Genomic DNA, 115,343 nt, shown 5'->3' on the forward strand with positions numbered 1-115,343 from the left:
GCTTAAATTTCATTCATCGTAAGCGTGTCGATTATTGAATCAAATTTAACAATGAGAGCAAAACGTGCTGTAGTGCAATCTTTTCCTTATGACAGACCCGCTTTTAGCCATTAATCAGTTGTCAGGAAAATCAGGCGTGATGCTACACGGATAGCGGCCTGCAATTAATATACAGAAGTGTGATTGCCTTCAAATCAATTGTAAAACTAGTGTTAAATTCTGTTCAAAACTGATTGCTCTGCATAAGGATTACAAATACATTCAACAATCATCGCGTCGCGGATGTGCGTTTGTCGCCGGAGGGGAGGAAGATGAATTCAATTTTTACCGAGGAAAACCTGCTGGCATTTACGATGGCAGCCCGCTACAGCAGCTTCAGCAAGGCGGCTGAGGAACTTGGCTTAACCACATCAGCAATTAGTTACACCATTAAGCGCATGGAGGTGGGGCTCGACGTGGTGCTGTTTACTCGCAGTACCCGCAGCATTGAGCTGACCGAGTCCGGACGCTATCTGTTTCGCAAGGCGACCGACCTGCTCAACGATTTCCACGCCATCAAGCGCAGTATTGATACCATTGCTCAGGGCATTGAAGCCCGGGTACGCATCTGTATTAATCAACTGTTGTATACCCCTCAACATACGGCACGACTGCTGCAGGTACTCAAGAAACAGTTTCCAACCTGCCAGATAACCGTCACCACCGAGGTGTATAACGGCGTCTGGGATTCGATCATTAACAACCTCGCCAACATCGCTATCGGCGCGCCGGATACGTTACTGGACGGCGGGGGGATTGATTACACCGAGATCGGCGCGATCCGTTGGTCGTTTGCGATTGCCCCGGATCATCCGCTGGCTTTTATGCCTGAACCGATTTCTGAGAGCCAGCTGCGCCTGTACCCGAACATCATGGTGGAAGACACCGCGCACACCATCAACAAGAAGGTCGGCTGGCTGTTACACGGACAGGAGTCGATTCTGGTTCCTGATTTTAATACCAAATGCCAGTGCCAGATCCTGGGTGAGGGCATCGGTTTTCTGCCGGACTATATGGTACGCGAGGCGATGGAAAAGTCGTTGCTGGTCACGCGGCAGATCCACAACCCGCGTCAGGATTCAAGGATGCTGCTGGCGACCCAGCATTCGGCCACCGGTCGTGTAACCCAGTGGATTAAAAAAGAGTTTGGCCCACAAGGTGTATTGACGGGAATTTATCAGGATTTGCTGCATCGGGAGTGATGCGCCGGACGGCGGTCATGCCTTCCGGCGCACGTAAGATTATCAGGCGCGAATATCGTCATACTCGCGGGTTTTATCAAACTCATGTTTGGCAAACGGGCACAGCGGAATAACTTTGCGGTTTTCGGCGCGCATTTTCTCCACCACCTTCGCCACCAGCAGTTTACCGACCCCCTGGCCTTTCAGGCTGGGGTCGACATCGGTATGTTCAATGATGCTCAGATGCTCACCCGTCGGCACGAAGACAATCTCGGCAACCTGATTGCCTTCGGCATCGTTAACATAATATTTGTTGTGGCCTGCAAGAATTTCCATGGTCCCCTCACTCATTTCTGGCGATATTTCAGCGCACCGCTCGGACAGGTATCAATCACTTTAATGACCGTCGCGACATCCACTTCATCCGGAATGATCCACGGTTTACGCTTCAGGTCAAAAAGCGCTGCGCTTCCCCGCACGCAGTTGCCCGAATGTTGACATATCGCCGTATTGAAGTAGACGTCAATCTTCTCGCCGGTATAGGCCCGGTAACCGGCATCCAGTAGTTCCTTATCCACGACATTGCCTCGCATTTTTTTATTGTCTGGGTCTAATCATAGACCTGTGCGAGGCTGAAGGAAGCAGCTGAAAGTAGAAATATCACTCAGGCCTTTTCTGCCACGACGGCTGCGGCTCTGGCGGCAAATACTCCAGCATCGCAGGCGTCGGCGGCGGTAGACGGTTATCGGCGATATCCCTGTCCACATCGATATGACTGATTTCACCACTTTCATGATGGTGAACCGTCAGCACCCGCGCTTTGTTCAGCTCTGTCACCAGTTCCCGGGTAATACGTAAACTTTCCGCCAGCTCATGATCTTCCAGTCCGGGCCTGCGACTGCGACGTTCCACCCGAAAACGAAACTGGTTGTACTTCGCCCAACCAATCAGCACCAGTCCGTTGACCAGCGCGACAAGGATGTAAAACGTGACCGTATCCAGCGTGGTGAAAAAGGGTCGCACGCCTATATAAGGTGAGTGCGCCAGAGCGGTGATCAGCCCTTTATAGATCAAATATAAAAAGCCAACCCAGGCAAAAAGCGTTAACAACACGTCAATGATGCGCGGCAGCAAACGCTGCTCCGTAAAGATCAGCGGCTGGCTCATGATTCGATCCTCCCAATTCCACGATCGGGACTCACCCAACGCGCCCTGCCGCGTTTGCGTTTAAGCATTACTTTCGGGAAAGCGACCAGCGTGGTGAACAGGCTTAACATCCAGTACACCACCGGGAACCAGATAATCCAGAACAACGACGCGCCAATGCCTTTTTCATAGCGCCGCTCAATCATCAGACTCACCGCAAACTGCAGCAAGCACACCACGCCGAGGATTAGCCCAGTAAAGGCCGGCGGGAACAGATGTTGTACATACAGCGAGTCCGGCATCGGGATCATCAGCCCTAACAGGAACAGCACGATACTAATCGCATAGGCAAACGCCCAGGAGGTAGAAAAACAGAACTCAAAAAACAGCGGCCACATACGGCGATATTCCCATGACCACAGGCGGCGCATGTTCACGATAAACACCTCCGCGCCGCCTTGCGCCCAGCGCAGTCGCTGCTTCCATAACCCTCTTAACGTTTCAGGCATCAGGATCCAGCACAGTGCGCGCGGCTCAAAGAATATCGACCAGTGGCGCAATTGCAGCTTCCAACTGATATCGATGTCTTCGGTGATCATGTCCGGGCTCCAGTAACCGACCTCGGCCAGCGCGCGACGACGAAACGCAGCAACCACGCCGGAAACGGTAAAGATCTGCCCATAAACTCGCTGAGTACGCTTAATCAAGCCGATAATGGAAGAAAACTCCCCGACCTGCACCCGACCGATTAAGGTGGAGCGGGTTCGAATACGTGGGTTCCCGGTCACCGCACCGACGCGCGGGAACTGGATCAGCGGCGCCACAATATAGGCAACGGCATCACGGTCCAGTAACGCATCGCCATCAATACACACCAGGTAATCACTGCGCGCCGCTGCTGCCCCGGTCTTGAGCGCCAGCGCTTTGCCCTGGTTTTCAGCCAGATGAATCACCCGCAGACTGGGGTATTCCACCGCCAGTTGTTCCAGCACGTCGTGGGTATCATCCGTTGAACCATCGTTGATGGCAATCACTTCAATATTTTTATATCGCTGCGCCAGCGCGGCCTCAATGGTTTCACGCGCATTGATCCCTTCGTTAAAACAGGGGATCAGAATGGAAACCAGCGGATTCCCTTCCAGCGTCGGTGGCGGTGTGTCATCTCCCCATTTCCAGTGACGCTCACGGTAGAACCAGAAATAGACCCCGCCGCTTATCCACAAAGCAGACATAAACAAGGGCCAGAAGAAGACGAAGTTCAACATCACTTCACCTGTAAAGATGACCGCCACGCCAAACGGCAGGCTGAACATCAGGCAAAGTATCAGGAAAGCAATTATGCGATCGGTCATTTTTGCGGGTACCAGTATGAGGAGAACGTCGAGCGAATCTCTGACATCTCAGGTTTGTCGCTGATGAAATCATCCGGGTAATAGCCGTAGTTACCTGCACCGCTTAATTTCAGCTGGCGCATCCATTCGGCTATTTGTTTTCCGCTGATTTCAGCCTCGTCCCCGGATTTACGCCAGTCTCGTGCCTGTAGTTCAAACACGGTTTTGTCCAGCGCGCCGGGCGTTTGTGCAACGGCATTCACTAATCTGTCGAGCCAGGCGTTGGCATCATTAGCCGGGATCTGCTCCATGAAAGGCATCGCCATTGGTGCCGTCCAGTCATAGGTATTGAGGAAATCATTCAGGTTCTGCGCAAACCAGGCTTCACTCTCCGGCTCCAGTACCGGCATGGCGTAAATATTGCGCGCCGTCTGCACCTGCGGACCGCGAATATTACGCACCGCCTGGGTCAGTTGTTTGGTGAAGTCGATCAGCACCTTACTTTTCAGTCGCGTCCAGCGCTCGAACGCCTGTGGATTGCTACGGATTTGCTCAATGCTTCCGGGAAGCACTGCGGCGCGGTAGGCAGCCAATGCCTCCGGTGACGCGTCTTCAAAGTCCGTCAGGAAAGCATCGTCATGGAACAAAATCCCTTTGAAGCTGGCGTGTTTGGCCAGGTCTTCATAGATTTCAGTGATGCGCTGACGCGCTTCGCTGCTCCAGGGGGACAGACGGACATAATTCTCGCGGTTGATCGCTGTACGTCCCGTTTTCGGATCCCAGGCGGTTACGCGTGGGATGGAAGCGTCGAGATCGAAAGCCAGAACCGGCATCCAGGCATACACCGTCACCCCTGCCCGCGTTTGTAACTGCCAGGAGATATAGTTAAAGAGGTCGGCACGCATCGGCAGCCAGCGGTTAGGGAAATAGAGCTCGCGAATATTTCCGTCACCCTGCGGATCGGCGTAGGCCTGCAGGAAGACATGAGAAATACGCATGTCATAAACGCGCTGGATAAGTTTGTCGATGTTTCGCTTCTGCTGAGCAGGGTCCTTGTCATACACGTAATCCAGATCGACATGCATCACGCGCATCGTCTGCGGTTCACGTACCTGAGCGACCTGGCTGGCAAAGCGCTTAAGAGAGGGGTTATCAGAGATTAGCACGCGCGGGATGTCATCAAGAAACGCGGCATTCGCCAACCCTTCGTTGAGCGTGAAGGCCATCTTATAGCCATGCTCTTTAGCCAGGTTTAACGTTGTGCCATTGGCCGCACCGTAAGGCCAGACCCACGCGCGCGGTGATTTCCCGGTCACCGATTTGATCTTGTTGGTGATGAGAGAGATATCCGCGTTTATACGGCGCGTGTACTGTTCATCCGTTTCGTAAGTGCCGGTTTTCTTATCATACAGGCGGTTCGCCACCGCCGGTTCTTTACTTCCCTGCGGGTTGGCTTGTGCACCGAAATGCGAATTCCAGGTGTGCGCACCGACTTCCACCAACGGTGATTTGCCCATCTCTTCGACCATTTTCCAGGTGGCGAATTTATCTCGCGCCGTCATTAAGCCGCCAAAATCGACTTTTTTGTTGGCGGGAGCATCAACCCAACTCCCCACCGGCGCCCAGAGCGCAGGCCAGTTATAGGCTTTCAGCAGCGGCCAGACACGGGTATAAAAACTGCTATATCCGTCATCAAAGGTGAGTAATACCGCTTTTTCCGGCAACACGATTTTACCGTCATGGGCGTCCAGGATTTGCTGCACGCTGATCGGGTTATAGCCATTATCACGCAGCCAGGCCATTTGGTCGCTCAACGCACTGGTGCGCACAGAAAGATAGCGTTGGTCGGCGGCACCATCCTCGACATCGTGGTAGCCGAGCACCAGGAAGCTATTTTTCGGCCACGGATGATCCGCCGTCAGCGGCGTTCTCTCTGCGGGAGGAACGTAGCGAGGCGTTGTATTGTGCGCGCTACTGCACGCGGTAATCATCAACCAGCCAGCGATTAATGCGCTAAGCCACAGGCATCTTTTCAGCATGAACAATCCTTAAAACCTGACATTTAAATCGAAAGCGAGGGAGATATTCCGCTCACGTTTACCGTCGTAGGGGCGTTTATCCCAAATCAGCATCACCCCGCCATCTACGACGTTGTTCCATTTGAGCCGTTGTCCGTATCCCACCTGAACGATGGCACCAGCGTCCTGGCCTTGCTGCCAATAGCCACCTACGCCAGCCAGACCTTGCTGCGTCCACACGGTGTCATAATGGCGGTAAAGAACCTGCTCCGCGCTCAGACCAGGTACCACGGAAAAATCACTCTTCGGGTTGTAATACGGCACATTCTCTTTGGTGTTGGTGCTCCCGCCGATGCCCGGGGTAAAGTCCAGGGTGAAGCGCGGCGTTGTCCACATGCGCTCTTTTCCGCTGAGTCCGTATTCGATGCGATCGTTACCATCTGAGAAATGTGATGCGGCAAACGACAGTTGATATTCACGTCGTTCGTTTTGATACCAGCGAACAAACATATCGCCGCCGTTGGCATACACGCCGCTACGCAGCGCGCGCAGTGGCGTATTACGCGACAAGCGCTCGGCCGAACCGCCTACGCGCCAGTTATCATTGAAGTCATGCCAGCCGGAAAGACGACCGCCAATTTTCTGACCATCGCCATAATTTCGGCCAGAGACTTCCATTTCTGCCCAGTAGTCGCGGGAAGTCCATTCCGCCCCCGCCGCCAGATCGCGGCTGATGCCTTTACCTTCCTCAAATTCGCCAGTAGCAAAGTTGAATCCAGTAAACAATCGCCAGTTGTCGTTAATTGGCGGACTGTAAATGGCAGTATTGATGTTGAAGTCATTCTTACCGCTGACCGGGCTATCGGACGAGATCCCTTGTGTGCCGCTAATGCGCACTTCCGACATTTTGTGGACATCACGAATACGCGCGAGGCGCAGCGTCGCTTCATCATCCGGGCTACGGGCGATGACGTCATCCGTCAGTTCATCGGCCTGCCTCCATTCCTGGAGATCCAGCGCAACATAAGCCTGCTGACGTTCCAGTTCCAGGTTACTTGGCTCAATCACTTCCGCCAGCTTCAGCTCTTTCTCCGCCGCATGCGGCAAGCCACGTGCTTCAAGAACGGAGGCATAAGATATGCGCAGCCCCTGGTTACCTGAACCTGTTCGCGCCAGATGCTCTGCGAGCTTTTCAGCCTCAGGTAGTTCATTGGCAGCAATATAATATTGCGTCAGCATCGACTGTCCGAGCAGCCAGTTATCGTTAGGCTGCGGCGTTGGCGAACCATAGATGCGTCTCAGGTACGGACTCTCTTTGATTAAGTTTTCGGCCTGTTTTTTAGCGGCATCAAAGTTTTCATTATCGATATGCGCGTAGAACAGATCCTGTTGATCCTCAGGACCAAGCGGCGTAACGGGAATCGGTCCATTCGGGTAGTAGATGCTCATCAGCATCGCTTCGGTTTTTTCTGGCTGGCGTTCGCTTAACCATGCCGATGCTACCCAGCGTTTCGCGTAGTTTGGCACTTCGCCGCTCGCAGAAAGCGATTCGTATTCCTTAATCACTTCAGACGTTCGCTTACGAACCAGCAAAGCGCCCATGCGGTCAATTCTCGCCCGACGGACATCATTCTGCGCGGATGGCTCATCCTTCCAGGCAGCCAGCAACTGGTCATAGCGGGCCAGCGCTTTATCCGCCACGATAAACCGCTCTTCTTCATTACGTGCGGACGTATAGGAGGAACGTACCATTTCGGCGGCCGCATCAAGCTCAAGGCGGCGCTTCACAGGATCTGCCGTAGGCACTACCTCCGCCATATTTAAGGCGGGCCCGGAAACACGGTTTGCTGACAGAGCAGACAGCAGCGTGGATTTTGCATTTTTGTTGCCAGGATCAACGTCATCCGCCTGGCTGGCAACCAACAGCGCGTCCCAGTTTTTCCCCTGAGAATGATATACGTAGGCAAGTAGCGCATCGGAGTCAGCACCCGGATGTGCCTGTGCCCATTTATTCGCTTCAGTAAGGGCTTGCTGATTGTAGCGAGCATCTGCCAACGTCATTATCCAGCCGGTGCGTACGTCAACGTTGTCAGGCTCTTCCTGTAAAACGCTTTCCCATACCGCCAATGAATCATTCCAGTTTTTCTGGTTACGGTACGCACGTGCAGCGGCGACTTTGCCGCGCGCAGGCACATCCATTTGCCCACGATAGCGCTGCCAGATTTCAATAGTGGCTTTATCGTTGTTATCAACCCAACTGGAAACTTGCAGCCAGTCGGCAACCTGATTTGGCGTTAGCGCGCTTTGCTTTCCCTGATCCTCTAGATAACGCAATAACGGTGCACTATTACCACCCCGCGCTTCAATAACCAAAGCGTCATAATCTGATGTCGCTGCAGAGATTTGCATAGGGAAAAGAACGCTTGCCGTAAATAAACAGCTTAAAGACTTAAAACGTTTAATGAAGTTGGCATGTCGACGCATACTTAACATATCTGCCCTTATAACTTACATCAGAGTAAAAATAAGCGTTTTCAATATATTACAGTCGGTTGCTAACGATACCCGACCATGTAAGATGCACTGCCGCTTATTTTGCAATAGGGTTATGAAGCAATTAATTCTTTCGTCTTATTGACTACCCGCGCCTCGCCCTCTAATCGTGGGAAAGCAGGCGTAAACTCGAAAATTTTATCACTCAGCGTAGTTCGTGGCTATGCGATACGAAAACTCTTAGACAAAAAAGTATTTTAGACTAAATAATCCTAATACTCTTGGGATTGAATTCTGGATTTAGATTAAGTTTGCATGACGAAACCTTGTGACGATGATAACTATTGCTGGCTAGCATAGCTACACCGCGCAACTGTTTGCATGGTAACTATTGTGTGCGGATAGAGAAAGTTCTGATAATAATGCCCCTGATAACAACAAAGCTCACAATGTAAATAATATAACCTAATTTTAAGTTTCGAACAGGGTCGATAAAATGAAATTAAAGGTACAGTCATAAGCAGAACTAAGTACAGTAAAAACTCAATAAAATCAAATGACTTTTTGAACCTATCATTGAAATCTACCAAAATTGGTATTTTGGTATCCGCCATAATACGTGCGCGAAGAATTGTGCATTGCTCGACTCGCTAAAGTATTTACCACTCTTGCGTATTATTGACAGTATCAACCACACTCACTTTACCCTTACAATTTGAAAGCTTATTTGCATTGAAAATAATTTATATACCCTAAATAATTCGAGTTACATGAAGGCGGCAAGTGAGTGAATCCCCAGGAGCATAGCGAACTATGTAACTGAGGCGAGCTAGCGTAGCCAACGCACATGCAGCTTAAAGAATGACGAGTATAGACGCATAATTTTTTGCACTTACCTTCCCTCCAGCCTTTGAGGTAATTTGGACAAAGATGCCAATGGGAGCTGGTCAATGAAAATCGTTAACGCTGAAAAAAAACACATCCCCGCCATACGCGATATCTACGCCCATCATGTTATTCACGGTACCGGCAGCTTTGAAACTGACCCGCCGGATACCCGCGAGATGCAGGATCGTCTGGAAAAAATCCGCAGTCTGGGACTGCCGTGGGTTGTCGCATTGCAAGAAGATAAGGTCATCGGGTATTGCTATCTCACCCGCTACCGCGAGCGTTATGCCTATCGCTATACCCTCGAAGATTCGATTTATATTGACCCGACGGCACAGCGTCAGGGGGTGGGAAAAGCGTTGCTACGCCATGTAATTGAGTGGGCTGAAACGCAGGGTTATCGGCAGTTGATCGCTATCGTCGGCGACAGCAATAATCAGGGATCGCTGAAAGTCCATCAGCAGGCTGGATTTACGAAAATAGGTACGCTGACGAACATTGGATTCAAGCATGGGCTCTGGCTTGATACGGTATTAATGCAACGCAGCCTGGGCACAGGTAACAGTACGCTACCAGCGGATTTCGATGCCGCTATTTAACATTGCTAAGGGATGACTTCAGGATACTGTCCTCTGGTAACCCTCAGACAAACAGAACCACAATCAGGTATAACGTAGCTATTATATAATTCTCCATTTTTCAGCTCGTTAGAACGCAAAAAGCACCCGAACGTTAATGAACGGATGCTTTCTAAATCGAATAACTCAGTTTTACTTAGCGGGCGGCCCCGCCTGGTGCGCCAAAGGCATCGCGGGGCAAACATCTTTTCAGCCCGAAGATGATTCATCCCTGCGCGTGATATTTCGCCAAATCCCCCCCGACAGTCTCAGATTTTCCGGCCCGCTATTCAGGATTTGGGTTACACATTTCAGGTAATTGTCTTTCCAGCGCTCAATAAAAGAAGACTGGCTTTCGAACCTCTGCGGATCGACCATTTTCTCCAAAACAAAATGGATGCGCCCGTCTCGCCACACCGGAACACCAAATACGGTGGGTAAGTGCATTTTCCAGGCAAGTCGAGAGCAAAAGGTGGAGTAGGTAATCTGCTGGCCGAAAAAGTCGATAGTCGGCGCGCTCAAATTCAACGCGCCGTCGATCGCCACAACAAGCGACTGCCCACTATGTAAGGCCTGTATGCAGGCCCTGACTACGTCCGCTTCGCTTTTGTCACTAACCGAAATCAACCGCTCGCCGTAGCCCCCTTTGAGCACGCCAGGCGTGGAAGCCACCCATTTGCTGTTCATTTCCAGCAAGGAGAGGATCATCGGCCCGGCATACATTGCGCCCATATGAGCCGATACAACAATGCAACCACGCTTATCGAGCTGCAGCCGTTGGAAAAACTGCTCGACATGCGATATATCGGCCAACCGATACATCGGTTCGTCGGCCTGCTCTCCACGGCATTCAAGCCAGTCGAGGAGATAATTATCGGCAAGATACCCCCACTTCGCCCGGCGTTCCCATTCATCGCGCTCGATACCGGACTGTCTGCCGGCAACTTCCCATGCCCAGTCAAGGCGCTCAGGCGGTAGATTAACGGCAGATATTTGCCCATCAAGCGCCAGCAGCCCCTCTTCGAATGACTGAGGCAGATGGCTTGCTCTGGCCTGAATATAGTGCTCAAAGACGCTTTCCGCTTCGCTTGTTTTCCCCGCCTGTAACAACGCCGCCGCGGCATAACGGTTCCATTTACTGGTCACCCCTTTTTCCCTTGCCAGTTGTACAAACTCATCGCTGGCAGCAGCGTATTGCCCAACCTGGCGCAGTGCTCGGGCATACATGGCTCTGACATAAGGAAGATCAGGATGAGTCGCGAGCGACTGCTGCAGTAACGGAATGGCTTTCTCATTCTGACCCGTTCTGATTAAGGCATCGGCATACAGGGTCACGATCCGTAAATTATCAGGGTTAAATTGCAGGGCATGACGCCAATGCTCAGCGGCCTGAAGCTTCGCTTCCCGGCTGCGACCAGATTGATAGTGGGCAAGCCCCAGGCTACGACGCAGCGCTGCACCATCCAACCCACGGGCTAATGCGGACTCCCCAGTCTGAATGGCTTCCTGATATTTACCGACAGCGCACAGCGTATCAACCGCCAGCCCCGCCGACTCCTGCTTTTCTAACGCGAAGAAAGGGAGCAATGCGCGGGCCAGGTCATGATCTTCTGGTAGGCGGCTTTTATTTAAGAAACGGAGGCAGGTCTCAATCATATCTCCCCGCGGGGGAACTTCCTGCGCCTGTGTTCTGGCCAACGAGATTGCCTGTAACTCTTTATCCACCAGCGTCAGGCTGCGCAGATGGAGGGCAAAAATTTTGCTATTGCCCGAAAAAGCGAGCCATGCCCGCTCGGCTAAGTCAGCAACAGTCGCATATTGTTTACTCTTAAGCAGCACGCTTGCGACCAGCAGGACATCCTCCGGCTGGCACACATTCACCGCCAGCAGTTTGTTAACCACCTGTAGTACAGCGTCCCGATGATGTGATGCCAGCGGCGAAATAACCCAGCGTCGCAATAAATCACGGCTATTCTTTGCTGTCAGCACACGGTCGGACAACAAAGTCAGCGCGGCATCTGTTTCATCTTTACGCAAACACGCGATAGCGAAGAGAATAATGTTTTGCTCATTTCCAGCACTATCTCGCACTTTTTCGGGATGCTGCCCGAAATAGTGACATAGCCCCTCCCAATCCTCTTGTTTGAGCAGGGTGGTTGGCGATTTTTTTTTACATGTAGAGTGCAAGCTCATCGTATTTCCTTACTCCGCCTTATTCACGCATCCGCCTGATAGTTATCAGGAGAGAAGTCACCAGGTACGCGATGCCCAGCAACACGAAGAACAGTAACCACTTTGTTCCATCGGCATAGCGAGTGGTGTCAGACACCACCATCGGTTGAGAAATGATCAGCAAATACCGTCTCTCACGTAACGCTTGAAGCTTCCCTTGCTGTAAGGTCTGTAAGGCAGATTCCCAGCGTGTTTTGGCGATCTCACTCTGCAGGCGAAGATCTTCAAACAGGGACAGGCTTTCTGAAGAGCCTTGCGACCCTAACTTATTTGACAGGCGGTTACGTTGTTCGCCGATCTGCTTTTCCAGGACCTTGATTTTGGCCGACAGGCGAGGAATAAGGGGGTTCTGATCCAAACCATTAGCCATTAATTGCGCGTATTCCGCTTTCGCCTCCGCCAACTGCGTTTCAAAGCCAGCAATTAATTGATAAATCGCGGTCACGGTTTCCTGCGGTTCAATATCTTTTTGTATATGCTGTATTTTTAGCAATTCAAGCCGAGCGGCCCCCAGATTTTCCTGGGCCGATTTAACATCGTTTTCCAGCCATAAAATTCGTTCCTGCTGCATCCGCGCTGAAACGGTATTAACGTGCTGTTCAGCAAAAGCCAGAATGCGCTGGGCAAAAAACTCAGCCTGTTTCGCACTCCGCGCCTTGACGTTTAAACGCAGCATGCCCTGTTGAATATCGACAGCAACCGAGACTTTCGATAAATAGTAACGATAAGGATCATCATTAATACCCAGCGGTGCATGGTAGCGGGAAAATAATGCGATATCGTCTTGCGCGAAATAAGATAAAAAACCGAGATCTTTTTCCATCCGCTCCATCATTTCTTTCGAAAGTATAAACTCGCGAACCTGAAAGCCCTCCGACATCTCATTGCCTGCACCAAAGAAAGCTGTTCCAGAAAAATTATCCTGGCTGGCATCAGTTTGCACAATAAAGGTGGCATCCGCGCTATAAAAACGCGAAGTTAATAGCCACGACATAAGCATAATAACCAGCAGCGGCAAAGCAATATAAAGAAAGAGCCGACGTAGCGATTGTTTGGCTTGCTGAACACGTCGCTCTTTAATAACCAATGACGCTCTACGGACGGAATCAGCATCCGTCGCGGACCAACCGGCGTCTGGGCGATGTTGACTTTTCGCATCGGCCGTTTTTTCTGTCTGGCGAAGGGCGCGTTCATCCTCTTTTTGTTTCAGTCGCAAGGCTCGGCTTTCTTCTGCTACCTTCGCCCTTTCCTCTTTCCATTTTTTAATACGTTCTGAATTTTCCACTCTCTATCCGTATATTTTCTATTTATATATCAAAGGAATAATTATCAGTTTGAAGCATCGCCTGATTTGACTGATATTGTTCAAAAAGCGCAGATGCCTGTGCTAAATCTTCACACATCGTAATTTTCCCATGCAGCAGTACGCCAAACGCATGACAGTGTTCTTTAATAAGCCGAGGGTTGCGCGTTAGCACAATCAACCCTTTCTGTTGCAGCTCATAAGCTAGCGCCGCCTGCATACGCAACTGTGAGGTATTATCCCCGGTGTACAGCTTGTCATCGGCAATATAAAGGCGACAGGGAAGCAGTAAATTAATGGCAAATGCCAGATGCGCTTTCATCGTGACAGAATATTCACTCACCCTGTCGGTATAGCGCTGTTCAAGCTGGGTCAATTGATAGCAGAAATGTGAAAACTCATCGCCATCCAGGCCATAAAGACTGGCCATCATGCGCGCATTCTCTTCGCCGGTTAACCCCGGCAGAACAAAAGCATTTGCCCCCAGTGGGAGCGCATCACCCCGTAGCCCAATAAAATCCCCTTCATCAGGAGCATCTATACCGCACAGCAATCGGGTTAGCGTCGTTTTGCCTGAACCAGGGGCCGCCAGAATACCGATATGCTCATGGTAATCCATGACAAAATCTGTTTTATCAAGGACCACCCGCGGGCCCTTATCAGACTCAAAATAGCGTGTACAACCTAATAAACCGAACACGAACGCGTCTCTCCTGAAGCCAAAGTCAGTGATTTTCAGTGTCACAAATCAGGTGAAAAATGATGCCCGCGAGGAATAACGTTGCGGAAAATGCCAGAGGGTAAAGAGGTTCAAGGTACAAGGAGTTATATCCCTCAAACATTCCTTCTCTGACTATCTCATTAGCATGAAGTAGAGGGTTCCAGCTGAATATGCTCAATAATGAATAGGGCAATTCATTCGCCGTATAAAAGACAGCTGAAATCAAAAACATCGGTCTTAGCACCACAGGAACGGCTTTGTAGACCAGCGGAAACCGTTCAGACAGTGCGTCACAAAAGTAACCAAACGATAACCCCAGAAGCCATGCGATAACCATCCCTTCAAAAATCAGGATCGGTTTCTGGGCTTCCCAGCGGGAGAAGATAAGAAAGTTAATTAATGAAACAATAATATAAATGATAACCGCATTAACAAATTCGACTGCGGCAAGAGCAAAAATCACATGTCTTTTCTTAACCTGCGAGACAACCGCCAACGATGTGGAGAATGAACGGGTGCGCATGGTTGCGGTAATGGTATAACGAAATAACAGATACGGTAATATACCTGCAATAACAAAGCTGATATCGTCAGTGAATATTGGCACGGTGCGATTTAAATATTGAAAAGAAATAACGGTAATGGTTATCCATACCAGTGGTACGGCCAGCACCATCATATAGTTTAGCAAATTACCGTTATAGCGTGTTTTGATATCGCGTGACATTAACAAAATGATTAACTCACAGACGGTAATGAGTTTCATAAAATAATAAGTATTATTTTTCAAAATATTCATATGGCGACGTTAGAAAGAATTAGAGCCGCGGATCAAAAAGCTATCGAATGCGGCTTTCACCTTAGCGAAATCAGTCAAAGAGGCGTTCGAGATATAGATAACATCGCCGTCTTCCACCCGCATGGCCTGTGCTAAAAACACCGAGTCAGGTTGGCTCATATCGACATGATAGATATTCAGCTTACGCATCTGCTGTTTCGCCTGTTCCGCTTCGTCATGCTTGTACAGAAAAACCGCCTGCGGATCGGCAAGATTGTCGTTTAATCCTTTCGCCAGCGCCAAAGCATCCACTACGCTGGAATGACGCTGAACCAGAGCATGTTTCCCCTGAACACCCGCCGCGCCGAGCACATTAACATACTCGGTCACTTGACGCAGAGTGATACGGTCATCCGGCTGTAAGACAATATCCAACCCGGGATACTGATAAATATCTGACAGTCGCGCATTGAAATAATGCTGCTGGCGCGTCACGTGAACTTCCATCATCTCTGCGCTGGTATTTTCTACTGCCGCCGCCGTTGCCAAAAAATGACTAAGACGATTCATACTCTGTTCGAGAGGGTAGCGACCCGTTTTCCCGCTGCCCTCGACCGTCACCATGGCTCCGGTGCGGGCGGTAAGCGTCACCAGCACCTGAGGATTCAGGACAACGCGCGAAAGTCGCTTTCTGATCTCTTCAGCCAGTTGTGTCACATCCAGCCCGGTAACCGGGATTATCCCGGCATAAGGCACCTGAACGATATTACCGTCAGTCACAAGAATATTTTCAAAATCCGCCCGGTCGCCGCTCGCGTTATTGGATAAGTACCCCGCCCCGCCCGAGGATAAAATAGTGATATGCAGCACATCGCCTTTAGCCAAAGATGTCCAGTGCCAGTTATTTTCGGCAAAGACCGGATCGACAATAGTTTTCGGCACAGTATCGGCATCACTCAGTTTTAATGTCGGTGTGACTTCAACCAGATGATAATGAGGATCGTCCTGATTTATCAGGCTGGATTTAAATACCGCCCTGGGAATAGTGCATCCCGAAAGCAGAAAAAACGTCGTTAATAATATAATAATTTTTTTCATAACTTATTTTATAAATGAAATAGCTGAAAAAATGCTGCCCATTAATTAACGAGGCTGAGAGGCAATGGTTTGTACAAACGTTCCCACCATATGTTCAACGGTGAAGCGTTCTTGTAAAAATGACTGCGTCTGTTGGCAAATACCGGTTCTGCTGCGCCATAAATTGACCAACTGTTCTGCATAGCGGCAAGCCTGGTCAAGATTGACCGTCTGCGCATCATCAAGAATGAAACCCGAAACACCCTCAATAAAGCATTCTGCCGATCCGCCTGCAGGGGTTGAAATCACCGGCACCCCGACCATTTGTGCTTCAATGAGCACATTGGGTAGCCCTTCATAACGCGAAAACAAAATGAATACGTCCATTTTTTGCAGCCAATACCCCACGTCACGCGAGACGCCAACGAATAGTATTCTCTCCAGAATCCCCAACTGTTCGGCGCGTTTCTGCGCTTCAGCGCGCAAATCACCATCGCCTACCAGCACAAAGCGTGTGGCGGGGTGGTGCTGTAAATAGCGTGCTGCAAAATCAATCCATGCAAAAGGGTTCTTATCGCCTACAAAGCGGAAAACGCCACCAATAGTTGTGTCCGCATCCTGGGTTTTTTGCGTAAACTGCTGCCAGATTTTATGTGGCACCTCAGAAGAGGGCTCGGTAGATGGCGGTAAGACGCCGTTATATACAACCTGGAAGTGCTTCGCCTCCAACTTTAGCCAGTCGGCATAATGGCGGGTCACACAATGGTTGTTACTCATAAAATCAACGCCAGGCACGGCCGCCAGCGCCTGGTAAAGAGGCTCATATTCCGGCTTGAACAGACGCTTTCTCACCACCGGCGGTAAGCCACGTAATCCCAGTTGAATTCTGGGCACGCCAGCAATCAGCGCTGCAAGCGCAATCATCAGACAAGCGCCATCCTGCCAAACGGAGAGATAATCCGGCTTGCGCTCGCATAAGTGGGGGACCAGATGCTTGATGCCGTAGTTACACACCGGCGGCAGATGAGAGAGCAATAAGCGCAACTCCGGAGATTCTATTGTCGCATCGTCAAAGAAGTTTCCGGTAATCTTCGCGATTTCAAGCACCTCGACCTGTTCTTCCAGCACTTCTTTCAGGAAAAAGTCTTGCCTGAGTTCCGGTGCCAGGGAGCGAATAATGAGCTCTACCGGCTCTTCTACTTTCAGGCCGCCAATTTTCCCCTGTTGCCGATATTTTCTGGCGATCTCGATAGCCAGCCTGGAAATCTGACGCTCTGCACCGCCGCTACCTAGCGAGCCTGTACAGAGCGCAAGGCGACCAAAAGATCCGACGGGAAGCTGCCGCGGCTGACGATTTCGATAAAACAAGATGGCATGCTTCATTGCAATAATACGGGTGTTGGTCCCCACAGGGATCGCTTCCCCTTCAAGGCGTTCAAGCAAATCGCAGATCTTATTTATTTTGCCTAAATAATTGTTATATTTTTTCTGCACGCCAGTGCTAACCTTTTTAAGAATTTGCTGCGCATCTTTGGCTAGCCCCGTATTATATAAACGACGCGCATACTCATAACGTGCTTCATCATTGTTTTGTGTAATTAGCGTTTCGTAGAGCGCGTATGCACGCGCCGTTTCATTGAAATCATGAAGAAATTCTGCTTTTTTTAGCATCGCTAATGAAGTTAAAGCCTCAGCCGGTAATTCACTGTCAATTAACGCAATAGCTTGCGCAAGCTTCCTCTCTTGTTTCAATGTTAAAAGCGTTTTCCCTAGCGCAGCTAAGGAAGGTGCGAATAAGTAGGTCATTTCTTCCCAAGCTGACTCGCTGATTAAAATTTCGCGGATCTGGGCCGATTTTTTTCCCGCAAACACATCGAATCAGCCTATTTAGGCTATTTTTTCCACCATTTCTGGCGTTATTTCCGGTTTTTACTGAGATCTCTCCCACTGACGTATCATTTGGTCCACCCGAAACAGGTTGGCCAGGGTGAATAACATCGCCAGTTGGTTATCGTTTTTCAGCAGCCCCTTGTATCTGGCTTTCACGAAGCCGAACTGCCGCTTGATGATGCGAAACGGGTGCTCCCCCCTGGCACGGATGCTGGCTTTCATGTATTCGATGTTGATGGCCGTTTTGTTCTTGCGCGGATGCTGCTTCAAGGTTTTTACCCTGCCGGGACGCTCGGCGATCAGCCAGTCCACATCCACCTCGGCCAGCTCCTCGCGCTGTGGCGCTCCTTGGTAGCCGGCATCGGCTGAGACAAATTGCTCCTCTCCATGAAGCAGATTACCCAGCTGATTGAGGTCATGCTCGTTGGCCGCGGTGGTGACTAGGCTGTGGGTCAGGCCACTCTTGGCATCGACACCAATGTGGGCCTTCATGCCAAAGTGCCACTGATTGCCTTTCTTGGTCTGATGCATCTCCGGATCGCGTTGCTGCTCTTTGTTCTTGGTAGAGCTGGGTGCCTCAATGATGGTGGCATCCACCAAAGTGCCTTGGGTCATCATGACGCCTGCTTCGGCCAGCCAGCGATTGATGGTCTTGAACAATTGACGGGCCAGTTGATGCTGCTCGAGCAGGTGGCGGAAATTCATGATGGTGGTGCGATCCGGCAGGGCGCTATCCAGGGATAATCGGGCAAACAGGCGCATGGAGGCGATTTCGTACAGGGCATCTTCCATGGCACCGTCGCTCAGGTTGTACCAATGCTGCATGCAGTGAATACGCAGCATGGTCTCCAGCGGATAGGGCCGTCGGCCATTGCCCGCCTTGGGATAAAACGGCTCGATGACAGCGGTCATATTCTGCCATGGCAGAATCTGCTCCATGCGGGAGAGGAAAATCTCTTTTCGGGTCTGACGGCGCTTAGTGCTGAATTCACTATCGGCGAAGGTGAGTTGATGGCTCATGATGTCCCTCTGGGATGCGCTCCGGATGAATATGATGATCTCATATCAGGAACTTGTTCGCACCTTCCCTAACTTTTCTTCCTCCGTAATCATTACGACTTCCCTGATGTATTTTTTTGTAATGCGGTTATGCAGGTCGAGATCTGCCTTGTCACCGGATCCGTTGGCCCATTCACTTTCTCCAGTCGCTGCCAATACTGCAAAGCCTGGGTGTAGTCGCGTAAATGCATTGCATTTAATGCGGCATATTTCAAGGCATAGGCATTTTCGCTATCAAAAACGAGTAATTTTTTCGCATAATCCAGATGTTCATAAGACGCGATAGTGCTGCCGCCATCCTTCAGTGACTCATTAAATAATCTGATAATTTGCTTATATTCACGCATCAGGCGAGAAACATCAGGATCAATTCGTTTCAGGCTAATCAATACAGACAATGCTTCATCCAGACGCCCTTCAGTTTTCTTCTGGCGTACATATTTAAGGGCTCTGGTTGCAACATTGCGACACTCTTTCTCGAACAGCTCGTTCATCGAGGCATTCTGGAATGATGGAGAAATGCTCATGACGTTAGCAATCAAATCAATGAGGAACGGAATGTCGTTAATATGACGTATGCTGCGTAACATAATCGACTGCAGGCTGGTAATGTTCGAGTTACGAATCAAGGTCATGTGGGCCAACGTGCACGCGTCTTTCCAGGCACCAAGATTCACCAGCGTTCTTGCACAATATACTGTGCTAACAGGATCGAACTCCAGAAGTGGCCACACAATTTTCGCCCCTACCAGGATATTTTCATAATCCTCACGCTCATACATTTCTCTTAATTTCTCGCGCCATGCCGTTTTAACTTCATTATTAAAGCGAGAAATACGTGCATGGGGATAAACCATAAATGCAGAGAAGGTGTACACCAGCGAAGTACTCAGTGAGACAAAATCATCAACCGAATGTAGCGACAGCGCGGTATTGTTCCATGCCACAAAAACGTCGTGGAGTTTATCTTTATACGAGGTGCTAAGCGCCTGATGATAGCTCATATTCTTGATGCAGAAAGCTGCGTGGATGACGAGACCGGTATCATGAATCGTCGACAATACCGTCAGCGCAAATTCTGACTCATGGCGGAGTAACTGCTCAAGCGCATGCTTGAAAATCAATTCATCACTGAATTTGATTGCCAAAGATAACGCTGTTTCCATAAACGCATCATTTAGGCGCTGCGATTGAATGCCGGCATGGAAAGCTTCGGAGAATGCGTTGCCATCATTGAAATATTGCGTGCTGCTCAGGAAATTAACCCATCCGCTTTGGGTTTCAGGATTCAATAACAGTACACTTTTCCAGTATTGATATGACTTATCAAACAGCTGTAAAGCATCGGCTGAGCCGGCGGCAACGGTAAGGACTTCTTCATCTTCAATTTCATTGGAAAGCATCATCTCGGCCGTCGATAAGGCTTCCCGCCAACGCGCTAATCCATGCAGAGACCTCAGCCGACAACGTAATGTACTGTCCGTCGTACCGATAATTTTCTCAACATCACTAATATCCTGATAAGCCTGTTCATAATAACCTAAACGGCTGAAGATTACGGACCGAAGTTGGATCAGAACGGGCTCTTGCTGCTGATTTCTTAATGCGGCAAAAAGTTGCTGTGATGCAGCAATAATGTCGCCATCGGCAAGCAGCTTAGTGATCGATAATGTAATCTCACGTATTTGGTCTTGTTTCTCTTGCCGCCTCTCATCAAGATGATGCTTAGTATTGTTGATCACTCCCTTAAAAATAGCCGCAACGATCGCATCACCAAACATGTCGGTATAATGAGTAAGATCGTCGCCATTTTTTTCCAGGGCTCGTTTCTGCCCCCACTTTTCCATCAAATTTGTCGGGTTAACGCAGGGAATATCCATCCTGGCGGCGATGGTCTCGACATTTTTAATCAACCGACTGCGGGACTGAATGACGGTTCCAGCACGAGTCACAGCATCAACATGGGTCATAAACATAACGCGATCGCGACCAAGAAGCTGAATGATTTCCATCATATCCTGTTCGATAGCATGCTCATCCATCTGCTCAACATTAATATTGCTTAATAAGGCACGATCGTCTTCCGACATTCCGGCAAAACAGGGATCGTCTTTGAGATAGGCCAGCAGTTTGTGTTGATTCCCTTGCGTGGCCAGCGACCAGTACACACGCGCTCGCTCTGTTTGGCTAAAAAACTCATAAAAATGACGAGTTATATAATTTTGTTGTAAGCACAACCCATAGGCCATAATCTTCTTCTGACTTGAAATCTCAACGATATAGAAATCAGAACGACTATGAACGTCGGTTTTTGAATAATTTACAGCAGTTCTAAAAATAAAAGGCCGGACCTTTTCAGGAATATCTATCAATCCCAAAATAAAACGGACCTGCTGTAATGCCTCGCTGCTCGTATGCGTAAATCCATATATTTTCTTAAAATTAGCCTTAAAATTAAAATAAGGCTGAGCTCTTTTTACCGGACTCGCGATACGGCAACTACCAATGGCGGTAAGCGTAAACATCTCTGACGATTTCATTAAATTCATCCACGTGAAAAGAAAGTGAGTAGTTATACTCAGGAATACAAAGCAGTCTGTTTATCGATATACCATTTTAGAGTCTGCTTAAGTCCTTCTTTGATATCAAACTCAGGCTCATATGAAAGAAATGTTTTTATTCTGGTAATATCTGCCTGACTATGCTTAACGTCACCGTCACGAAAATCCTTATAAATTGGTTCAGCACTACTTTGTTCGTCCCGCCATAAATTTAACCCATCGCGAATGAGATAATAAAGCTCATTTAGCGAAGTTCTGTCTCCAACAGCCACATTATAGACTTTATTTTTTGAGGATAAATCATTAGTCGTTGCTGATAATAAATTGGCCTGAATCACATTTTCTATATAGCAAAAATCGCGGCTTGTTGAACCATCGCCATTGATATAAATTGGTTCATCTTTAAGAAGCGATAGTATCCAGCGAGGAATGACTGCAGAGTATGCTCCGTTAGGGTTTTGGCGGCGGCCAAATACATTAAAGTAGCGTAGGCCAATAGCGTTAAAATCATAGCTGCGAGCAAACACCTCGGCGTACAATTCATTGACGTATTTTGTAACCGCATACGGGCTTAATGGCCGGCCGATCCGTTCCTCAATTTTAGGTAAATCGGGATGGTCACCATAAGTACTACTGCTTGCGGCATAGGTGAAACCAGATACATGTGCATCTCTCGCCGCCGTCAACATATTTAAAAAACCATCAATGTTAGCGCTATTTGTCGTGATAGGATCCTGCAAGGAACGAGGTACGCTTCCCAGAGCGGCCTGATGTAAAACGTAATCGACATTCTCACAAACAGCCTGACAATCGGCAAATGACCGGATATCCCCATGAACAAAGGTAAACCGCGACCATTGTTCTTCACTGACAGCGGCACGCACATCCTCTAAATTATGTTGATAGCCAGTTGAAAAGTTATCCAACCCAATTACTGTTTGATTTAAATAGAGTAGTTCTTCTAATAATCCAGAGCCGATAAAACCTGCTACGCCAGTAATAAGCCAACGTTTTGGTTCAAGAACGAGTTGTATTTTTAATTCATCATAGGCTGTCATGATTATAACCTCACATCTGACTGCTCAGGCGAAAGGATATACTTCAAATCATAAAGCACATGTTTATCTTTTCCAAAGCCACGAATATCAGTACTCCCCATCTTCTTAAACTGCTCATGGCCAACGGCAACAATAATGGCATCATAAGAAGCCGCCTTGATTTCCGATACAGGTATAATCCCGTATTCCTCTTCGACTTCCTCAGCATCCACCCAAGGGTCAAAAATATCAACATTACAGCTGTAATTGCCCAACTCTTTTACAACATCGATAATGCGGGTATTCCTGATATCCGGGCAGTTTTCTTTAAAGGTGAACCCCAGAATCAGAACGTTAGAACCCTCAACATTAATCCCTTTTTTGATCATGGCTTTGATCAACTGTCCCGAAACATAGTTACCCATATTATCGTTCAGTCGACGACCCGCGAGGATAATTTCCGGATAGTAACCGATGCCCTGAGATTTATGAGTCAGATAATAGGGATCGACGCCAATGCAGTGACCACCAACCAGTCCAGGACGGAATGGCAGGAAGTTCCATTTACTTCCCGCTGCTCGCAGTACGGCTTCAGTGTCAATCTCTAATCGGTTAAAGATAATCGCCAATTCATTTACCAGCGCGATATTGAGATCGCGTTGGGTATTTTCAATCACCTTTGCCGCTTCCGCGATCTTAATGCTTTCCGTTTTGTACGTTCCTGCCGTGATGATCTGTCGATAGATCTCATCAACCAGACAGGCCGTTTCTGCAGTTGAACCTGAGGTAATTTTCTTGATAGTTGTCAGACGATATTTTTTATCGCCGGGATTGATGCGCTCTGGGCTATATCCGACAAAGAAATCTTTGTTAAATGTCATCGCTGACATACGCTCAAGGATCGGCACACATTCTTCTTCAGTACACCCTGGATATACCGTAGATTCATACACCACGATATCCCCCGGCCTCAGTACTTTGCCAACAGTTTCACTTGCCATAATCAAAGGGGTGAGATCTGGTTGCTTATAATCGTTGATCGGCGTCGGGACGGTAATGATGTAAAAATTGCATTCTCTGATTTCATCAATTGATGAGGTAAACGTCAGATGGCGAGCATCACGTAGCTCTTCTTCTGTGGTTTCGAGATTGACATCGATCCCTTCTTTTAGCTCGAGTATACGTTTATGATTAACATCAAAACCAACCACCTGACGAATTTTCCCAAATTCAGCAGCCAATGGTAAGCCAACATACCCGAGTCCAATAATGGCAATTTTTACATCATCTTTGCTGATCATTACTGATAAGTCCCTTATTTAATAATTATTAACTTTACATAAATCCCAGATGTTTTCTGGAACGCTACCGCCCCTGACGTTCTTAGCCAGCGTATCTATTCTTATCGAAATCACGACAGTTTCTAGTCTAAGCAAGGCTAGAAATTTTATATTTCCTAATTTTAGTTAAATGGAGGTCGTATGCAGCATCCGTTCTAAAACAACAATTAAAGATCGGATCTTTAATTGTAATTCTTAATGAGAAAACGCATAGCATTTTATTCTGGCAATAGAAGATATCGAGGGTCTCGCACGCCGAATTTAAGGGCGATCTCTTTTCTCCAACGATACAATGTTGACGGCGAGTTCATAAATCTATCCTGAAGCTCCTCCATACCGCTTTCGGTTAAGAAGTACTTCATCTTCATGATATCTTTGTTGCTAATCTTAAAGTTACATTCCCTTCGCCCTGCCGTTATCTTGTCACCATTTCGTCGATATAGGCTTATTTTCTTAATCATCTCCGACACAGATGTTGAGGTATCGAAAACAGCAATAACATTTTTGATATTATCCAACCAAAAAAGAGCCAAAGGCATCAACCGTGAGCTGGAAATGATGATTATGATTTTATTGATATTTTTATTCCGTGAGAAAAAAACCAAGGTGCTACGTAAGCTATATTGATTAAGATTCACGAATAAATAATTTCTTTCGTTTGTAATCAGTGACATTTCATCAATAACACTAGCGGCACCACCCCCAAAGTAAATATCATTAGGTGGCCAGAAATGTTGATACTTCATGAAGCCTCCATAACCTCAAAAAACTCTATTTCATCCATGGAAAGGTAAGTGTCTACTTTTAAGCACACCGACCCTCTAAAAAATACCTAACAATCGAGTAATTGATTTTATTAATATTGCTAAATACATGAGATGAACTTTTACACAACAAGGATGTGATATCAACCCCTCGCCATTCATAGCTAAAAGCTATCAATCACTCATTCTTAGATTTGAATTACTAATGGATATCGGCATTTTAATACGATTATTGGTTGTATTATTAGCACTACCTGTGAAACCGCACTTTCATCTTTTATTCAAAATGAGAAAATTCTCAAAACACAAGGAAACATTTTCTTACAAATTACCAGCATACATACTGGGGTTAAAGGTAGCCTGACTGAATTGTCACCCATGTCTCTACCTTTAAATTCTTAGCTATACCGTGTGAGATTTTAATCAGTACAACTGAAGTCTATCTAACTATATTTGCTATATTTTTTAACAACAATGACAGAATATACACAAGGCTAACGAGCCCCCCGGCATAGCAAGCATTCAAAATGGTACAAAGTACTAAACTGACTCGTATATTTTTGTGTATCTACATAATTTCGTGACCGGATAATGAGAACAAAACTAGTCACCTTAAGAAATTATCAGCAGTAATTAAACTCCTGAAGATATTTTTAACAAAATAGATGTCACCATGTTTATCCAGGTAAAATCATACCAAGTCTAAACCATTTAAAACCTGTTACTGCCGATTAGAGAAAATTGAGCTACAAAAAGACTACATTACTTATTTATGAAGAATGACCAATCTTATATCGTGTTAAATAAAGATAACTTTGGAATTATAATCTAACAATTAAATACGTGACCTGTATTAACGTTGATATATTTTCAGACAGATAATCAAACATACTTCTTAAAATTTCTTAAATAAATTCAATTGATTGATAGTTGATTTTTTGTACCACGGGGGGAAATGCGATATTTAAGACACCAGTATCGCGAATTGAAAGGATTAACCAACGTATACAAGGCTCTACTATCCGAGAACGTCAAAGATTTCTCTTTGGCCCCTGTGGATAGTTAGTTTCATATGAGGTATCTCCCGCCAGGGGGACTATCGTCTCCCACAATCGCTTTAGCCTGCATAGTCGTGCATTGAGTCTGTCTGACCGTTAAACAAAGAAACACATTGAGATTACGAAGGATAATTGAATCAGGAGAGTCAGTGAGAAGTAAGTCGTGGAGCGGGCGAAGGGAATCGAACCCTCGTATAGAGCTTGGGAAGCTCTCGTTCTACCATTGAACTACGCCCGCATTGGAGTGCGTAAGGGATTATAAACCTTACGCTCTTCTTGGCAAGGGACTAACTGACTGACTGGCGATTAATTCACCGTTAGCATTTTGGCTTACTGCCCTTTGGTGGCAAATAACGCAGCGGATCGATAGCCGTCGCCCGATAGCGGATCTGGAAATGCAGCCGCACCGTGGTCGCATCCGAGCTGCCCATCGTCGCGATCTTCTGCCCGGCTTTCACGTTTTGACCGTTGTTCACCAACATCGTGTCATTATGCGCATACGCAGTGATGTAGTCCTCACTGTGCTTAATCATAATGAGATTACCGTAGCCCCGTAGCTGATTACCGACATAAACCACCTTCCCGGCTCCGGCGGCATAAATCGGCGTACCGCGCGCAGCTGAGATATCAATGCCTTTATTGCCGCCGTCAGCGGTTGAATAAGGCAGAATCACTTTACCGCTGGCAGGCCACTGCCAGCAACGCTGTCCGACCGGTGGCCAGGAGGACTGCGGTACGGACGAAGATGGTCTGACCGCCGCCGTTTTGGTTGAGGATTTCGTCGTTGTTTTGCCAGAGCCTGAACTGGTTTTCGCGCCGCCGCTGACCTTCAGCTTTTGCCCCACTTCAATGGTATAGGGCGGTGAAATATTATTCAGGCGTGCAAGCTCTTTTACGCTGGTCCCGGTGGCGCGCGAAATACGGTATAGCGTATCTCCCCGCTTCACGGTATACACGGAGCCGGAATAACTTCCTGTATCAGACGACTTGCTCCCGGAACAGCCTGCTAACAGCAGACCGACACACAGCAGCATCGCGATACTCAGGCCATTTTTCTTCAGGCGTCCTGCACTCAAAACAATACCTCGCAACATTTTCAGACGCTTTATCATAGCAGCCAGAAACTGGATGCCAAATCATATCGCGCAACGAAGCGTCGACTCTGGCATTTCACACCCTCTGTTAATCATTCTGACTTAATAGAGCATATAATGTGAATGCTTAAGATTGATGGTGGACGCTATGCGACAGGAACATGTCATTTTATTGAATGAGCAGGGCCAACCCTGTGGAACACTGGAAAAGTATGCGGCGCATACCGCCACAACCCCCCTGCACTCTGCTTTCTCATGCTGGATATTTAACGAGCAGGGTCAACTGCTGGTCACCCGCCGTTCGCTGCACAAAAAAGCCTGGCCAGGCGTCTGGACCAACTCTGTCTGCGGTCACCCGCAGTTGGGTGAAAGCACCGAAGCCGCTATTATCCGCCGGGCTTGCTTCGAGCTGGGTGCAGACATCGACTCGCTCAGCCCCGTGTATGCTGATTTTCGTTATTGCGCAACGGACCCTAGTGGAATAGTGGAAAACGAAGTATGCCCGGTTTATGCCGCACATATCGTCAGTGAGCTACAGCTAAACCCAGATGAAGTGATGGATTCCCAGTGGAGCAATCTTGAGGATGTTTTGAGCGGGATTGACGCGACGCCGTGGGCTTTTAGCCCGTGGATGGTAATGCAGGTTTCAGACGTTAAGGCGCGAGAGTTACTGCGCAAGTTTGCCAACGGGAATTGATTGCCTGACGGGGCTACGCCCATCAAGCCTACATAACGCATCGTAGGCCTGATAAGGCATCAGCCGCCATCCGGCATTTCACATCTTACTTAACCGGGCGCATTGCCGGGAACAGGATTACGTCGCGGATAGTATGGCTGTTTGTGAACAGCATAACCATACGGTCGATACCAATGCCCAGGCCCGCAGTCGGCGGCAGACCGTGTTCCAGAGCGGTAACATAGTCTTCGTCGTAGAACATCGCTTCGTCGTCACCTGCATCTTTGGCGTTAACCTGATCCTGGAAACGCTGCGCCTGATCTTCTGCATCGTTCAGCTCGCTGAAGCCGTTACCGATTTCACGTCCGCCAATGAAGAATTCGAAGCGATCGGTGATTTCCGGATTTTCATCATTACGACGCGCCAGCGGAGAAACTTCTGCCGGGTACTCGGTAATGAAGGTCGGTTGAATCAGGTGCGCTTCTGCAACTTCTTCAAAGATTTCGGTCACGATACGGCCCAGACCCCAGCTCTTCTCAACTTTGATGCCGATAGATTCCGCAATCGCTTTTGCAGAATCGAAGTTATCCAGATCGGCCATGTTGGTTTCCGGACGGTATTTCTGAATCGCTTCGCGCATCGTCAGTTTTTCGAACGGCTTACCAAAGTCAAAGACTTCTTCGCCGTAAGGCACTTCAGTCGTTCCCAGAACGTTCTGCGCCAGCGTACGGAATAGCGATTCGGTCAGTTCGATCAGATCTTTGTAGTCCGCATAAGCCATGTAGAGTTCCATCATGGTGAACTCTGGATTATGGCGAACAGAGATGCCTTCGTTACGGAAGTTACGGTTAATTTCGAATACGCGTTCGAAGCCGCCAACCACCAGGCGCTTGAGGTACAGTTCCGGCGCGATACGCAGGTACATGTCCAGATCCAGCGCGTTATGATGGGTGATAAACGGACGCGCTGCTGCCCCGCCTGGGATCACCTGCATCATCGGGGTTTCTACTTCCATAAAGCCACGACCAACCATGAACTGGCGGATACCAGCCATAATCTGTGAACGCACTTTAAAGGTATTGCGGGATTCATCGTTAGAGATGAGGTCCAGGTAGCGTTGACGATAGCGCGCTTCCTGATCCTGCAGACCGTGGAATTTATCCGGCAATGGGCGCAACGCTTTCGTCAGCAGACGCAGCTCGGTACAGTGGATAGACAGCTCACCGGTCTTGGTCTTGAACAACTTACCTTTCGCGCCGAGGATATCGCCCAGATCCCATTTTTTGAACTGCTCGTTGTAGACGCCTTCCGGCAGATCGTCGCGAGCAACGTACAGCTGAATGCGGCCGCCAACATCCTGCAGCGTAACGAATGATGCTTTACCCATAATACGGCGGGTCATCATACGGCCAGCAACGGAAACCTCAATGTTCAGCGCTTCCAGCTCTTCGTTTTCTTTTGCGTCGAAGTCAGCATGCAGTTGGTCTGAGGTATGATCGCGACGGAAATCGTTCGGGAAGGGGATCCCCTGCTCGCGCAGGCTCGCCAGCTTCTCACGGCGCGTTTTCAGTTCATTGTTAAGGTCGGCTACCGCGTCAGCGCCCTGTACGTGTTGTTCAGACATGTTGGTTCCTCATAACCCTGCTTTCAAACTTGCTTCGATAAATTGATCCAGGCTGCCATCCAGCACCGCCTGCGTGTTGCGGGTTTCAACCCCGGTACGCAGATCTTTGATGCGGGAGTCATCAAGGACATAAGAACGAATCTGGCTACCCCAGCCGATATCTGATTTGGTATCTTCCATCGCCTGTTTCTCGGCATTCTTCTTCTGCATTTCCAGTTCATAAAGCTTCGCTTTCATCTGCTTCATGGCCTGGTCTTTGTTCTTGTGCTGGGAACGGTCGTTCTGACACTGCGTCACAATCCCAGTCGGGATGTGGGTGATACGCACCGCAGATTCGGTACGGTTAACGTGCTGACCGCCCGCACCAGAAGCGCGGTAAACGTCAATACGCAGGTCCGCCGGGTTGATATCGATATCAATATCATCGTCAACTTCCGGGTAGACAAACGCAGAGCTGAACGACGTATGGCGACGACCGCCGGAGTCGAACGGGCTTTTACGCACCAGGCGATGTACACCGGTTTCAGTACGCAGCCAACCGTAAGCATATTCGCCAGCAATTCTGATGGTCACGGATTTAATACCCGCCACTTCACCTTCAGATTCTTCAATAATTTCAGTCTTAAAGCCACGCGCTTCAGCCCAACGCAGGTACATACGCATCAGCATGCTTGCCCAGTCCTGTGCTTCCGTACCGCCTGAGCCAGCCTGAATATCGAGATAGCAATCTGCGCTATCATATTCACCGGAGAACATACGACGAAATTCCAGCTGGGCCAGCTTATCTTCCAGCGTATCAAGTTCTGCTACGGCTTCGTTAAAGGTTTCTTCGTCGTCGGCTTCTACAGCCAGTTCCAGCAGGCCGGAGACATCTTCCAGGCCCTGGCTCATCTGATCGAGCGTATCAACGATGGCCTCAAGGGAGGAACGCTCTTTACCCAGCGCCTGCGCGCGTTCGGGTTCGTTCCATACGTCCGGCTGTTCCAGCTCGGCGTTTACTTCTTCCAGACGCTCTTTCTTGGCATCATAGTCAAAGATACCCCCTAAGAACGTTAGAGCGCTCCGTGAGGTCCTGAATGCGGTTATTTACCGGATTAATTTCAAACATTGTCTGATTTCTTTTATTGGACTAGTCAAAATGCGGTTATAAGAGCGGGATTGTAACTAATCCACACCCTTTTTTATAGCGAATATACACATCATCCTTCAAGCTGCCTCTTTGTTGGCTGCGCGATTTCGCCCCAGTCACGTACTGCTCGTACGCTTATGGAGACTCATCCACTTGCCGCCTCGATGCAGCTTGAATGATTTTGTGTAAAGTGACGCTAAAGTGGCCAGATATTATCGATTATAATCTGCAGGCTGCGGTTGCCGCGAAACTCATTAATATCCAGTTTGTAGGCAAGCTGAACTTCGCGAACACCGTTATCCGGCCAGCAGGTGGTATCAACGTTAAACGCAATACCGTCCAGCAACGGTCCACCACCGACGGGCTCCACCATCACCTTCAGATGACGCTCACCGACCAGACGCTGCTGGAGCAGACGGAAATGCCCGTCAAACAGTGGTTCCGGGAACATTTGTCCCCACGGTCCGGCATCACGCAGCATTTGCGCGACCTCCATGGTCATCTCCGCCGCGCTCAGAGCACCGTCAGACACCACTTCGCCCTGCAGTAAGGCGGGGTCCAGCCACTCGGTTACCAGTTCGCCGAAACGCTGCTGGAAACGCTCAAACTGCGCCTCTTCCAGCGACAAACCCGCCGCCATAGCGTGACCGCCAAACTTGAGGATCATACCTGGATGAAGAGTGTCCAGGCGCTCCAGCGCATCGCGCATGTGTAGCCCCTGAATCGAGCGCCCGGAGCCTTTCAGCGTACCGTCACCGGCCGGGGCAAACGCAATTACCGGACGGTGAAAGCGCTCTTTAATACGCGATGCCAGAATCCCCACCACTCCTTGATGCCACTCGGGATGGTACATCGCCAGACCGCCTGGTAGCGTATCGCTACTGCGTTCCAGCTTTTCACACAGAGTCAGCGCTTCCGCCTGCATACCCTGCTCGATCTCTTTACGCGTCTGGTTGAGTGCGTCCAGCTCATTGGCCAGCACGCGTGCTTCACCAATGTTGTCGCACAGCAACAGCGCCACGCCAACGGACATATCGTCCAGACGCCCCGCTGCATTCAGCCGTGGTCCGAGAGCAAAACCTAAATCACTGGCAGCCAATTTGAGTGGGTCGCGATTGGAAATCTCCAGCAGCGCTTTTATACCAGGGCGGCACTTTCCGGCACGAATACGGCTTAAGCCTTGCCACGTCAGAATGCGGTTATTGGCATCCAGCGGGACCACGTCGGCCACCGTGCCAAGCGCAACCAGATCGAGCAAATCCGCCAGGTTCGGCGGCGCAATTCCTCGTTCATCAAACCAGCCTTTGTCACGCAGGAAGGTGCGCAGCGCCAGCATCAGATAGAAGGCCACGCCAACGCCAGCAAGCGATTTAGACGGGAATTCACAATCGTGCAGGTTAGGATTGATGATCGCTTCAGCACCCGGCAGCGTGTCCCCTGGCAGATGGTGATCGGTCACAACGACCGGGATCCCCAGCGTTCTGGCATGTTCAACACCCGCGTGGGACGAGATGCCGTTGTCGACGGTGACAATCAGCTGAGCGCCCCGGGCATGGGCCTGATCAACAACTTCCGGGCTTAAGCCATAACCGTCTTCAAAACGATTAGGCACCAGGTAGTCCACGTTACTGCAGCCCAACGCGCGCATCGCCAGAATGCTGAGCGCGGTGCTGGTCGCGCCATCGGCGTCAAAATCGCCGACCACGATGATTCGGGTTCCTTCGCGAAAAGCGTTATAGAGGATTTCAACCGCTTTTTCGACACCGTTCAAATGCTGCCACGGCAGCATGCCTTTCACACTACGCTCAAGCTCCTGCGCGCTGCGCACACCGCGGCTGGCGTATAAACGGCGCAGCAATGGCGGCAAGTCGGCAGGTAGCTCGGCGGTCTCGTCGGCTTCACGCCGACGAAGTTGTATCTGTTGTTTCACGCGAATTATTTACCGCTGGTTTGTTTTGCATGTGCGTCGAGGAATTCTTTCATCTCTTTCGGGCTCTGATAGCCAGGCACTACATAGCCATTGCTCAGCACAATCGCCGGCGTACCGCTGACGCCAAACTGTACGCCCAGCGCGTAGTGGTTAGCGATGTCCACATTGCAGGTCGCAGGCTTCACATCTTTGCCAGCCATGGCGTCGTCAAAGGCTTTGTTTTTGTCCTTCGCACACCAGATAGATTTCATGTCCTGCTCGGCCTGGCTTTCCAGTCCCTGACGAGGGAAGGCCAGATAGCGTACGGTGATCCCTAACGCATTGTAGTCTTTCATCTCTTCATGCAGCTTGTGGCAGTAGCCACAGGTGATGTCGGTGAAAACGGTAATGACGTGTTTTTCCTGCGGCGCTTTGTAGACGATCATCTCGTTTTCCAGCGCGTTCAAATGCTTCATCAGCAGTTGGTTGGTAACGTTTACCGGGCTTGCACCGCTCACGTCATACATCGGTCCCTGAATAATATGTTTACCGTCTTCGGTAACGTACAACACGCCGCTATTGGTCAGTACAGTTTTCATGCCCGCAACCGGAGCAGACTGAATCTCGGTACTCTTAACACCCAGCTTCGCTAATGACTGGCGAATCGCCGCATCGTCTGCATGTACCATGCCGGAAAACGCCGTCGCCAGCAGGGTGAACATCATAAAACGTTTTTTCATAACCTATCCTTTCCTGTCAGCACTCACGCTCGCGGGTGATGCTGTTGATGTAGTTGCCGCAAGCGCTCCGTTGCGACATGAGTATAAATCTGCGTTGTCGAGAGGTCGCTATGCCCCAGTAGCATCTGCACCACGCGCAGATCAGCGCCATGGTTGAGCAGATGCGTGGCAAACGCATGCCGCAGGACGTGCGGGGACAGCTTTTCGCTGTCGATTCCAGCCAACACAGCATAGTGTTTGATACGATGCCAAAAGGTTTGGCGAGTCATCTGTTGCGCCCGCTGGCTGGGAAACAGCACATCTATTGATACACCGTTGAGCAACCACGGACGCCCATGCTCCAGGTACGTTTCCAGCCAGTACACCGCCTCCTCACCTAACGGGACAAGGCGCTCTTTATTACCTTTACCGATCACCCGAACCACGCCCTGACGCAGGCTGACGTCACTCATCGTCAGCCCCACCAGTTCAGACACGCGCAGGCCTGTGGCATACAATACTTCCAGCATGGCTTTGTCGCGAAGTTCCAGCGGTTGTTCTATCAGCGGCGCCTGCAGAAGTCGTTCGACCTGTGCTTCGCTGAGATCTTTGGGCAGACGCTGCGGAAGTTTAGGTGATGCAAGCGAGGCGCTGGGGTCATCTTCGCGATATTTTTCACGGTACAGATGCTGAAAAAAACGCCGCATTGCACTGAGCAAGCGTGCGGAACTGGTGGCTTTATATCCCCCATCCATCCGCTCAGCCAACAATGCTTGCAGGTCATCACTCTGCGCGGTCGCAAGCGAGGCGCCGCGGTGATGTAGCCATTCAACAAGCATGGTCAGATCGCGACGATACGCACTTAGCGTGTTTTCCGCCAGATTTCGTTCCAGCCACAGGGCATCAAGAAACTGCTCGATGCGCGCCAGATCCTGTTCCACTCGCGCCCCTTATTTCACTCTCATTTTTGATGCATTATGCCTCATTGTGCCGAGAATGCGGCGATTCTGTTACACTACCCGCAACGCTACAGCAGAATTGAGATGTTTACGTCATGAACATGGGTCTTTTTTACGGTTCCAGCACCTGCTATACCGAAATGGCAGCAGAAAAAATCCGCGATATCCTGGGTCCCGAACTGGTGACACTGCACAACCTCAAAGATGATTCCCCGACCTTAATGGAGCAGTATGACGTGCTCATTTTAGGCATCCCAACCTGGGATTTCGGTGAAATCCAAGAGGACTGGGAAGCGGTCTGGGAGCAACTGGACGACCTCAACCTGGAAGGCAAAATTGTTGCGCTTTACGGTATGGGCGATCAGTTGGGATACGGCGAATGGTTCCTGGATGCGCTGGGTATGCTGCACGATAAACTGGTCACCAAAGGCGTAAAATTTGTTGGTTACTGGCCAACCGAAGGGTATGAATTTACCAGCGATAAGCCCGTCATTGCCGATGGACAGCTGTTTGTTGGCCTGGCACTGGATGAAACCAACCAGTACGATCTCAGCGATGAACGCATTCAGGCCTGGTGCGAGCAAATCCTTGGTGAAATGGCCGAACACTGGTCCTGATAACCATTTTGCCGGATGTAGGCGTAAACGCCATATCCGGCCTACATGCCGCACCGAACCGTAGACCTTAACGCTGCACGCCATCAGGCATTCATCAGCATTATCCCTGCTTCGCCTGTTGCAGTATTAACCGCCGCAAATCCCGCCACTCCGCGTCATCCATACTGTCTGCCGCCAGCCACAAATGCTGACGTTTTCCGGCATCGGAACGTAAACGCAGCATCATGCCTGTTTTGACCATCCAGGGTGCGCTAGCAATAGTCCACTCTTGCCCTTGCCAGCGCAGACGACCGTCCATCAACAGCCGAATCTCGCCCTGACAGGCATTGATTCGGCGCTGGCTACGGACGCTATCGAACACCACCAGAGAGAGCAGAACCAGCCATAATGGGGTGTAGCTCAATGGCCAGGGCATCAATAAAATAAATACCGCGACCAGCCCATGAATGAGCAACGAAAGCCATTGCGCGCGCCATGAAACGCGTAAATCAGATTGCCACTGGACCACGTTCCCGATTCCGTGTCTGGATAAGTCGCACCATCTGCTCTAGCTGAGCATCAGCCGGTTTCCCATGATTCATCAACCAGTTAAATAAGTCTGGATCATCACATTCTAGCAGACGGATAAAGATACGTTTTTCTTCGTCACTTAAGCTGTCATATTCATGTTCGAAAAACGGCATGATCGAGATGTCCAGCTCACGCATACCGCGACGGCATGCCCAATGAATACGTGCTTTGTTGTTAATATCCATGTTCTTCTTCCTGTCTCGCGAAAACGAAGTATCCCGCTATTGTAACGTGTTTTTCCCTCATATTTACGGGAATATCAGTAAACGGAAGCGTGCTCGCTAAATAAAACCACATTAAGTCAAAGGATTCAGCATTTTTGGATGTCTCCTCGCAAAGCTTAATATATGGCACAAATAGCCTGTTTAAACCGCTTGCAATGGGCCATAGCTCTTTTACCATTAGTCATTATCACTGCGTTAAGCAAATCAGGACATTAATTATGGCTTTTATATCTTTTCCTCCTCGCCAGCCTTTCGCGTCAACGCGCTTGCCTCTGACGCTAATGACGCTCGATGAATGGGCGCTCGCCACCATCACCGGTGTCGACAGTGAGAAGTATATTCAGGGTCAGGTCACAGCGGATGTCAGCCGGATGACCGAGCATCAGCACGTGTTGGCAGCACATTGTGACGCCAAAGGTAAAATGTGGAGCCCCCTGCGTCTGTTCCGCCAGGGTGACGGTTTTGCATGGCTTGAGCGCCGTAATCTGCGCGATGCGCAGCTCACCGAACTGAAAAAATATGCGGTCTTCTCGAAAGTGGCGATTGCCCCGGACGACGAGCGCGTACTGCTGGGCGTCGCGGGATTCCAGGCGCGTGCTGCGCTAGCCAATCTCTTTAGCGAATTACCAAACAGCGATAAGCAGGTCATTACTGAAGGTTCTTCCACCATATTGTGGTTCGAACATCCCGCTGAGCGTTTCCTGCTGATCGTTGATGTTGCAACGGCGGAAACCCTGGTAGAGAAGCTGCGCGGTGAAGCGGAGTTAAATAACAGCCAACAGTGGCTGGCGCTGGATATCGAAGCAGGTATTCCGGTGATTGATACTGCCAACAGCGCGCAGTTTATTCCGCAAGCCACCAATCTGCAGGCTCTGGGCGGGATCAGCTTTAAAAAAGGCTGTTATACCGGTCAGGAAATGGTTGCTCGCGCAAAATTCCGCGGAGCCAACAAACGTGCCATGTGGACGCTGGCAGGTGCGGCCAGTCGGGTACCGGAAGCAGGTGAAGACCTGGAGCTGAAAATGGGCGAGAACTGGCGTCGTACCGGCACCGTACTCGCCGCGGTGCAACTGGCGGATGGACAGGTACTGGTGCAGGTTGTGATGAATAACGACATGGAAGCCGACAGCGTGTTCCGCGTTCGTGACGACGCGAAAACGCTGCATATCGTACCGCTGCCGTATTCGCTGGAAGAGTAAATCGCCGGGTGGTGACTTTATCTTACCGGGTCACGAGTTTTAAAGACCCGGTAAGCACAGCACCGCTGGGTAATAATAATTACGCCTGCCCCACGTACAGGTAGATCGCCAGGAAATGGCAAACGCTGCCACCCAGCACAAAGCCGTGCCAGATCGCGTGGTTGTATGGAATGCGCTTACAGACGTAGAAAATAACGCCCAGCGAATACACCACACCACCAACTGCCAGCAACGTCACCCCCCCCACCGCCAGCTTAACCGCCAGTTGATACACCACAATCAGCGATAGCCAGCCCATCGCCAGGTAGGTTACCAGCGACAGAACCTTAAACCGGTGCGCAATGGTCAGTTTGAATAAAATACCGAGCAGCGCCAGGCTCCAGATAACAATCATCAGTCCACGTGCCAGCGGCGAATCCAGCCCCACCAGCAGAAATGGCGTGTAGGTCCCGGCAATCAGCAGATAAATCGCGCAGTGGTCGAACTTTTTCAGCCAGACTTTTGCTCTTTGATGGGGGATCGCGTGATATAAAGTTGAGGCGAGGAACAGCAGGATCATGCTGCCGCCATACAGGCTATAGCTGGTTATCGCCACGGCGCTGGCGTTGGTATCCACTGCCTGAACCAGCAACAATACCAGTCCGACAATCCCAAACACCAGCCCGATACCGTGACTGATGCTATTGGCTATTTCCTCTGCCAGCGAATATCCCTGCGCAATTAATGGCTTCTGAACCATATTTTACTCCCGAGAAACGAACACTATCGTGATTGCTCCTCTAGCGTAACTGAGAATGGTTCCAGTGAACACCTGTTAGCTAAAATATTTGCCAACTAAATAATAATCCATAAAAATCATGATGTTATATTTTAATATTCAGCTAACAGGCGTACCTTTAAAATCAAAGGCATTTAAAATCAATCACATAAAATTGTGTTTGATCCGGGTAAATCTCGGCAATCACGTGTTTAAGTTCTTCTAGCGTCATGTTTTCCTGGCGAGCATGTTTCTCCGTCAGCGTATCCAGCGTGACGGTTGAGGTGCCAACAACCTCAATCGTGCAGAAGTACCCCTCATCTTCGAAGCGCCCAACCCGTAGAATGTCACCGGCTTTGAAGTGTGATTCGGACTCGTCACGAATCGTAATGGTTTTGCGTCCGGCCAGAATGTCATCCTGGAAACGCTGAAAAAAAGTGATGTCATTTGGCTGCATGTTATTATTCCCTGTAGATGAAGTCTGATGAGTGAGTTTTGCCATTGTGAGTATGTTCTCCCACGCTGCCATCGCCAGTCTCAACAATCTTGAGATGCTGGTCTACAACTATGTCATCAAAAACCGTGACAAAGTCATGTACATGACCATTCGTGAACTGGCGGATGCCGTGGGCGTTTCCACCACCACCGTACTGCGCTTTTGCCGCAAGCTTAAGTGTGAAGGTTACTCAGAATTTCGCGTACGCTTCAAATTATATTTAGAGCAGAATGAACCGCAACAGGCTAATTTCGGTGCCAGCGAAATTATCAGCTTCTTTAAAGGCGTCAATAACGACGAGTTCGACAAATTACTCGATCAGGCTGTTGATATTATATTATCTTCCGAGCGTATTATATTCGTCGGGGCGGGAACATCCGGAGCTCTGGCAAAATATGGCGCACGTTTTTTCTCAAACGTCGGAAAATTCAGTAACCACATCGATGACCCTTATTTCCCGGTAACTAATGATATGGCCAGAAACGCGCTGGCGATCGTGCTTTCCGTTTCTGGAGAAACCGAAGAGATCCTACGCTTTGCCAGCCAGTTCAGTCTGCATAACTGTAAGGTTCTGTCGGTCACCAGCCATGAACATTCGCGCCTCGCGAAACTTGCCGACTTTAATCTCTCCTGGCACGTTCCACAGACACGCATTGCCGGGGTATACGATATAACCACGCAGATCCCCGTTATTTATATTCTGGAATCACTCGGTCGCAAGCTGGCGAAAAGAATAGCGTAAAAAAAACAATATGTTTTTTTGATGTAACAAATCACATTAACGCTATTTTGTTATATCGTGACATTTATCTTTCCTTTGTTAGACTCAAAATCAGATTGTATTAATTTGAGACTGAGCGCAGATGAAAAAACTTACCTTACCAAACGATTTTTTATGGGGCGGCGCGGTTGCGGCGCATCAGGTTGAAGGCGGCTGGAATAAAGGTGGCAAAGGGCCCAGCATTTGCGACGTACTGACCGGGGGGGCACACGGCGTTCCGCGAGAAATCACTCAGGACGTCGTGCCAGGTAAGTACTACCCCAACCACGAAGCCGTCGATTTTTACGGACATTACAAAGAAGACATTAAGCTGTTTGCCGAGATGGGCTTCAAATGCTTCCGTACGTCAATTGCCTGGACCCGTATCTTCCCCAAAGGGGACGAAACCCAGCCAAACGAAGAAGGGCTAAAATTCTACGACGACATGTTTGATGAACTGCTGAAGTACAATATCGAACCGGTCATCACCCTTTCCCACTTCGAAATGCCGCTACACCTGGTTCAACAGTACGGTAGCTGGACCAATCGTAAAGTCGTTGATTTCTTTGTCCGTTTTGCTGAAGTGGTCTTTGAGCGCTACAAGCACAAGGTCAAATACTGGATGACCTTCAACGAGATCAACAACCAGCGTAACTGGCGTGCACCGCTGTTTGGCTATTGCTGCTCCGGCGTGGTGTATACCGAGCATGAAAACCCGGAAGAGACTATGTACCAGGTGCTGCACCACCAGTTCGTGGCCAGCGCTCTGGCGGTGAAAGCCGCACGTCGCATCAACCCTGAAATGAAAGTCGGCTGCATGCTGGCAATGGTCCCGCTATACCCGTACTCCTGTAAGCCTGAAGATGTGATGTTCGCGCAGGAATCGATGCGTGAACGCTATGTATTCACCGACGTTCAACTGCGCGGCTACTATCCATCTTATGTACTGAACGAGTGGGAGCGCCGCGAATTCAATATTCGAATGGAAGCTGGCGATGAACAAATCCTGCGTGAAGGTACCTGCGACTATCTCGGATTTAGCTACTACATGACCAACGCGGTAAAAGCGGAAGGTGGTAGCGGCGATGCAATTTCCGGTTTTGAGGGCAGCGTGCCGAACCCGCACGTCAAAGCATCCGACTGGGGCTGGCAGATTGATCCGGTCGGCCTGCGTTACGCCTTATGCGAACTGTACGAGCGTTATCAGAAGCCGTTGTTTATCGTTGAAAACGGATTTGGCGCTTACGACAAAGTGGAAGAAGACGGCAGCATCCACGATGACTACCGCATCGACTATCTGCGCGCCCACGTCGAAGAGATGATGAAAGCGGTAACGTATGACGGCGTAGATCTGATGGGCTACACGCCGTGGGGCTGCATCGACTGCGTCTCGTTCACCACCGGCCAGTACAGCAAACGCTACGGTTTTATCTACGTGAACAAACACGACGACGGCACCGGCGATATGTCGCGATCGCGTAAGAAAAGTTTTGAGTGGTATAAAGCGGTGATTGCCAGCAACGGCGAGAATCTGTAATTTTTTGCCGGATGGCGCTGCGCTTATCCGGTTTACGGGAACTGAACCTGTAGACCAGAGCAGACATTTACGCCGCCATCCGGCAAGCAACGCATTACTTCCCGCCGGCCAGCTCCAAAAAACTGCCCGTGACGTAAGACGCCTTCTCACTCAGCAGCCAGGTTATCGCCTGCGCGACCTCTTCCGGCTGTCCGCCGCGCTGCATAGGCAACATGGATTTCACGCGATCCACCCTTCCCGGCTCGCCGCCTGACGCATGCATTTCCGTGTAGATAAGACCGGGTCTCACGCAGTTCACGCGTATCCCCTGCGCCGCAACCTCCAACGCGAGGCCGGTGGTAAGCGTGTCCACCGCACCTTTTGAGGCTGCATAATCAACGTATTCGAACGGGGCGCCAAGCCGTGACGCCGCCGAAGAGACATTCACAATCGCCCCGCCCTGACCGCCGTGCTTAAACGACATGCGCTTTACCGCTTCCCGACAACACAGAAAATAACCGGTAACATTAGTCGCCAGGACGCGATTAATACGCTCAGCGGTTAGGCTTTCCACCGTGCTCTGTTCAAACAAAATCCCGGCATTGTTCACCAGCGCAGTCAGCGGCTCGCCCTCGCGGTCAATGGACTCAAACATCGCCCCGACCTGGCTTTCATCGCTGATATCTGCCCGCAGAGCAAACGCCTTTCCTCCCGCAGCGGCGATATTGTTCACCACATCCGTTGCCGCACGAATATTGTGATGAAAATTAACGGCGACCGTGTAACCCTCTAGCGCTAACTGCAGCGCGGTTGCCCGACCAATACCGCGACTGCCTCCCGTAACCAGTGCTATAGCCATCACTATTCTCCCCAAAAATAAAGGCGCCGAAGCGCCTTTAAAAGATAGCTGAATCAGTCGATTACTGATAATCGCTCATCGGCACGCAGGAGCAGAACAGGTTACGGTCACCGTAAACGTCATCAAGGCGTTTCACGGTCGGCCAGTATTTGTTCGCTACGCCCGCCGGGAAGACGGCGATTTCGCGGCTGTAACCGTGATTCCACTCCGCGACCAGCTCATTTTGCGTGTGCGGGGAGTTAACCAGCGGGTTATCTGTAAGCGACCATTCACCGGCTTTCACGCGATCGATCTCAGCGCGAATTGCCAGCATCGCATTGATAAAGCGATCCAGTTCCACTTTGCTTTCCGATTCAGTCGGTTCCACCATCAGCGTACCCGCTACCGGGAACGACATGGTCGGCGCATGGAAACCGTAATCGATCAGACGCTTGGCAATATCCAGTTCGCTGATGCCGGTCTCTTCTTTCAGTGGGCGAATGTCGAGAATACATTCATGTGCCACGCGACCATCGCGACCGGTATACAGCACCGGATAGGCATCTTTCAGACGGCTGGCAATGTAGTTAGCGTTCAGGATCGCCACCTGGCTTGCCTGCTTCAGACCTTCTGCGCCCATCATACGGATGTACATCCAGCTGATCGGCAGAATGGATGCGCTACCGAACGGTGCCGCAGAAACCGCGCCCTGACGGGTGAGCATCCCTTCAATCTGTACTACGCTATGACCCGGCACGAACGGCGCCAGATGCGATTTAACACCGATTGGTCCCATACCTGGGCCGCCGCCGCCGTGCGGAATGCAGAATGTTTTATGCAGGTTAAGGTGTGAGACATCGGCACCGATAAAGCCCGGTGTGGTGATCCCAACCTGAGCATTCATGTTCGCGCCATCAAGATAAACCTGGCCGCCAAACTGGTGCACAACGTCGCACACTTCACGGATCGTTTCTTCATACACGCCATGAGTAGAGGGATAGGTCACCATGATGCAGGAGAGGTTTTCACCCGCCTGCGCCGCTTTTTCACGCAGATCGCCAAGATCGATGTTGCCGTTTTTATCACAGGCGACAACCACTACCTGCATACCCGCCATCTGTGCAGAGGCCGGGTTGGTACCGTGGGCAGAGGCCGGGATCAGACAGATATCGCGATGGCCTTCGTTACGGCTTTCGTGATAATGGCGAATCGCCAGCAGACCCGCATACTCGCCCTGCGCGCCGGAGTTCGGCTGCATGCAGACTGCGTCATAACCGGTCAGTTTTACCAGCCATTCGGAAAGCTGGCCGATCATCTGGTGATAACCTTCTGCCTGCTCTGGCGGGCAGAACGGATGCAGTTCAGCGAATTCCGGCCAAGTGATAGGGATCATCTCGGCGGCAGCGTTCAGCTTCATGGTGCAAGACCCCAGCGGGATCATTGCCTGGTTCAGGGCCAGATCTTTGCGCTCCAGCGAGTGCATGTAACGCATCATCTCGGTTTCGCTGTGATAGCGATTAAACACCGGATGGCTGAGGATCGCATCGTCACGCAGCATGCTGTCCTGAATGGAACGGCTGTCGAGCGCCACGTCTTTGTCCAGCGTTTCGATGTTCAGACCGTGGCTGTCTCCCAGCAGAACATTGAACAACTGCACCACGTTTTCACGGGTGGTGGTTTCATCGAGCGTAATACCTACCGCGTTATGGATATCGCTACGCAGGTTGATTTCTGCTGCTTCAGCACGCGCCAGTACCGCAGCCTTATCGGCCACTTCAACACACAAAGTGTCAAAGTAGTGCGCATGACGCAGCTTCAATCCTTTCTGTTGCAGACCGGCTGCCAGAATATCGGTCAGACGATGGATGCGATTAGCGATGCGTTTCAGGCCAACCGGGCCATGATAAACGGCATACAGGCTGGCGATGTTGGCCAGCAGAACCTGCGAGGTACAAATGTTGGAGTTCGCTTTCTCGCGGCGGATATGCTGTTCGCGAGTCTGCATCGCCATGCGCAGGGCGGTATTACCCGCTGCATCTTTGGAGACGCCGATAATACGGCCTGGCATGGAGCGTTTGAATTCGTCTTTAGCGGCAAAGAATGCCGCGTGCGGGCCGCCGTAGCCCATCGGTACGCCGAAGCGTTGCGCAGAGCCGAAAACGATATCCGCGCCCTGTTTGCCCGGTGCAGTCAGCAGTACCAGCGCCATAAAGTCGGCAGCGACGCTGACCACTATTTTACGGGATTTCAGCTCAGCCATCAGGGCGCTGTAGTCGTGCACTTCACCGGTGGTGCCAACCTGCTGCAACAGCACGCCGAACACATCCTGATGATCCAATGCTTTTGCCGCGTCATCAACAATGACGTCAAAACCAAAAGTTTGCGCACGAGTACGCACTACGTCCAGCGTTTGCGGATGAACATCAGCCGCCACAAAGAAACGGTTGGCGTTTTTCAGTTTGCTGACGCGTTTGGCCATCGCCATGGCTTCAGCTGCAGCAGTAGCTTCATCCAGCAGAGAGGCGGAAGCCATGTCCAGGCCGGTCAGGTCCAGCGTCACCTGCTGGAAGTTCAGCAGTGCTTCCAGACGGCCCTGGGAGACTTCCGGTTGATACGGGGTGTAGGCGGTGTACCAACCCGGGTTTTCCAGCATGTTACGCAGGATAACCGGTGGCAGCTGCACGGCGGTGTAGCCCATGCCAATGTAGGACGTGAAGCGCTTGTTACGCCCGGCGATGGCTTTTAATTCAGCCAGCGCAGCGTATTCGGTCGCCGCCTCGCCCACCTGTGGCGGGGTTGCGAGCTGAATGTCTTTCGGCACAATCTGGCCGATCAGCGCGTTTAACGACTCGGCGCCAACCGCATTCAGCATCTCTTGCTGCTGCGCGGCGTCCGGTCCGATGTGGCGTTCAATGAAAGCGCCGCTATTTTCAAGCTGGCTTAACGTCTGTGTCATGGGCGATGGTTCCTGAAACGTGCAGTGAATCGTAGGTGTCTCTACTTACCTGAATACGCAAAAAATTCGCGTTGCAGGAAGGCGGCGACGCAGCACATCCCCAGGAGCTTACATCAGTAAGTAACTGAGGTGTGCAAGAAAGCCAACACACCTGCAACGTGAAGAATGAAGCGTATTTATTCGTCTTCTAACAAAGCTTCATATGCAGTCGCATCCAGCAGCGATTCAATTTCGCTTTCATCGCTGGCTTTGATTTTGAAGATCCAGCCCCCTGCATACGGCTCGCTGTTGACCAGTTCCGGGGAGTCGCTGAGCGCGTCGTTAACCGCAACAATCTCACCGCCTACTGGCGCATAAATATCGGATGCCGCTTTTACGGATTCCGCAACGGCGCAGTCATCGCCCGCGCTGACGGTTGCGCCAACTTCGGGCAGGTCAACGAAAACCATGTCACCTAACAGCTCCTGAGCATGTTCGGTGATCCCAACGGTGTAAGAGCCGTCAGCTTCTTTGCGCAGCCATTCGTGTTCTTTGCTGTATTTCAGTTCTGCAGGTACGTTGCTCATCAATCAATCTCCAAAAAAGGATGAATTACGCGACGGCTTTGCCGTTACGCACAAAAACAGGTTTAGTCACTTTTACCGGCATTTCGCGGTTACGGATCTGTACGATCGCGGTCTCACCAATACCCGCAGGGACACGCGCCAGCGCGATGCTGTAACCCAGGGTTGGGGAGAATGTCCCGCTGGTGATAATACCTTCCTGCTGATTGCCGGAAGCATCGGTGAAACGCACTGGCAGTTCATTACGCAGTACGCCTTTCTCGGTCATCACCAGTCCGACCAACTGTTCGTGGCCTTTTTCACGCTGCATTTCCAGCGCTTCCCGACCGATAAAGTCGCGGTCAGTCGGTTCCCACGCGATGGTCCAGCCCATGTTGGCCGCCAGCGGGGAAATGCCTTCGTCCATCTCCTGACCGTACAGGTTCATGCCGGCTTCCAGACGCAGCGTGTCGCGCGCGCCAAGACCGCAAGGTTTGACACCTGCTTGTACCAGCGCACGCCAGAAGTCTGCCGCCTTTTCACTCGGCATGGCAATTTCATAGCCTGCTTCGCCGGTATAACCGGTGGTTGCGATAAACAAATCACCCGCCTGAACGCCGAAGAACGGCTTCATGCCTTCTACCGCCTGACGCTGCTCGTCAGTAAACAATGTGGCTGCTTTTTCCTGCGCGTTTGGACCCTGCACCGCAATCAGCGACAGATCGTCTCGAACGGTGATGTCGATGGCGTAAGGTTCAGCGTGTTGGGTAATCCAGGAGAGGTCTTTTTCGCGGGTGGCGGAGTTTACAACGAGGCGGAAGAAATCTTCAGTGAAGTAGTAGACAATCAGGTCATCTATCACGCCGCCCGAAGCGTTGAGCATACCGGAGTAGAGGGCTTTACCCGTCTTCGTTAGCTTCGCGACGTCGTTTGCCAGCAGATAACGCAAGAACTCCCGGGTGCGGCTACCGCGCAGGTCGACGATGGTCATATGTGACACATCAAACATTCCGGCATCGGTGCGAACAGCATGGTGTTCATCAAGCTGAGAACCGTAATGCAGTGGCATCATCCAGCCATGGAAATCTACCATGCGCGCGCCACATAGCGTGTGTTGTTCGTACAAAGGAGTCTGTTGAGCCATCTTTTCCTCGTTGAATAAGCGGGGCTACCAACTCTTTCGCGGTGAAATTTTCGCCACGAAACCCAGCACCGCAGCCGCTCCAGGGGCCACGACGCAAACGTTCTCTTTGTCCTGAACTTACCACCGAAACAGACGCTAAACCATAAGGCAAAATTAACCATCACATTAGCTTATGGCCAAAAACAGCAAAATCACCGGCAGAACAAAACCCCATCCATACGGCAAATAATCAGAATAAAAAATAAATACAAGCTGGAATTAACAGCACTAACCAACATTAAATGTGGAAAAATTGTCAAAAATGGCGTTATGAAAAAAACGTAATATTAAAAAAACTAATGCGAAAAAAGGCGTGGAATTAGATTATTTCAAATGAGAGAAGCACCCCGGCGCGCAGGCCGGGAGTGGAAAGTGTGACGGGTCTCAAACTCTTAAGATTGTCCTTACGGACGCTAGCGTAACCACTCAGGAAGATCGTTCAGTCCCATCGCCTGGCGGATGAGCTGTGGTTTTACGCCTGGCAGGGTATCGGCCAGTTTCAGACCAATATCACGCAGCAGTTTTTTCGCCGGATTCTCGCCTGCAAACAGTTCACGAAATCCCTGCATACCGGCCAGCATCATCGCTGCGCTGTGCTTACGGCTACGCTCGTAGCGGCGCAAATAGAGATACTGACCAATATCTTTGCCCTGACGCTGTAGCCGCTTCAGCTCATCGATCAGCTCCGCCGCATCCATAAAGCCAAGGTTAACCCCCTGACCCGCCAGCGGGTGGATGGTATGCGCCGCATCCCCCACCAGCGCCAGACGATGAGCAGCGAACTGACGGGCATAGCGTCCCGTCAGCGGAAACGCCTGACGCTCGCTTTCAAGGCTGCACAGCCCCAGGCGATTATCAAAAGCGATATTCAGCGACTGATTAAACTCGTCAACGCTTGCCTGCTGCATGCGTTCTGCTTCCTGCGGCGAAAGCGACCAGACGATAGAGCACAGGTGCGGGTCACTGAGCGGCAGGAACGCCAGGATCCCCTCACCGTGAAACGCCTGCCGCGCAACCGCGCCGTGAGCTTCCTGCGTACGGATAGTCGCCACCAGCGCATGATGACGGTAATCCCAGAAAGTGAGCGGAATATCCGCTTTGTTGCGCAGCCAGGAGTTAGCGCCATCGGCGCCGACCACCAGGCGAGCGGTCAGCATTGCGCCATCTTTCAGGGACAGAAATGCCTCATTCTCACCCCAGGCTACCTGCTGTAACTCAGCGGGCGCCATCAGCGTAATGTCCGCTGAACGCTGCGCTTTTTGCCAGAGTGCGTAATGGATCTCTGAGTTTTCAACGATGTGGCCTAAATGGCTGTAGCCCATGCTCTGGTCATCAAACGCAATACGCCCAAAGCTGTCTTTATCCCAGACTTCCATGCCGTGGTAGCAACAAGCGCGACGGGCAACAATGTCGGACCAGACGCCCAGTCGGCTAAGCAGTTTTTCACTGGCGGCATTAATGGCCGATACGCGAAGCTGAGGAGGTGCATCCGCCGCCAAAGGCTGCGGAACATGTTGTTCTAACACCGCAACGCGCAACCCGCTGCCCTGCAAGCCGCAGGCAACCGCCAGTCCCACCATGCCGCCACCAACAATTGCTACATCAACACTTTGCACTGTTTGCTCCTGAAAATAGGACAATCAAAAACCGTAGGCCGGATAAGGCAAAGCCGCCATCCGGCATTACTTCCGCGACATTGCCTGATGGCGTTGCGCTAATCAGGCCTGCTTCTTTAATTCGGCCTACAGGTTATATCTATCGCGCAACCCAACCGAGGGTCTGCTCCGCCAGCGCATCGCGCGCAGGCGTGAATAATTCCATCGCCATCAGCCCGACATTACGCCCAACGACCAGCGGGGCCCAGCGATTGGCAAACAAATACACCAAATTGTTGGTCACACCAATCGTCGTTTCGCGATCGCGTTCGCGGCGCTGCTGATAGCGTGCCAACACCGCATAATCACCGATATCTTCCGCGCAGTTTTGCGCCTGCGTCAACGTCTCAGCCAGGCTCATCACATCGCGCAGACCAAGGTTGAAACCTTGTCCGGCAATGGGATGCAGCGTCTGTGCTGCGTTCCCCACCAGCACAGTACGATGGGTAATGGCTTTTTGCGCCGAGGTTAACGAAAGCGGATAGGCGTTGCGTTTACCGGCCTGGGTAATACGCCCCAACCGCCAGCCAAACGCAGTTTGCAGTTCGCGGCAAAATTGTTCGTCGGACCAGGCCATAATCTCATCACGCCGCTCCAGCGGATGGCACCACACCAGCGAGCAGCGACCATCAGACATCGGTAGCATTGCCAGCGGACCATATTGTGTGAAACGTTCAAACGCTCGCCCGTCATGCGCAACGGAGGTCGTGACGTTGGCAATCACCGCCAGTTGTTCATAGGGTTGTTGCTGCCAGTCAACGCCGCAGGCGGTAGCCAGTGCGGAGCGCGTGCCATCGGCGGCCACCAACAGGCGACCATTGATCATCTCGCCATTTTCCAGCGTAACCTCAACGCGTTCCTGCGTGCGTGACACGCTGGCTACACGGTCGGGGCAGTGCAGCGTGATGCCCGGCGCTTTACGCAACAGCGCAAACAAACGCAGCCCGACATCGTGCAGTTCTACCACCTGGCCCAGCGCCGGAATACGGTATTCCTGCGCATCCAGCGTCACAAATCCGGCATGGCCGCGATCGCTGACGTGAACCGTTTTGATCGCCGTTGCGCAATCGGCAATCGCCTGCCATACGCCAATTCGCGCCAGCTGTTGGCAGGTCCCTGCCGCCAGCGCGATCGCCCGGGCGTCAAACCCTGGATGGCGGTCAGTTTCAGGTTCGCTCGCTTCTATCAAGTGAACAGGCAGAGTCCCGTGGCTGAGCTGAGAAATGGCCAGCGCCAGCGTCGCACCGACCATACCACCACCAACGATAATCACGCTCATTGCAGTCGCGCCGCAGCCATTAAGGCTTCAATGTCATCCGCTTTCTTCACCACGCTGGCGGTCAGGTTCTCATTACCGTCCTCGGTGATGAGGATGTCATCTTCAATACGAATGCCGATACCACGATAAGCAGGCGGCACATCGGCGTCCGGTGCGATATACAGCCCCGGTTCGACGGTGAGCACCATTCCTGGCTCGAGAATACGTGAGCGGTCCTGACCATAAACGCCAACGTCGTGCACATCCAGTCCCAGCCAATGGCTAAGACCATGCATAAAGAATGGGCGATGCGCATTTTCGGTAATCAGTTGGTCGATCTCGCCGTGCAAAATGCCAAGCCTCACCAGACCCGTAATCATGATGCGCACCACTTCGCCGGTGACTTCCTGGATGGACGTCCCCGGGCGATACAGGCGCAGACTGGTCTCTAATGACTCCAGTACGATGTCGTAGATTTCACGCTGAGCAGGGGAAAATTTGCCGTTTACCGGGAAGGTACGCGTAATGTCGCCCGCATAACCTTTGTATTCACACCCGGCGTCAATCAACACCAGATCGCCATCGCGCATTTCACTTTCATTTTCGGTGTAATGGAGAATACAGCCGTTTTCGCCGCTGCCGACAATCGTGTTATAGGATGGGTAACGCGCGCCATGGCGAGTAAACTCGTGGTGAATCTCCCCTTCCAACTGGTATTCAAACATTCCCGGACGGCATTTTTCCATCGCGCGGGTATGCGCCAGCGCACTGATCTCTCCGGCACGGCGCATGACCGCAATTTCTTCTGCTGATTTGAACAGGCGCATTTCATGGACCATTGGACGCCAGTCGATGATCGCGGCGGGTGCGTGCAGATTTTGTCTGGAGCCTTTACGCAGTTTATCCAACGCCGTGCACACAATCTCGTCTGCCCAGGCATATTCGCCCTGCGCGTGGTACACCGCATCCAGGCCATTGAGCAACAGGTGCAGCTGTTGGTTGATTTCACTGAAGGCCAGCGCCCGGTCAACGCCGAGTTTTGCCGGTGCGGCATCCTGGCCCAGACGGCGGCCAAACCAGATCTCCGCCGTCAGATCGCGAACCCGATTAAACAAAACGCTGTGGTTATGAGTGTCATCACTTTTAATCAGCACCAGCACGGCTTCCGGTTCGTTAAAACCGGTGAAGTACCAGAAATCACTGCTTTGGCGGTACGGGTATTCACTGTCCGCGCTGCGCGTCGCTTCAGGCGCGGCAAAAATCAGCGCGGCGCTGCCAGGCTGCATTTGTGCCAGTAAAGCCTGGCGACGACGCTGGAATTCTTGCTGAGATATCTCGCTCATCACACTCTCCTTTGCGTTTCGTTCTTAGTGCAGAGTCGGTTTACGGATTTCCGGCGCGGTCGGCTGCTGACGCGTAAACGTGTCATGACACAGCAAGGCGGCTACGCGCACGTATTCGATAATCTCTTCGAGCGACATTTCCAGCTCTTCCTGATCTTCGTCTTCGTCATATCCCAACTGAGCGATATTGCGCAGGTCGTCAATTGCTTCACCGGTTTCACCGGTCACCTTGTCGAGCTTTGGCTGCGTAACGCCAAGGCCCAGCAAAAAGTGGTTTACCCACCCCGCCAGCGCATCGGCACGATCAAACACGCTAACGTCGTCGCCTTCAGGCAGATAAAGCTGAAAAAGGAAACCGTCGTCCTCGAGGGCATCGCTGGTGGCAGAGTGCATTTTCATCAGTGCCTGAGCCAGCTCGTGACCGAAGGCCAAACCTTCGTTCGTCAGGTCGTGCAGCAGCGGCTGCCATGAGCTGTCGTTGTTGCCGCCGCAAATCATCCCGCTGATCAAGCCGTGCATTTCGGCCGGGGTTAATCCAGCCCCTTGTTGGTTCAAAAACTGGCTAACGTCGTTGTAGCCAGGCATTTCGTTCTGTATAGACATAAGCATTCGTCATCAAAGGGAGGAATATTCATGGTATGCTACCACTTTGGGCCCTGGTGGACCAGAAAAGGGCTTGTATCTTGATACCAGGGTAGCTATAGTGTCGCCCCTTCGCGGACCCAAGGTCTGGAGACGAAGGCAGCGCAGTCAATCAGCAGGAAGGTGGCATGTCTGCACAACCCGTCGATATCCAAATATTTGGCCGTTCACTGCGAGTGAATTGCCCGCCTGAACAAAGGGATGCGTTGAATCAGGCTGCGGACGATCTCAATCAGCGATTGCAAGATCTGAAAGTTCGCACTAGAGTCACAAATACTGAGCAGTTGGTTTTCATCGCCGCGTTGAACATCAGCTATGAATTAACTCAGGAAAAAGCGAAGACGCGTGAGTACGCGGCGAGCATGGAACAACGTATTCGGATGCTACAACAGACCATCGAACAGGCGTTGCTTGATCAGGGTCGCATAACCGAAAAAACGGGCCAAAACTTTGAATAACACTTTTCGGTTTACTGTGGTAGAGTGACCGTGAAGACAAAATTTCTCTGAGATGTTTGCAAGCGGGCCAGTCCCCTGAGCCGATATTTCATACCACAAGAATGTGGCGCTCCATGGTTGGTGAGCATGCTCGGCCCGTCCGAGAAGCCTTAAAACTGTGACGACGCATTCACCTTGAACCAAGGGTTCAAGGGTTACAGCCTGCGGCGGCATCTCGGAGATTCCCTTCTACCTGGCAACAGCCATGACACTACTTTCTGAACTCCCTTTATCCCGGCAAGAAATTCGTCAACTGATTCGACAGCGTCGTCGCGCGCTGACCTCTGAACAGCAACGACACTACGGTCAGCAAGCCGCGACCCGAATGCTCAGTTTTCCCCCTGTTGTACTCGCGCATACTGTGGCGGTATTTCTCTCGTTCGATGGCGAACTCGATACCCAGCCGCTGATAGATCAGCTGTGGCGAGCGGGCAAGCGCGTTTACCTTCCGGTTCTTCATCCCTTCAGTCCCGGTAATTTACTGTTCCTGCACTATCATCCGCGCAGCGACCTGGTGACCAATCGCTTAAAGATCCAGGAACCACGGCTTGATGTACGCGACGTATTGCCGCTGTCAAAGCTGGACGTACTGATTACGCCGTTAGTGGCATTTGATGAGGACGGGCAACGCCTGGGCATGGGCGGCGGATTTTACGACCGCACGCTACAAAACTGGCAACAGCATAAGCTCCAACCCGTGGGCTACGCGCATGACTGCCAGTTAGTAGAAAAATTGCCGGTTGAAGAGTGGGATATCCCGCTGCCAGCGGTGGTGACGCCGTCCAAAATCTGGGAGTGGTAGCCGTTTTTTGCCGATTGACAGCGCCGTTTTTTTGACCTAAATTCCTCGGTGAAGGGTGAGGGAGGCGAACCTCCCTCCTGCGTACTCTCTGTTAATATGCTGGCCAAGCGATGATTAACAGGATCAGCAGCATGATGACGTATCTCATCATCGTCCCTTTCCTTTTTAGAGCCCCTGCTTCGGTAGGGGCTTTCCCGTTTCAGCGCTATGCTGCGCCCCTATCGTAAATTCCTTTTATTGCTGTACAACACGCAACGCTGCCTTTAGTTGCCAACTGCGGCAAAGCTCGAAAACAGAATGTATGCGTTACAGAAAGAGATTTTGAGGCAGGGAAATCAGAGGAAAGATGGGCAGGTCAACCGCCTGCCCATGTAGAGGAAATCAGTACAGCAGACGAGCGCGAATGGTTCCCGGAAGGGCTTTCATCGCCAGCAGCGCTTTCTCCGCCACATCTTCATCCGCTTCAATATCGATAACCACATAACCTACCTGCGCTGAAGTCTGCAGATACTGCGCGGCAATGTTGACGCCCTGCTCGGCAAAAATCTGGTTCAGTGCCGTCAGTACGCCCGGACGGTTTTCGTGAATGTGCATCAGACGACGACCACCGTGCAGCGGCAGCGAAACTTCCGGGAAGTTTACCGCAGACAGCGTAGAGCCGTTGTCGGAATACTTGGTCAGTTTCCCAGCTACTTCCAGACCGATGTTTTCCTGCGCTTCCAGCGTTGAACCACCAATGTGCGGCGTCAGGATCACGTTATCGAAATCACACAGCGGCGAAGTGAAAGGATCGCTGTTAGTTGCCGGCTCGGTTGGGAATACGTCGATTGCAGCCCCCGCCAGATGTTTAGTCGCTAACGCGTCGCACAGCGCAGGAATATCAACAACCGTACCGCGAGCGGCGTTAATCAGCAGCGCCCCCGGTTTCATCAGCGAAATCTCACGCGCGCCCATCAGGTTTTTGGTGGAGGCATTTTCCGGCACGTGCAGACTGACCACGTCGCTCATATTGAGCAGGTCGGAAAGATGCTGTACCTGCGTGGCATTGCCAAGCGGGAGTTTATTTTCAATATCATAGAAAAAGACATGCATCCCGAGCGATTCCGCCAGAATGCCCAACTGAGTACCAATGTGGCCGTAGCCGATGATCCCCAGTTTTTTACCACGCGCTTCAAAAGAGCCGGTAGCCAGTTTATTCCACACGCCGCGGTGCGCTTTGGCGTTCGCTTCGGGTACGCCACGTAGCAGTAGCAGCAGTTCGCCAATCACCAGCTCAGCAACGGAACGTGTGTTAGAGAATGGTGCGTTAAACACAGGGATCCCGCGCTTTGCCGCTGCACTTAGATCAACCTGGTTGGTGCCGATACAGAAGCAGCCAATCGCGACCAGTTTCTCTGCGGCGTCAATCACATCTTCAGTCAGATGGGTACGGGATCGCAGGCCAATGAAGTGGGCATCACGGATGGACTCTTTCAGTTGTTCAGTGTCCAGAGCACCTTTGTGAAACTCGATGTTGGTATAACCTGCTGCACGAAGGCTTTCGAGTGCTTTTTGGTGCACGCCTTCAACCAGCAGAAATTTAATCTTATCTTTCTCCAGTGATACCTTTGCCATTTCCCCGACCCTGTCTTTTTTGTTCAAACTGATGTGTTGTGTGTGGGATTTTCATCCGTCTCTTCAACATATCAAAAAATAATATTGCGGCAATATGAACGTTTGCGTCGCCGTGCTGAAGAAATGTCATTCAACGGGAAATGTCAGAGGAAAATACTGGCGATAACTTTTTCTTTGGAGAGATCGGCAGGACAATATTATAAACGTGACACAAGTCACCAAATTTGCCCTGCCAAAATTTTTTTAACGGGAGAAGACGCTCCCGTCAGATCATTTTACGATAGTTTTCACGCCGTCAGGCGTACCGATCAGCGCGACATCCGCACCACGGTTGGCAAACAGGCCGACGGTTACCACACCTGGAATCGCATTGATGGCATTCTCCAGCGCGATGGCGTCGAGGATCTCCAGACCGTGCACATCGAGGATGACGTTGCCGTTGTCCGTCACGACGCCCTGACGGTATTCAGGACGACCGCCCAGCTTCACCAACTGGCGAGCCACAGCGCTGCGCGCCATTGGGATCACTTCGACCGGCAGCGGGAAGTTGCCGAGAATATCGACTTCTTTAGACGCATCCGCGATGCAAATAAATTTCTTCGCCACGGAAGCAATGATTTTTTCACGGGTCAACGCTGCGCCGCCGCCCTTGATCATTTGCATGTGACCGTTGATTTCATCCGCGCCGTCAACGTATACGCCGAGGCTATCCACTTCGTTAAGATCGAACACGTGGATGCCAAGGCTTTTGAGTTTTTCAGTCGATGCGTCCGAACTGGATACCGCACCTTCAATCTGACCTTTCATTGTGCCCAGCGCATCAATAAAGTGTGCGGCTGTTGAACCTGTACCTACGCCCACAATGGTGCCGGGCTGTACATACTGAAGTGCCGCCCATCCTACTGCTTTTTTCAGTTCATCCTGCGTCATGATCGTTTCGCCTGTGGTGTGAATATGGTGGGAAAATTCACGCGCATTATAGAACATTGTGCAGAAAAATGTCCCCACACCCGCTCGCAAGCGGCGGATTTCGTCTTTACCCAATCAAAAATTGTGTCATAGTGCAGAACAAGCAAAAATTTCAGGAGTGCGTCAAAGCAATGAAACGTCCGGACTACAGAACACTACAAGCACTGGATGCGGTTATTCGTGAACGAGGATTTGAGCGCGCGGCGCAAAAGCTGTGCATCACGCAATCCGCGGTTTCACAGCGCATAAAACAGCTTGAGAATATGTTCGGACAACCGCTGCTGGTGCGTACCGTACCGCCGCGCCCAACGGAACAGGGACAGAAACTACTGGCGCTTCTGCGCCAGGTTGAACTGCTGGAAGACGAGTGGCTGGGCGATGAACAAACCGGCTCGACGCCGCTTCTGCTTTCGCTGGCGGTAAACGCCGACAGTCTGGCGACCTGGTTACTTCCGGCGCTGGCCCCGGTACTGGCTAATTCACCGATTCGACTGAACCTGCAGGTTGAAGATGAAACCCGAACCCAGGAACGTCTGCGTCGTGGTGAAGTAGTCGGTGCGGTGAGTATTCAACATCAGGCGCTGCCAAGCTGTCTGGTGGATAAACTGGGCGCGCTGGACTACCTGTTTGTTGGCTCTAAACCTTTCGCCGAGCGTTATTTCCCAAACGGCGTCACCCGTTCCGCCCTGCTGAAAGCCCCGGCGGTCGCGTTTGACCATCTTGATGATATGCACCAGGCGTTCCTGCAACAAAACTTCGACCTGCCGCCGGGCAGCGTACCGTGCCATATCGTTAACTCGTCTGAAGCCTTCGTCCAGTTAGCCCGTCAGGGAACAACCTGCTGCATGATCCCACACTTACAGATTGAGAAAGAGCTGGAAAGCGGTGAGCTTATCGACTTAACGCCAGGCCTGTTCCAGCGTCGGATGCTGTACTGGCACCGCTTTGCACCAGAAAGCCGCATGATGCGCAACGTCACCGACGCGCTGCTGGCCTATGGCCACAACGTACTGCGTCAGGATTAATTCCTCGAACAGAGGCCGGATAGCGGCGTCACGCCTTATCCGGCCTGCAAGCCTTTCCCCTCTTTTCATGCTATTCCCGCCACGTCTTTGAAATACATCACAAAATAAAACACGCCACACGGCAAAAAACGACGTCCTGTTGGCTATTTTTTGCTGGCGACAAGCCAAATGAAAAAGCACACCGTATTCGCAAAGATTCAACTTATTGCGTAATACGGAGCAAAAAATGGCTAATGTGCAGGAGTGGCAAACACTCGCCAATAAAGAACTCAGTCGACGGGAAAAAACCGTTGAGTCGCTGGAAAGACAGACGGCGGAAGGGATTACCATCAAGCCGCTGTACACCGAAGCGGACCTCGATAATCTGGAAGTCACGGGCACCCTGCCCGGCCTGCCGCCTTACGTGCGTGGCCCGCGCGCCACAATGTATACCGCGCAGCCGTGGACGATTCGCCAATACGCCGGTTTCTCTACCGCCAAAGAGTCCAACGCCTTTTACCGCCGTAACCTCGCCGCTGGGCAAAAAGGGCTTTCCGTCGCCTTTGACCTTGCCACTCATCGTGGTTATGACTCAGACAACCCGCGCGTAGCGGGCGACGTCGGCAAAGCCGGCGTGGCGATCGATACCGTTGAAGATATGAAGGTGCTGTTTGACCAGATCCCGCTGGATAAGATGTCGGTATCGATGACCATGAACGGCGCGGTGCTGCCGGTACTGGCGTTTTATATCGTCGCTGCGCAGGAGCAAGGCGTGACGCCGGAACAGCTCACCGGGACCATTCAGAACGATATTCTGAAAGAGTACTTGTGCCGCAACACCTACATTTATCCGCCAAAACCCTCCATGCGCATTATCGCCGACATCATCGCCTGGTGCTCAGGCAACATGCCGCGCTTTAACACCATCAGCATCAGCGGCTATCACATGGGTGAAGCCGGGGCAAACTGCGTACAGCAGGTGGCGTTTACGCTGGCAGACGGTATTGAATACATCAAGGCCGCGCTTTCCGCCGGACTGAAAATTGATGACTTCGCCCCGCGCCTGTCATTCTTCTTCGGCATCGGCATGGATCTGTTTATGAACGTCGCCATGCTGCGCGCTGCACGGTATCTGTGGAGCGAAGCGGTCAGCAGTTTTGGCGCGACCAACCCGAAATCTCTCGCTCTGCGTACCCACTGCCAGACGTCAGGCTGGAGCCTGACCGAGCAGGACCCGTACAACAACGTGGTACGAACCACCATTGAAGCGCTCGGCGCTACGCTTGGCGGCACCCAGTCTCTGCATACCAACGCTTTTGATGAAGCGCTCGGCCTGCCCACCGATTTCTCCGCCCGTATTGCGCGTAATACGCAGATCATCATTCAGGAAGAATCAGAGATCTGCCGCACCGTCGATCCGCTGGCCGGATCGTATTACGTCGAATCACTCACCGATCAAATCGTGAAGCAGGCGCGCACGATCATCAAGCAGATTGATGAGGCAGGCGGCATGGCGAAGGCGATTGAAGCCGGACTTCCTAAACGGATGATCGAAGAAGCGTCCGCGCGCGAACAGTCGCTGATCGACCAGGGTAAGCGCGTTATCGTCGGGGTGAACAAATACAAGCTGGATAAAGAAGACGACACGTCGGTGCTGGAGATCGACAACGTGAAGGTGCGCAACGAGCAGATTGCCTCACTGCAGCATATCCGCGCCACCCGCGACAATGATGCGGTTAAAACCGCGCTATCCGCGCTGACCCACGCCGCGCAGCAGAATGAAAATCTGCTGGCAGCCGCCGTCAACGCCGCCCGCGTTCGCGCCACGCTCGGTGAAATCTCCGATGCGCTCGAGGCCGCCTTTGACCGTTATCTGGTTCCCAGCCAGTGTGTTACTGGGGTGATTGCGCAAAGCTATCACCAGTCCGACAAATCCGCCGATGAGTTCGATGCCATTGTTGCGCAAACTGAACAGTTCCTCGCAGAAAATGGCCGCCGCCCGCGTATTCTGATCGCCAAGATGGGTCAGGACGGCCACGATCGCGGCGCAAAAGTGATCGCCAGCGCCTACTCCGATCTCGGTTTCGATGTCGATCTCAGCCCGATGTTCTCCACACCGGAGGAAATTGCCCGTCTGGCGGTAGAAAACGATGTGCATGTCATTGGCGCATCATCGCTGGCGGCGGGTCATAAGACATTGATCCCTGAGCTGGTCACCGCGCTCAAAGGCTGGGGACGCGAAGACATTTGCGTCGTCGCCGGCGGGGTTATTCCGCCACAGGATTACGCTTTCCTGCACGAGCATGGCGTGGCAGCCATTTATGGCCCAGGCACGCCGATGCTCGACAGCGTCCGCGATGTGTTAACCCGTATCAGTAAACATCATGATTAACGCCGCCACGCTTGAGGATACCGTCCGCCGCTTGCGACTCGGTGAACGGGCTACGCTCGCCCAGGCGATGACGCTGGTCGAAAGCAATCACCCGCGCCACCAGCCGCTGAGTACGCAATTGCTGGACGCGATTATGCCGTTCACCGGTAACGCCCTGCGTCTGGGGATCACCGGCACGCCGGGCGCGGGTAAAAGCACCTTTCTGGAAGCATTCGGCATGCTGTTAATTCGCCGCGGGTTACGGGTAGCGGTGATCGCCGTCGATCCCAGCAGCCCGGTCAGCGGCGGCAGCATTCTTGGTGATAAAACCCGCATGACGGAACTGGCTCGCGCAGAATCTGCGTTTATACGTCCGGTTCCTTCCAGCGGTCATTTAGGCGGCGCCAGCCAGCGCGCCCGCGAATTAATGCTGCTGTGCGAGGCGGCTGGCTTCAACGTGGTGATTGTGGAAACCGTCGGCGTTGGGCAGTCAGAAACCGAAGTCGCAGGCATGGTGGATTGCTTTCTCTCACTGCAAATCGCCGGCGGTGGCGACGATTTGCAGGGCATCAAAAAAGGCCTGATGGAGATGGCGGATCTGGTCGTCATCAACAAGGACGACGGTGATAACCGTACCAGCGTTGCCATCGCCCGCCATATGTACGAATCCGCCCTGCATATTCTGCGCCGCAAATATGACGAGTGGCAGCCGCAGGTTCTGACCTGTAGCGCCCTGGAAAAACGCAGCATTGAGGAGGTTTGGCAGGCGATAACCGACTTTAAAACGTGCCTTACCGCCAGCGGTCGACTGGAAAAAGTCCGCCAGCAGCAGGCGGTGGAATGGCTACACAAGCAGGCTGAAGAAGAAGCCCTGCATCTGCTGTTTGCCCGGGCTGATTTCGACCAGTATTTCCAGCAGACGCTGCTGGCCGTCAAAAACAATGATCTTTCGCCGCGCACCGGCCTGCGGCACATCAGCGAATTTATTCAGCATCATTACTTTCAATAAAGAGAACATTATGTCTTATCAATACGTCAACGTGGTCATCATCCAGAAAGTCGCGGTCATTGAGTTCAATTACGCCCGCAAGCTCAATGCCCTGAGTAAAGTGTTTATTGACGATCTGATGCAGGCGCTGAGCGACCTCAATCGTCCGGACATTCGCTGCATCATTCTGCGCGCCCCGAGCGGGGCCAAAGTGTTCTCTGCCGGGCATGATATTCATGAACTCCCCACCGGACGTCGCGATCCGCTCTCTTATGACGATCCGCTGCGTCAGATAACTCGCATGATCCAAAAATATCCGAAGCCGGTGATCTCCATGGTTGAAGGCAGCGTCTGGGGCGGCGCGTTTGAGATGATCATGAGTTCCGATCTGATCATCGCAGCCAGTACGTCTACCTTCTCCATGACCCCGGTCAACCTCGGCGTGCCCTATAACCTGGTGGGCATCCACAACCTGACCCGCGACGCTGGTTTTCACATCGTTAAGGAGCTGATTTTTACCGCCTCGCCCATCACCGCTCAACGCGCCATGGCGGTCGGGATCCTCAATCATGTCGTTCCAACCGAGGAACTGGAAGATTTCACCCTGCAAATGGCGCATCACATCTCGGAAAAAGCGCCGCTGGCAATCGCCGTCATCAAAGAAGAACTGCGCGTGTTGGGCGAAGCACACACCATGAACTCTGACGAATTCGAGCGCATTCAGGGCATGCGCCGCGCGGTATATGACAGCGAGGATTATCAGGAAGGGATGAACGCGTTTATGGAAAAACGTAAACCTAATTTTGTTGGCCATTAATCACGTCCGACGAAGGAGACGGCCATGAAACGGATGAGCGCCGAACAGGCGGCAGAAATTATCCAGCACGATGATATGGTGGCGTTCAGCGGCTTTACCCCCGCGGGTTCGCCAAAAGCGTTACCCACCGCAATTGCCCAACGCGCCTGCGAACGGCATCAGGACGGGCAGCCTTTTCAGATCCGCCTGTTGACCGGGGCGTCAATTGGCGCCGCCGCTGATGATGCATTATCCGCGGCGGATGCCGTTTCCTGGCGTGCGCCTTATCAAACCTCATCTGGCCTGCGCGAGAAAATTAACCAGGGCCAGGTGAGGTTTGTCGATCTCCATTTGAGCGAAGTCGCGCAGATGGTTAATTACGGCTTTTTTGGCGAAATCGATGTTGCCGTCATTGAAGCCTCCGCCATTGCGCCGGATGGCCGGATTTGGCTTTCCAGCGGTATTGGCAATGCGCCCACCTGGCTGCTGCGGGCGAAAAAGGTGATTATCGAGTTGAATCATTACCATAATCCACGCGTGGCTGAGTTTGCCGACATCGTAATACCCGGCGCACCGCCGCGGCGTAACAGCGTGCCCATATTTCATACCATGGATCGCGTGGGCAGTCAGTGCGTGCAGATAGACCCCAGGAAAGTGGTCGCGGTGGTGGATACCGAGCTGCCCGATGCCGGGAATGCGTCGGATAAAACCAATCCGGTCAGCCAACAAATTGCCGATAACGTCGTCACTTTCCTACTGGCAGAAATGGCGCACAAACGCATTCCAGCAGAGTTTCTGCCCTTACAAAGCGGCGTGGGCAATATCAATAACGCGGTAATGGCGAGACTGGGAGAGAATCCGGATATCCCGCCCTTTATGATGTATTCAGAGGTGTTACAGGAATCGGTGGTGCATCTGCTGGAAACGGGCAAGATCACCGGTGCCAGCGCCTCCAGCCTGACCATCTCAGCCCCGTCGCTACAGAAGATTTACGACAACATGGACTTCTTCGCCAGCCGAATTGTGCTGCGCCCGCAGGAGATCTCCAATAACCCGGAAATCATCCGTCGGCTGGGGGTCATTGCGCTCAACGTTGGGCTTGAGTTTGATATCTACGGCCATGCCAATTCCACGCACGTTGCGGGCGTGAACCTGATGAACGGGATCGGCGGCAGCGGGGATTTCGAGCGCAACGCCTACCTGTCTATCTTTATGGCGCCGTCGATTGCCAAAGGCGGGAAAATCTCAACCATCGTGCCGATGTGCAGCCATGTCGACCACAGCGAACATAGCGTTAAAGTGATCGTGACCGAACAAGGGATTGCCGATCTGCGTGGGTTATCTCCGATACAGCGGGCGCACACGATTATCGATAACTGTGCGCATCCCCTTTATCGGGACTACCTGCACCGCTATCTGGAAAAAGCGCCCGGCGGGCATATCCATCACGATCTCAGCCATGCGTTCGATCTGCATCGCAACCTTCTCGAGACAGGATCGATGCTCGGTTAACTTGCCGTACCGTCACGATCTTCAGCAATATGCTGGAGCATGGTGCCGGTATAGCGATGATTTTTCAGCGAATAGAGAAACTCCTGCATATACATGGGGCTGCCGGGCGCGTCGAAATACTTTAGCGTCGACGGATTCACCAGCCGCCAGGCAAAATGAGGAATCACCGTCAAAAACTGCCCGCGCTCCACCGCGCTAATCTTGGCCATAAAGCTGTACGGACGGTAGATAATTGTCGGATTGATCCCGCAGGGCCGCATATAAGCATCCAGCATCGCCTCAAAGTTAGCGCGATTCTGGAAGCGCATTTGCAGCCAGGGTAGCTCGCGCAGCAGATCCTGCGGCTGTTTCTCTTCGTAGCGCCGGGAAACGAGAAACCCCAGACGTAGCGGAGGCAGTTCGCTGATCGCCAGATTTTCCAACTCCTGTACGCGGGGGGAAACGTGCTGTGGCGAGATAATGAAATCCAGTTTGCGGTCGAACAGATTATCAATCACCCCATTCTCACTGAATTCAACGGCCTGGGCCGTCACGCCGTCATATTTATCGCCAAGGCTAATCAACTGGTCAAAAATAATCGTTGGATAAGTATTATCGATACCGATGACGATTTCCCGCGAGCGACAAGAGGCGTTATGGATTTCATTATCAATGGCAGAGAGGCGCTGATAGACGGGAAACAGCTTCTGATACAGCTCCTGTCCGGCTTTATTCAGGCTGATGTTGTTATCTTTACGGGTAAACAGCGTATAGCCGATTTGATCTTCCAGTGCAGCAATGCTTTTACCGAAAGGCGATGCGGTCATATGTATTTTTTCTGCCGCTCTGGCGATGTTATTGGTTTGCGCCAGCAGAATGAAATTACGCATTTTTTTCGAGATAAAAATATCCATAGCGTCCCCTTAAAAATCGCTATGGCCTATCCTCATTACCACGAAAAAAAAGACTGAATGTGAGGTCTCATTTTTACAGTTGCTCACAGAAAAAACCGGCTGGAATGTTTTGTCGGCCTGATGAGACGCGTAAGCATCGCCATCAGGCTAAAATCTTGCCGGATGGCGACTTACGCCTTATCAAGACTACTTATTGGTTACTGTAGGCTCAATCTGGAAGACGACATCAACCTGATCGTCAAACTGAATAACCGGCTGTTCGTAGGTTTCCTGAGCGGAGGTTGCAGGCGCAGCATCTGCTTTCATCATCCGTACCATCGGGCTCGGTTGATAATTGGAAACGTGGTAACGCACACTGTAAACGGGACCCAGTTTGCTATTAAAGCCCGCTGCCAGCTGTTCAGCCTGATGAACAGCATCATCAATCGCCGCTTTACGCGCTTTGTCTTTGTAAGCATCCGGCTGGGCAACGCCCAGCGATACCGAACGAATCTCATTCAGACCGGCCTTCAGCGCGCCATCAAGCAGAGCGTTGAGTTTGTCCAACTGACGCAGCGTGACTTCAACGGTGCGCACTGCACGATAACCTTTGAGGATGCTTTTGCCGTTCTGGTAGTCGTAGTCCGGCTGCGTACGCAAGTTTGCAGCGCTAATGTCTTTCTTCGCTATCTGGTTCTGTTCAAGGAAAGACAGATATTGCGCCACGCGCTCATCGGCCTGCTTCTTCGCGGAAGCCGCATCCTTTGCAGCAACGTTCACTTCAATCGCCAGGGTGGCGATGTCTGGTGTTGCATCTACGCTTGCCGTTCCGGAAGTCACGATGTGCGGTCCATTTGGCAACTCATTTGCCTGTACCGATAGTGCGCTGAATCCGACTAATGCCGCCAGGGCCATTATTTTGAACTTCACGGTCGTTCCTCCATGTTTCATTAATTACCCCAAAACTCAGGGCACATGCAGGCAAGCTTAGCCGATCTCGCTGCGTTGTCCATCAGACAACACTTAGTTGAACAGCGCTTGAACGTGCGCAACACCTTCTTTTGCCAGCTGAAAAGCGATAAACCACATCACTAATCCTACCAGCGTATTGATGATGCGCTGTGCTTTAGCAGTTCGCAGACGCGGTGCCAGCCAGGCCGCCAGCAATGCCAGACCGAAGAACCACAGGAACGAAGCGCTGACGGTTCCCAGTGCAAACCAGCGTTTAGGCTCAACGTCCAGTTGCCCCCCCAGACTCCCGAGCACCACAAAGGTATCCAGGTAAACATGTGGGTTGAGCCATGTCACCGCCAGCATAGTGGCGATGATTTTCCAGCGCCCCTGCTTCATCACCTCGGCGCTGGCCAGTTCCAGATTACTGCTCATCGCCGTTTTTAGCGCACCGAATCCGTACCAGAGTAAAAATGCGACTCCGCCCCAGGTGACCAGCGCCATCAGCCATGGCGACTGCATCAGCAAGGCGCTACCGCCGAAGATCCCCGCGCAAATCAGCACTAAGTCACTGATAGCGCAGAGTAAAGCAATCATGATGTGATACTGACGACGGATCCCCTGATTCATCACGAAGGCATTTTGTGGACCAAGCGGAAGTATCATGGCTGCACCAAGCACAAGCCCTTGAAAGTAGTAGGATAACATGTAAAGCATCTCACATAATTGTCTTGTGGGCAGACTATACTGCGCGGGATTCATTAGAGGAAATGGATAATATTAATCAGTAATTAGCATTATTAATAATACCGCGCACACTCCCCTCCATATTCAGTCTCTGACAATAGCGATTGTGCGTTACCCGAGGTATGCTGAAAGATAAGTCTGTCTATACCAAAGGAATGGGTATGAAGCATAACGCGAACATTTTTCTCTTCTGTGCCTCGCTGGTAGTTACCAGTTTGTGGCCCACTGTCGCCAGCGCAGACAGAACGCTGCGCTATACCGATCACGAGCCATATGGCAACATGCGTACCCGGCTCATAAAAGAGACTTTTTTTCGCGCGATCGAACAAGAGTCGCTTGGACGTTTGAAAATCGACGCTCACTGGAACGGCGAGCTGTCCACCAGCTATGACGCCTTAAAAACGATCGGCCAGGGCAGCGTGGCGGATATGGGGATCGTGGTCCCTGAGTACACGCCCGAACAACTGCCGCGACACCAGATTTTTAAGAGCTTCCCCCTCGGACCGGGTCGTGGTGAAGCGCAGGTTAACGCCTTTCAGCGGATTTTCCGCGAGTATCGCCAGTTTGGTCGCGAGCTGGAAAACAACAATCTGGTGAATCTTCAGTTTTTCCTCGGCTATCCGGTTGGATTTTTTACTACCAGGCCGAACGTCGATTTGGCACAGCTGAATGCAAGCCAATGGCGGACCGCCAGCTTTTGGCATCAATCATTTTTACGCAACGCGGGCGGCGTGCCGGTCAGCATGCCATGGAATGAAAAAATTACCGATGCGCTTCAGACCGGACAGCTTGACGGCCTGATGGTTAACCTCGACAGCGGAGATGATATCCATGCCCAGCGGGCGGCCCCCTATATTCAGCTCTCCCCTTCGCTCTGGCTCGGACACGTTTATCTTCTGGTGATGAATAAAGACGTCTGGGATAGCCTGGACGTGAAAGATCGCGCAGCCATCAATCGGGCCGCCGCCATGACGCAAAAGCGTATTGGCGCAGTGCAGGACGCAAGCCTGACCGCAATGGCGAAAAAGATGGCAAAAGAGGGTGCACACGTTCATTACCTGACCAACAGCGATCTGAATGCGTGGCAAGCCGCTACCGGGTATCAGCACGTTCAGGCCGAATGGATTGCCCAACAGGAAAGTAAAGGAATAAACGATGTTGGCGAGCTGATGCAGGGTGTCAGCGCAATTCTTAACAAGACGAGATAAATCAACGCCCGCATCTCTCTGGCGGGCGTTTTTAGCTGAAGTTACTCGGTCGCGTTCTCTTTCACGCGTTTAAAGTTCACATCCATCTGCGGGTACGGGAAGCTGATACCGTTGGCATCAAACTCGCGCTTAATGCGCTCCAGTACATCCCAGTAGACGCTTTGCAGATCGCTGCTGTTGCTCCAGACTCGTACGACGAAATTAATCGAGGAAGCGCCCAGCTCATTCAGGCGTACCGTCATTTCACGGTCTTTTAGGATGCGATCTTCAGACTGGATGATATCAGTGAGGATTTTTTTCACCTGATCGATATCGGAGTCGTAGGCCACGCCGATAATAAATTCGTTACGACGGACCGGCTCGCGAGAGAAGTTAATGATGTTCCCGGCAATGATTTTACCGTTTGGGATCACCACAATCTTACCGTCTACGGTACGCATAGTTGTGGAGAAAATCTGCACGTTAAGCACGGTTCCCGCAACGCCGCCAAGGTCTACATATTCACCCGCGCGGAACGGACGGAACATCACCAGAAGCACGCCTGCGGCGAGGTTGGACAGCGACCCTTGCAGTGCCAGACCGACAGCTAAACCTGCGGCACCGAGAACGGCGATCACGGAGGCAGTTTGCACTCCAACGCGACCCAGCGCGGCAATCAGCGTGAAAGCGATAATACCGTAGCGCACCAGTGCAGAAAGAAAGTCGGCAACGGTGGCATCAATTTTACGCGCCAGCATCAGGCGGTTAACGGTGTTTGATACGATACGCGCCACGATCATACCGATAATGACAATCGCGAGAGCCGCAACGATGTTGACGGCATAGCTCAACAGTAGCTCCTGATTGCGGACCAGCCAGGTGCCCGCACCGTTTATGCTGTCGACAACATTCAAATCTTCCATTCAATATTCCTTTTTTGCTTACCCAAACGGGAGAAATAAAGCCGCCCTAACGGGACTGGCAACCTGACAAGGGTAAACAATAAACTCAGATTTTGCCAAACAGATCACAGAATTCTCTGTCAGCAGCACATTGAAATGGCAATAAAAAAGGCCCGCATTTGCGGGCCTCATGTCACGTTGGACGGCGTAAATTACAGAACGTCAACCGCGTTCAGTTCTTTGAAAGCCTGTTCCAGACGGGTGATCATGGTTGCCTGACCAGCACGCAGCCATACGCGCGGATCGTAGTATTTCTTGTTCGGCTGATCTTCGCCTTTCGGGTTGCCCAACTGACCCTGCAGGTAAGCTTCGTTTGCTTTGTAGTAGTTCAGAACGCCTTCCCAGGTAGCCCATTGGGTATCGGTGTCGATGTTCATTTTCACTACGCCGTAGCTTACGGAGTCTTTGATTTCCTGAGCAGTAGAACCGGAACCGCCGTGGAAGACGAAGTTCAGGCTGTTATGCGGCAGGTTATGTTTCTTAGAAACATAGTCCTGAGAGTCGCGCAGGATGGTCGGGGTCAGAACTACGTTACCCGGCTTGTAAACGCCGTGTACGTTACCGAAGGACGCTGCGATGGTGAAACGCGGGCTGATTTTGCTCAGCTCGGTGTATGCGTAGTCAACGTCTTCCGGTTGGGTGTACAGTGCAGAAGCGTCCATGTGGCTGTTGTCCACGCCGTCTTCTTCACCACCGGTGCAACCCAGTTCGATTTCCAGAGTCATGCCCATTTTGGACATGCGCGCCAGGTATTTGGAGCAGATTTCGATGTTCTCTTCCAGAGACTCTTCAGACAGGTCGATCATGTGAGAAGAGAACAGCGGTTTGCCAGTTGCTGCGAAGTGTTTTTCACCCGCGTCCAGCAGACCGTCGATCCACGGCAGCAGTTTCTTCGCGCAGTGGTCAGTGTGCAGGATAACCGGAACACCATAGTGTTCAGCCATCTGGTGAACGTGATGCGCGCCAGAGATAGCACCCAGGATTGCAGCGCCCTGAGGAACGTCAGACTTCACGCCTTTACCCGCGATGAAAGAAGCACCACCGTTGGAGAACTGGACGATTACCGGCGCTTTAACTTTTGCAGCGGTTTCCAGAACGGCGTTGATGGAGTCGGTACCAACGCAGTTAACAGCTGGCAGAGCAAAGTTGTTTTCTTTAGCTACCTGGAAAACTTTCTGTACGTCATCACCAGTGATTACGCCTGGTTTTACGAAATCAAAAATTTTAGACATGTTGCGAGTCCTGTATCTTCGGCCTTGGAAAGGGGGCGCGCTCGACAGCGCGCTAATAATTGGGCAGGTTTCCCTGCCCATCAATGTCTTACTTTTTAGCACGCTCTTCGAGCATGGCTACTGCTGGCAGTACTTTGCCTTCCACGAATTCGAGGAATGCGCCGCCGCCAGTAGAGATGTAGGAGATTTTGTCAGCAATGCCGAACAGGTCGATTGCTGCCAGGGTGTCACCGCCGCCTGCGATAGAGAATGCTTCGCTGTCTGCGATAGCATTAGCAACGATTTCAGTACCTTTGCGGAAGTTCGGGAATTCGAACACGCCAACCGGGCCGTTCCACAGAATGGTTTTCGCATTCTTCAGGATGTCAGCCAGCTGCTGTGCAGAAGCGTCGCCGATATCCAGGATCTGCTCGTCTTCTTTTACATCGCTAACGGATTTAAGCGTAGCCGGTGCAGTTTCAGAGAATTCAGTCGCTACGCGAACGTCAGTCGGGACCGGAATATCGCAAGTCGTCAGCAGACGCTTAGCTTCATCAACCAGGTCAGCTTCGTACAGGGATTTGCCGACGTTGTGGCCTTGAGCAGCAACGAAGGTGTTCGCGATACCACCACCAACGATCAGCTGGTCAGCGATTTTTGACAGAGAGTCCAGAACGGTCAGTTTGGTAGAAACTTTAGAACCACCAACGATAGCCACCATCGGACGAGCAGGTTCTTTCAGCGCTTTACCCAGCGCATCCAGCTCAGCAGCCAGCAGCGGACCAGCGCAAGCTACGTCGGCGAATTTACCGATACCGTGGGTAGAAGCCTGCGCACGGTGAGCTGTACCGAAAGCGTCCATTACGAATACGTCGCACAGCGCAGCGTATTTTTTGGACAGCGCTTCGTCGTCTTTCTTCTCGCCTTTGTTGAAGCGAACGTTTTCCAGAACAACCAGTTCACCGGCAGCGACTTCAACGCCGTCCAGGTAATCTTTTACCAGGCGAACCGGAGCAGACAGTTTGTCTTTCAGGTAGTTAACAACCGGCAGCAGAGAGAATTCTTCGTTGTACTCGCCTTCGGTAGGACGACCCAGGTGGGAAGTTACCATCACTTTAGCACCCTGTTTCAGGGCCAGTTCGATGGTCGGCAGGGAAGCACGGATACGCGCATCGCTGGTTACTTTCCCTTCTTTAACTGGTACGTTCAGGTCCGCACGGATAAAAACGCGTTTACCAGCCAGATCCAGATCGGTCATCTTAATTACAGACATGGTGAATCCTCTCGTTGATTCATAAAGTTTTGTCGACGCTCAAGCGTCGAGCCTGAAACCAATAGCAGCCATCGCTAACGTTGTGTCGAGCATACGGTTAGCAAAGCCCCATTCATTATCACACCAGACCAGCGTTTTGATCAGGTGAGCGCCACTCACGCGCGTTTGCGTACCATCAACGATGGCGCTGTGCGGGTCGTGGTTAAAATCTACAGAGACCAACGGTAATTCCGTATAGTCAACTATACCATGAAATGCACCTTGTGCTGCTTTTTGCAGCAACTGGTTGACTTCACTGGCTTTTACTGGTTTTTTCACCGTCACGCTTAAGTCGATCGCCGTCACATTTATGGTCGGTACACGCACCGCAATCGCTTCAAAACGATCGTTAAACTGCGGGAAAATTCGCGTGATGCCCGCCGCCAGTTTGGTATCAACCGGAATAATAGACTGGCTGGCCGCTCGCGTGCGACGCAGGTCAGGATGATAGGCATCAATAACCTGCTGATCGTGCATCGCGGAGTGGATCGTGGTGACGGTACCAGACTCAATGCCGTAAGCATCATCCAGCAATTTAATGACGGGTATTATGCAATTCGTGGTACAGGAGGCGTTGGAAACGATCCGGTGTTCAGCGCGCAGCTGATCCTGATTAACGCCATACACAACGGTTGCGTCGATGTCGTGACTACCAGGATGTGAAAAGAGCACTTTTTTTGCACCTGCGGCAATATGCGCCTCGCCGTGTTCGCGGTTGCCGAAGACCCCCGTACAATCCAGCACAACGTCGACACTCAGTTCGCGCCAGGGAAGCGCATCGAGCGTTCGCTCATGCAGAATGCGGATCGCGTCATCGCCAACGATGAGCTGGTCACGTTCCTGACGAACATCCCAGGCAAAACGTCCATGGCTGGTGTCATATTTCAACAAATGCGCCATGCCTGCAGCATCCGCCAGTTCGTTGATTGCCACCACGGTGATTTCCGCCCGACGCCCGGATTCATACAAAGCACGAACCACGTTGCGTCCGATGCGACCGAAACCATTAATCGCTACGCGTACGGTCATAGGTCTCCTGCAAGGATTTCTCAGAAACGATGTGGCAGACAGAGTAATGCAGCAAATCGCTCAGGGAAACCTTACCTGTCGCAAACTGCGACTAATTGGTTAATTGTCGAGCATTTAATCGACTGAAACGCTTCAGCTAGAATAAGCGAAACGCGGAATAAAAGGAATGATTGTCCAGCCAAAGAAAACAGTTATCTGACGTACATCACACTTTTCCCGCTAAGACCGGGGGAAATTATTCCAGTAAGCCGTAATAATCATTACGGCTTAACAGGAATAATTGGCCTTCACGCTATCCGATATTCACCAGATTCCAGCATCTCCAGCGTCAGGTCACCTGGCAGACTCGCTTCCAGTACCCGATGAACATTCGGTCCGTCGGTACGCTCATAAAACGCCTCAGCGTCAGCTTGTGATAGTCCGCCCGCCAGTTTACGGCCTACCAGTCGTGTACGGAGCGCGTTGGCAGGAGCACGAATAAACAGCGAGTAATCACAAAACTCAGCTAACGCCCGCCACCTTTCATCATTGCGTAATAACCAGTTTCCTTCCACAACCACAATCGGCGCGGTCACTGTTATGGCCGCTTCTACCGGATCGTGTTTTTGCCGGTCGTACTGTGGCCAGGTGCCCTCCCCTTCCCTTATCAGACGTAGATTCTGCGCAAGCTTATCCACATCAAAGGTTTCCGGCGCACCTTTGTATGCTCGCAGGTTATGAGCATCCAGCCAGGTGTTGTAGTGATGGAAGCCATCCATCGGCAGCGTCTGGATCTCCGGCAGGCCAGGATCCTGACGGGAGAGATATTCCCAGAAGGTGGTCAGCGTCGATTTACCCGTACCAGGCGGTGCGCTGAGAAAAACGATCGTTCGTCGCTGCGGGTGAGTGGCATGTATTTTTGCCAGCTGTTGTAATAACGGTTTGTGGACGTTCTCTATCTCATCATCACGGTAATGTGCTTCAACCTGTAGCCCATTCACCGTTAGTTTGATTTTCACGGCGTTAATTCCTTTAAAATCGCCGTCACTGCCAGCGTCATTGCCGTCTTGACCATTGCGCTAAAGCGCACTTCGGACCACGCAGCAAAGTCGGCAAATTTCATCGACTCCAGCGCACCGTAGAGCGTTGCGTTGCGGGTGATACTGTTCACGTTGCTGACAAAATCCCAGGTAATGTCATCGGCAAAACCGGGGATATTATCCTGCTCGTTCAGGTACTGATAAAATTGAGAGAAATGGGTGATGTCGGCATAAAGCCATTTATCCATTTTTCCCAACGCATAAATCAGACGTAACGCAACGTCGATATCGTCAAGCGGTCCACTCTGGGCGAGTAACGGCTTCACTGCATATTCCACGATCTCTTCATCGTTATTAACGAACAGCGACGGTAGAAAGCGCTTAATGCCCTGGAGCAAAATGTTATGTGCCGTCGTCATAAACGAGAGTAAATTATTTTGAGCATCCAGTTGCTCAAGCACATCGTCTTCTGTCAGCGTCGTCATTCGTTTCTCGATAAATCACCATGAATGCAGAGAGTCTATTATATTACACGTTCGATCCGCGCCGCCGATCAGTAAAGTTTGCGTGCGCACACCATTCGCAACCTGTTGGATCCCTTTCACAAGATCGCCGCCCGTGACCCCTGTTGCGCTGAAGAGGATCTTATTTCCCCCTACCAGTTCGTCCAGCGCGTAGATCCGGTTGATCTCAACGCCCATTTCCGCGCAGCGCTGATGTTCCTGTGCCGCAATCAGACGATTATCTGCGTTATTTCCTTTCGCTTCGCAAAAATCAATCAGTTCAGCCTGCATATCACCCCCCAGCGCTTTAACCGCACAGGCTGAAATAACCCCTTCAGGCGCGCCGCCAATGGTATACATCAGATCATAAGGATTCTCCTGCATACAGGCCAGCACGCTGGCGGCCACGTCGCCGTCGGGTAGAGCAAAGACCTTGACGCCAAGCCGTGTCGCCTCGGCAATCGCTGGTTGAAGGCGCGGTTTATCCAGCGTCACCATCCGCAGTCGCTCCAGCGGTTTACCCAACGCCTCTGCCACATTACGCAGATTATCTGCCAACGGCAGCGCCAGATTAATCGCCCCTTTCGCAAACCGATTAACAACCAGTTTTTTCATGTACATATCAGGGGCGTGTAACAAACTACCGCGAGGGGCAAACGCCATGACGGCCAGCGCATTGCTTTGCCCCATAGCCACCATTCGGGTTCCTTCGATAGGATCAACGGCGATATCTACCTCAGGTCCGGTGCCGGTTCCCACTTCCTCACCAATCCACAGCATCGGGGCTTGATCAATCTCCCCTTCGCCAATAACGATGCGTCCGCGAATGGCAATACTGTTCAATGCTTCCCGCATTGCCGTCACAGCCAGACCATCAATCTTGTTTTTATCGCCGCACCCGGTTTGCGGCCAGGCTGCCAGTGCAGCCTGCTCCGTGATACGAAATAGCGGCCATGCCAGCGACATCATATCGCCGCCTCCCCGATATCAACGCCAAAGTGTGCCAAAAGGTATTTTTCTGCCTTTTCATTCCAGATACCGTGCGTCTCCTCCACCAGTAGCGCCAGTTCTTTGAATAATGGGTCAGTTTTCCCTTTCTCGGCAAAATCAGCAATGGCGGTTAGTGGCATGGTAACGCCGTTATATATCAGCTTCTTACCGCCGGGGATTGCCGGTAAATTCAATACAGTTTCCGGAACTGCATCAAGGCCGCCAATGTGCGTCACCATAAACGACGGTTGCAGTTGGCCAGTTGCACTGAGCGCAATGGCCTCTTTCATATCATCCGTTGAACCACCGGATGTCCCGACAACGTGAGTGCTGTTGTAGTGCACGTTATAAAAATTAAACGGCACTTTGAAGTTACTGTCCGTAGGACCGGCAAAAAAATTCAGGCAACCATCTTCCGCGAGTAAATCATCAGCCATCTCAACAACTGCAGGCACTGCCGCATACACAAAGACATCATCAAAACCTGCGTCATGAGTTAACGCTCGCAGCATCGCTGTCGGAGAATCCATGCCAGTAGTATTCACATAGATGAGCTCAATCCCCTTTTCTGCCGCCCGCTCAACGGGCAACAGTTTTTTAGCCTGCGCCAGTCGTGCTTCGTCAATGTCGACCACCACCACGCGCGACGGCTGAATATTCCCGTTAATGGCATAATCTATTGCACCAATACCCATCGGCCCGGCGCAGGCCAGAAGCGCAATGTTCCCCCCTGGCTTAATCCCCATGCGATGCTCATAAACGTAAGGCGTGGTATGAAAATTCGCGTTATACGCCCCAATAATGCAGCACATCGGTTCTGCCAATGAGGCAGCGGCAAAATAAGAGCCGTGGTAAGGCAAAACGCATCCCAGGTTAATCGCCACTTCCGGGATAATCATATATGTCGCATTGCCGCCAAAATATTCATAGCTGTATCCTGCTGAATATCCACTTGGCAATCCCATCGCGGGTTGCAACACAAAACGCTGACCTTTCTTATATTTATCCGTCAGGTTTTTTCCCACCTCAACAATAATACCTGCACATTCATGTCCGGTAATAACCGGATGATTTTCCAGATCGTCCGGTACGCGTTTATGATCGCTCCCCAATGCTGCTGCTTTCCAGGTGGACAAACAAACGCTATCGGATATTACGCTTACTAACAATTCATTATCTGTAATTGCAGGTAGTTCAAACTCGCGGATACGAATATCCTGCTTGCCATATATGGCAGCAACTTTCGTTTTCATATTCACTCCAAAAATAGAAGAAGGCTAGTTCGCAGTAATGCGTTTAAATAAATCATCCAACAATGGGTCACCAATATAGTTCTTAATCAGCACTAATGGCTTTTCACTTACACGTTTAACACGACCTTCAAGACTGGCATGGGTGACAATAATATCGGCATCTTGCGGAACGTTTTCGAGGTAATGACTCCAACTTATTGATAGTGTTTTATGTTCAGATAATGCCCGATGACTTTGTCATGCAGCTCCACCGATTTTGAGAACGACAGCGACTTCCGTCCCAGCCGTGCCAGGTGCTGCCTCAGATTCAGGTTATGCCGCTCAATTCGCTGCGTATATCGCTTGCTGATTACGTGCAGCTTTCCCTTCAGGCGGGATTCATACAGCGGCCAGCCATCCGTCATCCATATCACCACGTCAAAGGGTGACAGCAGGCTCATAAGACGCCCCAGCGTCGCCATAGTGCGTTCACCGAATACGTGCGCAACAACCGTCTTCCGGAGCCTGTCATACGCGTAAAACAGCCAGCGCTGGCGCGATTTAGCCCCGACGTATCCCCACTGTTCGTCCATTTCCGCGCAGACGATGACGTCACTGCCCGGCTGTATGCGCGAGGTTACCGACTGCGGCCTGAGTTTTTTAAATGGCGGAAAATCGTGTTGAGGCCAACGCCCATAATGCGGGCGGTTGCCCGGCATCCAACGCCATTCATGGCCATATCAATGATTTTCTGGTGCGTACCGGGTTGAGAAGCGGTGTAAGTGAACTGCAGTTGCCATGTTTTACGGCAGTGAGAGCAGAGATAGCGCTGATGTCCGGCAGTGCTTTTGCCGTTACGCACCACCCCGTCAGTAGCTGAACAGGAGGGACAGCTGATAGAAACAGAAGCCACTGGAGCACCTCAAAAACACCATCATACACTAAATCAGTAAGTTGGCAGCATCACCCGTTTTCGATAGCATAATGCGTCACAGTAATATTCAATCCCGCTTTCTCCAGACGCTTACGAAATGTGGTTGCCCCCATAGCACTGGAACCCATTCCTGCATCACAGACAAAAGCGACGCGTTTAATGTTTTTGTAAGAGAATTGCCCTTCCTGCTTCATCGCTTTGACGGTTCTGGCTGATTCAGCAAAGTCATCTTCACTTTCTGTTTCAACGTTCTTTTCCATTTTCAGGATGACAGAGGTAATAACAAAAGTAACAACGGTTCCCGCGGTAACTCCTGCAATGGTCGCGAGGAAAGAACCTTTCGGCGTTAATGCCAGATAGGCGAATATGGATCCTGGGCTTGGCCCCGCAACTAACCCACCGTCCAGCAGTTGGAATACCCACGTCCCGGTCATTCCCCCGGCAATCATCGCGATCAGGGTCAGAGGCTTCATCAGCACATACGGGAAATACAGTTCATGAATACCACCGAGGAAGTGGATAATCATGGCGCCTGGCGCAGACTTTTTACTCATTCCTTTGCCAAAGATAGCAAAGCCGAGTAACAAACCTAATCCCGGCCCTGGGTTAGATGCCACCATGAAGAAAATTGATTTTCCCGTTTCAGAAGCTTGCTGCATCCCCAGCGGATAATACACTCCCTGATCGATGGCATTGTTCAGAAAGAGGATTTTTGCTGGCTCATTGATTACGGATAGCAACGGCAGATAGCCCGCATGTACCAACGCTTCAATACACTCCTTCACGAAATTATTGGCAATGAGAACCGCCGGGCCGATAACTTCAAACCCCAGCAAGCATAAGAGCATTCCCGCGATACCAAGAGAGAAATTATTGATAACCATCTCGAAGCCTGCAGGAATGCGTTTTTCCAGCAGACGGTCGATATGCTTAATCACCCAACCGCCAAGCGGCCCCATTACCATTGCGCCAAGGAACATCGGGATATCCGCGCCCACAATAACGCCAATAGAACCAATAACCCCCATCACCGCACCGCGTTTCCCGCCAACCAGATGCCCCCCAGTGGAGCCAATCATGACGGGCAGTAAATAGGTAATCATCGGACCGACAATTTTGGCGAAATGCTCATTCGGCATCCAACCAGTAGGAATAAATAATGCGGTAATAAAACCCCAGGCAATAAATGCGCCGATGTTGGGAATGACCATTGCAGTCAAAAACCCACCAAAAGCCTGGACTTTGGCACGAGCAGACTTGTTTTCCATGATAATGTCCTGAAAGGAAACCGTTAATTATGCTTGAGCGATAATATCCGCCAATTGTTTTTCTGATTTAGCCGCTAACAAAGCGGTTAGTGCTTCCTCTTCACATAATAATTCGCTTAAGGCCTGAATAGCGCCAATGTGTGAATCAGCATTAGCCGCCGACAATCCGATTAATAATCTGATACCTTCATCATCTTCGGCAAATTTCACTTCCTGTTTGAGAAGCGTTAATGACATACCGGTTTTTAACGCGCCACACTCCGGTCGAGCGTGCGGCATGGCGACGCCTGGCGCTAAAATATAATAAGGACCATTGTTAGTCGTTGAGTCTTTAATGGCCTGAATATAATCTGAATTGACATAATGATTGGCGAGTAAGGATGACATAGAAAAGTCAATTGCCTCCTGCCAGTTCTTTGCTGAATTTTTTATTGAGATAGATGATTCGGGAAAGTAATCAATCAGCCGCATACATTTTCCTTATTTTATTTTTAGGGTACGAGTTAGCGTTAAAAATAAAATACGCGCACGGCGAAATGAAATCAATCGAGGAGAAAACTACATACAGCGCAGAATGTTTTTTGGTGATGCCTTTAAAAACAATAGATTGAGAAAAGAAATATAAAAATCAACAGCAATAATGTGATTCAAGTTGCAAATATAAAACATCGCTAAATATCATATTTGTGATGTAAATCTACATTTTCGGATTGCACGCGACCAAATAAATTTACTTACTTTAAAAAAACGGGCCGCATAAGCGACCCGTTTTCACCTGTAATCAAAATTACAGCAGTTCTTTTGCTTTCGCGACAACGTTGTCGACAGTGAAGCCAAACTCTTCAAACAGCAGCTCAGCCGGTGCAGACTCACCAAAGGTAGTCATACCAACGATAGCGCCGTTCAGGCCCACGTATTTGAACCAGTAGTCTGCGATGCCCGCTTCCACTGCAACACGTGCGGAAACAGCTTTCGGCAGTACGGACTCGCGATAAGCGGCATCCTGTTTGTCGAACGCGTCGGTAGACGGCATGGAAACCACGCGCGCTTTAACGCCTTCAGCGGTCAGTTTGTCCCAGGCAGCCACAGCCAGCTCAACTTCAGAACCGGTCGCGATGAAGATCAGTTCCGGCTGACCGGCGCAATCTTTCAGCACGTAACCACCGCGCGCGATGTTCGCCAGCTGCTCTTCGGTACGTTCCTGCTGTGCCAGGTTCTGGCGGGAGAGGATCAGCGCGGTCGGACCGTCCTGACGCTCTACACCGTATTTCCATGCAACGGCAGATTCAACCTGGTCACACGGACGCCAGGTGCTCATGTTCGGGGTCACACGCAGCGAAGCTACCTGCTCTACCGGCTGGTGAGTCGGGCCATCTTCGCCCAGACCGATGGAGTCGTGGGTATAGACCATCACCTGACGCTGTTTCATCAGCGCAGCCATACGCACCGCGTTACGGGCATATTCCACAAACATCAGGAAGGTGGAGGTGTACGGCAGGAAGCCACCGTGCAGGGAGATACCGTTAGCGATAGCGGTCATACCGAATTCACGTACACCGTAATGGATGTAGTTACCGGCAGTATCTTCGTTGATAGCTTTAGAACCAGACCACAGAGTCAGGTTACTTGGTGCCAGGTCAGCGGAGCCGCCGAGGAATTCAGGCAGCAGAGGACCAAACGCTTCAATCGCGTTCTGAGACGCTTTACGGCTGGCGATTTTCGCCGGGTTAGCCTGCAGCTTAGCGATGAACTCGTTCGCTTTTGCGTCGAAGTCAGACGGCATTTCACCTTTCATACGACGGGTGAATTCAGCGGCTTCCTGCGGGAAGGCTTTCGCATAAGCAGCGAACTTCTCGTTCCATGCAGCTTCTTTTGCCTGGCCTGCTTCTTTCGCATCCCACTGCGCGTAGATTTCAGACGGAATTTCAAACGGCGCGTATTTCCAGCCCAGCTGTTCGCGGGTCAGTGCGATTTCTGCATCACCCAGCGGCGCACCGTGAGAGTCGTGGGTACCAGCTTTATTCGGGGAACCGAAACCGATGATGGTTTTGCACATCAGCAGGGACGGTTTGTCGGTCACAGCGCGAGCTTCTTCAACTGCGCGCTTAATCGCGTCAGCATCGTGACCATCAACGCCACGAACCACGTGCCAACCGTAAGCTTCGAAACGCTTAGCGGTGTCATCGGTGAACCAGCCTTCAACGTGGCCATCGATAGAGATGCCGTTGTCATCGTAGAACGCTACCAGTTTACCCAGCTTCAGCGTACCGGCCAGGGAACATACCTCGTGAGAGATACCTTCCATCATGCAGCCGTCGCCCATGAAAGCATAGGTGAAGTGGTCAACGATGTCGTGACCAGGACGGTTAAACTGCGCCGCCAGCGTTTTTTCGGCGATAGCCATACCCACTGCATTCGCAATGCCCTGACCCAGAGGACCGGTAGTGGTTTCAACACCCGCGGTGTAACCCACTTCCGGGTGACCCGGAGTTTTGGAATGCAGCTGACGGAAGTTCTGCAGCTCGGACATCGGCAGATCGTAGCCGGTGAGGTGCAGCAGGCTGTAAATCAGCATGGAGCCGTGGCCGTTGGACAGCACGAAGCGGTCACGGTCAGCCCAGGACGGGTTAGTCGGGTTGTGGTTCAGGAAATCACGCCACAGGACTTCGGCAATGTCAGCCATACCCATCGGGGCACCCGGGTGACCGGATTTGGCTTTCTGTACTGCGTCCATGCTCAGCGCACGAATAGCATTGGCAAGCTCTTTACGTGAGGACATTTTGACTCCAGATCGGATAATGAAGGCTGAGCCCTTAACGACTTGACGACAGCGCGTTTTGGGCTACGCCGGAAAAAAGTGCCAACAATGTAACCCAAGCCGCGTGTCATGTACATGGAGCATCCTTTTACCGCTTCAGAAATCTCTGGATCATGCGCGCAAGTTGCGCAATCTTCTCGCCCGCTGAATGTTCTTTTCTTTATACTTAGGCCGAGCGTCGGTTTACCTGCAAACGACGCATTTTTTAGAATAATCCTGACTTTGTGCGGAAGAGAAAAAATGAAAATTCGCGCTTTACTGCTTGCTACGAGCATGGCGGCGGCATTGACCGGCTGCCAGAACATGGACTCAAACGGACTGCTTTCTTCTGGCGCAGAGGCTTTTCAGGCCTATAGTCTGAGCGATACTCAGGTAAAAGCGCTGAGCGATCAGGCCTGTAACGATATGGACAGCAAGGCTACTATCGCCCCTGCCAGCAGCGAGTACGCAACGCGTCTTGGCAAAATCGCCGCCGCGCTTGGCGACAACATTAACGGCCAGCCGGTGAACTACAAAGTCTATATGGCGAAAGATGTGAATGCCTTTGCCATGGCGAACGGTTGTATCCGCGTGTACAGCGGCCTGATGGATATGATGACCGATAACGAAGTCGAAGCGGTGATCGGCCACGAAATGGGCCACGTCGCGCTGGGTCACGTGAAAAAAGGCATGCAGGTCGCGCTGGGCACTAACGCCGTACGTGCAGCAGCGGCTTCCGCTGGCGGCATTGTCGGCAGCCTGTCGCAGTCGCAATTGGGCGATCTTGGCGAGAAACTGGTGAACTCGCAGTTCTCCCAGCGTCAGGAATCCGAAGCGGATGATTACTCGTATGATTTGTTGCGCAAACGTGGGATCAATCCGGCAGGACTGGCCACCAGCTTTGAGAAACTGGCAAAACTGGAAGCAGGACGCCAAAGCTCAATGTTTGACGATCACCCGGCATCTGCAGAACGTGCGCAACACATTCGCGATCGCATGAGCGCAGACGGGATAAAATAATCCTCGAACAGTGCCGGATGGTGGCGTGAACGCCTTATCCGGCCTACAAATTCAGCAATAATGTAGGCCGGACTAGCGTCAGCGACATCCGGCAAAATAGTCCGAAACCCGTTATTCGCCTTTCTTCGCCGCCTGGATATACAGCATTTCCAGTGCCAGCGTAGCCGCCGCCAGCGCGGTGATCTCTGACTGATCGTAGGCCGGAGCCACTTCCACCACATCCATCCCGACGATATTCAGATCTTTCAGACCACGTACCAGCTTGATCGCGCGATCGGAAGTCAGACCGCCGATCACGGGCGTACCGGTTCCAGGAGCAAACGCCGGATCGAGGCAGTCGATATCAAAGGTCAGATACACCGGCATATCACCAACAATCTGCTTAACCTGGGCGATGATGTCATCAACGCCGCGATCGTTCACCTGACAAGCATCCAGCACGGTAAATCCGTTATCTTTGTCGAACTCGGTACGAATACCGATCTGCACAGAGTGATTCGGATCGATCAGACCTTCGTTCGGCGCAGTGTAGAACATGGTACCGTGGTCGAATTCACAGCCGTTAGCGTAGGTGTCGGTGTGGGCATCAAAGTGCACCAGCGCCATTTTACCAAAGTGTTTAGCATGCGCGCGCAGGAGCGGCAGCGTGACGAAGTGGTCACCGCCGAAAGAGAGCATGCGCTTACCGGCAGAAAGCAACTTCTCAGCATGCGCCTGCAGTTTTTCACTCATTTCACGGGCATCACCGAACGCATAAACCAGATCGCCGCAGTCCACCACGTTCAGGCGCTCGCGCATATCGAAGTCCCACGGGAAGCGATTGTGTTCCCACGCCAGGTTAGTGGAAACCTGACGGATCGCAGCCGGACCATGACGACCGCCCGCGCGGCCAGACGTTGCCATATCAAACGGTACGCCGGTGATCACCCAGTCGGCGTCGCTGTCGTACGGCATGAAGTTCATCGGCAGACGCAAAAAACCAAAGGCGTTAGAAACCAGGGAGTTGTCGTATTGATGACCTAAGGTGCTCATGTACTGACCTCTTTTAAAATCGGTGAAAAAAAATCCCCTCCGCGTCGTTAAGCCCGACGAGGAAGGGATTGATTTACGTGACTACTTGTATAGGCGAATTATCGCCGTTAATTTGCTCAGGTTCAAGCGAACCCCAACAGCATTACTCGTCTTCGAGATAGGTATATCCGTACAGACCTGCCTCAAACTCTTCGAGGAACTGCTGCTGCAACTCGGTATCCAGATCGGTGTTTTTCACTTGATCACGGAACTGCGTTAGCAGGGTGTTCGGATCCAACTGCACATACTGCAGCATATCCGCCACGGTATCCCCTTCGTCAGACAGCTCAACTTCCACGCTGCCGTCAGGGAAGACGAACACGTCAACCGCTTCAGTATCACCGAACAGGTTGTGCATGTTGCCAAGGATCTCCTGGTACGCACCCACCATAAAGAAGCCCAGCATCGGCGGGTTCTCCGGGTCGTATTCCGGCATCGGCATGGTGGTCGCAATGCCGTCACCATCAACATAGTGGTCGATAGCGCCATCAGAGTCACAGGTGATATCCAGCAGCACCGCACGGCGCTCAGGAGCCTTGTTCAGCCCTTCCAACGGCATCACCGGGAACAGCTGATCGATCCCCCACGCATCCGGCATCGACTGGAACAGTGAGAAGTTGACGTAAATCTTATCCGCCATACGCTCCTGCAACTCGTCGATAATCGGACGGTGCGCGCGGTTGCTCGGGTCGAGTTGTTTTTGCACATCGTGACACATGTTCAGATAGAGCTGTTCTGCCCACGCGCGTTCCTGCAGGCTAAAGGTGCCTGAAGAGTACCCAACGTGAATATCGTGCAGATCCATCTGGCTGTCGTGCAGCCATTCACGCAGCGAACGACGGGTTCCCGGCTCATGCATCTCTTGCCAGGTTTCCCACATGCTTTGCAGGGCACGCGGCGCATCGTCAGCCGGAGGCGTTGCTTCGGTATGCTCACTACGCTCAACGCCGATAATATTAGACACCAGCACGGTATGATGCGCGGTAACAGCGCGACCGGATTCGGTAATTACCGTCGGGTGCGGCAGACCGTGCTCTTCACAGGCGTCGCCAATGGCCCAGATGATGTTGTTCGCGTATTCGTTCAGGCCGTAGTTTACGGAGCAGTCTGACTGCGAACGGGTACCTTCGTAGTCCACGCCCAGGCCACCGCCCACGTCGAAGCACTGGATATTTACACCAAGCTTGTGCAGCTCAACGTAGAAACGCGCCGACTCACGTACGCCGGTGGCAATATCACGAATGTTCGCCATCTGTGAGCCGAGGTGGAAGTGCAGCAACTGAATACTGTCCAGACGACCGCGCTCGCGCAGCATTTCTACCAGTTGCAGCACCTGGTTTGCCGCCAGGCCAAATTTCGATTTCTCTCCGCCGGAGGACTGCCATTTGCCGGAACCCTGCGACGCCAGACGCGCACGCACGCCCAGACGCGGAACAACATTCAGTCGTTCAGCTTCATCCAGCACGATAGCGATTTCAGACATCTTCTCGATGACCAGATAGATCTTATGGCCCATCTTTTCGCCAATTAGCGCCAGGCGGATGTATTCGCGGTCTTTATAGCCGTTACACACGATCACGCTGCGGGTCATTCCGGCATGAGCCAGAACGGCCATCAGTTCAGCTTTAGAACCGGCTTCCAGCCCCAGCGGTTCGCCGGAGTGGATCAGCGATTCAATCACGCGACGGTGCTGGTTAACCTTGATCGGGTAAACGAGGAAATAGTCACCGTTGTAGCCGTAAGACTCACGGGCGCGCTTAAACGCGGCGTTAATCGAACGCAGACGGTGTTGCAGGATCTGCGGGAAGCAGAACAATGCAGGCAAACGCTGGCCCTGCGCTTCACGGGCTTTCACCAACTCAGCAAGGTCAACGCGCGCTTCTGGTACGTCGGGATCCGGGCACACGCTGATGTGGCCCAGTTCATTGACGTCATAGTAGTTATTACCCCACCAGGCAATATTGTAAGTACGCAGCATCTTGCTGGCTTCCTGGGAACTCATTGCAACCTCCTGCATGGAGCGTAGTACACCGTGTTCGCCTGCTGACGAAGGCGAACCCAAAGAAATGTCGTCAGACATAGCGAACCTCAAATTTTATTAACAAGTGTAAAACAGTTGACTACTATCGCAATCCGAAGACGCGATAACAACCCAAATACAGGCAGAATTTCCAGCAGATAGTGCTGACGCTCCGACTGTGCGACCGGTTTCTTTTTCATATCAATGTAAACACGTAACCGAACTTAATGCTGACGGTTCGGCGAAACCACGAGAAAACTCTTGTTTACCAAGAGCGCCCTTGTTCAGTTCTTAGTGACCGTTGCCGGCCCTGGAGTCCTGAGAAGCGCCGAGATGGGTATAACATCGGCAGGTATGCAAGATGCAGATTGCGGGGGACATATGTACACCAGAACGGTGCGACAGATTCAGCAGAATACAACGGTTCATTATCTCGTATCACCTCCACGGTTGCTCCTGACGGAACGAACCCACAAGCCAAAGCTAAAGTTTTAACCCGGCTGGAAGTGGCAACACGATGAAAACGTCGTGTGCTTTTTTGTCTATCCTCAATAAATCGAGTTGCGGGAAGGCGGCAACGCAGTGAATCCCCGGGCGCTTACAGGAGTAAGTGACTGGGCGAGTATTGCCAACGCACATGCAACTTGAAGTATGACGGATATGAGCCGCGCGCCGCGTTTTATACCGACAACAGTACGAAAAAGCAAAAGATAAATACGCGCATTGCCAGCACCGTCAGGAAAAATTTCCAGTTACATTTTCAGTACAATGCGAGCTCAATCAAAAAAAGCTGGAAATCAGGCGCAGAACCACCTTAAAATAGCCGTCCAGATGTTAATCCATCTATACCGATTAACACTCAGACTGCCAGTGTCCGTCATCTGCAGACTCATGGTAGAATCTTCTACACATGGCTATTCCACTCGACAGTTTGAGCTAACTACATTCTCCTTAGGTGAAATTAAATATGGCAAAACACCTTTTTACGTCCGAGTCCGTATCAGAAGGGCATCCTGACAAAATCGCTGACCAAATCTCTGATGCCGTGCTGGATGCAATCCTGGAGCAGGATCCGAAAGCACGCGTTGCCTGCGAAACCTACGTCAAAACCGGCATGGTTTTAGTTGGCGGTGAGATCACCACCAGCGCATGGGTTGATATCGAAGAGATCACCCGTAACACGGTTCGCGAAATTGGCTATGTGCATTCCGACATGGGCTTTGATGCCAACTCTTGTGCGGTACTGAGCGCGATTGGTAAACAGTCTCCGGACATCAACCAGGGTGTTGACCGTGCGGATCCGCTGGAACAGGGCGCAGGCGACCAGGGTCTGATGTTTGGTTATGCAACCAACGAAACCGACGTGCTGATGCCAGCCCCGATTACCTATGCTCACCGTCTGGTGCAGCGTCAGGCTGAAGTGCGTAAAAACGGCACCTTATCCTGGCTGCGCCCGGATGCAAAAAGCCAGGTAACCTTCCAGTATGACGACGGTAAAATCGTCGGTATTGATGCGGTTGTTCTGTCGACTCAGCACTCTGAAGATATCGATCAGAAATCGCTGCAAGAAGCCGTTATGGAAGAGATCATCAAGCCGGTACTGCCGACTGAATGGCTGACAGCTTCAACCAAGTTCTTCATCAACCCAACTGGTCGTTTCGTTATCGGCGGTCCAATGGGTGACTGCGGTCTGACGGGTCGTAAAATCATCGTTGATACCTACGGCGGCATGGCCCGTCACGGCGGCGGCGCATTCTCTGGTAAGGATCCGTCTAAAGTAGACCGTTCCGCAGCTTATGCAGCCCGCTACGTAGCGAAAAACATCGTTGCCGCTGGCCTGGCTGACCGTTGTGAGATTCAGGTTTCCTACGCAATCGGCGTGGCTGAACCGACCTCTATCATGGTGGAAACGTTCGGTACTGAAAAAGTGCCTTCAGAACAGCTGACCCTGCTGGTGCGTGAGTTCTTCGACCTGCGCCCGTATGGCCTGATTCAGATGCTGGATCTGCTGCACCCGATTTACAAAGAAACCGCTGCTTACGGTCACTTTGGTCGTGAACATTTCCCATGGGAAAAAACCGACAAAGCTGCCCTGCTGCGTGAAGCTGCCGGTCTGAAGTAATTCCTCTACGGCTCAACGCTTATGAAGACCAGCCTCGCGCTGGTCTTTTTTTATGTCATTTGCTCTCCCATCCCCCATCGCTATAACCACGCTAATTTCATTTGCTTCAATAACAAATGAAAGCGATTACATAGCACAGTATTTCTATCTACCTTGAATTCACATCTCTTCGTTACCAGCATTGCATCACTGTTACATCATATTTCAGCATTGTCTTAAAATCAGCCAATCAACTTTACTCTATAATAATAAATAATGTTAACTTTCAATTCATTAAGCAATAATCCACATGAATGTTAGTGTAACCGATTACACTAATGTGATGTGATTCGCATTTTTTTACCCCGTACTCACCTACCCTTAACATCAACAAAACTAGCTACCCAACGGAGGGCATCATGCCTGACAATAAAAAAACGGGGCATTCCAACAAAGCCATGACATTTTTTGTCTGCTTCCTGGCAGCCCTGGCTGGATTACTTTTTGGCCTGGATATCGGTGTTATTGCCGGTGCTTTACCGTTCATCACCGACGAGTTCCAAATTACCCCACACACTCAGGAATGGGTGGTGAGTTCCATGATGTTTGGTGCGGCAGTGGGCGCCGTCGGCAGCGGTTGGCTCTCCTTCAAGCTGGGGCGTAAAAAAAGCCTGATGATCGGCGCAATCCTGTTTGTTGCCGGTTCGCTGTTCTCCGCCGCAGCGCCAAACGTTGAAGTGCTGCTGGTTTCCCGCGTGCTGCTCGGCCTGGCAGTCGGCGTTGCGTCTTATACCGCACCGTTGTACTTGTCCGAAATCGCCCCGGAAAAAATTCGCGGCAGCATGATTTCTATGTATCAGTTAATGATCACCATCGGTATTTTAGGTGCGTATCTTTCCGATACGGCGTTTAGCTACAGCGGCGCATGGCGCTGGATGCTGGGCGTGATCATTATCCCTGCCCTGTTACTGCTGGTTGGCGTCATCTTCCTGCCGGACAGCCCGCGTTGGTTTGCGGCTAAACGTCGTTTTGTCGATGCCGAACGCGTTCTGTTGCGTCTGCGTGACACCAGCGCTGAAGCCAAGCGCGAGCTGGATGAAATTCGTGAAAGCCTGCAGGTGAAGCAGAGCGGCTGGGCGCTGTTTAAAGAAAACAGCAACTTCCGCCGCGCGGTTTTCCTTGGCGTTCTGTTACAGGTGATGCAGCAGTTCACCGGGATGAACGTCATTATGTATTACGCACCAAAAATCTTTGAGCTGGCGGGTTACACCAACACCACCGAACAGATGTGGGGGACCGTTATTGTCGGTCTGACCAACGTGCTGGCAACCTTTATCGCCATTGGCCTGGTTGACCGCTGGGGCCGTAAACCTACGCTGATCCTCGGCTTTATCGTCATGGCCGTCGGTATGGGCGTGCTGGGTACCATGATGCACGTGGGTATTCACTCGCCAGCCGCACAATACTTCGCTGTCCTGATGCTGCTAATGTTTATCGTTGGCTTTGCGATGAGCGCCGGTCCGCTGATTTGGGTACTGTGCTCTGAAATCCAGCCGCTGAAAGGTCGCGATTTCGGCATCACCTGCTCTACCGCAACTAACTGGATTGCCAACATGATTGTCGGCGCAACCTTCCTGACGATGCTGAACTCGCTGGGCAGCGCCAACACCTTCTGGGTCTACGGTGGCCTGAACGTACTGTTCATCTTCCTGACCCTGTGGCTGATCCCTGAAACTAAAAACGTCTCTCTGGAACACATTGAACGTAACCTGATGAAAGGTCGTAAACTGCGCGAAATTGGCGCACACGACTAATCTCGTTAGGCTTCCTCCCCCGTGGGAGGGAGCCTTCCTCTTGCAGTCCCTTCCCTGTCGCACTATCCTCTGGCGTTATGAAAACCTCCCGTCTCCCGATCGCCATCCAGCAAGCCGTTATGCGCAGCCTGCGGGAAAAACTCGCTCAGGCCAATCTCAAGCTCGAACGCCAATACCCGGAACCAAAGCTGGTTTACCAACAGCGCGGAACCGCCGCGGGTACCGCGTGGCTACAAACCTACGAAATTCGTCTTAATCCAGTTTTGCTGATGGAGAATGTTGACGCGTTCGTTAACGAAGTGGTGCCCCATGAACTGGCGCATCTACTGGTGTGGAAACACTTTGGCCGCGTACCGCCGCACGGGAAAGAGTGGAAATGGATGATGGAGAGCGTGCTGGGCGTACCGGCCCGGCGCACGCATCAGTTTGAGCTGCAATCCGTGCAGCGTAAGACCTTTACATACCGCTGTAAGTGTCAGGAACACCAACTGACCGTCCGCCGCCATAACCGCGTTGTACGCGGCGAAGCCACCTACCGCTGCGTTCACTGCGGTGAACCGTTGGTTGCAGAATAATCTTCAGAATTATCAGGAACTTTTCTGATCTAACTGATTGCATACAGGAATAACTTTCGCTACGTTGCGGGCTCGTTTTGACACGGAGTTCGTGATGTACCGTAATCTTTCTTTTGCTGCGGCCCTGTTAGCCGCTGCGTTTTCAGGCTCGGTTTTAGCCGAAGGCATCAACAGTTTTTCTCAGGCAAAAGCAGCAGGCGTTAAAGTTAACGCCGATGCGCCAGGCGATTTCTATTGCGGATGTAAAATTAACTGGCAAGGAAAAAAAGGGGTCGTTGACCTCGAATCCTGCGGCTATAAAGTGCGAAAAAATGAAAACCGCGCCAGTCGAATTGAATGGGAACACGTTGTCCCCGCCTGGCAATTTGGTCATCAGCGCCAGTGCTGGCAGGACGGAGGGCGTAAAAACTGCGCTAAAGATCCGGTCTATCGCAAAATGGAAAGCGATATGCATAACCTGCAGCCCGCGGTGGGTGAGGTCAATGGCGATCGCGCAAACTTTATGTACAGCCAGTGGAACGGTGGCGAAGGCCAATATGGACAATGCACCATGAAGGTTGACTTCAAAGAGAAAGTTGCCGAGCCGCCAGCCCGCGCCCGTGGCGCCATCGCGCGTACCTATTTTTACATGCGCGACCAATACAACCTGACGCTCTCCCGCCAGCAAACTCAGCTTTTTAATGCCTGGAATAAGCAGTATCCGGTCACCGATTGGGAGTGTGAGCGCGACGAACGCATTGCAAAGGTACAGGGGAACCATAACCCCTATGTGCAACGCGCTTGCCAGGCGCAAAAGAGCTAACCTACACTAGCAGCAATATTTTTTAACCATGCCCTGGCCTTTTGCAGCCCAGGGCCATGACGCGGATGTTTAACTATGCGCATTCCTCGCATTTATCACCCTGAGCCACTCACTTCCGGCCGCCAAATTTCACTGTGTGAAGATGCAGCCAACCATATCGGCCGCGTACTGCGTATGGGGCCAGGCCAGGCGCTACAGCTGTTTGATGGCAGCAATCAGATATTCGACGCCGAAATCACCCACGCCAGTAAGAAAAGCGTGGACGTGAAGGTGCTTAACGCTGAACTCGACGATCGAGAATCGCCGCTGCACATCCACCTGGGCCAGGTGATGTCGCGGGGTGAAAAAATGGAATTTACTATCCAAAAATCGATTGAACTGGGTGTAAGCCTCATTACGCCACTTTTTTCTGAGCGCTGCGGCGTTAAACTGGACAGCGAACGCCTGAACAAGAAGCTCCAGCAGTGGCAGAAAATCGCCATTGCCGCCTGCGAACAGTGCGGTCGTAATCGGGTGCCTGAAATTCGCCCGGCGATGGATCTGGAAGCGTGGTGCGCCGAACAGGATGAAGGTCTGAAACTGAACCTGCATCCCCGCGCCAGCGCCAGCATCAATACGCTGCCGCTCCCGGTGGAACGCATCCGCTTGCTGATTGGCCCCGAAGGTGGGCTGTCGGCAGATGAAATTGCCATGACCGCACGGTATCAGTTTACTGATATTCTGTTAGGACCTCGCGTTCTGCGTACTGAGACAACTGCGCTCACCGCCATCACCGCGCTACAGGTGCGTTTTGGCGATCTGGGCTAACGGAGAAGAACAATGATCAAGCTCGGCATCGTGATGGATCCCATCGCAAGCATCAACATCAAGAAAGATTCCAGCTTCGCTATGCTGCTGGAATCGCAACGTCGCGGTTACGAAATTCATTATATGGAAATGGCCGATCTCTATCTGATCAACGGTGAAGCCCGCGCCCGTACACGTACCCTGAGCGTAGAGCAGAACTACGACAAATGGTATGAGTTCAATAGCGAGCAGGATCTCCCGCTGGCAGATCTGGACGTCATTCTGATGCGTAAGGATCCGCCGTTTGATACCGAGTTCATCTACGCAACCTATATTCTGGAACGTGCAGAGGAGAAAGGGACGCTAATCGTCAACAAACCGCAGAGCCTGCGCGATTGTAACGAGAAGCTGTTCACCGCATGGTTTGCCGACCTGACGCCGGAAACACTGGTCACGCGTAACAAAGCGCAGCTGAAAGCCTTCTGGCAAAAACACAGCGACATCATTCTCAAACCGCTGGACGGCATGGGCGGCGCATCTATTTTCCGCGTGAAGGAAGGCGATCCGAACCTTGGCGTTATTGCCGAAACACTGACCGAGCACGGTACCCGTTATTGCATGGCGCAGAACTATCTGCCGGCAATTAAAGACGGCGATAAACGCGTGCTGGTGGTCGATGGCGAACCCGTTCCGTACTGCCTGGCGCGTATTCCACAAGGCGGCGAAACCCGTGGCAACCTGGCAGCCGGCGGTCGTGGCGAGCCGCGTCCATTAACCGACAGCGACTGGGAAATTGCACGTCGCATTGGGCCAACGCTGAAAGCAAAAGGTTTGATTTTTGTCGGTCTGGATATCATTGGCGACCGTCTGACGGAAATTAACGTCACCAGCCCAACCTGTATTCGTGAAATTGAAGCGGAGTTCCCGGTTTCGATTACCGGTATGCTGATGGACGCCATCGAGGCACGTTTGCAGAAATAAATAAGTTGCCGGATGGCGATGCCTTCGCGTCTTATCCGGCCTACATTTGCACCCCGTAGGCCGGATAAGGCGAAGCCGCCATCCGGCAAAGCTATCTTCAGAGGGTGACATCTTCGCGCTTTGCCCACATACTGGGCTCTGTTGCTTTTTTGAACCAGGAAACAGAACCTCTGACAATGAATTTACAGCATCACTTTCTAATTGCCATGCCTGCTCTCCAGGATCCGATTTTCCGCCGTTCCGTGGTGTATATCTGTGAACACAATGAGAACGGAGCAATGGGGATTATCGTCAATAAGCCTCTGGAAAACTTACAAATTGAAGGGATTCTGGAAAAGCTGAAGATTACTCCAGAAGCACGCGATCCTGCCATTCGTCTGGACAAACCGGTGATGCTCGGCGGCCCGCTGGCGGAAGACCGTGGATTTATTCTACACACCCCGCCGTCACGCTTTGCCTCCAGTATTCGCATTTCAGATAACACTATCATCACCACCTCCCGCGATGTACTTGAAACCCTTGGTACGCAGGAGCAGCCATCCGAAGTGCTGGTTGCGCTGGGCTATTCATCATGGGAAAAAGGTCAACTGGAACAAGAGCTACTGGATAACGCCTGGCTCACTGCTCCCGCAGACCTCAACATCTTATTTAAAACGCCGATTGCCGACCGCTGGCGCGATGCGGCGAAGCTTATCGGGATTGATATTCAGACCATGCCTGGCGTGGCGGGACACGCCTGATGAGCGGAACATTACTCTCTTTTGATTTTGGTACGAAAAGTATCGGCGTCGCGGTTGGTCAACGCATTACCGGTACGGCGAGACCCTTGCCCGCCATCAAAGCACAGGACGGTACGCCAGACTGGAGTTTGATTGAACGCCTGCTAAAAGAGTGGCAGCCGGACAAAATCATTGTCGGCCTGCCGCTCAACATGGATGGCACTGAACAACCCCTTACTGCGCGCGCACGCAAATTCGCTAACCGCATTCACGGTCGCTTTGGCGTAACCGTAACGCTGCACGATGAACGTTTGAGCACCGTCGAAGCCCGCTCAGGCCTGTTTGAGCAAGGCGGATACCGGGCGTTGAATAAAGGCAAAGTAGATTCCGCTTCTGCCGTTATTATCCTTGAAAGCTATTTCGAGCAGGGCTACTAAAGTCGCCCCTGCGCCTGGCGCTGCTGCTGACTTTGTGCAAACGTCTGCATACCTGTCTGCTGCCCGGTTTGAATCACACCGGGTAGCTGATGCGTTTTCCCTTCGCGGATCAAATTGCCCACGGCGGGCGTGTTGACGAGCAGCTCGAATAGCGCCACGCGTCCTCCCTGCTTATCTTCCTCCAGCTTTTGCGAAAGTACCGCCCGCAGGCTGTCTGCCAGCTGGTTACGCACCGGATCTTTCTCCTGAGCGGGAAAGGTGTCCACCAGCCGCGCGATGGCCTGCGCCGCCCCTCGCGTATGTAAGGTTGCCAACACCAGATGCCCGGTCTCCGCTGCCGTTAAGGCCAAACGAATAGTTTCCACGTCGCGCAGCTCGCCCAGCAAAATGACGTCGGGATCTTCGCGTAACGCGCCGCGCAAACCGGCAGCAAAAGAAGCGCAGTGTACGCCCACCTCCCGCTGTTGAATAAGACAACGTTGGCTGGTGTAGCGATATTCAATCGGATCTTCCAGCGTCAGAATGTGCCCCGCAATATGTTGATTAAGGTACTCCACCATCGCCGCCAGGGTAGTTGATTTACCGCTGCCGGTGGCTCCAGTGACCAGAACTAATCCATTTTCACCGTGCAGCAGTTTAGGTATGGCCTCGGGGGTCTGAAGATCGTCTAAACGAGGACATTCAAGCGGTAGCAATCTTAGCGCCAGCGAGGTTCCCTGCTGATGAGCAAATGCGCTGGCGCGTAGACGCCGGGAGTCCGCCAGCGTAAGGGCAAAATCAATCTGCCCCTGTTCCCGCCACTGTACCTGTTGTTGCTCACTGAGCCAGCACATCAGCAGATCCTCCACGTCAGGGGGAGTAAATGGTGCTATTTCGACTTTTCCACGTATGCGCCAACGCGCAGGCCATGCATTGCACAGGTGTAGATCCGACACGTTATGCTTTACACTAAGGGCCACTATTTCTTCCATATTCATATGAACATCCTCGGAAAATGAACGATATCGCGCATAACCTGGCACATGTCCGGGACAAAATCTCAGCCGCCGCGACGCGTTGCGGGCGGTCTTCAGAAGAAGTTATGTTGCTTGCAGTCAGCAAAACCAAACCTGCGAGCGCCATCGAAGAAGCCATCGTCGCAGGATTATTTTCAATTGGTGAAAACAACGACTAATAGCGAGTAGTCACGCTCTTGATTTTCCATACACCTTTTTCTTATACCATGCAGTCAATAACTTTTTGAGATGACTCACCTGTTCCAAATGTCAAATAGACATTGGTACAAATAGGATCAGCTATAATTAGATCAATACTAATATGCTTACTCCAGTCTTCATCGGCAAAATCCTGAACTTTTAGAAAATAATCCTCTTCAAGCTCATTGCTTCTATAAGCTTGCTTTAATTTATTCAATGTATCAATAATAACATAAGGCTCTAATGCCGTCGGATCATCTGCAACTGGGATGATATTATGAGCAATCTGCTTGATATACCAGGCATTGAATCTTAATGCCTGAGTATCAGCAGGCATTATTCCTGCCATAGCAAACGATGAGAATAGAAAAGTAAATAATATCAATCGTTTCATCAGTTATGCCTATAGAGTTTATACGAGGCTGATTTTTACGATAACCAGGTCCGGGATACACACCATGTTCGATTGCTGCTGTTACTGCCCTGGCACAATAACCTGTAGCGTGCGCATGAGCATTATTCCTAACAAAATTTACAGCGGCTTCTTTATTCCACATTTGCAAAACCTCATTTATAAACGAAGAGTATGAAATATCACAAAGCGAACCATCACCTTGAACATTAAATGCTTCCAACTCTATTTATTGACATCGCAAATATGCCCGTAATCTGTATTTTCGATGTGTATTGCTGCTTAATAATAAATGAAGTTATAATATTTACCTTACCAATTATCTAATGTTTTTTCTTTATTAGAAATAAATATCATCCCAAATTTTATAACTGTAGAATATTTACACTGGCGCAAACTGGAGCTGAATAAAACGAATTGAAAATCCTGTCAGTTAAATCTGTTTACGTCCTCCTACAGACTCACATTTTTATACTCAGCCTATCTGCAGCCTTACCAGGCGTAGTAAATGGTGCGGTTTCGACTTTTCCACCTATGCGCCAGCGCGCAGGCCATGCATTGCACAGGTGTAGATCCGACACGTTATGCTTTACACTAAGGGCCACTATTTCTTCCATATTCATATGAACATCCTCGGAAAATGAACGATATCGCGCATAACCTGGCACATGTCCGGGACAAAATCTCAGCCGCCGCGACGCGTTGCGGGCGGTCTTCAGAAGAAGTTATGTTGCTTGCAGTTAGCAAAACCAAACCTGCGAGCGCCATCGAAGAAGCCATGACCGCAGGGCAGCGTGCCTTCGGTGAAAACTATGTCCAGGAAGGGGTGGATAAGATCCGCTACTTTCAGGAAAAAGGCGTTAAAGATCTGCAGTGGCACTTTATCGGCCCGCTGCAGTCGAACAAAAGTCGTCTGGTCGCTGAACATTTTGACTGGTGCCATACGATTGATCGTCTGCGTATCGCTGCCCGTCTGAGCGAACAGCGCCCGGCGGAGCTGCCGCCGCTCAATGTGTTGATTCAGATTAATATCAGCGATGAGAACAGTAAGTCAGGTATTCCGCTTGCAGAGCTTGATGCACTGGCCGCTGAAGTCGCCGCGCTGCCACGGATTACCCTGCGTGGTCTGATGGCGATTCCGGCGCCAGAGTCAGATTATGTAAGGCAGTTTGAAGTTGCACAGCAAATGGCGGTAGCATTTGCCGGGTTGAAAACACGTTACCCAAGTATCGACACGCTCTCACTGGGGATGTCTGATGATATGGATGCCGCCATTGCGGCGGGTAGCACGATGGTGCGCATCGGCACTGCCATTTTTGGTGCTCGTGATTACACTAAAAAATAAGGAAAACTAAGGAACACCATGAATACGTTGACCTTCCTGCTCTCAACGGTAATTGAGCTGTATACCATGGCGCTGCTGCTGCGCGTGTGGATGCAATGGTCTCGCTGCGATTTCTACAACCCGTTCTCGCAGTTTATTGTGAAAATCACTCAGCCCATTATTGGGCCGTTACGCCGTATTATTCCGCCGATGGGGCCAATTGACAGCGCATCGGCATTAGTTGCGCTCGTTCTGAGCTTTATCAAGGCCATCGTGCTGTTTAAGGTGGTTACGTTCCAGCCGATCATCTGGATCGCCGCCGTGCTGATTGTCCTGAAGACCATCGGACTGCTGATTTTCTGGGTTCTGCTGGTGATGGCGATTATGAGCTGGGTCAGCCAGGGCCGCAGCCCTGTGGAGTACGTGCTGATTCAACTGGCGGATCCGCTGCTGCGTCCTATTCGTCGCTTACTTCCAGGCATGGGTGGGATCGATTTCTCGCCAATGATCCTGGTTCTGCTGCTGTATGTCATTAACATGGGCATCGCAGAAGTGTTACAGGCGACAGGTAACATGCTGCTGCCGGGGCTGTGGATGGCGCTATGAGTGCCGTTACCCCCTGCGATGACGGTCTGGTTTTACGGCTCTACATTCAGCCTAAAGCCAGCCGTGACAGTATTGTAGGTTTACATGGCGACGAGTTAAAAGTCGCCATTACCGCCCCACCGGTTGATGGGCAAGCCAATAGCCATCTGGTGAAGTTTCTCGGCAAACAGTTCCGTGTGGCAAAAAGCCAGGTCGTCATTGAGAAGGGCGAGCTTGGTCGTCACAAACAGGTTAAAATCATTCATCCGCAACAGATCCCGCCCGAAATTGCGGCGCTAACTGATTAGGTATCCCATGCAAAAAGTTGTCCTCGCGACCGGCAACGCCGGTAAAGTGCGTGAACTCGCCTCTCTTCTGAGTGATTTCGGTCTTGATGTTGTTGCTCAAACGGATCTGGGTGTTGATTCTGCAGAAGAGACCGGGCTGACGTTTATTGAGAACGCCATTCTGAAGGCACGTCATGCCGCGCAAATTACCGGTTTACCCGCCATTGCTGATGACTCCGGTCTGGCGGTAAATGCCCTTGGCGGCGCGCCGGGCATCTATTCAGCCCGCTATTCCGGCGAAGATGCAACCGATCAGCAGAACCTGGAAAAACTGCTCCACACCCTGCAGGATGTTCCTGATGACAAGCGCCAGGCACAATTCCACTGCGTGCTGGTGTATATGCGCCATGCAGACGATCCAACACCTGTGGTTTGCCACGGACGCTGGCCGGGCGTTATTGCCCGTGAACCTGCCGGAAACGGTGGTTTTGGCTACGACCCAATCTTCTTTGTGCCGTCTGAAGGGAAAACCGCCGCCGAACTGACCCGCGAAGAAAAGAGCGCGATTTCTCACCGCGGACAAGCGCTGAAGCTGCTGCTGGATGCCCTGCGTAATGGTTAAGCTTCCGCCGTTAAGTCTTTACATTCACATCCCGTGGTGCGTGCAGAAATGCCCGTACTGCGACTTCAACTCGCATGCGCTTAAAGGCGAAGTCCCTCATGACGACTATGTGCAGCATCTGCTGAGCGATCTGGATTCTGAGGTGGCCCACGCCCAGGGCCGCGAGGTAAAGACGATTTTTATCGGTGGTGGTACGCCGAGCCTGCTTTCTGGCCCGGCAATGCAAACGCTGCTCGACGGCGTGCGCGCACGGCTGAATCTCGCCGCAGATGCAGAAATCACGATGGAGGCGAATCCCGGTACGGTGGAAGCCGATCGCTTTGTGGATTATCAACGTGCTGGCGTAAACCGTATCTCCATTGGTGTACAGAGCTTTAGCTCCGCCAAACTCGAACGTCTGGGACGTATTCACGGGCCGGAAGAAGCCAAACGTGCAGCGCACCTGGCGAGCGGTCTGGGACTACGCAGCTTTAACCTCGACCTGATGCACGGTTTACCGGATCAGACGCTGGAAGAGGCGCTGAGCGATTTACAGCAGGCCATCGCGCTCAACCCGCCGCATCTTTCCTGGTATCAGTTGACCATCGAGCCGAATACGCTGTTCGGGTCCCGACCACCGGTATTACCGGACGACGACGCGCTGTGGGATATTTTTGAGCAAGGCCACCAGTTGCTGACCGCCGCGGGGTATCAGCAGTACGAAACCTCAGCCTACGCCAGACCGGGTTATCAGTGTCAGCACAACCTAAATTACTGGCGTTTTGGCGACTATCTAGGCATTGGCTGCGGCGCGCACGGCAAAGTCACTTTCCCTGACGGTCGCATCCTGCGCACGACCAAAACGCGACATCCGCGCGGATACATGCAAGGACGTTATCTGGAAAGCCAGCGAGATGTCGCCGAGGCCGATAAGCCGTTTGAGTTCTTTATGAACCGTTTCCGGCTGCTGGAAGCCGCGCCTCGCGCGGAGTTCACGCAATATACCGGGCTTACCGAAGACGTTATTCGTCGACAGATCGATGAGGCCATTGCCCAGGGCTATCTGAGTGAATGCGATGAATACTGGCAGATTACCCAACACGGTAAGCTATTTTTGAATTCTCTGCTGGAGCTGTTTCTGGCGGAGTGATGCTCGATGCGCCCACGGGCGCATTATTGACAGGTGTGCCTTTAGTGGTCAGCATGGCGGAAAACTTTACAGGATGGTCTTTCGTCCAGGTCTTTCAAAAGATGTATAATCCCCGACCAATCCCACTAAGGTGTATAAATATGCAAAATAACGATCGGCAATCATCATAACCACAAAAATGATGAGCGAATTTATCGTTACGCATATTCAGGAGGTTTTGAGAAAACGCCCCAGTCGAATGACCGGGGCCAGAGTGATTAATACTGATTAAACATTTCCTGGATCTGCTTAGGATCCTTGGTTTGGGTCAGAGCCAGTTGCAGCAGAACACGCGCTTTTTGCGGGTTCAGAGAGCCTGAAGCCACAAATCCGTATTTCGCATCATCAACTTCAGCATCCTGGGTGGTGGCGCCCGTTGGTACACGGGATGAACGCACCACAACGGTACCTTTATGCGCGGCAGTTGCCAGCGTATCGAAAATGGTTTTATACAGGTTACCGTTACCTACACCCGCACTGACGATCCCGGCGTAACCCGCGTCTACCAATGCTTTGGCTGGCAGATCGGAGGCGTTAGCGTAGTTGTAAACAATCCCAACTTTCGGCAGCTCGGTCAGCTTGGATACGTCGAACGGCGTGGATGTGGTGTGCTTACGCGCAGGCGTACGCTGGTAGTCGATTTTACCGTTATGGATATACCCCAGCGGACCATAGTTAACGGATTTGAAAGTAGCGACATCCGTAGTGTTAGTTTTGGTCACATCGCGACCATCCATAACGGTGTCGTTCATCACCACCAGCACACCACGGTTGACAGAGGCTTTGTCTGCGGCGGTTACCACGGCGTTATACAGGTTGAACGGGCCATCAGCGCTCATACCTGTAGACGGACGCATTGCGCCGACCAGCACCACCGGCTTGTTGCACTTGACGGTGAGATCGAGGAAATAGGCGGTTTCTTCCATGGTATCCGTACCATGTGTTACCACGAAGCCGTCAGTTTTATCACACTCGGTATTAATCTTTTTCGCCAGCGTTAGCCAGACATCGTCATTCATATCCTGGGAGCCGATGTTTACCACCTGCTCGCCTTTCACAACAGCGATATCTTTCAACTGAGGTACGGCATCAACCAAATTTTCTACGCCGACTTTGCCTGCCGTGTAGTTAGATTTTGTTGCGGAGTCACCACCGCCGGCAATCGTCCCGCCGGTAGCTAAAATAGTGATGTTTGGCAGTGCAAGCGCCGCGCCGCTGAAACCCATAACCAGTGCGGCAAGTGCCGTTCTCTTGAAAAACTCCATGTTATTTCTCCAGTTACTTGAATTTGCAGCATTATGTCTATCTTACAGATGAATAATGTGACGCCATCCAATTAACCAGATTTATATCTCCATCAAATTGTTATTCTTAGAGATGGATATCAAAAAAACAGAAAAATACAAAATAAAACGGCACAGAATGTTTCTGTGCCGTTAAAAAGAGGTGAAGATTATTTCAGAGTGCTAACCAGCGTTTTACGATCGTTTTCCAGCGTCACGACGCGGGCACAAACATCTTTGCCAAACTGCTGGAAGTCTTGTTCCTGATTCTTCCATTCGTTCTGAATTGAGGTTTGTAAACCTCCGAGGCTTCCGAGCACGCCCTGCAGCGGATTACCACCGCCTTTGAGCACGGCTTTCGCCCCCATCTCGTTGATGCTGTCCTGCAAAATACCGCCCATCGCCTGATTGACCAGCTGTTGTCCATCCGCGCGAACCTGATCAATCGCCTTATAATGGAAGGTCAGGCCGTCAGTGCGATGCTCAATAATGCGGTTCATCTGCTCTTTCAATTGCGCATCCAGCTTAGTTAAGCGGCCACGCATGTTGCTGCTTTCGCCGACCTCTTTGGCGATGATTTTATCCAGCGCCACGCGACCTTTCTCCACGCGCGCTCTGACACCTTCGTCAATCCACGGCAGGCTGCTACGCAACGCCGCCTGATAATCTTTAGCCTGCTCACGCTGCGCGGCGTTCAGGTTGTACTGTTTACCGTTAAAGGTGACATCACCGGCCTGGGTAATGACCAGGTTGCCGTTCTCACCCTTCACCTGTACCGTTTGTGGACTCAAAATCACATCGTCACGCGGGGTGACGCTGCACTGATAATCAGCATGTGCGGCCATCGCCGTGAACGTTAGGACTGCCGCCAGCAGCGTTTTGCGCATCATATCTTTCCCTCAATACAAATTGGGCCGGCATTTGCCGACCCTTTGCTACTTAGTCCCACCAAATATCGAAAAGTTCGCTGGTGCGCACTTCTTCGAGTTTGCGCTCTTCCAGCCACTTACGCACGATAGCCTGATGTTCTTCGGTGCATTTGCCGATTTCCTGCAGACAGATCAGACCTTCCCAGGCCAGATAGCCGCTGCCGTCAAAGGCCAGCTTGTTCGGTTCGATAACTTCATTGATAAAATCATCAACGATTTGATCGACCTGCTCTCCAGATGTACCTTCCGGGAAACGCCATGCAACCGAAAATCCTACTTCCTGGAATTCGTCGATGTGCATTTTTTTACGCAGACGACGGCTACGGTTCTTTGCCATTATTTCACCCTCTCGAACATTAAGTCCCATACGCCGTGGCCAAGACGATGACCACGTTGTTCAAATTTGGTTACCGGGCGCGATTCCGGGCGCGGTACATAATCGTTACTCTCTGACTGGTTTTTATACCCGTCAATCGAGGACATCACTTCAAGCATGTGCTCCGCATAGGCTTCCCAGTCGGTTGCCATGTGGAACACGCCGCCCAGCTTCAGCTTGCTTAAGATATGCTCAGCAAACGGTACCTGAACGATACGGCGTTTATTATGACGTGCTTTATGCCACGGGTCAGGGAAAAACAGCTGAACCATAGATAAAGAATTGTCAGGAATCATTTTATGCAGGACTTCGACGGCATCATGGCACATGACACGCAGGTTCTCGACGCCCTCTTCATGAGCTGAAGCCAGACACGCGCCAACGCCCGGTGAGTGAACCTCAATGCCGAGGAAATTTTGCTCCGGACGCGCTTTCGCCATCGCCACCAGCGAAGCCCCCATACCAAAACCAATTTCAAGCGTGACTGGCGCATCGCGACCAAACAGCGCAGCGAAATCCACAGGTTCTTCGCTGAACTCAACGCCCATCACCGGCCAGTAGTTTTCCAGCGCGTGTTCCTGCCCTTTCGTCAGTCGCCCCTGGCGACGAACAAAACTACGAATCCGGCGCAGAGGGCGGCCGTTTTCATCAAATTCCGGTGAAATGACGTCGTTCTTCATAAAAGTTTAGTCTGCTGTGTTTGAGTTCTGAAAACGGGCATTATCCAAAGTTAGTTGCCGGATGCAAGTAAAGGAAGAAAGTGAGCAGCGGAAAGTTCCGGTTTACACCCCGTTGCCGCTGTGCTGCAATCTTGCCCCCGGCAATAATGAAACGGTAATCATGCAAGCGTCTCAATTCTCGGCTCAGGTTTTGAGCTGGTACGACAAATACGGGCGGAAAACGCTGCCCTGGCAAATTGGCAAGACGCCTTACAAAGTATGGCTCTCTGAGGTGATGCTGCAACAAACTCAGGTTGCGACCGTTATCCCCTACTTTGAGCGCTTTATGGCGCGCTTCCCAACGGTAACGGATTTAGCCCATGCGCCGCTGGATGAAGTCCTGCATTTATGGACCGGGCTGGGCTATTACGCCCGAGCGCGTAATCTGCATAAAGCCGCGCAACAGGTTGTGACGCTGCACGGCGGCTCATTCCCGCAAACCTTTGATGAAGTGGCCGCCCTGCCAGGCGTCGGACGTTCAACTGCAGGCGCGATCCTTTCGCTCTCCCTGGGTCAGCATTTTCCGATTCTTGACGGTAACGTCAAACGAGTGCTGGCTCGCTGTTATGCTGTAAGCGGCTGGCCGGGTAAAAAAGAGGTCGAAAAGAAACTGTGGGAGTTGAGCGAGCAGGTTACGCCAGCCCATGGGGTTGAGCGGTTTAATCAGGCGATGATGGATTTAGGCGCCATGGTCTGTACGCGCTCAAAACCCAAATGTTCCCTGTGTCCGTTGGAAAATGGCTGTGTGGCGAGCGCCAATGCAAGCTGGGCGCTGTACCCGGGTAAAAAGCCCAAACAGACATTACCAGAACGGACGGACTATTTTTTACTGATGCAGCATGAAAACGAGGTGTTGCTCACGCAGCGACCACCCAGCGGCTTATGGGGTGGCTTATACTGTTTTCCGCAGTTTGATGATGAGGATGGGCTACGCGACTGGCTGGCGCAACGGCAAATTAACGCAGATAATCTGACCCAACTTAATGCGTTTCGCCATACCTTTAGCCATTTCCACTTAGATATTGTGCCTATGTGGCTTCCCGTGTCCTCATTCACCTCATGCATGGATGAAGGCAACGCACTCTGGTATAACTTAGCGCAACCGCCGTCGGTCGGACTGGCGGCCCCCGTGGAGCGTTTGTTACAGCAATTACGTGCCGGCACACAGGTTTAACGTACCGGTCGATAAAGAGGATTTTTTATGAGCAGAACGATTTTTTGCACTTTCCTGCAACGCGAAGCAGAAGGACAGGATTTTCAGCTGTACCCGGGCGATCTGGGAAAACGCATCTATAACGAGATTTCTAAAGAAGCATGGGCGCAATGGCAGCATAAACAAACCATGCTGATTAACGAGAAGAAACTCAATATGATGAACGTTGAACACCGTAAGTTACTGGAACAGGAGATGATTAACTTCCTGTTTGAAGGTAAGGATGTGCATATTGAAGGCTATACGCCTGAAGAAAAAAAATAAGCATCGCTTGCTGGCAATCTCGTAGGCCGGATAGGGTGCTTGCACTGCCATCCGGCAAAACGATACAACAACAAACACAACACGCACTCCCGGAATGATGAAAAAATTTCTCGCGCTTGCCGTTATCGCGCCGTTGCTCATCTCCTGTTCCAGTTCGACCAAAAAAGGCGATTCCTATAACGAAGCCTGGGTCAAGGATACCAACGGTTTTGATATTCTGATGGGGCAATTTGCCCATAACATTGAGAATCTGTGGGGATTTAAGGAAGTGCTGATTGCGGGTCCGAAGGACTACGTAAAGTATACCGATCAGTATCAAACCCGCAGCCATATCAATTTTGATGACGGTACGATAACCGTCGAGACCATTGCCGGGACAGATCCCGCCGGACATCTGCGTCTAGCGATTATCAAGACGTTGCTGATGGGTGATGATCCGGGTTCTATCGACCTCTATTCCGATGTCGACGACATTAAGATTTCCAAAGAGCCGTTCCTGTACGGGCAGGTAGTCGATAATACCGGCCAGCCTATTCGTTGGGAGGGACGTGCAACCAACTTTGCCAACTACCTGCTACAAACGCGACTGAAAAAGCGAAGCAATGGCTTGCGTATCATCTATAGCGTGACGATCAATCTGGTCCCAAATCACCTTGATAAGCGCGCGCATAAATACGTCGGCATGGTACGTCAGGCTTCACGTAAGTATGGCGTCGAAGAGTCGCTGATTCTGGCCATCATGCAAACCGAATCCTCGTTTAACCCGTATGCGGTCAGCCATGCCGATGCGCTGGGACTCATGCAGGTGGTACAACACAGCGCCGGAAAAGATGTGTTCCGTTCCCAGGGGCGCTCAGGCACGCCAAGCCGTAGCTTCTTGTTTGACCCGGCCAGCAACATTGATACCGGTACTGCCTATCTGGCAATGCTGAATAATGTCTATTTGGGCGGCATTGATAATCCGACCTCGCGTCGCTATGCGGTGATCACCGCGTATAACGGCGGCGCGGGCAGCGTGCTGCGCGTGTTCTCGAACGATAAAATTCAGGCCGCAAACATCATTAACAGTATGTCCCCTGGGGACGTTTATCAAACGCTGACCACCCGACACCCATCTGCTGAATCACGCCGATATCTTTACAAGGTCAATTCCGCACAAAAATCATATCGTCGCCGCTAATGTATCCCTCTCTTGCCCCCTAAAACGGGGGCCTGAAGGGGGAAAAACGTTAACTCCATCACTCTTTTGCTTTGCAATCCGAAATTGTTTGCAAATATTTGTCACAGGTAACAAAAAAAGAGTGCCTCTCGTTGATAGAATCACATCATATAGCCACGGCAAATGTGCCTTTTAAAACATTCATCCGCATTACGGTGTGAGGAAATTAACATGAATCTTAAGCTGCAGCTGAAAGTTCTCTCGTTTCTGCAGTTCTGCTTATGGGGTAGTTGGCTCACTACCCTCGGCTCCTATATGTTTGTCACCCTTAAATTTGATGGTGCATCCATTGGCGCGGTGTACAGCTCGCTGGGGATCGCCGCCGTGTTTATGCCTACGCTGTTAGGGATCGTGGCTGACAAATGGATCAGTGCAAAATGGGTGTACACCATTTGTCACCTGGTCGGCGCAGCAACGCTGTTCGCCGCAGCCGAAGTCACCACGCCAGGTGCCATGTTCTTTGTGATCTTGCTTAACTCCCTGGCCTATATGCCAACGTTGGGGTTAATCAACACCATCTCTTACTATCGCCTGCAATCAGCCGGGATGGATATTGTTACAGACTTCCCGCCAATCCGTATCTGGGGCACCATCGGCTTTATTCTGGCGATGTGGGCGGTAAGCTTCTCCGGTTTTGAACTGAGCCATATGCAGCTGTATATCGGCGCGACGCTGTCCGTCGTATTGGCGCTGTTCACCCTGACGCTGCCGCATATCCCGGTCGCCAATCAGCAGAAAAACCAGAGCTGGTCTTCCATGTTGGGCCTGGATGCCTTCGCGCTGTTTAAAAACAAGCGGATGGCGATTTTCTTCATCTTCTCTATGATGCTGGGCGCAGAGCTGCAAATTACCAATATGTTCGGTAATACCTTCCTGCACAGCTTCGATAACAATCCGCTGTTCTCCGGCAGCTTCATCGTTGAACACGCGTCGGTGATGATGTCGATTTCGCAGATCTCCGAGACGCTGTTTATCCTGACCATCCCGTTCTTCTTAAGCCGTTACGGTATTAAGAACGTGATGCTTATCAGTATTGTGGCGTGGATGCTGCGCTTTGGCCTGTTTGCCTACGGCGATCCAACACCGTTTGGTACCGTGCTGCTGGTTCTGTCGATGATTGTTTACGGCTGCGCCTTCGACTTCTTCAACATCTCTGGCTCCGTGTTTGTAGAGAAAGAAGTTCGCCCTGAAATCCGCGCCAGCGCACAAGGCATGTTCCTGATGATGACCAACGGCTTCGGTTGTATTCTGGGCGGTCTGGTGAGCGGTAAAGTAGTTGAACACTATACGCTGAACGGTATTACCGATTGGCAGACCGTGTGGCTGATCTTCGCAGGTTACTCGCTGGTTCTGGCTTTTGCCTTCGTTGCGCTGTTTAAATACAAACACGTACGCGTTCCGGCAGGCGCCCAGACTATCGCGCACTAATCTTTATTGATTAAATAGGGTCACCTGATGGTGGCCCTATTTGGTCAGATGACGCTTACTTCAGAACATATCCATACAGACGTTTAATGCCGTCTGCATCCGTTTCACTGTAAACCCCTTGCAGCTCCGGCGAGAAGCCCGGCAGCAGGTTTATGCCCTCTTCCAATGCCAGGAAGTAACGTTGCACCGCCCCGCCCCATACTTCGCCCGGTACCACGCACAGTACGCCCGGAGGATAAGGCAGCGCGCCTTCTGCCGCAATGCGACCAGCGGCATCACAAATACGCACCAGTTCAACATCACCGCGGATAAAGGCGCTGTTAGCATCCTGTGGGTTCATCGCCACGGCAGGCAAACTCTCCTGACGGAACATCGCTTTTTGCAGATCTTTCACATCAAAGCTGACGTACAGTGAGTGCATCTCCTGACACAGTTCACGCAGCGTGTAATCCCGGTAACGTACCGGATACTTGTTGAAGATGGTGGGCAGCACGTTTGCCAGCGGCGTATCGTCTTCAATATGCTGCTCAAACTGCGCCAGCATCGCGACCAGTTGCGCCAGTTTCTCAGCGCTTTCTGCCGGGGTCAGCAGGAACAGAATCGAGTTAAGGTCGCATTTCTCCGGCACGATACCGTTTTCACGCAGATAATGCGCCAAAATCGTCGCCGGAATACCAAACTCAGTATATTGCCCGGTTTGCGCATCAATGCCCGGAGTGGTTAACAGCAGTTTGCAGGGATCGACAAAATACTGGTCGCGTGCATATCCAGAAAAACCATGCCATTTAGCACCAGGTTCAAAGCTAAAGAAGCGACGCTCGCTGGCAATCACCTGTGTCGGATAGCTTTCCCACGGTTTGCCATCCACTACCGGAGGAATAAACGGTTGAAGCAGCTTACAGCGGGTAATAATCGCTTTGCGGGCCTCGATCCCCAGCGTCACACATTCCTCCCATAGCCGACGGCCGCTCTCGCCTTCATGGATTTTGGCGTTAACGTCCAGCGCCGCAAACAACGGGTAAAACGGGCTGGTGGAAGCATGCAGCATAAACGCATTGTTCAGACGCTTATGCGGGCAGAAGCGCGCCTGGCCGCGAATATGGTTATCCTTTTTATGGATCTGCGAGGTTTGCGAGAATCCGGCCTGCTGTTTGTGTACCGACTGAGTGACAAAGATCCCCGGATCGTTAGCATTGAGCTCTAGCAGCAGCGGCGACCCATCGGCCATCATCGGGATAAATTGCTCGTAACCGACCCATGCGGAATCAAACAGGATGTAATCGCACAGGTGACCGATCTTGTCGATCACCTGCCGGGCGTTGTAGATCGTACCGTCATAGGTACCCAACTGAATGATCGCCAGACGGAACGGGCGCGGTTGATCAGCCTTTTGCGGCGCAACTTCTCGAAGTTGCTGGCGCAGATACTCCTCATCAAAGCAGTGCTCATCAATGCCGCCAATAAAGCCAAACGGATTACGCGCCGCTTCCAGATAAACCGGCGTAGCACCCGCCTGGATCAGTGCCCCGTGGTGGTTCGATTTATGATTATTGCGGTCAAACAGCACCAGATCGCCGCGCGTCAGCAGCGCATTGGTGACCACTTTATTGGCCGCAGAGGTCCCATTCAGCACAAAGTAGGTTTTATCCGCGTGGAAAACTTTCGCAGCAAATTTCTGCGCATGTTTCGCTGATCCTTCATGAATCAACAGATCGCCAAGCTTAACGTCAGCATTGCACATATCCGCGCGAAACAGATTCTCACCAAAGAACTCATAGAAATGTCGGCCCGCAGGATGCTTCTTAAAAAACTCACCGTGTTGGTGTCCCGGGCAGGCAAACGTGCTGTTCCCCATTTCGACATACTGGGTAAGCGTGTCATAGAACGGCGGCAGCAGCTCTTCCTCATACTGACAGGCAGCAGATTCCAGCTCCAGCCAGTCCTGAGCCTGACCGCGAATTACCGCATTAACGCCCGCAGGCACATCAACATCAGACTCTGCGAACAGAAACACAGGTAGATGAAAACCGGTGCGTTTCAGCAAAGCCAGGCTCCCACTGCGGCTGTCCGCAACGGTAATGACGACTGCCGCAACGTCAGTAAAATCAGTACTGTCCAGCGACACCACCTGACGATGGCTGGACAGACGAGAAACCAGTTCACTACTGGCGGCAATTTTCATTGATTTCATAAGCGCAATAACCCGTTTCGGGAAAATCAAAAGTCCCGGACAACGCCGCATGGCTTTGCCCACGAAATGACAGGTCAAACTGGTTACCAGCCCCGACCGCCAGACATCAGTAAAAGCAGATAGCCTCTGATTTTACTGTTATCCTGCAGTGAGCGTGCGCTGCCCTCACCGCATGGTGGGAGCGTAAAGATAAGTCGCGGGAAGGGGCAAACGTCGCGCAAAAAGGCGATGTTGAAGGCGATGTAGGGGGAGTAATATCATCCCAGGCAGCCCCATTCAGACAGAAGAAAATTCGCGCAATCATGGCACCTTTCACTTACAGGCGCAAGATAAAATCCTGTGCGAAAACCTTACAGATAAGCAAGCATTTCGTCTGAAAGTTGCGGCATAATAATGCAATCTGAAACATAATTTCACCCAGCTAATTGCCTTTAGTATCAAGACGATGATGGGTATGCAGGAGCAAATGTGGTAATCGGACCCTTTATTAATGCCAGCGCCATTTTATTTGGTGGCATTCTCGGCGCGCTGCTCAGCCAGCATATACCAGAACGTATTCGGGTCTCCATGACCTCTATTTTCGGGCTGGCCTCGTTAGGGATTGGTATCTTGCTGGTTATCAAATGCGCCAATCTACCGGTAATGGTTCTGGCAACGCTCGTCGGCGCATTAATTGGCGAGTTCTGTCATCTGGAAAAAGGGATCAATGCCGCGGTAGCCAAAGCGCAGCAGCTTTTCACCCGCTCGGACGCCAATGTTACGCACGAATCCTTTATTCAAAGCTATGTGGCTATCATTGTGCTGTTTTGCGCCAGCGGTACCGGGATCTTCGGTGCGATACATGAAGGGATGACAGGCGACCCGAATATTTTAATCGCCAAGTCATTTTTGGATTTCTTCACGGCCATCATTTTTGCCTGCTCATTAGGAATCGCGGTATCCGCCATTTGCATGCCGATGCTGGCAATCCAGTTAACGCTTGCCACCTGTGCAGCACTGATTTTACCCCTGACGACGCCAGCTATGATGGCCGATTTCAGCGCCGTAGGCGGGCTATTGCTGCTGGCAACCGGTTTGCGTATTTGCGGCATCAAGATGTTTGCGGTTGTGAATATGCTTCCTGCCCTGCTGCTGGCAATGCCGCTTTCCGCCGCCTGGACGGCATTTTTTGGCTGAGAATGCGTGCATTAGCAGCAATGTGGTGATAGATTGTGCAGTCTGCATTGATTTGAAGAAATTTCGTTGACGAAGCGAAGCGAATCGGGTTTAATGCGCCTCGTTGCCCGGATAGCTCAGTCGGTAGAGCAGGGGATTGAAAATCCCCGTGTCCTTGGTTCGATTCCGAGTCCGGGCACCAAATTCATATCAACGGACCTCCACGGAGGTCCGTTTTTGCATTCTAAGCCCGCCAAAACCAACATTCCTACAATCCCTTAACTCCACCCAACTCAATCAACTTCAACCCGCATCAAGTCCCTTGCGAGGGTACAACTGAGGGTATAGTCTGATTCGATAAAATTTATACCCCTTTTTACTATCAGGAGATACCGCCAATGGCGCTCACTGACGCTAAAATCCGTGCCGCTAAACCGGATGAAAAACCTTATAAACTTGCCGACAGCGGCAACATGTTCTTGCTCGTTCACCCTAACGGCTCTCGCTACTGGCGGCTCCGCTATCGGTTTCTGGGCAAAGAGAAAACGCTCGCTCTGGGGGTCTATCCTGAAGTCTCGTTATCAGAAGCAAGGGAAAAACGCGATACGGCGAGAAAGCTGATAGCTGAGGGAACTGACCCATGCGAACAGAAAAGGATCAAAAAGTCGGTACCCGAAACAGCTCAGACATTTGAAGGCATCGCAAGACAGTGGCATAAGAGCAACAAAAAATGGTCAGCCTCACACAATGAGAGGATACTGAAAAGCCTCGAAACTCATGTTTTCCCCTTTATTGGTTCACGTGACATTACCACCCTCAGGACTCCCGATTTACTTGTTCCCGTTAAAGCAGCCGAAGCAAAGGAGATATATGAAATCGCAGCGCGCCTTCAGCAGCGTATCACTGCAATCATGCGCTATGCTGCCCAGTCAGGCATTATCACCTATAACCCTGCCTTGGATATGGCTGGCGCGTTAACCACAGTGAAACGCCAGCACCGCCCTGCCCTCGCCTTAAATCGCATTTCAGAGCTTCTTGAACGACTGGATGCCTACAGAGGACAACCTCTCACCCGGCAGGCAACTAAACTCACCCTGCTTATCTTCATCCGTTCCAGCGAACTACGCTTTGCCAGGTGGTCTGAGATCGACTTCAAGAAAGCCATGTGGACCATTCCTCCTGAGCGGAAACCTATTGAAGGGGTCAAGTATTCCCATCGTGGCTCAAAAATGCGAACAGAGCATCTTGTGCCACTATCTACTCAGGCGGTGAATATACTGAAGCAGATCCACACTATCAGCGGAGAACATGAACTGATTTTCACCGGCGATCACAATCCATGGAAACCCATGAGTGAGAACACTGTAAATAACGCACTGCGTCTGATGGGCTATGATACAAAGGTCGATGTCTGTGGTCACGGCTTCCGGGCAATGGCCTGTAGTTCGTTGATTGAGTCAGGTCTTTGGTCCAGAGATGCGGTCGAACGTCAGATGAGCCATATGGAACGTAACACAGTGCGGGCTGCGTATATCCATAAAGCGGAACATCTGGATGAGCGAAAGCTGATGTTGCAGTGGTGGGCTGATTTTCTGGATGCTAACAGGGAACAGAGTGTCAGCCCTTTTGACTATGCAAAAATTAATAATCCTTTGAGAAGGTGACAGAACTCCATACACACACATGCTCTTCCCTCACAGGGGAAGAGCACTCATTGATAAAATACTGGCGTACAACCCCGAAGATAATCAGGGAGCACGCTGATTGATAGGACCGGAATTGTTACGCTCATGGCGACCATGAGGGGCAGTCCATGTACTGATGGTGCATGTAGTTGAATTTTCACCTTACTGGTATGAACTTAGTCTTCTGTATTTTCTGAATGGAGAATACATTAAAGGTGCGATAGCTTTTCGCCACGGTTTTACCACAAAATCTTAGGAAGGTGCGAATAAGCGGGGAAATTCTTCTCGGCTGACTCAGTCATTTCATTTCTTCATGTTTGAGCCGATTTTTTCTCCCGTAAATGCCTTGAATCAGCCTATTTAGACCGTTTCTTCGCCATTTAAGGCGTTATCCCCAGTTTTTAGTGAGATCTCTCCCACTGACGTATCATTTGGTCCGCCCGAAACAGGTTGGCCAGCGTGAATAACATCGCCAGTTAATTATCGTTTTTCAGCAACCCCTTGTATCTGGCTTTCACGAAGCCGAACTGTCGCTTGATGATGCGAAATGGGTGCTCCACCTTGGCCCGGATGCTGGCTTTCATGTATTCGATGTTGATGGCCGTTTTGTTCTTGCGTGGATGCTGTTTCAAGGTTCTTACCTTGCCGGGGCGCTCGGCGATCAGCCAGTCCACATCCACCTCGGCCAGCTCCTCGCGCTGTGGCGCCCCTTGGTAGCCGGCATCGGCTGAGACAAATTGCTCCTCTCCATGCAGCAGATTACCCAGCTGATTGAGGTCATGCTCGTTGGCCGCGGTGGTGACTAGGCTGTGGGTCAGGCCACTCTTGGCATCGACACCAATGTGGGCCTTCATGCCAAAGTGCCACTGATTGCCTTTCTTGGTCTGATGCATCTCCGGATCGCGTTGCTGCTCTTTGTTCTTGGTCGAGCTGGGTGCCTCAATGATGGTGGCATCGACCAAGGTGCCTTGAGTCATCATGACGCCTGCTTCGGCCAGCCAGCGATTGATGGTCTTGAACAATTGGCGGGCCAGTTGATGCTGCTCCAGCAGGTGGCGGAAATTCATGATGGTGGTGCGGTCCGGCAAGGCGCTATCCAGGGATAACCGGGCAAACAGACGCATGGAGGCGATTTCGTACAGAGCATCTTCCATCGCGCCATCGCTCAGGTTGTACCAATGCTGCATGCAGTGAATGCGTAGCATGGTTTCCAGCGGATAAGGTCGCCGGCCATTACCAGCCTTGGGGTAAAACGGCTCGATGACTTCCACCATGTTTTGCCATGGCAGAATCTGCTCCATGCGGGACAAGAAAATCTCTTTTCTGGTCTGACGGCGCTTACTGCTGAATTCACTGTCGGCGAAGGTAAGTTGATGACTCATAATGAACCCTGTTCCATGGCTCCAGATGACAAACATGATCTCATATCAGGGACTTGTTCGCACCTTCCTTAAGGAAACAGATAAGTAAACAAATCAACATTCCCAGAACCACCCTGCAGAGTCTGTTCCGGCGCTTTGCCCGTTCAGGTCTGAACTGGCCCGTTCCCGAACATATATCACCTGAGCAACTTGAACAGCTTCTCTACCCCGGGAAAAGCCAACAATACGAACCGGTTCCCACCAGAGAAATACCCGAAAAACGCCGGCGACCTAATTTCTCCACGGAGTTCAAACTCCACCTTGTGGAGCTGTCGATGCAACCTGATACCAACGTGGCTCGTCTTGCCCGTGAACACGGTATTAATGACAACCTGCTGTTTAACTGGCGTCACCAGTATAAACAGGGAAAACTGAATCGCAGGGATAACCTGCCTGTCAAACTGCTACCGGTAAGTATCGCGCCTCCCCCAGTCGTTCCAGCCCCTCTGACGGCACCATCGCCTGCTGATGTACCCTGTTGCGAAGTAGAGCTACCAGGTGGAACGATAAAACTACACGGAACTATGACACCGGCTCTGCTGCGAGTATTACTTGGCGAGTTGAAAGGGGAGCTCCGATGATAACTCTGCCGACTGGTACCAGAATCTGGATCATCGCTGGCGTCACCGACATGCGCTGTGGCTTCAATGGCCTGGCCTCAAAGGTCCAGAACACGCTGAAAGATGATCCCTTCTCCGGGCATATCTTCGTTTTCCGTGGCCGCAGCGGCAAAATGGTAAAAATCCTGTGGGCAGACCGTGACGGGTTATGCCTGTTCGCCAAGCGTCTTGAGCGGGGACGCTTCGTCTGGCCGGTGACCCGGGAAGGGAAAGTTCATCTGACGCCTGCACAGTTGTCCATGCTGCTGGAAGGTATCGCATGGCAACATCCAAAACGGACGGAACAGCCTGGTATACGGATATAACCCGTGATAAAACAGGTGGATGAACAGTGAACTCCCGGATGACATCGAGCAACTGAAGGCCCTGCTGGTCGCGCAGCAGGCAGTTATCGTTCGTCTGTCCGGTGAAATAACCGGCTACGCCTGCGAAATCGACTCGCTCAGGGCACTGGTCGCTAAACTGCAGAGAATGCTGTTCGGCCGCAGCAGCGAGAAAAACCGGGAGAAAATAGAAAAGAAGATCGCGCAGGCTGAAAAGCGGATAACCGAGCTTCAGAACAGGCTTGGCGAAGCGCAGTCGCAACTCACCTCAATGGCCGGAGATGCAGTACCAAAAACATCAGACTCTCCCACCCGCAAAGCGCTTCCGGCAACACTCCCCCGTGACAGGCAGGTTATCGCCCCGGCAGAAACCGAATGCCCTGTCTGCAGTGGCAAACTGAAACCGCTGGGAGAGAGCATCTCTGAACAACTGGATATCATCAACACCGCCTTCAGGGTAATCGAAACGGTTCGTCCGAAGCTGGCCTGCAGCCGGTGCGACTGTATCGTGCAGGCACCGCTGCCGCCGAAACCCATCGAATGCAGCTACGCCAGCCCGGGGCTGCTGGCCCGTATCATTATGGCGAAGTTCGCTGAACACTTACCACTGTACCGCCAGGCTGAAATCTACGCGCCGGCAGGGCGTGGAGCTGAGCCGCAATACGATGGGGCGCTGGGTGGATATCATGGGAGAGCAACTTCGCCCGCTGTACGATGAAATGAACCACTATGTGCTGATGTCGGGTAAAGTGCATGCAGACGACACGCCGGTGAATGTCCTGGAGCCCGGACAGGGTAAAACCCGTACCGGGCGGCTGTGGGTCTATGTTCGTGACGATCGCAACGCCGGCTCAACCATGCCGGCAGCAGTATGGTTCTCATACTCATCCGACCGCAAAGGTATCCACCCGCAGCGACATCTGGCGGACTACAGCGGTATCCTGCAGGCCGATGCGTACGCGGGTTATAACGCCCTCTATGAAAGTGGGCGAGTAACCGAAGCGGCCTGTATGGCGCATGCCCGGCGCAAGATCCACGATGTACATGTCCGCCATCCAACGACAGTAACAACAGAAGTGCTCAGTCGTATCGGGGCGCTGTATGCTATCGAGTCGGAAATCCGTGGCAGTCCGGCAGAAGAGCGACTGGCGGTCAGAAAAGCCAGAAGCGTTCCGTTGATGCAATCGCTGTACGACTGGATACAACAGCAGATGAACACGCTGTCGCGACACTCAGATACCGCGAAGGCACTCGCTTATATGCTGAAGCAGTGGGATGCTCTGAATGAGTATTGCCGCAATGGCTGGGTGGAGATCGACAATAACCTGTGTGAAAACTCCCTCCGGGTGGTTGCGCTGGGGTGCCGTAACTACATGTTCTTCGGCTCTGATGGTGGTGGTGACAGTGCGGCAGTGATGTACAGCCTGATCGGTAGCTGCAAACTTAACGGCATCGAGCCGGAAACCTGGCTGCATCATGTGATCAGCGTCATCAACACCTGGCCTGCCAATCGCGTAAAAGAACTGCTGCCCTGGAACGTCACCCTCTCTGTAAACTAATTTTTACCCTACGTCCTTCACGGTGCGCTTACGCTCACTTAACGCTTACGAATGGCCTTGCGAAAGAAGCGTAAGGTAGCCGCAGCGTCGCGTCTGGCGGTCAACAGGAAGTCGACGGTCTGCCCCGCGGTATCAACCTCCTGGTACAGATATTTCCACTGGCCTTTGATTTTGATGTAAGTTTCGTCCATCCGCCACCGCCGACCTACATTACGCTTATACTGGCGGAACGTTTTATTCAACAACGGTGCCAGGCGCATAACCCAGCGATGAAGAGTGGAATGGTCAACGATAACGCCGTGCTCCGTCATCATATCTTCGAGATTGCGCAGGCTGAGGGCGTAAGTCAGATACCAGCGAACACATTGAGCAATAACATCAATGGGATAGTGCAGGCGTTTAAAACGCTTTTCATATCAGAGACATGGGCAGGTAACATTATAAAAAAACAGTATGTTACCCGACGATGTCTTAATGCGACAGAACCAGATGAGGTGCCATGTGTATGGCACCTCATCTCTTATTTGCTCATTGACTCCATAACCGCCTGCCAGGTTATAAAGCCACCACTCAGATTATATGTCCGGAAGCCGTGAGCCTGCAGAATACGGTATGCCACATGCCCGCGCAGACCACTCTGACAACCGATAAAAATCTCTTTATCTACAGGCAATTTTTCAAGATTCTCCCGCAGAGAATCCAGAGGGATGGATAGCGCGTCAGGATATTCGCCAAATTGTTTCAGTTCTTCAGGAGAACGAATATCAACTAAACAATACCTGTCCGGTTCCCGTTGCAAAACATCGCTGACATGACATATGGCCGTATCTCCCCTGATGACATTTGCCGCCACCATACCGGCCTGGTTAACAACGTCCCTTGCACTGTTAAAAGGCGGGGCATAAGTCAGCTCAAGATGCTCGAGATCGTTGACGGTAAGTCCCGCGCGCTGCGCGACAGACAGAACATCGATGCGTTTATCAACCCCTTTTTTCCCTGACGCCTGGGCCCCCAGAATTTTACCGGTATCGGGGCTGAACAGCAGTTTCAGACTGATCATCGTAGCCCCTGGGTAGTAACCGGCATGATCAGCAGCATGGACGTAAACCTTCTCGTATCGGGTACCATGGGCTTTCAGTTGCTTTTCATTCGCACCGACGCTGCCAATACTAAGCGAAAATACCTTACAAATGGATGTCCCCTGACTGCCATGGTAAAGGCTGTGGTGATCAAGCATGTTATCAGCAGCAATGCGTCCCTGGCGGTTGGCGGGCCCAGCCAGAGGAATATTAGCGGGTTCCTGAAAGACCAGGTCAGGTGTTTCAACTGCATCCCCCACGGCGTAGATGTCAGGAATACTGGTCTGCATACAGGCATTGACGCTTATACCTCCCCGTTTACCCACTTCGAGCCCGGCTACTGTGGCAAGGCTGTTCTCAGGTTTTACCCCGATGGCGAGAATAACCATGTCGGTCTGCACAAAGCCACCGTCAGACAGTGCAACGCGGAATCCCGTTTCTGTCCGCAGCACCTCGGTGAGTGCCGTTCTGAGACGCAGATCCACGCCATGATTCCGGATTTCCTGATGCAGGGCTGATGCCATTTCAGGATCAACCGGAGCCATAACCTGTTCTCCCATCTCCAGCAGGGTAACACGGATCCCCCGTTCGCTCAGAGCCTCCATCACTTCAAGTCCGATGAATCCCCCCCCGACAAGCGTGGTGTGAGCGACGTTATGTTGCTCAATCCACGCCAGGATAGCATCCATGTCAGTAAGATTTCGGAGCGTAAAGACGCCCTCTTGCTGTAGCCCGGGCAAAGGAGGGACAACCGGCGCGGCTCCGGTACTGAGGAGCAGACGATCCCATACTTCGGTATGGATCTCACCTGAGGTCAAATTTTTAACTGTCACTGTTTTATTAACCGGATCCACTGACGTCACTTCATGGCAGGTACGGACGTCTATGTTAAAGCGGGATTTAAAATCCTCCGGAGTCTTAAGAATAAGCGACTGCCGTAACGGAATTTTTCCGCCTATATGATAAGGCAATCCACAGTTGGCGAAAGAGACATCGCTTCCCCGTTCAAACACAACAATACTGACATCTTCTGACAACCGGCGAGCTCTGGCTGCAGCGGACGCACCGCCGGCAACACCACCAACAATCACTATTTTCATTACATCCTCTCTGTTCACTCGGGGCAAAATGTCTGCCAGATATAATTAGTTACCCAGGCCAGCTGGACGCTGCAGACCTGGCGAACACGGTGGCAAAATTATGGCACCATCAGTATACTAAATAACATTATATAAAAATACATAATGTGAGAAACCAGCAATGCCCATGAATGAAGACACAAAACGTCAGACCGATATGAAAAATGCAGCCCTGGGGGCAGCAGATGTCTTACGGGGACTGGCTAACAGCGACCGGTTGCTGTTGATGTGCCAGTTAAGCCAGGGGGAAGCGAATGTGGCCGGGCTGGAAGCTGCAGTCGGTATCACTCAGCCGACCCTGTCTCAGCAACTGGGTGTAATGCGCCGCCTGAAGCTTGTCGAGACCCGACGGGCAGGTAAAATGGTATATTACCGTATTGAGGATAACCGTATCATGACGTTGTTAAATACCTTGTATGATCTCTACTGCCCGCAGGCAGGCACCGGTAAAGGAAGCCATAACAACGAATAATGTGATCCTGCTTTCCACGCAAACCGTTTTATCATTGCAGCATTAACCCTGTCAGGTTGTGAAGAGCCTGGCCGGAATCTGCGATATTATAACGGGAAAGCGACAGTGGTCCGGATATACCCATCGGTAATGCCTGTCCGGACTGTATTTATCGCTCACGCGTTCACTGTTTAACTTATTGATTTATCGGTTTTTATACTATTACGGTCAGAAAAACAGCCACAGCAGCACGGATGGTACTGCACTGACAGCAATGGCCTGTGGCTGACAAACCGTTTTTTCTGCTGCCACGTGGTGACATTATTCAAGCAGGCTACGCAACATCCAGGCAGTTTTCTCATGTAACTGGATACGTTGTGTAAGCAGATCTGCTGTGGCTTCATCATTCGCATTATTAACGAGCGGGAACAGGGAGCGTGCAGTTTTAACCACGGTCTCCTGGCCCTGGACAAGATTTTCAATCATGTTTTTTGCTGCCGGAATATCCTTATCTTCATTAACCGCTGTTAAACGTGAAAATTCATGATATGTGCCGGGCGCGAAGCATCCGAGCGAGCGTATACGTTCAGCGATATCATCAAC

104 protein-coding genes, 2 tRNA genes, 1 other RNA gene and 9 pseudogenes (1 of these 116 running past the window's edge) are annotated in these 115,343 nt (G+C 51.6%); 43 read left to right on the plus strand and 73 right to left on the minus strand.

Annotated features, from left to right (window positions below; all coding sequences use genetic code 11):
* Positions 1-311: 311 nt before the first annotated feature.
* Entirely contained in the window at positions 312-1,241 is a 930-nt protein-coding gene (locus tag HV334_RS19790; protein ID WP_046276120.1) for a LysR substrate-binding domain-containing protein, read from the plus strand.
* Between the two features lie 42 nt (positions 1,242-1,283).
* On the opposite strand, the gene HV334_RS19795 is transcribed toward HV334_RS19790, so the two are convergent.
* The 6 genes from HV334_RS19795 to pgaA form a co-directional block, all read right to left on the minus strand.
* Positions 1,284-1,556, minus strand: coding sequence for a GNAT family N-acetyltransferase (locus HV334_RS19795; protein ID WP_103766706.1), 273 nt, complete (start codon positions 1,554-1,556; stop codon positions 1,284-1,286).
* 11 nt (positions 1,557-1,567) lie between these two features.
* Positions 1,568-1,798, minus strand: a complete 231-nt coding sequence (yjdI, locus tag HV334_RS19800; protein ID WP_153690048.1) for a 4Fe-4S mono-cluster protein YjdI — start codon at positions 1,796-1,798, stop codon at positions 1,568-1,570.
* A gap of 82 nt (positions 1,799-1,880) precedes the next feature.
* Positions 1,881-2,387 carry a poly-beta-1,6-N-acetyl-D-glucosamine biosynthesis protein PgaD gene (pgaD, locus tag HV334_RS19805; RefSeq protein WP_049041934.1) on the minus strand — a complete coding sequence of 169 codons (507 nt, stop codon included), beginning with the start codon at positions 2,385-2,387 and terminating at the stop codon, positions 1,881-1,883.
* Entirely contained in the window at positions 2,384-3,718 is a 1,335-nt protein-coding gene (pgaC, locus tag HV334_RS19810) for a poly-beta-1,6-N-acetyl-D-glucosamine synthase (protein ID WP_075847468.1), read from the minus strand. The genes pgaD and pgaC overlap by 4 nt, the downstream gene beginning before the upstream one ends.
* Positions 3,715-5,736 (minus strand): poly-beta-1,6-N-acetyl-D-glucosamine N-deacetylase PgaB, encoded by a 2,022-nt coding sequence (gene pgaB, locus HV334_RS19815; protein ID WP_181220815.1) that lies wholly within the window; start codon positions 5,734-5,736, stop codon positions 3,715-3,717. Before pgaB ends, pgaC begins: the two co-directional genes overlap by 4 nt.
* 9 nt (positions 5,737-5,745) lie before the next feature.
* Entirely contained in the window at positions 5,746-8,208 is a 2,463-nt protein-coding gene (gene pgaA, locus HV334_RS19820) for a poly-beta-1,6 N-acetyl-D-glucosamine export porin PgaA (RefSeq protein WP_016154307.1), read from the minus strand.
* A 950-nt stretch (positions 8,209-9,158) separates the two neighbouring features.
* Here pgaA and HV334_RS19825 point away from each other — a divergent pair.
* Positions 9,159-9,695: a GNAT family N-acetyltransferase gene (locus HV334_RS19825; RefSeq protein ID WP_047414402.1), complete on the plus strand. Its 537-nt coding sequence runs from the start codon at positions 9,159-9,161 to the stop codon at positions 9,693-9,695.
* Positions 9,696-9,923: 228 nt separating this feature from the next.
* On the opposite strand, the gene vexE is transcribed toward HV334_RS19825, so the two are convergent.
* From vexE to actS, 14 genes are all read right to left on the minus strand, one after another.
* Positions 9,924-11,906, minus strand: coding sequence for a Vi polysaccharide transport protein VexE (vexE, locus tag HV334_RS19830; protein ID WP_049282179.1), 1,983 nt, complete (start codon positions 11,904-11,906; stop codon positions 9,924-9,926).
* A gap of 19 nt (positions 11,907-11,925) precedes the next feature.
* Positions 11,926-13,230 (minus strand): Vi polysaccharide ABC transporter inner membrane protein VexD, encoded by a 1,305-nt coding sequence (gene vexD / locus HV334_RS19835; RefSeq protein WP_047499334.1) that lies wholly within the window; start codon positions 13,228-13,230, stop codon positions 11,926-11,928.
* 22 nt (positions 13,231-13,252) lie between these two features.
* Positions 13,253-13,948 carry a Vi polysaccharide ABC transporter ATP-binding protein VexC gene (vexC, locus tag HV334_RS19840; RefSeq protein WP_047499332.1) on the minus strand — a complete coding sequence of 232 codons (696 nt, stop codon included), beginning with the start codon at positions 13,946-13,948 and terminating at the stop codon, positions 13,253-13,255.
* A 25-nt stretch (positions 13,949-13,973) separates the two neighbouring features.
* The gene (gene vexB, locus HV334_RS19845; RefSeq protein WP_047499331.1) at positions 13,974-14,768 is read right to left on the minus strand and encodes a Vi polysaccharide ABC transporter inner membrane protein VexB; all 795 of its coding nucleotides are present in this window, start codon (positions 14,766-14,768) and stop codon (positions 13,974-13,976) included.
* Positions 14,769-14,777: 9 nt separating this feature from the next.
* Entirely contained in the window at positions 14,778-15,845 is a 1,068-nt protein-coding gene (gene vexA, locus HV334_RS19850; protein WP_047414406.1) for a Vi polysaccharide ABC transporter protein VexA, read from the minus strand.
* A 45-nt stretch (positions 15,846-15,890) separates the two neighbouring features.
* Positions 15,891-17,630: a Vi polysaccharide biosynthesis glycosyltransferase TviE gene (gene tviE / locus HV334_RS19855; protein ID WP_181221924.1), complete on the minus strand. Its 1,740-nt coding sequence runs from the start codon at positions 17,628-17,630 to the stop codon at positions 15,891-15,893.
* Positions 17,533-17,772, minus strand: coding sequence for a hypothetical protein (locus HV334_RS25510; RefSeq protein WP_345943268.1), 240 nt, complete (start codon positions 17,770-17,772; stop codon positions 17,533-17,535). Before HV334_RS25510 ends, tviE begins: the two co-directional genes overlap by 98 nt.
* Complete coding sequence (locus HV334_RS19860; RefSeq protein WP_020899206.1) at positions 17,754-18,734, minus strand: IS5-like element ISKpn26 family transposase; 981 nt, start codon at positions 18,732-18,734, stop codon at positions 17,754-17,756. Before HV334_RS19860 ends, HV334_RS25510 begins: the two co-directional genes overlap by 19 nt.
* A 92-nt stretch (positions 18,735-18,826) precedes the next feature.
* The gene (tviD, locus tag HV334_RS19865) at positions 18,827-21,322 is read right to left on the minus strand and encodes a Vi polysaccharide biosynthesis protein TviD (RefSeq protein WP_152607523.1); all 2,496 of its coding nucleotides are present in this window, start codon (positions 21,320-21,322) and stop codon (positions 18,827-18,829) included.
* A 29-nt stretch (positions 21,323-21,351) separates the two neighbouring features.
* Positions 21,352-22,392, minus strand: a complete 1,041-nt coding sequence (tviC, locus tag HV334_RS19870) for a Vi polysaccharide biosynthesis UDP-N-acetylglucosaminuronic acid C-4 epimerase TviC (RefSeq protein WP_181220816.1) — start codon at positions 22,390-22,392, stop codon at positions 21,352-21,354.
* Between the two features lie 2 nt (positions 22,393-22,394).
* Complete coding sequence (gene tviB, locus HV334_RS19875; protein ID WP_016157409.1) at positions 22,395-23,672, minus strand: Vi polysaccharide biosynthesis UDP-N-acetylglucosamine C-6 dehydrogenase TviB; 1,278 nt, start codon at positions 23,670-23,672, stop codon at positions 22,395-22,397.
* A 257-nt stretch (positions 23,673-23,929) separates the two neighbouring features.
* Positions 23,930-24,457 carry a Vi polysaccharide biosynthesis protein TviA gene (locus HV334_RS19880; RefSeq protein WP_047499323.1) on the minus strand — a complete coding sequence of 176 codons (528 nt, stop codon included), beginning with the start codon at positions 24,455-24,457 and terminating at the stop codon, positions 23,930-23,932.
* 1,240 nt (positions 24,458-25,697) lie between these two features.
* A tRNA-Gly gene (locus HV334_RS19885) sits at positions 25,698-25,771 on the minus strand.
* Between the two features lie 79 nt (positions 25,772-25,850).
* Entirely contained in the window at positions 25,851-26,609 is a 759-nt protein-coding gene (gene actS, locus HV334_RS19890) for an amidase activator ActS (RefSeq protein WP_046274955.1), read from the minus strand.
* Between the two features lie 166 nt (positions 26,610-26,775).
* Between actS and idi the strand changes: the two genes are divergently transcribed.
* A complete protein-coding gene (idi, locus tag HV334_RS19895; protein WP_047357819.1) occupies positions 26,776-27,324 on the plus strand; it encodes an isopentenyl-diphosphate Delta-isomerase in 549 nt (182 codons plus the stop codon).
* Between the two features lie 85 nt (positions 27,325-27,409).
* Here the strand turns inward: idi and lysS are convergent, their stop codons facing one another.
* The 5 genes from lysS to xerD all read right to left on the minus strand — a co-directional run bounded on the left by lysS (position 27,410) and on the right by xerD (position 33,625).
* Positions 27,410-28,927: a lysine--tRNA ligase gene (gene lysS / locus HV334_RS19900; protein ID WP_005123357.1), complete on the minus strand. Its 1,518-nt coding sequence runs from the start codon at positions 28,925-28,927 to the stop codon at positions 27,410-27,412.
* A 9-nt stretch (positions 28,928-28,936) separates the two neighbouring features.
* Positions 28,937-30,035 (minus strand): peptide chain release factor 2 gene (prfB, locus tag HV334_RS19905; RefSeq protein WP_100250065.1). Its coding sequence is split into 2 segments (ribosomal slippage): positions 28,937-29,959 and positions 29,961-30,035, totalling 1,098 coding nucleotides; the frame shifts between segments, so codons are not numbered across the junction.
* Positions 30,036-30,252: 217 nt separating this feature from the next.
* A complete protein-coding gene (recJ, locus tag HV334_RS19910; protein ID WP_016157413.1) occupies positions 30,253-31,986 on the minus strand; it encodes a single-stranded-DNA-specific exonuclease RecJ in 1,734 nt (577 codons plus the stop codon).
* A 5-nt stretch (positions 31,987-31,991) separates the two neighbouring features.
* A complete protein-coding gene (gene dsbC, locus HV334_RS19915) occupies positions 31,992-32,705 on the minus strand; it encodes a bifunctional protein-disulfide isomerase/oxidoreductase DsbC (RefSeq protein WP_103766660.1) in 714 nt (237 codons plus the stop codon).
* 23 nt (positions 32,706-32,728) lie between these two features.
* On the minus strand, positions 32,729-33,625 hold the full coding sequence (xerD, locus tag HV334_RS19920; RefSeq protein WP_016154346.1) for a site-specific tyrosine recombinase XerD: 897 nt from the start codon (positions 33,623-33,625) through the stop codon (positions 32,729-32,731).
* 113 nt (positions 33,626-33,738) lie between these two features.
* Between xerD and fldB the strand changes: the two genes are divergently transcribed.
* The gene (gene fldB / locus HV334_RS19925; RefSeq protein WP_016154347.1) at positions 33,739-34,260 is read left to right on the plus strand and encodes a flavodoxin FldB; all 522 of its coding nucleotides are present in this window, start codon (positions 33,739-33,741) and stop codon (positions 34,258-34,260) included.
* Positions 34,261-34,360: 100 nt separating this feature from the next.
* Here fldB and HV334_RS19930 read toward each other — a convergent pair whose 3' ends face one another.
* Together HV334_RS19930 and sdhE are read right to left on the minus strand one after the other, a co-directional pair.
* Positions 34,361-34,768, minus strand: coding sequence for a protein YgfX (locus HV334_RS19930; protein ID WP_016154348.1), 408 nt, complete (start codon positions 34,766-34,768; stop codon positions 34,361-34,363).
* Positions 34,749-35,015 carry an FAD assembly factor SdhE gene (sdhE, locus tag HV334_RS19935; RefSeq protein WP_016154349.1) on the minus strand — a complete coding sequence of 89 codons (267 nt, stop codon included), beginning with the start codon at positions 35,013-35,015 and terminating at the stop codon, positions 34,749-34,751. Before sdhE ends, HV334_RS19930 begins: the two co-directional genes overlap by 20 nt.
* Before the next feature lie 257 nt (positions 35,016-35,272).
* Between sdhE and ygfZ the strand changes: the two genes are divergently transcribed.
* A complete protein-coding gene (ygfZ, locus tag HV334_RS19940) occupies positions 35,273-36,253 on the plus strand; it encodes a tRNA-modifying protein YgfZ (protein WP_181220817.1) in 981 nt (326 codons plus the stop codon).
* Between the two features lie 79 nt (positions 36,254-36,332).
* Here ygfZ and HV334_RS19945 read toward each other — a convergent pair whose 3' ends face one another.
* Together HV334_RS19945 and yqfB are read right to left on the minus strand one after the other, a co-directional pair.
* Positions 36,333-36,992: a hemolysin III family protein gene (locus tag HV334_RS19945; protein WP_153690042.1), complete on the minus strand. Its 660-nt coding sequence runs from the start codon at positions 36,990-36,992 to the stop codon at positions 36,333-36,335.
* A gap of 163 nt (positions 36,993-37,155) precedes the next feature.
* Positions 37,156-37,467, minus strand: coding sequence for a N(4)-acetylcytidine aminohydrolase (yqfB, locus tag HV334_RS19950; RefSeq protein ID WP_016154352.1), 312 nt, complete (start codon positions 37,465-37,467; stop codon positions 37,156-37,158).
* Positions 37,468-37,519: 52 nt separating this feature from the next.
* Between yqfB and HV334_RS19955 the strand changes: the two genes are divergently transcribed.
* On the plus strand, positions 37,520-38,248 hold the full coding sequence (locus HV334_RS19955) for a MurR/RpiR family transcriptional regulator (RefSeq protein ID WP_003838265.1): 729 nt from the start codon (positions 37,520-37,522) through the stop codon (positions 38,246-38,248).
* 121 nt (positions 38,249-38,369) lie between these two features.
* Entirely contained in the window at positions 38,370-39,803 is a 1,434-nt protein-coding gene (gene bglA, locus HV334_RS19960; protein ID WP_016154353.1) for a 6-phospho-beta-glucosidase BglA, read from the plus strand.
* A gap of 94 nt (positions 39,804-39,897) precedes the next feature.
* Here the strand turns inward: bglA and HV334_RS19965 are convergent, their stop codons facing one another.
* The 8 genes from HV334_RS19965 to HV334_RS20000 all read right to left on the minus strand — a co-directional run bounded on the left by HV334_RS19965 (position 39,898) and on the right by HV334_RS20000 (position 50,160).
* On the minus strand, positions 39,898-40,641 hold the full coding sequence (locus HV334_RS19965) for an SDR family oxidoreductase (protein ID WP_181220818.1): 744 nt from the start codon (positions 40,639-40,641) through the stop codon (positions 39,898-39,900).
* Between the two features lie 61 nt (positions 40,642-40,702).
* The gene (gene gcvP, locus HV334_RS19970) at positions 40,703-43,576 is read right to left on the minus strand and encodes an aminomethyl-transferring glycine dehydrogenase (protein WP_049282168.1); all 2,874 of its coding nucleotides are present in this window, start codon (positions 43,574-43,576) and stop codon (positions 40,703-40,705) included.
* 176 nt (positions 43,577-43,752) lie between these two features.
* Positions 43,753-44,142 carry a glycine cleavage system protein GcvH gene (gcvH, locus tag HV334_RS19975; protein WP_003026965.1) on the minus strand — a complete coding sequence of 130 codons (390 nt, stop codon included), beginning with the start codon at positions 44,140-44,142 and terminating at the stop codon, positions 43,753-43,755.
* Between the two features lie 25 nt (positions 44,143-44,167).
* Positions 44,168-45,262, minus strand: a complete 1,095-nt coding sequence (gene gcvT, locus HV334_RS19980; RefSeq protein ID WP_047499315.1) for a glycine cleavage system aminomethyltransferase GcvT — start codon at positions 45,260-45,262, stop codon at positions 44,168-44,170.
* 452 nt (positions 45,263-45,714) lie between these two features.
* Entirely contained in the window at positions 45,715-46,917 is a 1,203-nt protein-coding gene (gene ubiI / locus HV334_RS19985) for an FAD-dependent 2-octaprenylphenol hydroxylase (RefSeq protein ID WP_047499314.1), read from the minus strand.
* A gap of 139 nt (positions 46,918-47,056) precedes the next feature.
* Entirely contained in the window at positions 47,057-48,235 is a 1,179-nt protein-coding gene (gene ubiH / locus HV334_RS19990; protein ID WP_181220819.1) for a 2-octaprenyl-6-methoxyphenyl hydroxylase, read from the minus strand.
* A complete protein-coding gene (pepP, locus tag HV334_RS19995) occupies positions 48,232-49,557 on the minus strand; it encodes a Xaa-Pro aminopeptidase (RefSeq protein ID WP_047357826.1) in 1,326 nt (441 codons plus the stop codon). The genes ubiH and pepP overlap by 4 nt, the downstream gene beginning before the upstream one ends.
* A 24-nt stretch (positions 49,558-49,581) precedes the next feature.
* A complete protein-coding gene (locus HV334_RS20000; RefSeq protein ID WP_141875622.1) occupies positions 49,582-50,160 on the minus strand; it encodes a YecA family protein in 579 nt (192 codons plus the stop codon).
* Positions 50,161-50,327: 167 nt separating this feature from the next.
* On the opposite strand from HV334_RS20000, the gene zapA reads away from it, so the two are divergent.
* The 3 genes from zapA (at position 50,328) to HV334_RS20015 (ending at position 51,498) form a co-directional block, all read left to right on the plus strand.
* On the plus strand, positions 50,328-50,657 hold the full coding sequence (zapA, locus tag HV334_RS20005; protein ID WP_003026980.1) for a cell division protein ZapA: 330 nt from the start codon (positions 50,328-50,330) through the stop codon (positions 50,655-50,657).
* Positions 50,658-50,698: 41 nt separating this feature from the next.
* A non-coding RNA gene (gene ssrS / locus HV334_RS20010) (6S RNA) lies at positions 50,699-50,882 on the plus strand.
* Between the two features lie 19 nt (positions 50,883-50,901).
* Positions 50,902-51,498: a 5-formyltetrahydrofolate cyclo-ligase gene (locus HV334_RS20015; RefSeq protein WP_047499309.1), complete on the plus strand. Its 597-nt coding sequence runs from the start codon at positions 50,902-50,904 to the stop codon at positions 51,496-51,498.
* 381 nt (positions 51,499-51,879) lie between these two features.
* On the opposite strand, the gene serA is transcribed toward HV334_RS20015, so the two are convergent.
* Both serA and rpiA read right to left on the minus strand, forming a co-directional pair.
* On the minus strand, positions 51,880-53,112 hold the full coding sequence (gene serA, locus HV334_RS20020) for a phosphoglycerate dehydrogenase (protein ID WP_016154363.1): 1,233 nt from the start codon (positions 53,110-53,112) through the stop codon (positions 51,880-51,882).
* A 270-nt stretch (positions 53,113-53,382) separates the two neighbouring features.
* Positions 53,383-54,042, minus strand: a complete 660-nt coding sequence (gene rpiA / locus HV334_RS20025) for a ribose-5-phosphate isomerase RpiA (protein ID WP_016154364.1) — start codon at positions 54,040-54,042, stop codon at positions 53,383-53,385.
* Positions 54,043-54,212: 170 nt separating this feature from the next.
* On the opposite strand from rpiA, the gene argP reads away from it, so the two are divergent.
* The 5 genes from argP to HV334_RS20050 all read left to right on the plus strand — a co-directional run bounded on the left by argP (position 54,213) and on the right by HV334_RS20050 (position 60,752).
* Positions 54,213-55,106 (plus strand): DNA-binding transcriptional regulator ArgP, encoded by an 894-nt coding sequence (argP, locus tag HV334_RS20030; protein WP_003825477.1) that lies wholly within the window; start codon positions 54,213-54,215, stop codon positions 55,104-55,106.
* A 226-nt stretch (positions 55,107-55,332) separates the two neighbouring features.
* Entirely contained in the window at positions 55,333-57,477 is a 2,145-nt protein-coding gene (gene scpA / locus HV334_RS20035) for a methylmalonyl-CoA mutase (RefSeq protein ID WP_181220820.1), read from the plus strand.
* Positions 57,470-58,465 carry a methylmalonyl Co-A mutase-associated GTPase MeaB gene (meaB, locus tag HV334_RS20040; protein WP_181220821.1) on the plus strand — a complete coding sequence of 332 codons (996 nt, stop codon included), beginning with the start codon at positions 57,470-57,472 and terminating at the stop codon, positions 58,463-58,465. Before scpA ends, meaB begins: the two co-directional genes overlap by 8 nt.
* Positions 58,466-58,475: 10 nt before the next feature.
* Positions 58,476-59,261: a methylmalonyl-CoA decarboxylase gene (gene scpB, locus HV334_RS20045; RefSeq protein ID WP_049041966.1), complete on the plus strand. Its 786-nt coding sequence runs from the start codon at positions 58,476-58,478 to the stop codon at positions 59,259-59,261.
* Positions 59,262-59,285: 24 nt separating this feature from the next.
* The gene (locus HV334_RS20050; protein ID WP_181220822.1) at positions 59,286-60,752 is read left to right on the plus strand and encodes an acetyl-CoA hydrolase/transferase family protein; all 1,467 of its coding nucleotides are present in this window, start codon (positions 59,286-59,288) and stop codon (positions 60,750-60,752) included.
* On the opposite strand, the gene HV334_RS20055 is transcribed toward HV334_RS20050, so the two are convergent.
* The 3 genes from HV334_RS20055 to argO form a co-directional block, all read right to left on the minus strand.
* Positions 60,749-61,645, minus strand: a complete 897-nt coding sequence (locus HV334_RS20055) for a LysR family transcriptional regulator (protein ID WP_046274941.1) — start codon at positions 61,643-61,645, stop codon at positions 60,749-60,751. The genes HV334_RS20050 and HV334_RS20055 overlap by 4 nt on opposite strands.
* Before the next feature lie 186 nt (positions 61,646-61,831).
* Entirely contained in the window at positions 61,832-62,554 is a 723-nt protein-coding gene (locus HV334_RS20060; protein ID WP_029139653.1) for an oxidative stress defense protein, read from the minus strand.
* Positions 62,555-62,647: 93 nt separating this feature from the next.
* Positions 62,648-63,283, minus strand: a complete 636-nt coding sequence (gene argO / locus HV334_RS20065) for an arginine exporter ArgO (RefSeq protein ID WP_040232272.1) — start codon at positions 63,281-63,283, stop codon at positions 62,648-62,650.
* A gap of 200 nt (positions 63,284-63,483) precedes the next feature.
* On the opposite strand from argO, the gene dctP reads away from it, so the two are divergent.
* Positions 63,484-64,530, plus strand: coding sequence for a TRAP transporter substrate-binding protein DctP (gene dctP / locus HV334_RS20070; protein WP_181220823.1), 1,047 nt, complete (start codon positions 63,484-63,486; stop codon positions 64,528-64,530).
* Positions 64,531-64,571: 41 nt separating this feature from the next.
* Here dctP and HV334_RS20075 read toward each other — a convergent pair whose 3' ends face one another.
* The 13 genes and pseudogenes from HV334_RS20075 to tkt form a co-directional block, all read right to left on the minus strand.
* Positions 64,572-65,432, minus strand: a complete 861-nt coding sequence (locus HV334_RS20075) for a small-conductance mechanosensitive channel MscS (RefSeq protein WP_019077645.1) — start codon at positions 65,430-65,432, stop codon at positions 64,572-64,574.
* 191 nt (positions 65,433-65,623) lie between these two features.
* On the minus strand, positions 65,624-66,703 hold the full coding sequence (gene fbaA, locus HV334_RS20080) for a class II fructose-bisphosphate aldolase (protein WP_003027029.1): 1,080 nt from the start codon (positions 66,701-66,703) through the stop codon (positions 65,624-65,626).
* Between the two features lie 88 nt (positions 66,704-66,791).
* A complete protein-coding gene (pgk, locus tag HV334_RS20085; protein WP_003027032.1) occupies positions 66,792-67,955 on the minus strand; it encodes a phosphoglycerate kinase in 1,164 nt (387 codons plus the stop codon).
* Between the two features lie 39 nt (positions 67,956-67,994).
* The gene (gene epd, locus HV334_RS20090; RefSeq protein ID WP_016154379.1) at positions 67,995-69,023 is read right to left on the minus strand and encodes an erythrose-4-phosphate dehydrogenase; all 1,029 of its coding nucleotides are present in this window, start codon (positions 69,021-69,023) and stop codon (positions 67,995-67,997) included.
* Positions 69,024-69,310: 287 nt separating this feature from the next.
* On the minus strand, positions 69,311-70,021 hold the full coding sequence (locus HV334_RS20095) for a nucleoside/nucleotide kinase family protein (RefSeq protein ID WP_181220824.1): 711 nt from the start codon (positions 70,019-70,021) through the stop codon (positions 69,311-69,313).
* Complete coding sequence (locus HV334_RS20100) at positions 70,018-70,527, minus strand: MltR family transcriptional regulator (protein WP_016154381.1); 510 nt, start codon at positions 70,525-70,527, stop codon at positions 70,018-70,020. The genes HV334_RS20095 and HV334_RS20100 overlap by 4 nt, the downstream gene beginning before the upstream one ends.
* A 15-nt stretch (positions 70,528-70,542) precedes the next feature.
* Positions 70,543-71,514, minus strand: coding sequence for a class II fructose-bisphosphatase (gene glpX / locus HV334_RS20105; RefSeq protein WP_016154382.1), 972 nt, complete (start codon positions 71,512-71,514; stop codon positions 70,543-70,545).
* A complete protein-coding gene (locus HV334_RS20110; protein ID WP_181220825.1) occupies positions 71,511-72,788 on the minus strand; it encodes a zinc-binding dehydrogenase in 1,278 nt (425 codons plus the stop codon). The genes glpX and HV334_RS20110 overlap by 4 nt, the downstream gene beginning before the upstream one ends.
* Before the next feature lie 24 nt (positions 72,789-72,812).
* Positions 72,813-72,992, minus strand: a pseudogene (locus HV334_RS20115) (PTS mannitol transporter subunit IIBC); the annotation flags it as partial.
* Positions 72,983-73,680 (minus strand): IS1-like element IS1B family transposase gene (locus HV334_RS20120; RefSeq protein ID WP_095033700.1). Its coding sequence is split into 2 segments (ribosomal slippage): positions 72,983-73,431 and positions 73,431-73,680, totalling 699 coding nucleotides; the frame shifts between segments, so codons are not numbered across the junction. The gene HV334_RS20120 and the pseudogene HV334_RS20115, both read right to left, overlap by 10 nt.
* Positions 73,681-73,736: 56 nt before the next feature.
* Positions 73,737-74,969, minus strand: a pseudogene (locus HV334_RS20125) (PTS mannitol transporter subunit IICB); the annotation flags it as partial.
* Between the two features lie 27 nt (positions 74,970-74,996).
* On the minus strand, positions 74,997-75,440 hold the full coding sequence (gene cmtB, locus HV334_RS20130) for a PTS mannitol transporter subunit IIA (protein WP_049282161.1): 444 nt from the start codon (positions 75,438-75,440) through the stop codon (positions 74,997-74,999).
* Positions 75,441-75,756: 316 nt separating this feature from the next.
* On the minus strand, positions 75,757-77,748 hold the full coding sequence (tkt, locus tag HV334_RS20135) for a transketolase (protein WP_016154386.1): 1,992 nt from the start codon (positions 77,746-77,748) through the stop codon (positions 75,757-75,759).
* Positions 77,749-78,027: 279 nt separating this feature from the next.
* Here tkt and HV334_RS20140 point away from each other — a divergent pair, with 279 nt between their 5' ends.
* On the plus strand, positions 78,028-78,786 hold the full coding sequence (locus HV334_RS20140) for a M48 family metallopeptidase (RefSeq protein ID WP_181220826.1): 759 nt from the start codon (positions 78,028-78,030) through the stop codon (positions 78,784-78,786).
* Between the two features lie 111 nt (positions 78,787-78,897).
* Here the strand turns inward: HV334_RS20140 and speB are convergent, their stop codons facing one another.
* From speB to HV334_RS25460, 4 genes are all read right to left on the minus strand, one after another.
* Entirely contained in the window at positions 78,898-79,818 is a 921-nt protein-coding gene (speB, locus tag HV334_RS20145) for an agmatinase (RefSeq protein WP_016154388.1), read from the minus strand.
* Positions 79,819-79,960: 142 nt separating this feature from the next.
* The gene (gene speA / locus HV334_RS20150; protein ID WP_016154389.1) at positions 79,961-81,937 is read right to left on the minus strand and encodes a biosynthetic arginine decarboxylase; all 1,977 of its coding nucleotides are present in this window, start codon (positions 81,935-81,937) and stop codon (positions 79,961-79,963) included.
* Positions 81,938-81,945: 8 nt separating this feature from the next.
* A complete protein-coding gene (gene yqgB / locus HV334_RS20155; RefSeq protein WP_049041971.1) occupies positions 81,946-82,077 on the minus strand; it encodes an acid stress response protein YqgB in 132 nt (43 codons plus the stop codon).
* A gap of 91 nt (positions 82,078-82,168) precedes the next feature.
* Positions 82,169-82,306: a hypothetical protein gene (locus tag HV334_RS25460; RefSeq protein WP_269149342.1), complete on the minus strand. Its 138-nt coding sequence runs from the start codon at positions 82,304-82,306 to the stop codon at positions 82,169-82,171.
* Between the two features lie 538 nt (positions 82,307-82,844).
* On the opposite strand from HV334_RS25460, the gene metK reads away from it, so the two are divergent.
* The 8 genes from metK to ruvX all read left to right on the plus strand — a co-directional run bounded on the left by metK (position 82,845) and on the right by ruvX (position 90,092).
* A complete protein-coding gene (metK, locus tag HV334_RS20165; RefSeq protein ID WP_003027071.1) occupies positions 82,845-83,999 on the plus strand; it encodes a methionine adenosyltransferase in 1,155 nt (384 codons plus the stop codon).
* 398 nt (positions 84,000-84,397) lie between these two features.
* Positions 84,398-85,792 (plus strand): galactose/proton symporter, encoded by a 1,395-nt coding sequence (gene galP / locus HV334_RS20170; protein WP_016154390.1) that lies wholly within the window; start codon positions 84,398-84,400, stop codon positions 85,790-85,792.
* A gap of 77 nt (positions 85,793-85,869) precedes the next feature.
* Entirely contained in the window at positions 85,870-86,367 is a 498-nt protein-coding gene (locus HV334_RS20175) for a SprT family zinc-dependent metalloprotease (RefSeq protein ID WP_016157438.1), read from the plus strand.
* Positions 86,368-86,461: 94 nt separating this feature from the next.
* Positions 86,462-87,169, plus strand: coding sequence for a deoxyribonuclease I (endA, locus tag HV334_RS20180; protein ID WP_016154392.1), 708 nt, complete (start codon positions 86,462-86,464; stop codon positions 87,167-87,169).
* Positions 87,170-87,244: 75 nt separating this feature from the next.
* A complete protein-coding gene (gene rsmE, locus HV334_RS20185; protein ID WP_181220827.1) occupies positions 87,245-87,976 on the plus strand; it encodes a 16S rRNA (uracil(1498)-N(3))-methyltransferase in 732 nt (243 codons plus the stop codon).
* 12 nt (positions 87,977-87,988) lie between these two features.
* Positions 87,989-88,936 carry a glutathione synthase gene (gshB, locus tag HV334_RS20190; protein WP_181220828.1) on the plus strand — a complete coding sequence of 316 codons (948 nt, stop codon included), beginning with the start codon at positions 87,989-87,991 and terminating at the stop codon, positions 88,934-88,936.
* 176 nt (positions 88,937-89,112) lie between these two features.
* Positions 89,113-89,676, plus strand: a complete 564-nt coding sequence (locus HV334_RS20195) for a YqgE/AlgH family protein (RefSeq protein WP_016154395.1) — start codon at positions 89,113-89,115, stop codon at positions 89,674-89,676.
* Positions 89,676-90,092, plus strand: coding sequence for a Holliday junction resolvase RuvX (gene ruvX, locus HV334_RS20200; RefSeq protein ID WP_181220829.1), 417 nt, complete (start codon positions 89,676-89,678; stop codon positions 90,090-90,092). The genes HV334_RS20195 and ruvX overlap by 1 nt, the downstream gene beginning before the upstream one ends.
* On the opposite strand, the gene HV334_RS20205 is transcribed toward ruvX, so the two are convergent.
* Entirely contained in the window at positions 90,089-91,069 is a 981-nt protein-coding gene (locus HV334_RS20205) for a type IV pilus twitching motility protein PilT (RefSeq protein ID WP_141875633.1), read from the minus strand. The two genes, ruvX and HV334_RS20205, sit on opposite strands and share 4 nt — an antisense overlap.
* A 17-nt stretch (positions 91,070-91,086) precedes the next feature.
* Between HV334_RS20205 and HV334_RS20210 the strand changes: the two are divergent.
* Positions 91,087-91,257 (plus strand): annotated as a pseudogene (locus HV334_RS20210) (YggS family pyridoxal phosphate enzyme); the annotation flags it as partial.
* A gap of 50 nt (positions 91,258-91,307) precedes the next feature.
* Here HV334_RS20210 and HV334_RS20215 read toward each other — a convergent pair.
* From HV334_RS20215 to HV334_RS20225, 3 genes and pseudogenes are all read right to left on the minus strand, one after another.
* Positions 91,308-91,625, minus strand: a complete 318-nt coding sequence (locus tag HV334_RS20215) for a YbjP/YqhG family protein (protein ID WP_249415035.1) — start codon at positions 91,623-91,625, stop codon at positions 91,308-91,310.
* Complete coding sequence (locus tag HV334_RS20220; RefSeq protein WP_181221948.1) at positions 91,615-91,923, minus strand: hypothetical protein; 309 nt, start codon at positions 91,921-91,923, stop codon at positions 91,615-91,617. Before HV334_RS20220 ends, HV334_RS20215 begins: the two co-directional genes overlap by 11 nt.
* A 274-nt stretch (positions 91,924-92,197) precedes the next feature.
* Positions 92,198-92,368 (minus strand): annotated as a pseudogene (locus tag HV334_RS20225) (type IV pili twitching motility protein PilT); the annotation flags it as partial.
* Between HV334_RS20225 and HV334_RS20230 the strand changes: the two are divergent.
* The 5 genes from HV334_RS20230 to hemW are packed head-to-tail and all read left to right on the plus strand — an operon-like array spanning position 92,341 to position 95,647.
* Positions 92,341-93,045, plus strand: coding sequence for a YggS family pyridoxal phosphate-dependent enzyme (locus HV334_RS20230; RefSeq protein WP_181220831.1), 705 nt, complete (start codon positions 92,341-92,343; stop codon positions 93,043-93,045). The pseudogene HV334_RS20225 and the gene HV334_RS20230 sit on opposite strands and share 28 nt — an antisense overlap.
* 18 nt (positions 93,046-93,063) lie before the next feature.
* Positions 93,064-93,630, plus strand: a complete 567-nt coding sequence (locus tag HV334_RS20235) for a YggT family protein (RefSeq protein ID WP_016154401.1) — start codon at positions 93,064-93,066, stop codon at positions 93,628-93,630.
* Positions 93,627-93,917, plus strand: coding sequence for a DUF167 family protein YggU (gene yggU, locus HV334_RS20240; protein ID WP_005123286.1), 291 nt, complete (start codon positions 93,627-93,629; stop codon positions 93,915-93,917). The genes HV334_RS20235 and yggU overlap by 4 nt, the downstream gene beginning before the upstream one ends.
* A 7-nt stretch (positions 93,918-93,924) precedes the next feature.
* Complete coding sequence (locus HV334_RS20245) at positions 93,925-94,518, plus strand: XTP/dITP diphosphatase (RefSeq protein ID WP_016154402.1); 594 nt, start codon at positions 93,925-93,927, stop codon at positions 94,516-94,518.
* On the plus strand, positions 94,511-95,647 hold the full coding sequence (gene hemW, locus HV334_RS20250) for a radical SAM family heme chaperone HemW (RefSeq protein WP_019077663.1): 1,137 nt from the start codon (positions 94,511-94,513) through the stop codon (positions 95,645-95,647). Before HV334_RS20245 ends, hemW begins: the two co-directional genes overlap by 8 nt.
* A gap of 25 nt (positions 95,648-95,672) precedes the next feature.
* Here hemW and HV334_RS25380 read toward each other — a convergent pair.
* The 5 genes and pseudogenes from HV334_RS25380 to trmB form a co-directional block, all read right to left on the minus strand.
* A pseudogene (locus HV334_RS25380) lies at positions 95,673-95,785 on the minus strand (DUF1202 family protein); the annotation flags it as partial.
* A gap of 119 nt (positions 95,786-95,904) precedes the next feature.
* The gene (gene ansB / locus HV334_RS20260) at positions 95,905-96,951 is read right to left on the minus strand and encodes an L-asparaginase 2 (protein WP_181220832.1); all 1,047 of its coding nucleotides are present in this window, start codon (positions 96,949-96,951) and stop codon (positions 95,905-95,907) included.
* Positions 96,952-97,139: 188 nt separating this feature from the next.
* The gene (locus HV334_RS20265) at positions 97,140-97,859 is read right to left on the minus strand and encodes a DUF2884 domain-containing protein (RefSeq protein ID WP_181220833.1); all 720 of its coding nucleotides are present in this window, start codon (positions 97,857-97,859) and stop codon (positions 97,140-97,142) included.
* A gap of 49 nt (positions 97,860-97,908) precedes the next feature.
* Positions 97,909-98,235 (minus strand): YggL family protein, encoded by a 327-nt coding sequence (locus HV334_RS20270; RefSeq protein ID WP_019077661.1) that lies wholly within the window; start codon positions 98,233-98,235, stop codon positions 97,909-97,911.
* Positions 98,235-98,954, minus strand: coding sequence for a tRNA (guanosine(46)-N7)-methyltransferase TrmB (gene trmB, locus HV334_RS20275; RefSeq protein ID WP_016154407.1), 720 nt, complete (start codon positions 98,952-98,954; stop codon positions 98,235-98,237). The genes HV334_RS20270 and trmB overlap by 1 nt, the downstream gene beginning before the upstream one ends.
* 160 nt (positions 98,955-99,114) lie before the next feature.
* Here trmB and mutY point away from each other — a divergent pair, with 160 nt between their 5' ends.
* The 4 genes from mutY to HV334_RS20295 all read left to right on the plus strand — a co-directional run bounded on the left by mutY (position 99,115) and on the right by HV334_RS20295 (position 103,117).
* The gene (mutY, locus tag HV334_RS20280; RefSeq protein ID WP_181220834.1) at positions 99,115-100,167 is read left to right on the plus strand and encodes an A/G-specific adenine glycosylase; all 1,053 of its coding nucleotides are present in this window, start codon (positions 99,115-99,117) and stop codon (positions 100,165-100,167) included.
* 27 nt (positions 100,168-100,194) lie between these two features.
* Positions 100,195-100,470, plus strand: a complete 276-nt coding sequence (locus HV334_RS20285; protein WP_016154409.1) for an oxidative damage protection protein — start codon at positions 100,195-100,197, stop codon at positions 100,468-100,470.
* A gap of 94 nt (positions 100,471-100,564) precedes the next feature.
* Positions 100,565-101,650: a membrane-bound lytic murein transglycosylase MltC gene (mltC, locus tag HV334_RS20290; protein WP_049040265.1), complete on the plus strand. Its 1,086-nt coding sequence runs from the start codon at positions 100,565-100,567 to the stop codon at positions 101,648-101,650.
* Positions 101,651-101,860: 210 nt separating this feature from the next.
* Positions 101,861-103,117: a nucleoside permease gene (locus HV334_RS20295; RefSeq protein ID WP_016157449.1), complete on the plus strand. Its 1,257-nt coding sequence runs from the start codon at positions 101,861-101,863 to the stop codon at positions 103,115-103,117.
* 55 nt (positions 103,118-103,172) lie between these two features.
* Here the strand turns inward: HV334_RS20295 and HV334_RS20300 are convergent, their stop codons facing one another.
* Positions 103,173-105,308 carry an ornithine decarboxylase gene (locus HV334_RS20300; RefSeq protein ID WP_181220835.1) on the minus strand — a complete coding sequence of 712 codons (2,136 nt, stop codon included), beginning with the start codon at positions 105,306-105,308 and terminating at the stop codon, positions 103,173-103,175.
* A 468-nt stretch (positions 105,309-105,776) separates the two neighbouring features.
* Between HV334_RS20300 and HV334_RS20305 the strand changes: the two genes are divergently transcribed.
* The 4 genes and pseudogenes from HV334_RS20305 to HV334_RS25385 form a co-directional block, all read left to right on the plus strand.
* Entirely contained in the window at positions 105,777-106,484 is a 708-nt protein-coding gene (locus HV334_RS20305) for a DUF554 domain-containing protein (RefSeq protein ID WP_016157451.1), read from the plus strand.
* A 105-nt stretch (positions 106,485-106,589) separates the two neighbouring features.
* Positions 106,590-106,665 (plus strand) — tRNA-Phe (locus HV334_RS20310).
* Between the two features lie 196 nt (positions 106,666-106,861).
* Positions 106,862-108,127, plus strand: a complete 1,266-nt coding sequence (locus tag HV334_RS20315) for an integrase arm-type DNA-binding domain-containing protein (protein WP_032170149.1) — start codon at positions 106,862-106,864, stop codon at positions 108,125-108,127.
* A gap of 46 nt (positions 108,128-108,173) precedes the next feature.
* Positions 108,174-108,389 (plus strand): annotated as a pseudogene (locus HV334_RS25385) (tetratricopeptide repeat protein); the annotation flags it as partial.
* Positions 108,390-108,627: 238 nt separating this feature from the next.
* On the opposite strand, the pseudogene HV334_RS20320 reads toward HV334_RS25385, so the two are convergent.
* Positions 108,628-109,530, minus strand: a pseudogene (locus HV334_RS20320) (IS5-like element IS5 family transposase); the annotation flags it as partial.
* Between the two features lie 53 nt (positions 109,531-109,583).
* On the opposite strand from HV334_RS20320, the gene tnpA reads away from it, so the two are divergent.
* From tnpA to HV334_RS20335, 3 genes and pseudogenes are all read left to right on the plus strand, one after another.
* Entirely contained in the window at positions 109,584-110,150 is a 567-nt protein-coding gene (tnpA, locus tag HV334_RS20325) for an IS66-like element accessory protein TnpA (protein ID WP_159121481.1), read from the plus strand.
* A complete protein-coding gene (gene tnpB, locus HV334_RS20330; protein ID WP_038633649.1) occupies positions 110,147-110,494 on the plus strand; it encodes an IS66 family insertion sequence element accessory protein TnpB in 348 nt (115 codons plus the stop codon). Before tnpA ends, tnpB begins: the two co-directional genes overlap by 4 nt.
* Positions 110,495-110,513: 19 nt before the next feature.
* Positions 110,514-112,071 (plus strand): annotated as a pseudogene (locus HV334_RS20335) (IS66 family transposase).
* Between the two features lie 47 nt (positions 112,072-112,118).
* On the opposite strand, the pseudogene HV334_RS20340 reads toward HV334_RS20335, so the two are convergent.
* Both HV334_RS20340 and HV334_RS20345 read right to left on the minus strand, forming a co-directional pair.
* A pseudogene (locus tag HV334_RS20340) lies at positions 112,119-112,466 on the minus strand (IS6 family transposase); the annotation flags it as partial.
* A 125-nt stretch (positions 112,467-112,591) separates the two neighbouring features.
* A complete protein-coding gene (locus HV334_RS20345; protein WP_094168989.1) occupies positions 112,592-114,250 on the minus strand; it encodes an FAD-dependent oxidoreductase in 1,659 nt (552 codons plus the stop codon).
* Between the two features lie 160 nt (positions 114,251-114,410).
* Between HV334_RS20345 and HV334_RS20350 the strand changes: the two genes are divergently transcribed.
* Positions 114,411-114,761, plus strand: a complete 351-nt coding sequence (locus tag HV334_RS20350; protein WP_174501487.1) for a metalloregulator ArsR/SmtB family transcription factor — start codon at positions 114,411-114,413, stop codon at positions 114,759-114,761.
* 300 nt (positions 114,762-115,061) lie between these two features.
* Here the strand turns inward: HV334_RS20350 and HV334_RS20355 are convergent, their stop codons facing one another.
* Positions 115,062-115,343: the 3' portion of a Dps family protein gene (locus HV334_RS20355; protein ID WP_000043177.1), read on the minus strand. It continues 195 nt past the right edge of the window; 282 of the gene's 477 nt are visible here — the last part of the coding sequence; its start codon lies off the right edge, out of view — the gene reads right to left on this strand; its stop codon occupies positions 115,062-115,064.

The organism is Citrobacter sp. RHBSTW-00944, assembly GCF_013615435.1.
GTDB lineage: Bacteria > Pseudomonadota > Gammaproteobacteria > Enterobacterales > Enterobacteriaceae > Citrobacter > Citrobacter braakii.

What these genes read in the sequence shown, in the direction of transcription:
- HV334_RS19790 (WP_046276120.1), top strand. Translation starts at nt 312, where the DNA reads ATGAATTCAATTTTTACCGAGGAAAACCTGCTGGCATTTACGATGGCA.
- HV334_RS19795 (WP_103766706.1), bottom strand. Translation starts at nt 1,556, where the DNA reads ATGGAAATTCTTGCAGGCCACAACAAATATTATGTTAACGATGCCGAA.
- pgaD (WP_049041934.1), bottom strand. Translation starts at nt 2,387, where the DNA reads ATGAGCCAGCCGCTGATCTTTACGGAGCAGCGTTTGCTGCCGCGCATC.
- pgaC (WP_075847468.1), bottom strand. Translation starts at nt 3,718, where the DNA reads ATGACCGATCGCATAATTGCTTTCCTGATACTTTGCCTGATGTTCAGC.
- pgaB (WP_181220815.1), bottom strand. Translation starts at nt 5,736, where the DNA reads ATGCTGAAAAGATGCCTGTGGCTTAGCGCATTAATCGCTGGCTGGTTG.
- pgaA (WP_016154307.1), bottom strand. Translation starts at nt 8,208, where the DNA reads ATGTTAAGTATGCGTCGACATGCCAACTTCATTAAACGTTTTAAGTCT.
- HV334_RS19825 (WP_047414402.1), top strand. Translation starts at nt 9,159, where the DNA reads ATGAAAATCGTTAACGCTGAAAAAAAACACATCCCCGCCATACGCGAT.
- vexE (WP_049282179.1), bottom strand. Translation starts at nt 11,906, where the DNA reads ATGAGCTTGCACTCTACATGTAAAAAAAAATCGCCAACCACCCTGCTC.
- vexB (WP_047499331.1), bottom strand. Translation starts at nt 14,768, where the DNA reads ATGAATATTTTGAAAAATAATACTTATTATTTTATGAAACTCATTACC.
- vexA (WP_047414406.1), bottom strand. Translation starts at nt 15,845, where the DNA reads ATGAAAAAAATTATTATATTATTAACGACGTTTTTTCTGCTTTCGGGA.
- tviE (WP_181221924.1), bottom strand. Translation starts at nt 17,630, where the DNA reads ATGACCTACTTATTCGCACCTTCCTTAGCTGCGCTAGGGAAAACGCTT.
- HV334_RS19860 (WP_020899206.1), bottom strand. Translation starts at nt 18,734, where the DNA reads ATGAGCCATCAACTCACCTTCGCCGATAGTGAATTCAGCACTAAGCGC.
- tviD (WP_152607523.1), bottom strand. Translation starts at nt 21,322, where the DNA reads ATGAATTTAATGAAATCGTCAGAGATGTTTACGCTTACCGCCATTGGT.
- tviC (WP_181220816.1), bottom strand. Translation starts at nt 22,392, where the DNA reads ATGACAGCCTATGATGAATTAAAAATACAACTCGTTCTTGAACCAAAA.
- tviB (WP_016157409.1), bottom strand. Translation starts at nt 23,672, where the DNA reads ATGATCAGCAAAGATGATGTAAAAATTGCCATTATTGGACTCGGGTAT.
- HV334_RS19880 (WP_047499323.1), bottom strand. Translation starts at nt 24,457, where the DNA reads ATGAAGTATCAACATTTCTGGCCACCTAATGATATTTACTTTGGGGGT.
- idi (WP_047357819.1), top strand. Translation starts at nt 26,776, where the DNA reads ATGCGACAGGAACATGTCATTTTATTGAATGAGCAGGGCCAACCCTGT.
- lysS (WP_005123357.1), bottom strand. Translation starts at nt 28,927, where the DNA reads ATGTCTGAACAACACGTACAGGGCGCTGACGCGGTAGCCGACCTTAAC.
- dsbC (WP_103766660.1), bottom strand. Translation starts at nt 32,705, where the DNA reads ATGAAAAAACGTTTTATGATGTTCACCCTGCTGGCGACGGCGTTTTCC.
- fldB (WP_016154347.1), top strand. Translation starts at nt 33,739, where the DNA reads ATGAACATGGGTCTTTTTTACGGTTCCAGCACCTGCTATACCGAAATG.
- sdhE (WP_016154349.1), bottom strand. Translation starts at nt 35,015, where the DNA reads ATGGATATTAACAACAAAGCACGTATTCATTGGGCATGCCGTCGCGGT.
- ygfZ (WP_181220817.1), top strand. Translation starts at nt 35,273, where the DNA reads ATGGCTTTTATATCTTTTCCTCCTCGCCAGCCTTTCGCGTCAACGCGC.
- HV334_RS19945 (WP_153690042.1), bottom strand. Translation starts at nt 36,992, where the DNA reads ATGGTTCAGAAGCCATTAATTGCGCAGGGATATTCGCTGGCAGAGGAA.
- yqfB (WP_016154352.1), bottom strand. Translation starts at nt 37,467, where the DNA reads ATGCAGCCAAATGACATCACTTTTTTTCAGCGTTTCCAGGATGACATT.
- HV334_RS19955 (WP_003838265.1), top strand. Translation starts at nt 37,520, where the DNA reads ATGTTCTCCCACGCTGCCATCGCCAGTCTCAACAATCTTGAGATGCTG.
- bglA (WP_016154353.1), top strand. Translation starts at nt 38,370, where the DNA reads ATGAAAAAACTTACCTTACCAAACGATTTTTTATGGGGCGGCGCGGTT.
- HV334_RS19965 (WP_181220818.1), bottom strand. Translation starts at nt 40,641, where the DNA reads ATGGCTATAGCACTGGTTACGGGAGGCAGTCGCGGTATTGGTCGGGCA.
- gcvP (WP_049282168.1), bottom strand. Translation starts at nt 43,576, where the DNA reads ATGACACAGACGTTAAGCCAGCTTGAAAATAGCGGCGCTTTCATTGAA.
- gcvH (WP_003026965.1), bottom strand. Translation starts at nt 44,142, where the DNA reads ATGAGCAACGTACCTGCAGAACTGAAATACAGCAAAGAACACGAATGG.
- gcvT (WP_047499315.1), bottom strand. Translation starts at nt 45,262, where the DNA reads ATGGCTCAACAGACTCCTTTGTACGAACAACACACGCTATGTGGCGCG.
- ubiH (WP_181220819.1), bottom strand. Translation starts at nt 48,235, where the DNA reads ATGAGCGTGATTATCGTTGGTGGTGGTATGGTCGGTGCGACGCTGGCG.
- pepP (WP_047357826.1), bottom strand. Translation starts at nt 49,557, where the DNA reads ATGAGCGAGATATCTCAGCAAGAATTCCAGCGTCGTCGCCAGGCTTTA.
- HV334_RS20000 (WP_141875622.1), bottom strand. Translation starts at nt 50,160, where the DNA reads ATGTCTATACAGAACGAAATGCCTGGCTACAACGACGTTAGCCAGTTT.
- zapA (WP_003026980.1), top strand. Translation starts at nt 50,328, where the DNA reads ATGTCTGCACAACCCGTCGATATCCAAATATTTGGCCGTTCACTGCGA.
- HV334_RS20015 (WP_047499309.1), top strand. Translation starts at nt 50,902, where the DNA reads ATGACACTACTTTCTGAACTCCCTTTATCCCGGCAAGAAATTCGTCAA.
- serA (WP_016154363.1), bottom strand. Translation starts at nt 53,112, where the DNA reads ATGGCAAAGGTATCACTGGAGAAAGATAAGATTAAATTTCTGCTGGTT.
- rpiA (WP_016154364.1), bottom strand. Translation starts at nt 54,042, where the DNA reads ATGACGCAGGATGAACTGAAAAAAGCAGTAGGATGGGCGGCACTTCAG.
- argP (WP_003825477.1), top strand. Translation starts at nt 54,213, where the DNA reads ATGAAACGTCCGGACTACAGAACACTACAAGCACTGGATGCGGTTATT.
- scpA (WP_181220820.1), top strand. Translation starts at nt 55,333, where the DNA reads ATGGCTAATGTGCAGGAGTGGCAAACACTCGCCAATAAAGAACTCAGT.
- meaB (WP_181220821.1), top strand. Translation starts at nt 57,470, where the DNA reads ATGATTAACGCCGCCACGCTTGAGGATACCGTCCGCCGCTTGCGACTC.
- scpB (WP_049041966.1), top strand. Translation starts at nt 58,476, where the DNA reads ATGTCTTATCAATACGTCAACGTGGTCATCATCCAGAAAGTCGCGGTC.
- HV334_RS20050 (WP_181220822.1), top strand. Translation starts at nt 59,286, where the DNA reads ATGAAACGGATGAGCGCCGAACAGGCGGCAGAAATTATCCAGCACGAT.
- HV334_RS20055 (WP_046274941.1), bottom strand. Translation starts at nt 61,645, where the DNA reads ATGGATATTTTTATCTCGAAAAAAATGCGTAATTTCATTCTGCTGGCG.
- argO (WP_040232272.1), bottom strand. Translation starts at nt 63,283, where the DNA reads ATGTTATCCTACTACTTTCAAGGGCTTGTGCTTGGTGCAGCCATGATA.
- dctP (WP_181220823.1), top strand. Translation starts at nt 63,484, where the DNA reads ATGAAGCATAACGCGAACATTTTTCTCTTCTGTGCCTCGCTGGTAGTT.
- HV334_RS20075 (WP_019077645.1), bottom strand. Translation starts at nt 65,432, where the DNA reads ATGGAAGATTTGAATGTTGTCGACAGCATAAACGGTGCGGGCACCTGG.
- fbaA (WP_003027029.1), bottom strand. Translation starts at nt 66,703, where the DNA reads ATGTCTAAAATTTTTGATTTCGTAAAACCAGGCGTAATCACTGGTGAT.
- pgk (WP_003027032.1), bottom strand. Translation starts at nt 67,955, where the DNA reads ATGTCTGTAATTAAGATGACCGATCTGGATCTGGCTGGTAAACGCGTT.
- epd (WP_016154379.1), bottom strand. Translation starts at nt 69,023, where the DNA reads ATGACCGTACGCGTAGCGATTAATGGTTTCGGTCGCATCGGACGCAAC.
- HV334_RS20100 (WP_016154381.1), bottom strand. Translation starts at nt 70,527, where the DNA reads ATGACGACGCTGACAGAAGACGATGTGCTTGAGCAACTGGATGCTCAA.
- glpX (WP_016154382.1), bottom strand. Translation starts at nt 71,514, where the DNA reads ATGATGTCGCTGGCATGGCCGCTATTTCGTATCACGGAGCAGGCTGCA.
- HV334_RS20110 (WP_181220825.1), bottom strand. Translation starts at nt 72,788, where the DNA reads ATGAAAACGAAAGTTGCTGCCATATATGGCAAGCAGGATATTCGTATC.
- cmtB (WP_049282161.1), bottom strand. Translation starts at nt 75,440, where the DNA reads ATGCGGCTGATTGATTACTTTCCCGAATCATCTATCTCAATAAAAAAT.
- tkt (WP_016154386.1), bottom strand. Translation starts at nt 77,748, where the DNA reads ATGTCCTCACGTAAAGAGCTTGCCAATGCTATTCGTGCGCTGAGCATG.
- HV334_RS20140 (WP_181220826.1), top strand. Translation starts at nt 78,028, where the DNA reads ATGAAAATTCGCGCTTTACTGCTTGCTACGAGCATGGCGGCGGCATTG.
- speB (WP_016154388.1), bottom strand. Translation starts at nt 79,818, where the DNA reads ATGAGCACCTTAGGTCATCAATACGACAACTCCCTGGTTTCTAACGCC.
- speA (WP_016154389.1), bottom strand. Translation starts at nt 81,937, where the DNA reads ATGTCTGACGACATTTCTTTGGGTTCGCCTTCGTCAGCAGGCGAACAC.
- yqgB (WP_049041971.1), bottom strand. Translation starts at nt 82,077, where the DNA reads ATGAAAAAGAAACCGGTCGCACAGTCGGAGCGTCAGCACTATCTGCTG.
- HV334_RS25460 (WP_269149342.1), bottom strand. Translation starts at nt 82,306, where the DNA reads ATGAACCGTTGTATTCTGCTGAATCTGTCGCACCGTTCTGGTGTACAT.
- metK (WP_003027071.1), top strand. Translation starts at nt 82,845, where the DNA reads ATGGCAAAACACCTTTTTACGTCCGAGTCCGTATCAGAAGGGCATCCT.
- galP (WP_016154390.1), top strand. Translation starts at nt 84,398, where the DNA reads ATGCCTGACAATAAAAAAACGGGGCATTCCAACAAAGCCATGACATTT.
- HV334_RS20175 (WP_016157438.1), top strand. Translation starts at nt 85,870, where the DNA reads ATGAAAACCTCCCGTCTCCCGATCGCCATCCAGCAAGCCGTTATGCGC.
- endA (WP_016154392.1), top strand. Translation starts at nt 86,462, where the DNA reads ATGTACCGTAATCTTTCTTTTGCTGCGGCCCTGTTAGCCGCTGCGTTT.
- rsmE (WP_181220827.1), top strand. Translation starts at nt 87,245, where the DNA reads ATGCGCATTCCTCGCATTTATCACCCTGAGCCACTCACTTCCGGCCGC.
- gshB (WP_181220828.1), top strand. Translation starts at nt 87,989, where the DNA reads ATGATCAAGCTCGGCATCGTGATGGATCCCATCGCAAGCATCAACATC.
- HV334_RS20195 (WP_016154395.1), top strand. Translation starts at nt 89,113, where the DNA reads ATGAATTTACAGCATCACTTTCTAATTGCCATGCCTGCTCTCCAGGAT.
- ruvX (WP_181220829.1), top strand. Translation starts at nt 89,676, where the DNA reads ATGAGCGGAACATTACTCTCTTTTGATTTTGGTACGAAAAGTATCGGC.
- HV334_RS20205 (WP_141875633.1), bottom strand. Translation starts at nt 91,069, where the DNA reads ATGAATATGGAAGAAATAGTGGCCCTTAGTGTAAAGCATAACGTGTCG.
- HV334_RS20215 (WP_249415035.1), bottom strand. Translation starts at nt 91,625, where the DNA reads ATGCCTGCTGATACTCAGGCATTAAGATTCAATGCCTGGTATATCAAG.
- HV334_RS20230 (WP_181220831.1), top strand. Translation starts at nt 92,341, where the DNA reads ATGAACGATATCGCGCATAACCTGGCACATGTCCGGGACAAAATCTCA.
- HV334_RS20235 (WP_016154401.1), top strand. Translation starts at nt 93,064, where the DNA reads ATGAATACGTTGACCTTCCTGCTCTCAACGGTAATTGAGCTGTATACC.
- yggU (WP_005123286.1), top strand. Translation starts at nt 93,627, where the DNA reads ATGAGTGCCGTTACCCCCTGCGATGACGGTCTGGTTTTACGGCTCTAC.
- HV334_RS20245 (WP_016154402.1), top strand. Translation starts at nt 93,925, where the DNA reads ATGCAAAAAGTTGTCCTCGCGACCGGCAACGCCGGTAAAGTGCGTGAA.
- hemW (WP_019077663.1), top strand. Translation starts at nt 94,511, where the DNA reads ATGGTTAAGCTTCCGCCGTTAAGTCTTTACATTCACATCCCGTGGTGC.
- ansB (WP_181220832.1), bottom strand. Translation starts at nt 96,951, where the DNA reads ATGGAGTTTTTCAAGAGAACGGCACTTGCCGCACTGGTTATGGGTTTC.
- HV334_RS20265 (WP_181220833.1), bottom strand. Translation starts at nt 97,859, where the DNA reads ATGATGCGCAAAACGCTGCTGGCGGCAGTCCTAACGTTCACGGCGATG.
- HV334_RS20270 (WP_019077661.1), bottom strand. Translation starts at nt 98,235, where the DNA reads ATGGCAAAGAACCGTAGCCGTCGTCTGCGTAAAAAAATGCACATCGAC.
- trmB (WP_016154407.1), bottom strand. Translation starts at nt 98,954, where the DNA reads ATGAAGAACGACGTCATTTCACCGGAATTTGATGAAAACGGCCGCCCT.
- mutY (WP_181220834.1), top strand. Translation starts at nt 99,115, where the DNA reads ATGCAAGCGTCTCAATTCTCGGCTCAGGTTTTGAGCTGGTACGACAAA.
- HV334_RS20285 (WP_016154409.1), top strand. Translation starts at nt 100,195, where the DNA reads ATGAGCAGAACGATTTTTTGCACTTTCCTGCAACGCGAAGCAGAAGGA.
- mltC (WP_049040265.1), top strand. Translation starts at nt 100,565, where the DNA reads ATGATGAAAAAATTTCTCGCGCTTGCCGTTATCGCGCCGTTGCTCATC.
- HV334_RS20295 (WP_016157449.1), top strand. Translation starts at nt 101,861, where the DNA reads ATGAATCTTAAGCTGCAGCTGAAAGTTCTCTCGTTTCTGCAGTTCTGC.
- HV334_RS20300 (WP_181220835.1), bottom strand. Translation starts at nt 105,308, where the DNA reads ATGAAATCAATGAAAATTGCCGCCAGTAGTGAACTGGTTTCTCGTCTG.
- HV334_RS20315 (WP_032170149.1), top strand. Translation starts at nt 106,862, where the DNA reads ATGGCGCTCACTGACGCTAAAATCCGTGCCGCTAAACCGGATGAAAAA.
- tnpB (WP_038633649.1), top strand. Translation starts at nt 110,147, where the DNA reads ATGATAACTCTGCCGACTGGTACCAGAATCTGGATCATCGCTGGCGTC.
- HV334_RS20345 (WP_094168989.1), bottom strand. Translation starts at nt 114,250, where the DNA reads ATGAAAATAGTGATTGTTGGTGGTGTTGCCGGCGGTGCGTCCGCTGCA.
- HV334_RS20350 (WP_174501487.1), top strand. Translation starts at nt 114,411, where the DNA reads ATGCCCATGAATGAAGACACAAAACGTCAGACCGATATGAAAAATGCA.